This window comes from Rhodobacteraceae bacterium M385 (assembly GCA_025141835.1).
In the GTDB taxonomy this organism is placed as follows: domain Bacteria; phylum Pseudomonadota; class Alphaproteobacteria; order Rhodobacterales; family Rhodobacteraceae; genus Gymnodinialimonas.
This window is the reverse complement of the sequence record CP081102.1, coordinates 2,900,384-3,012,835: the sequence shown is the minus strand read 5'-3', so window position 1 is coordinate 3,012,835 and position 112,452 is coordinate 2,900,384. Positions and strand designations below refer to the sequence as shown.

General features: G+C 60.1%; 116 protein-coding genes, 2 tRNA genes, 1 other RNA gene, 2 pseudogenes and 1 riboswitch (2 of these 122 only partly in view). Of the genes and pseudogenes, 71 read left to right on the top strand and 50 right to left on the bottom strand.

From position 1 onward, the window contains the following. The 4 genes from ftsY to K3728_14700 all read left to right on the top strand — a co-directional run. On the top strand, positions 1-58 hold the end of the coding sequence (ftsY, locus tag K3728_14715; protein UWQ94930.1) for a signal recognition particle-docking protein FtsY. The gene continues 1,112 nt to the left of window position 1, outside the view; 58 of the gene's 1,170 nt are visible here — the last part of the coding sequence; the start codon falls outside the window, past its left edge; its stop codon occupies positions 56-58. 79 nt (positions 59-137) lie between these two features. After that, positions 138-1,010 carry a hypothetical protein gene (locus K3728_14710; protein UWQ94929.1) on the top strand — a complete coding sequence of 291 codons (873 nt, stop codon included), beginning with the start codon at positions 138-140 and terminating at the stop codon, positions 1,008-1,010. Then, complete coding sequence (locus K3728_14705; GenBank protein UWQ94928.1) at positions 1,011-1,913, top strand: DMT family transporter; 903 nt, start codon at positions 1,011-1,013, stop codon at positions 1,911-1,913. 71 nt (positions 1,914-1,984) lie between these two features. Next, the gene (locus K3728_14700) at positions 1,985-2,611 is read left to right on the top strand and encodes a septation protein IspZ (protein UWQ94927.1); all 627 of its coding nucleotides are present in this window, start codon (positions 1,985-1,987) and stop codon (positions 2,609-2,611) included. A gap of 166 nt (positions 2,612-2,777) precedes the next feature. On the opposite strand, the pseudogene K3728_14695 reads toward K3728_14700, so the two are convergent. After that, positions 2,778-3,494: pseudogene (locus tag K3728_14695) on the bottom strand (rRNA pseudouridine synthase). A 71-nt stretch (positions 3,495-3,565) separates the two neighbouring features. Between K3728_14695 and K3728_14690 the strand changes: the two are divergent. Next, positions 3,566-3,994, top strand: coding sequence for a nucleoside deaminase (locus K3728_14690; protein UWQ97576.1), 429 nt, complete (start codon positions 3,566-3,568; stop codon positions 3,992-3,994). Positions 3,995-4,091: 97 nt separating this feature from the next. Here the strand turns inward: K3728_14690 and rnpB are convergent. The 5 genes from rnpB to gatC all read right to left on the bottom strand — a co-directional run bounded on the left by rnpB (position 4,092) and on the right by gatC (position 7,616). Continuing rightward, an RNA gene (gene rnpB / locus K3728_14685) (RNase P RNA component class A) lies at positions 4,092-4,486 on the bottom strand. Positions 4,487-4,498: 12 nt separating this feature from the next. Then, a complete protein-coding gene (locus tag K3728_14680; GenBank protein ID UWQ97575.1) occupies positions 4,499-5,122 on the bottom strand; it encodes an N-acetylmuramoyl-L-alanine amidase in 624 nt (207 codons plus the stop codon). A gap of 52 nt (positions 5,123-5,174) precedes the next feature. Further along, a complete protein-coding gene (locus K3728_14675) occupies positions 5,175-5,789 on the bottom strand; it encodes a hypothetical protein (GenBank protein UWQ94926.1) in 615 nt (204 codons plus the stop codon). 55 nt (positions 5,790-5,844) lie between these two features. Further along, positions 5,845-7,329: an Asp-tRNA(Asn)/Glu-tRNA(Gln) amidotransferase subunit GatA gene (gatA, locus tag K3728_14670; GenBank protein UWQ94925.1), complete on the bottom strand. Its 1,485-nt coding sequence runs from the start codon at positions 7,327-7,329 to the stop codon at positions 5,845-5,847. After that, complete coding sequence (gene gatC, locus K3728_14665) at positions 7,329-7,616, bottom strand: Asp-tRNA(Asn)/Glu-tRNA(Gln) amidotransferase subunit GatC (GenBank protein ID UWQ94924.1); 288 nt, start codon at positions 7,614-7,616, stop codon at positions 7,329-7,331. The genes gatA and gatC overlap by 1 nt, the downstream gene beginning before the upstream one ends. Before the next feature lie 160 nt (positions 7,617-7,776). On the opposite strand from gatC, the gene K3728_14660 reads away from it, so the two are divergent. Continuing rightward, a complete protein-coding gene (locus K3728_14660) occupies positions 7,777-8,007 on the top strand; it encodes a hypothetical protein (GenBank protein UWQ94923.1) in 231 nt (76 codons plus the stop codon). 6 nt (positions 8,008-8,013) lie between these two features. Here the strand turns inward: K3728_14660 and K3728_14655 are convergent, their stop codons facing one another. The 5 genes from K3728_14655 to K3728_14635 all read right to left on the bottom strand — a co-directional run bounded on the left by K3728_14655 (position 8,014) and on the right by K3728_14635 (position 11,447). Then, on the bottom strand, positions 8,014-8,517 hold the full coding sequence (locus tag K3728_14655; protein UWQ94922.1) for a GNAT family N-acetyltransferase: 504 nt from the start codon (positions 8,515-8,517) through the stop codon (positions 8,014-8,016). 115 nt (positions 8,518-8,632) lie between these two features. Further along, entirely contained in the window at positions 8,633-8,800 is a 168-nt protein-coding gene (gene rpmG, locus K3728_14650) for a 50S ribosomal protein L33 (GenBank protein UWQ94921.1), read from the bottom strand. A 97-nt stretch (positions 8,801-8,897) separates the two neighbouring features. Beyond that, positions 8,898-10,154, bottom strand: coding sequence for a chromate efflux transporter (gene chrA, locus K3728_14645; GenBank protein ID UWQ94920.1), 1,257 nt, complete (start codon positions 10,152-10,154; stop codon positions 8,898-8,900). A 157-nt stretch (positions 10,155-10,311) separates the two neighbouring features. After that, complete coding sequence (locus tag K3728_14640; GenBank protein ID UWQ94919.1) at positions 10,312-11,070, bottom strand: Bax inhibitor-1/YccA family protein; 759 nt, start codon at positions 11,068-11,070, stop codon at positions 10,312-10,314. A 140-nt stretch (positions 11,071-11,210) separates the two neighbouring features. Continuing rightward, positions 11,211-11,447 (bottom strand): DUF1127 domain-containing protein, encoded by a 237-nt coding sequence (locus K3728_14635; protein UWQ94918.1) that lies wholly within the window; start codon positions 11,445-11,447, stop codon positions 11,211-11,213. 122 nt (positions 11,448-11,569) lie between these two features. Between K3728_14635 and K3728_14630 the strand changes: the two genes are divergently transcribed. Continuing rightward, positions 11,570-12,424: a LysR family transcriptional regulator gene (locus tag K3728_14630; GenBank protein ID UWQ94917.1), complete on the top strand. Its 855-nt coding sequence runs from the start codon at positions 11,570-11,572 to the stop codon at positions 12,422-12,424. 33 nt (positions 12,425-12,457) lie between these two features. Here K3728_14630 and K3728_14625 read toward each other — a convergent pair whose 3' ends face one another. Beyond that, positions 12,458-13,426: an NADPH:quinone oxidoreductase family protein gene (locus tag K3728_14625; protein UWQ94916.1), complete on the bottom strand. Its 969-nt coding sequence runs from the start codon at positions 13,424-13,426 to the stop codon at positions 12,458-12,460. Positions 13,427-13,558: 132 nt separating this feature from the next. Between K3728_14625 and hisN the strand changes: the two genes are divergently transcribed. The 3 genes from hisN to K3728_14610 all read left to right on the top strand — a co-directional run bounded on the left by hisN (position 13,559) and on the right by K3728_14610 (position 16,378). Then, complete coding sequence (gene hisN, locus K3728_14620) at positions 13,559-14,356, top strand: histidinol-phosphatase (protein UWQ94915.1); 798 nt, start codon at positions 13,559-13,561, stop codon at positions 14,354-14,356. Further along, a complete protein-coding gene (locus tag K3728_14615; GenBank protein UWQ94914.1) occupies positions 14,349-15,692 on the top strand; it encodes an 8-oxoguanine deaminase in 1,344 nt (447 codons plus the stop codon). Before hisN ends, K3728_14615 begins: the two co-directional genes overlap by 8 nt. Before the next feature lie 194 nt (positions 15,693-15,886). Continuing rightward, on the top strand, positions 15,887-16,378 hold the full coding sequence (locus K3728_14610) for a CAP domain-containing protein (protein ID UWQ94913.1): 492 nt from the start codon (positions 15,887-15,889) through the stop codon (positions 16,376-16,378). On the opposite strand, the gene K3728_14605 is transcribed toward K3728_14610, so the two are convergent. The 3 genes from K3728_14605 to ilvC form a co-directional block, all read right to left on the bottom strand. Next, on the bottom strand, positions 16,345-17,268 hold the full coding sequence (locus tag K3728_14605) for a DMT family transporter (GenBank protein UWQ94912.1): 924 nt from the start codon (positions 17,266-17,268) through the stop codon (positions 16,345-16,347). The genes K3728_14610 and K3728_14605 overlap by 34 nt on opposite strands. After that, entirely contained in the window at positions 17,265-17,870 is a 606-nt protein-coding gene (locus tag K3728_14600) for a GNAT family N-acetyltransferase (GenBank protein UWQ94911.1), read from the bottom strand. Before K3728_14600 ends, K3728_14605 begins: the two co-directional genes overlap by 4 nt. A 131-nt stretch (positions 17,871-18,001) precedes the next feature. Further along, a complete protein-coding gene (gene ilvC, locus K3728_14595) occupies positions 18,002-19,024 on the bottom strand; it encodes a ketol-acid reductoisomerase (GenBank protein UWQ94910.1) in 1,023 nt (340 codons plus the stop codon). A 132-nt stretch (positions 19,025-19,156) separates the two neighbouring features. On the opposite strand from ilvC, the gene K3728_14590 reads away from it, so the two are divergent. The 3 genes from K3728_14590 to K3728_14580 all read left to right on the top strand — a co-directional run bounded on the left by K3728_14590 (position 19,157) and on the right by K3728_14580 (position 21,284). Beyond that, the gene (locus tag K3728_14590) at positions 19,157-19,612 is read left to right on the top strand and encodes an Lrp/AsnC family transcriptional regulator (GenBank protein UWQ94909.1); all 456 of its coding nucleotides are present in this window, start codon (positions 19,157-19,159) and stop codon (positions 19,610-19,612) included. Then, on the top strand, positions 19,609-20,064 hold the full coding sequence (locus K3728_14585) for an Lrp/AsnC family transcriptional regulator (protein ID UWQ94908.1): 456 nt from the start codon (positions 19,609-19,611) through the stop codon (positions 20,062-20,064). Before K3728_14590 ends, K3728_14585 begins: the two co-directional genes overlap by 4 nt. Before the next feature lie 89 nt (positions 20,065-20,153). Then, positions 20,154-21,284: an aminotransferase class V-fold PLP-dependent enzyme gene (locus K3728_14580; GenBank protein UWQ94907.1), complete on the top strand. Its 1,131-nt coding sequence runs from the start codon at positions 20,154-20,156 to the stop codon at positions 21,282-21,284. Positions 21,285-21,344: 60 nt separating this feature from the next. Here the strand turns inward: K3728_14580 and K3728_14575 are convergent, their stop codons facing one another. Then, the gene (locus K3728_14575) at positions 21,345-22,550 is read right to left on the bottom strand and encodes a UbiH/UbiF family hydroxylase (GenBank protein UWQ94906.1); all 1,206 of its coding nucleotides are present in this window, start codon (positions 22,548-22,550) and stop codon (positions 21,345-21,347) included. 73 nt (positions 22,551-22,623) lie between these two features. Next, the gene (locus K3728_14570; protein ID UWQ94905.1) at positions 22,624-23,265 is read right to left on the bottom strand and encodes a pyrimidine 5'-nucleotidase; all 642 of its coding nucleotides are present in this window, start codon (positions 23,263-23,265) and stop codon (positions 22,624-22,626) included. Between the two features lie 99 nt (positions 23,266-23,364). Here K3728_14570 and K3728_14565 point away from each other — a divergent pair, with 99 nt between their 5' ends. Continuing rightward, positions 23,365-24,000, top strand: coding sequence for a GntR family transcriptional regulator (locus K3728_14565; protein ID UWQ94904.1), 636 nt, complete (start codon positions 23,365-23,367; stop codon positions 23,998-24,000). Here the strand turns inward: K3728_14565 and K3728_14560 are convergent. Both K3728_14560 and carA read right to left on the bottom strand, forming a co-directional pair. Beyond that, positions 23,939-25,966, bottom strand: coding sequence for a glycosyltransferase (locus K3728_14560; GenBank protein ID UWQ94903.1), 2,028 nt, complete (start codon positions 25,964-25,966; stop codon positions 23,939-23,941). The genes K3728_14565 and K3728_14560 overlap by 62 nt on opposite strands. A 108-nt stretch (positions 25,967-26,074) precedes the next feature. Then, positions 26,075-27,229: a glutamine-hydrolyzing carbamoyl-phosphate synthase small subunit gene (carA, locus tag K3728_14555; GenBank protein UWQ94902.1), complete on the bottom strand. Its 1,155-nt coding sequence runs from the start codon at positions 27,227-27,229 to the stop codon at positions 26,075-26,077. Positions 27,230-27,374: 145 nt separating this feature from the next. Between carA and K3728_14550 the strand changes: the two genes are divergently transcribed. Next, a complete protein-coding gene (locus tag K3728_14550) occupies positions 27,375-27,833 on the top strand; it encodes a GatB/YqeY domain-containing protein (protein UWQ94901.1) in 459 nt (152 codons plus the stop codon). 101 nt (positions 27,834-27,934) lie between these two features. Here the strand turns inward: K3728_14550 and K3728_14545 are convergent, their stop codons facing one another. The 7 genes from K3728_14545 to K3728_14515 form a co-directional block, all read right to left on the bottom strand. After that, on the bottom strand, positions 27,935-28,096 hold the full coding sequence (locus K3728_14545) for a hypothetical protein (GenBank protein UWQ94900.1): 162 nt from the start codon (positions 28,094-28,096) through the stop codon (positions 27,935-27,937). Positions 28,097-28,173: 77 nt separating this feature from the next. Next, on the bottom strand, positions 28,174-29,286 hold the full coding sequence (locus K3728_14540) for an AraC family transcriptional regulator (GenBank protein UWQ94899.1): 1,113 nt from the start codon (positions 29,284-29,286) through the stop codon (positions 28,174-28,176). Positions 29,287-29,373: 87 nt separating this feature from the next. Then, positions 29,374-29,880, bottom strand: coding sequence for a DUF2244 domain-containing protein (locus tag K3728_14535; GenBank protein UWQ94898.1), 507 nt, complete (start codon positions 29,878-29,880; stop codon positions 29,374-29,376). Positions 29,881-30,058: 178 nt separating this feature from the next. Beyond that, a complete protein-coding gene (gene ctaD, locus K3728_14530; protein ID UWQ94897.1) occupies positions 30,059-31,723 on the bottom strand; it encodes a cytochrome c oxidase subunit I in 1,665 nt (554 codons plus the stop codon). A gap of 224 nt (positions 31,724-31,947) precedes the next feature. Next, entirely contained in the window at positions 31,948-32,568 is a 621-nt protein-coding gene (locus K3728_14525; GenBank protein UWQ94896.1) for an exopolysaccharide biosynthesis protein, read from the bottom strand. Between the two features lie 49 nt (positions 32,569-32,617). Next, positions 32,618-33,304 carry a lipoyl(octanoyl) transferase LipB gene (gene lipB, locus K3728_14520; GenBank protein ID UWQ94895.1) on the bottom strand — a complete coding sequence of 229 codons (687 nt, stop codon included), beginning with the start codon at positions 33,302-33,304 and terminating at the stop codon, positions 32,618-32,620. Beyond that, positions 33,282-34,058 (bottom strand): LytTR family transcriptional regulator, encoded by a 777-nt coding sequence (locus K3728_14515; GenBank protein ID UWQ94894.1) that lies wholly within the window; start codon positions 34,056-34,058, stop codon positions 33,282-33,284. The genes lipB and K3728_14515 overlap by 23 nt, the downstream gene beginning before the upstream one ends. 125 nt (positions 34,059-34,183) lie before the next feature. On the opposite strand from K3728_14515, the gene K3728_14510 reads away from it, so the two are divergent. The 4 genes from K3728_14510 (at position 34,184) to K3728_14495 (ending at position 37,493) form a co-directional block, all read left to right on the top strand. After that, a complete protein-coding gene (locus tag K3728_14510) occupies positions 34,184-34,672 on the top strand; it encodes a DUF2306 domain-containing protein (protein UWQ97574.1) in 489 nt (162 codons plus the stop codon). 131 nt (positions 34,673-34,803) lie between these two features. Further along, complete coding sequence (locus tag K3728_14505) at positions 34,804-36,255, top strand: peptidoglycan-binding protein (protein UWQ94893.1); 1,452 nt, start codon at positions 34,804-34,806, stop codon at positions 36,253-36,255. A 167-nt stretch (positions 36,256-36,422) separates the two neighbouring features. Continuing rightward, a tRNA-Leu gene (locus K3728_14500) sits at positions 36,423-36,509 on the top strand. Positions 36,510-36,812: 303 nt separating this feature from the next. Beyond that, positions 36,813-37,493, top strand: a complete 681-nt coding sequence (locus K3728_14495) for a hypothetical protein (GenBank protein ID UWQ94892.1) — start codon at positions 36,813-36,815, stop codon at positions 37,491-37,493. 33 nt (positions 37,494-37,526) lie between these two features. Here the strand turns inward: K3728_14495 and K3728_14490 are convergent, their stop codons facing one another. Genes K3728_14490 through K3728_14470 form a run of 5 tightly spaced genes read right to left on the bottom strand, consistent with a single transcriptional unit; the run spans position 37,527 to position 42,341 of the window. Continuing rightward, positions 37,527-38,696: an amidohydrolase gene (locus K3728_14490; GenBank protein UWQ94891.1), complete on the bottom strand. Its 1,170-nt coding sequence runs from the start codon at positions 38,694-38,696 to the stop codon at positions 37,527-37,529. A gap of 44 nt (positions 38,697-38,740) precedes the next feature. Next, a complete protein-coding gene (locus K3728_14485) occupies positions 38,741-39,523 on the bottom strand; it encodes an amino acid ABC transporter ATP-binding protein (GenBank protein ID UWQ94890.1) in 783 nt (260 codons plus the stop codon). Continuing rightward, positions 39,520-40,443, bottom strand: a complete 924-nt coding sequence (locus K3728_14480; protein UWQ94889.1) for an amino acid ABC transporter permease — start codon at positions 40,441-40,443, stop codon at positions 39,520-39,522. The genes K3728_14485 and K3728_14480 overlap by 4 nt, the downstream gene beginning before the upstream one ends. 40 nt (positions 40,444-40,483) lie before the next feature. Next, positions 40,484-41,350 carry an ABC transporter substrate-binding protein gene (locus K3728_14475; GenBank protein ID UWQ94888.1) on the bottom strand — a complete coding sequence of 289 codons (867 nt, stop codon included), beginning with the start codon at positions 41,348-41,350 and terminating at the stop codon, positions 40,484-40,486. Positions 41,351-41,387: 37 nt separating this feature from the next. Continuing rightward, complete coding sequence (locus K3728_14470; protein UWQ97573.1) at positions 41,388-42,341, bottom strand: ABC transporter substrate-binding protein; 954 nt, start codon at positions 42,339-42,341, stop codon at positions 41,388-41,390. Between the two features lie 100 nt (positions 42,342-42,441). On the opposite strand from K3728_14470, the gene K3728_14465 reads away from it, so the two are divergent. After that, entirely contained in the window at positions 42,442-43,794 is a 1,353-nt protein-coding gene (locus K3728_14465; protein ID UWQ94887.1) for an aminotransferase class I/II-fold pyridoxal phosphate-dependent enzyme, read from the top strand. 71 nt (positions 43,795-43,865) lie between these two features. On the opposite strand, the gene K3728_14460 is transcribed toward K3728_14465, so the two are convergent. The 4 genes from K3728_14460 to K3728_14445 all read right to left on the bottom strand — a co-directional run bounded on the left by K3728_14460 (position 43,866) and on the right by K3728_14445 (position 45,128). Continuing rightward, positions 43,866-44,063, bottom strand: a complete 198-nt coding sequence (locus K3728_14460) for a CsbD family protein (protein UWQ94886.1) — start codon at positions 44,061-44,063, stop codon at positions 43,866-43,868. A 46-nt stretch (positions 44,064-44,109) separates the two neighbouring features. Beyond that, positions 44,110-44,343, bottom strand: coding sequence for a hypothetical protein (locus K3728_14455; protein ID UWQ94885.1), 234 nt, complete (start codon positions 44,341-44,343; stop codon positions 44,110-44,112). A gap of 160 nt (positions 44,344-44,503) precedes the next feature. Next, complete coding sequence (locus tag K3728_14450; protein ID UWQ94884.1) at positions 44,504-44,671, bottom strand: DUF1328 domain-containing protein; 168 nt, start codon at positions 44,669-44,671, stop codon at positions 44,504-44,506. A 64-nt stretch (positions 44,672-44,735) separates the two neighbouring features. Next, entirely contained in the window at positions 44,736-45,128 is a 393-nt protein-coding gene (locus K3728_14445; GenBank protein ID UWQ94883.1) for a hypothetical protein, read from the bottom strand. A gap of 63 nt (positions 45,129-45,191) precedes the next feature. Between K3728_14445 and K3728_14440 the strand changes: the two genes are divergently transcribed. Continuing rightward, positions 45,192-45,920 carry a Crp/Fnr family transcriptional regulator gene (locus K3728_14440; GenBank protein ID UWQ94882.1) on the top strand — a complete coding sequence of 243 codons (729 nt, stop codon included), beginning with the start codon at positions 45,192-45,194 and terminating at the stop codon, positions 45,918-45,920. Positions 45,921-45,959: 39 nt separating this feature from the next. On the opposite strand, the gene K3728_14435 is transcribed toward K3728_14440, so the two are convergent. Continuing rightward, positions 45,960-46,772 (bottom strand): formate/nitrite transporter family protein, encoded by an 813-nt coding sequence (locus tag K3728_14435; GenBank protein ID UWQ94881.1) that lies wholly within the window; start codon positions 46,770-46,772, stop codon positions 45,960-45,962. A 117-nt stretch (positions 46,773-46,889) separates the two neighbouring features. On the opposite strand from K3728_14435, the gene K3728_14430 reads away from it, so the two are divergent. Continuing rightward, a complete protein-coding gene (locus K3728_14430) occupies positions 46,890-47,387 on the top strand; it encodes a DNA starvation/stationary phase protection protein (GenBank protein UWQ94880.1) in 498 nt (165 codons plus the stop codon). Between the two features lie 75 nt (positions 47,388-47,462). On the opposite strand, the gene K3728_14425 is transcribed toward K3728_14430, so the two are convergent. Continuing rightward, on the bottom strand, positions 47,463-48,290 hold the full coding sequence (locus K3728_14425; GenBank protein UWQ94879.1) for a response regulator: 828 nt from the start codon (positions 48,288-48,290) through the stop codon (positions 47,463-47,465). 91 nt (positions 48,291-48,381) lie between these two features. Between K3728_14425 and K3728_14420 the strand changes: the two genes are divergently transcribed. The 8 genes from K3728_14420 (at position 48,382) to K3728_14385 (ending at position 55,377) form a co-directional block, all read left to right on the top strand. Beyond that, the gene (locus tag K3728_14420; GenBank protein UWQ94878.1) at positions 48,382-48,540 is read left to right on the top strand and encodes a transcriptional regulator; all 159 of its coding nucleotides are present in this window, start codon (positions 48,382-48,384) and stop codon (positions 48,538-48,540) included. After that, positions 48,530-49,078 (top strand): RNA polymerase sigma factor, encoded by a 549-nt coding sequence (locus K3728_14415; protein ID UWQ94877.1) that lies wholly within the window; start codon positions 48,530-48,532, stop codon positions 49,076-49,078. The genes K3728_14420 and K3728_14415 overlap by 11 nt, the downstream gene beginning before the upstream one ends. After that, positions 49,075-50,847 (top strand): sensor histidine kinase, encoded by a 1,773-nt coding sequence (locus tag K3728_14410; GenBank protein ID UWQ94876.1) that lies wholly within the window; start codon positions 49,075-49,077, stop codon positions 50,845-50,847. The genes K3728_14415 and K3728_14410 overlap by 4 nt, the downstream gene beginning before the upstream one ends. Positions 50,848-50,852: 5 nt before the next feature. Then, positions 50,853-52,346 (top strand): hypothetical protein, encoded by a 1,494-nt coding sequence (locus K3728_14405; protein ID UWQ94875.1) that lies wholly within the window; start codon positions 50,853-50,855, stop codon positions 52,344-52,346. A 228-nt stretch (positions 52,347-52,574) separates the two neighbouring features. Beyond that, positions 52,575-53,051, top strand: a complete 477-nt coding sequence (locus K3728_14400; protein UWQ94874.1) for a hypothetical protein — start codon at positions 52,575-52,577, stop codon at positions 53,049-53,051. Then, positions 53,051-53,455, top strand: a complete 405-nt coding sequence (locus K3728_14395) for a phage holin family protein (protein UWQ94873.1) — start codon at positions 53,051-53,053, stop codon at positions 53,453-53,455. Before K3728_14400 ends, K3728_14395 begins: the two co-directional genes overlap by 1 nt. Further along, entirely contained in the window at positions 53,448-54,314 is an 867-nt protein-coding gene (locus K3728_14390; GenBank protein ID UWQ94872.1) for a hypothetical protein, read from the top strand. The genes K3728_14395 and K3728_14390 overlap by 8 nt, the downstream gene beginning before the upstream one ends. 85 nt (positions 54,315-54,399) lie before the next feature. Then, positions 54,400-55,377: a YihY/virulence factor BrkB family protein gene (locus K3728_14385; GenBank protein ID UWQ94871.1), complete on the top strand. Its 978-nt coding sequence runs from the start codon at positions 54,400-54,402 to the stop codon at positions 55,375-55,377. Here the strand turns inward: K3728_14385 and K3728_14380 are convergent. After that, positions 55,374-56,417, bottom strand: coding sequence for an AI-2E family transporter (locus tag K3728_14380; protein ID UWQ94870.1), 1,044 nt, complete (start codon positions 56,415-56,417; stop codon positions 55,374-55,376). The two genes, K3728_14385 and K3728_14380, sit on opposite strands and share 4 nt — an antisense overlap. Before the next feature lie 62 nt (positions 56,418-56,479). Beyond that, on the bottom strand, positions 56,480-57,688 hold the full coding sequence (locus tag K3728_14375) for an acyl-CoA dehydrogenase family protein (GenBank protein UWQ94869.1): 1,209 nt from the start codon (positions 57,686-57,688) through the stop codon (positions 56,480-56,482). 141 nt (positions 57,689-57,829) lie between these two features. Between K3728_14375 and K3728_14370 the strand changes: the two genes are divergently transcribed. After that, on the top strand, positions 57,830-58,666 hold the full coding sequence (locus K3728_14370; protein UWQ94868.1) for a LysR family transcriptional regulator: 837 nt from the start codon (positions 57,830-57,832) through the stop codon (positions 58,664-58,666). Here K3728_14370 and K3728_14365 read toward each other — a convergent pair. After that, the gene (locus tag K3728_14365; GenBank protein UWQ94867.1) at positions 58,663-60,429 is read right to left on the bottom strand and encodes an ABC transporter ATP-binding protein/permease; all 1,767 of its coding nucleotides are present in this window, start codon (positions 60,427-60,429) and stop codon (positions 58,663-58,665) included. The two genes, K3728_14370 and K3728_14365, sit on opposite strands and share 4 nt — an antisense overlap. A gap of 314 nt (positions 60,430-60,743) precedes the next feature. On the opposite strand from K3728_14365, the gene K3728_14360 reads away from it, so the two are divergent. The 5 genes from K3728_14360 to K3728_14340 all read left to right on the top strand — a co-directional run bounded on the left by K3728_14360 (position 60,744) and on the right by K3728_14340 (position 66,089). Then, entirely contained in the window at positions 60,744-61,841 is a 1,098-nt protein-coding gene (locus K3728_14360; protein ID UWQ94866.1) for an ABC transporter ATP-binding protein, read from the top strand. Between the two features lie 77 nt (positions 61,842-61,918). Continuing rightward, on the top strand, positions 61,919-63,034 hold the full coding sequence (locus tag K3728_14355) for an extracellular solute-binding protein (GenBank protein UWQ94865.1): 1,116 nt from the start codon (positions 61,919-61,921) through the stop codon (positions 63,032-63,034). Between the two features lie 130 nt (positions 63,035-63,164). After that, positions 63,165-63,452 (top strand): DUF1330 domain-containing protein, encoded by a 288-nt coding sequence (locus K3728_14350; GenBank protein ID UWQ94864.1) that lies wholly within the window; start codon positions 63,165-63,167, stop codon positions 63,450-63,452. Next, the gene (locus tag K3728_14345; protein ID UWQ94863.1) at positions 63,453-65,069 is read left to right on the top strand and encodes an ABC transporter permease; all 1,617 of its coding nucleotides are present in this window, start codon (positions 63,453-63,455) and stop codon (positions 65,067-65,069) included. It begins immediately after the preceding gene. A 6-nt stretch (positions 65,070-65,075) separates the two neighbouring features. Beyond that, on the top strand, positions 65,076-66,089 hold the full coding sequence (locus tag K3728_14340) for an ABC transporter permease (GenBank protein UWQ94862.1): 1,014 nt from the start codon (positions 65,076-65,078) through the stop codon (positions 66,087-66,089). A gap of 126 nt (positions 66,090-66,215) precedes the next feature. Here K3728_14340 and K3728_14335 read toward each other — a convergent pair whose 3' ends face one another. The 7 genes from K3728_14335 to K3728_14305 form a co-directional block, all read right to left on the bottom strand. Next, the gene (locus K3728_14335) at positions 66,216-67,142 is read right to left on the bottom strand and encodes an AEC family transporter (protein ID UWQ94861.1); all 927 of its coding nucleotides are present in this window, start codon (positions 67,140-67,142) and stop codon (positions 66,216-66,218) included. After that, positions 67,143-67,940, bottom strand: coding sequence for an MBL fold metallo-hydrolase (locus tag K3728_14330; protein UWQ94860.1), 798 nt, complete (start codon positions 67,938-67,940; stop codon positions 67,143-67,145). Beyond that, positions 67,933-68,724, bottom strand: a complete 792-nt coding sequence (locus tag K3728_14325) for a TatD family hydrolase (GenBank protein ID UWQ94859.1) — start codon at positions 68,722-68,724, stop codon at positions 67,933-67,935. Before K3728_14325 ends, K3728_14330 begins: the two co-directional genes overlap by 8 nt. Positions 68,725-68,732: 8 nt before the next feature. Beyond that, positions 68,733-69,857 (bottom strand): DNA polymerase III subunit delta', encoded by a 1,125-nt coding sequence (locus tag K3728_14320; GenBank protein ID UWQ94858.1) that lies wholly within the window; start codon positions 69,855-69,857, stop codon positions 68,733-68,735. 87 nt (positions 69,858-69,944) lie between these two features. Beyond that, complete coding sequence (gene tmk, locus K3728_14315) at positions 69,945-70,571, bottom strand: dTMP kinase (protein ID UWQ94857.1); 627 nt, start codon at positions 70,569-70,571, stop codon at positions 69,945-69,947. Positions 70,572-70,829: 258 nt separating this feature from the next. Next, positions 70,830-72,023, bottom strand: a complete 1,194-nt coding sequence (locus K3728_14310) for a D-alanyl-D-alanine carboxypeptidase (GenBank protein ID UWQ94856.1) — start codon at positions 72,021-72,023, stop codon at positions 70,830-70,832. A 119-nt stretch (positions 72,024-72,142) separates the two neighbouring features. After that, on the bottom strand, positions 72,143-73,018 hold the full coding sequence (locus K3728_14305) for an SPOR domain-containing protein (protein ID UWQ94855.1): 876 nt from the start codon (positions 73,016-73,018) through the stop codon (positions 72,143-72,145). A 246-nt stretch (positions 73,019-73,264) separates the two neighbouring features. Here K3728_14305 and K3728_14300 point away from each other — a divergent pair. The 7 genes from K3728_14300 to K3728_14270 all read left to right on the top strand — a co-directional run bounded on the left by K3728_14300 (position 73,265) and on the right by K3728_14270 (position 77,614). Continuing rightward, positions 73,265-73,354 (top strand) — tRNA-Ser (locus K3728_14300). A gap of 147 nt (positions 73,355-73,501) precedes the next feature. Continuing rightward, positions 73,502-74,689, top strand: coding sequence for a tyrosine-type recombinase/integrase (locus K3728_14295; GenBank protein ID UWQ94854.1), 1,188 nt, complete (start codon positions 73,502-73,504; stop codon positions 74,687-74,689). A gap of 3 nt (positions 74,690-74,692) precedes the next feature. Next, a complete protein-coding gene (locus K3728_14290) occupies positions 74,693-75,619 on the top strand; it encodes a hypothetical protein (GenBank protein UWQ94853.1) in 927 nt (308 codons plus the stop codon). A 90-nt stretch (positions 75,620-75,709) separates the two neighbouring features. Further along, positions 75,710-75,922 (top strand): MerR family transcriptional regulator, encoded by a 213-nt coding sequence (locus K3728_14285; protein ID UWQ94852.1) that lies wholly within the window; start codon positions 75,710-75,712, stop codon positions 75,920-75,922. A 180-nt stretch (positions 75,923-76,102) separates the two neighbouring features. Continuing rightward, positions 76,103-76,336 carry a hypothetical protein gene (locus tag K3728_14280; GenBank protein UWQ94851.1) on the top strand — a complete coding sequence of 78 codons (234 nt, stop codon included), beginning with the start codon at positions 76,103-76,105 and terminating at the stop codon, positions 76,334-76,336. 71 nt (positions 76,337-76,407) lie between these two features. Beyond that, positions 76,408-76,782 carry a helix-turn-helix domain-containing protein gene (locus K3728_14275; protein ID UWQ94850.1) on the top strand — a complete coding sequence of 125 codons (375 nt, stop codon included), beginning with the start codon at positions 76,408-76,410 and terminating at the stop codon, positions 76,780-76,782. Positions 76,783-77,080: 298 nt separating this feature from the next. Beyond that, positions 77,081-77,614, top strand: coding sequence for a hypothetical protein (locus K3728_14270; GenBank protein ID UWQ94849.1), 534 nt, complete (start codon positions 77,081-77,083; stop codon positions 77,612-77,614). A 292-nt stretch (positions 77,615-77,906) separates the two neighbouring features. Here K3728_14270 and K3728_14265 read toward each other — a convergent pair whose 3' ends face one another. Beyond that, positions 77,907-78,554, bottom strand: coding sequence for an outer membrane beta-barrel protein (locus tag K3728_14265; GenBank protein ID UWQ94848.1), 648 nt, complete (start codon positions 78,552-78,554; stop codon positions 77,907-77,909). A 748-nt stretch (positions 78,555-79,302) separates the two neighbouring features. Beyond that, positions 79,303-79,415: riboswitch (TPP riboswitch) on the top strand. Between K3728_14265 and K3728_14260 the strand changes: the two genes are divergently transcribed. The 25 genes from K3728_14260 (at position 79,410) to K3728_14140 (ending at position 106,944) form a co-directional block, all read left to right on the top strand. After that, positions 79,410-80,018 (top strand): Ykof family thiamine-binding protein, encoded by a 609-nt coding sequence (locus K3728_14260; GenBank protein UWQ94847.1) that lies wholly within the window; start codon positions 79,410-79,412, stop codon positions 80,016-80,018. Its footprint overlaps the riboswitch before it by 6 nt. Before the next feature lie 4 nt (positions 80,019-80,022). Further along, positions 80,023-80,811, top strand: a complete 789-nt coding sequence (locus tag K3728_14255; GenBank protein UWQ94846.1) for an ABC transporter permease — start codon at positions 80,023-80,025, stop codon at positions 80,809-80,811. Beyond that, positions 80,808-81,563, top strand: coding sequence for an ABC transporter ATP-binding protein (locus K3728_14250; GenBank protein UWQ94845.1), 756 nt, complete (start codon positions 80,808-80,810; stop codon positions 81,561-81,563). Before K3728_14255 ends, K3728_14250 begins: the two co-directional genes overlap by 4 nt. Beyond that, positions 81,560-82,549, top strand: coding sequence for an ABC transporter substrate-binding protein (locus K3728_14245; GenBank protein UWQ94844.1), 990 nt, complete (start codon positions 81,560-81,562; stop codon positions 82,547-82,549). The genes K3728_14250 and K3728_14245 overlap by 4 nt, the downstream gene beginning before the upstream one ends. 273 nt (positions 82,550-82,822) lie before the next feature. Continuing rightward, positions 82,823-83,794, top strand: coding sequence for a LysR family transcriptional regulator (locus K3728_14240; GenBank protein ID UWQ97572.1), 972 nt, complete (start codon positions 82,823-82,825; stop codon positions 83,792-83,794). A 117-nt stretch (positions 83,795-83,911) separates the two neighbouring features. Then, positions 83,912-85,432, top strand: a complete 1,521-nt coding sequence (locus K3728_14235) for an amidase (GenBank protein UWQ97571.1) — start codon at positions 83,912-83,914, stop codon at positions 85,430-85,432. 4 nt (positions 85,433-85,436) lie between these two features. Then, positions 85,437-86,720: a TRAP transporter large permease gene (locus tag K3728_14230; GenBank protein UWQ94843.1), complete on the top strand. Its 1,284-nt coding sequence runs from the start codon at positions 85,437-85,439 to the stop codon at positions 86,718-86,720. Between the two features lie 21 nt (positions 86,721-86,741). Further along, positions 86,742-87,716, top strand: coding sequence for a TRAP transporter substrate-binding protein DctP (dctP, locus tag K3728_14225; GenBank protein ID UWQ94842.1), 975 nt, complete (start codon positions 86,742-86,744; stop codon positions 87,714-87,716). A gap of 58 nt (positions 87,717-87,774) precedes the next feature. Continuing rightward, complete coding sequence (locus K3728_14220; GenBank protein UWQ94841.1) at positions 87,775-88,302, top strand: TRAP transporter small permease subunit; 528 nt, start codon at positions 87,775-87,777, stop codon at positions 88,300-88,302. 158 nt (positions 88,303-88,460) lie between these two features. Continuing rightward, positions 88,461-89,045 (top strand): ANTAR domain-containing protein, encoded by a 585-nt coding sequence (locus K3728_14215; protein UWQ94840.1) that lies wholly within the window; start codon positions 88,461-88,463, stop codon positions 89,043-89,045. After that, complete coding sequence (locus tag K3728_14210) at positions 89,042-90,211, top strand: ABC transporter substrate-binding protein (GenBank protein ID UWQ94839.1); 1,170 nt, start codon at positions 89,042-89,044, stop codon at positions 90,209-90,211. The genes K3728_14215 and K3728_14210 overlap by 4 nt, the downstream gene beginning before the upstream one ends. Before the next feature lie 273 nt (positions 90,212-90,484). Beyond that, positions 90,485-91,843 (top strand): ABC transporter substrate-binding protein, encoded by a 1,359-nt coding sequence (locus K3728_14205; GenBank protein ID UWQ94838.1) that lies wholly within the window; start codon positions 90,485-90,487, stop codon positions 91,841-91,843. 193 nt (positions 91,844-92,036) lie between these two features. Continuing rightward, entirely contained in the window at positions 92,037-93,107 is a 1,071-nt protein-coding gene (locus K3728_14200; protein UWQ94837.1) for an ABC transporter permease, read from the top strand. A gap of 10 nt (positions 93,108-93,117) precedes the next feature. After that, a complete protein-coding gene (locus K3728_14195; protein UWQ94836.1) occupies positions 93,118-94,827 on the top strand; it encodes a nitrate ABC transporter ATP-binding protein in 1,710 nt (569 codons plus the stop codon). A 5-nt stretch (positions 94,828-94,832) separates the two neighbouring features. Beyond that, on the top strand, positions 94,833-97,268 hold the full coding sequence (nirB, locus tag K3728_14190; protein ID UWQ94835.1) for a nitrite reductase large subunit NirB: 2,436 nt from the start codon (positions 94,833-94,835) through the stop codon (positions 97,266-97,268). Beyond that, a complete protein-coding gene (gene nirD, locus K3728_14185) occupies positions 97,265-97,594 on the top strand; it encodes a nitrite reductase small subunit NirD (GenBank protein UWQ94834.1) in 330 nt (109 codons plus the stop codon). Before nirB ends, nirD begins: the two co-directional genes overlap by 4 nt. Beyond that, positions 97,594-100,233, top strand: a complete 2,640-nt coding sequence (locus K3728_14180) for a molybdopterin-dependent oxidoreductase (GenBank protein UWQ94833.1) — start codon at positions 97,594-97,596, stop codon at positions 100,231-100,233. Before nirD ends, K3728_14180 begins: the two co-directional genes overlap by 1 nt. Then, a complete protein-coding gene (locus K3728_14175) occupies positions 100,230-101,201 on the top strand; it encodes a glycosyl transferase family protein (protein UWQ94832.1) in 972 nt (323 codons plus the stop codon). Before K3728_14180 ends, K3728_14175 begins: the two co-directional genes overlap by 4 nt. Further along, complete coding sequence (cysG, locus tag K3728_14170) at positions 101,198-102,607, top strand: siroheme synthase CysG (protein UWQ94831.1); 1,410 nt, start codon at positions 101,198-101,200, stop codon at positions 102,605-102,607. The genes K3728_14175 and cysG overlap by 4 nt, the downstream gene beginning before the upstream one ends. Before the next feature lie 366 nt (positions 102,608-102,973). Next, positions 102,974-104,137: an integrase arm-type DNA-binding domain-containing protein gene (locus K3728_14165; protein UWQ94830.1), complete on the top strand. Its 1,164-nt coding sequence runs from the start codon at positions 102,974-102,976 to the stop codon at positions 104,135-104,137. 288 nt (positions 104,138-104,425) lie between these two features. Next, positions 104,426-105,091, top strand: a complete 666-nt coding sequence (locus K3728_14160) for a hypothetical protein (GenBank protein ID UWQ94829.1) — start codon at positions 104,426-104,428, stop codon at positions 105,089-105,091. 69 nt (positions 105,092-105,160) lie between these two features. Continuing rightward, complete coding sequence (locus tag K3728_14155; protein ID UWQ94828.1) at positions 105,161-105,337, top strand: AlpA family phage regulatory protein; 177 nt, start codon at positions 105,161-105,163, stop codon at positions 105,335-105,337. 2 nt (positions 105,338-105,339) lie between these two features. Beyond that, positions 105,340-105,621, top strand: coding sequence for a helix-turn-helix domain-containing protein (locus K3728_14150; protein UWQ94827.1), 282 nt, complete (start codon positions 105,340-105,342; stop codon positions 105,619-105,621). Positions 105,622-105,717: 96 nt separating this feature from the next. Then, on the top strand, positions 105,718-106,671 hold the full coding sequence (locus K3728_14145; protein ID UWQ94826.1) for a toprim domain-containing protein: 954 nt from the start codon (positions 105,718-105,720) through the stop codon (positions 106,669-106,671). Continuing rightward, positions 106,672-106,944, top strand: coding sequence for a hypothetical protein (locus tag K3728_14140; protein ID UWQ94825.1), 273 nt, complete (start codon positions 106,672-106,674; stop codon positions 106,942-106,944). A gap of 827 nt (positions 106,945-107,771) precedes the next feature. Here K3728_14140 and K3728_14135 read toward each other — a convergent pair. Both K3728_14135 and K3728_14130 read right to left on the bottom strand, forming a co-directional pair. Continuing rightward, positions 107,772-109,001, bottom strand: a pseudogene (locus K3728_14135) (IS3 family transposase). A 111-nt stretch (positions 109,002-109,112) separates the two neighbouring features. Further along, positions 109,113-110,015, bottom strand: coding sequence for a LysR family transcriptional regulator (locus K3728_14130; GenBank protein UWQ94824.1), 903 nt, complete (start codon positions 110,013-110,015; stop codon positions 109,113-109,115). Between the two features lie 173 nt (positions 110,016-110,188). Here K3728_14130 and K3728_14125 point away from each other — a divergent pair, with 173 nt between their 5' ends. The 3 genes in view from K3728_14125 to K3728_14115 are tightly spaced (at most 26 nt apart) and all read left to right on the top strand, a layout consistent with a single transcriptional unit that may run on beyond the window. Beyond that, a complete protein-coding gene (locus K3728_14125; GenBank protein UWQ94823.1) occupies positions 110,189-111,151 on the top strand; it encodes a tripartite tricarboxylate transporter substrate binding protein in 963 nt (320 codons plus the stop codon). Between the two features lie 26 nt (positions 111,152-111,177). After that, entirely contained in the window at positions 111,178-111,642 is a 465-nt protein-coding gene (locus tag K3728_14120; GenBank protein UWQ97570.1) for a tripartite tricarboxylate transporter TctB family protein, read from the top strand. Positions 111,643-111,645: 3 nt separating this feature from the next. Then, positions 111,646-112,452, top strand: the 5' portion of a protein-coding gene (locus K3728_14115; protein ID UWQ94822.1) for a tripartite tricarboxylate transporter permease. The gene runs 708 nt beyond the window's last position; the window shows 807 of its 1,515 coding nt (coding positions 1-807); the start codon lies at positions 111,646-111,648; the stop codon falls past the right edge of the window.

The window sequence follows — 112,452 nt, the reverse complement described above, 5'->3', positions numbered from 1 at the left end:
GCAACCATTTGACCCCGAAGAATTTGCAGACGCTTTGGTTGGACTTGACCGTTCGTAACATGTACCCACAGCCCTGTGGATAAGCGTGAGTAGCCACTATGCGTCTAAAACCCCTGAGTCTCGCACTGGTATTGGCTATGTCAGCCTTGCCCGCCCAAGCGCTGAGTCCATCGGATTGTGGCACCATCGAGGAGCAAGCCTTCACGCTTCTTGATGCTCAATTCGACATCGAAGTCACTCAAAGCCCGACTTCCGAGGCACTGGCATTGCCCAACGGCTGCGTGTCCACGGAGCTTGACGTCTATGTGGGTGAACTTGGCCTGTCGTTCCGGGTAGAGCGTTTGGCTTTCACCGGCCAAAACTTCCTCAGCTGGGTGCGCGGAGAGGTGGTTCTGCCGACAGAACTTGGGCTGCGCATCGACGGTGCCATGCTGATGGGGCAACCCGCGCCTGAGCTTGCATGGATCAGCAACCTTGCCGGGCCTCAGACACCCGCGCGGATCGACTTGCAATGGCGGTGGCATCCGGCAACGAATGCGCTGGATATCGACGGGCTGCGGGTGGCGCTTCATGATGGTAGCACCGCCAGCTTTGTGCAGCGCGGCCATGCGCCAGGTTGGACCCCCTACAATACGCCGCTTGCCGACTTCGGGCATCACACTCTGGCTGCGGATCTGCTGTTTAACGGAATGTTTGAACGCGCCGTTGTGGCCCCGATGCAGGCCAACGGCATCGACGCCTCGCCCTTCACCTTCGCGATGGCCGCGGCGGGCGTGCAGTCCCTGACCCAAAGCGCGCCGCGCGGTTTCTTGTCCACGGCTTCTGCCACGGCGATCAACGCCTTTGCGCTGTCCTTACCGTCCCCCCGTGGGCGGCTCCGCCTGAGCCTCACCAGCCCTGAGCATTTCAACCTGAACGCGGCACTCTTTGACATGCGCACGGGCATCCCGTTTGAAGTGGCGCTTCCATCCGGCACCTCCTTGCAAGCCACTTGGACACCGCGCCAATAGATGAGCCATTGGATCACCTCCATCGAAGGCACAGAGGCGGGGGCGCAGGCAGCCCTGATCCTTGCGCTTTTGGCGGCGGTGCTACATGCGGTCTTCGGCGCCCTGCAAAAGGGCCGCCATGAGCCGCTCTTGGCCCGTGGCGCGATTGACGCAAGCTACGGGCTGATGGCCGCCCCCATTGCGCTTTTCGTCGTGCCTTGGCCCGAGCCGCATATGTGGCCGATCTTCGCGGGCGCTTTTGTGATCCACGGATGCTACAAGCTGGCCGTTCTGGGCGCGTTTCGGCGGGGCGCGTTTACCGTCGTCTACCCGGTCATGCGCGGCACGGGGCCGCTGTTCACCGTTATCGGTGCGTGGCTGATCTTTGGAGAGACCTTCAACCTCCTTCAATGGCTCGGCGTCGCGGTGCTGCTTCTGGGGCTCTACGGGCTTGCGGCCTACAATATGGCCCGAGTCACCATCGCCCGTGACACGCTGATCAACGGGCTGCTCTTTGCCGTTCTCACGGGACTTTTTGTGGCGATCTACACCACTTACGACGCCTACGGCATCCGTGCCACGGCAGACCCTTTCACCTTCCTTGCATGGTTTTTCTTTATCGACGGGCTGCTGTTCCCCGTTCTCGCAACCCGCTTCTACCTGCGCCAAGCCAGTCGCCCCGCCCTCGGCCCATTGGCACTGCGTGGCGTCGTCGGCGGGCTTGTCGCCTTCGCCTCTTTCGGATCTGTCATGTTGGCCACGCGCCTTGACCAAGTGGGCGAGGCCGCGGTCCTGCGTGAAACCTCGACCGTCTTCGCAGCGCTCATCGGCTGGCTGTTTCTACGCGAACCCGTCGGTCCCGTCCGCGCGGGCCTGATGGCTTTGATCGCGGCAGGGGCAGTGATAGTGGAAGTGGCAGGTTAACGCCGCCCCTCGTATGTCGCGGCAAAAGTACCTAAGTATCCCGAAACCGACCGAACACCGACGGAGCCCGCATGTCTGAACGAGAAATTAGCCCTTGGCTGAAGCAGAGCCTTGAATTCGGCCCCGTGCTGGCGTTTTTCGCGGCGTTCTTCCTGCTGAAGGCAGAAAGCTACCCGCTATTCGGGCAAATGGTTCAGCCGTTCACCTTCATCACCTTCTGGTTCGTGATCCTGATGGTGGTCTCCATGGGCATACTGCGGGTGCTGACGGGGCACCTGTCGCGCATGCAGATCATGACGTTAGGCTTGGTGGTGGTTATGGGTGGCCTGACAGTTTGGCTGGATGATGAGCGTTTCCTCAAGCTCAAGCCGACCCTGCTTTATGCGGCATTCTCCGCCATTCTGGCCTTCGGCCTGCGGCAAGGTAAGTCTTACCTCGCCTCTCTACTCGGAGATGTCTTGCCAATGGAGCAGGAAGGCTGGATGATCCTAACCCGCCGTTTTGCATGGTTTTTCCTCGCCTTGGCGGTGGCCAACACTTTGATCGCGATCACGCTTTCCTCGGCGGTCTGGGTCTCGGTCAAAACCTTCGGACTACCGCTGGCGATGGTGGTCTTCATGGGCCTGCAGTACAAGCTCGTCGAAAAGTTCGGCCTTATGGACGACGCGGACCCGGCTTCCCCGAACGATCAGGACTAGACCGCCCTCGTTCCGGGCGGCCCGGCTTCCCGCCCCGCTTCCCCGGCGCCAACCGGTTGCTCGTGTTCTTGGGATCAGGCCTTGTGCCCCCTTTAAACCCCTTGGGCGCCGGTTTCTTACGCCGCTTGCCCAAGGCTTTCGGCTCTGCATGGCCCTCGGTCGCGGTTTCCAGACCCAACTGATCACGCAGAACCCTTGGCTTGATCTCTTCGACCTCGCCCTGTTTCAACTCTCCCAACCGGAACGGCCCGTAAGAGATGCGGATCAAGCGGTTCACCTCGAACCCAAGCTCCGCCATGGCGCGCCGGATCTCTCGGTTCTTGCCTTCCCGCAGGCCCACCGTGATCCACGCATTGGCGCCCTGCACCCGGTCGAGCGTCACATCCATTGGCTGAAACCGCTCACCTTCGGCCACGATCCCGCGCCTGAGGGGGGCGAAATCCTCGTCCTTGGGGTTGCCCTTCATCCGCACGCGATATTTGCGCAACCACCCGGTCGAAGGCAGTTCCAGCTTCCGCTTCACGCCGCCATCGTTGGTCAGCAACAATAACCCTTCCGAGTTCATGTCGAGCCGCCCAACAGACATCACCCTCGGCAATCCCTCAGGCAGCTTGTCAAAGACCGTCTCTCGGCCCTTCTCATCGGCGTTGCTGGTCACCAGCCCCGTGGGCTTGTGATACAGCCACACGCGGGGCCGCTCGATCTCGGGCAGGGGAGCTTCATCCACCAAGATAACATCGGCGTCGGTGACGTTCAGCGCCGGGCTCTCAATGACCGCGCCGTTGACGCTCACGCGCCCGGCCTCAATCATCCGCTCCGCCTCCCGACGAGAGGCCACACCCGCGCGGCTCAGCCGCTTTGCTATACGTTCACCATCAACCATGCCCCTCGCTACAAGTTTGACAGCGCCGTGGAAAGCAGCAACGACAGGGTATGACTCAATTCACCTCATTTATGGACGCCGCCTTGGCCGAGGCCGAAGCCGCCAGCGCCCGCGGAGAAGTGCCCGTTGGCGCGGTTATCACACGCAATGGGGAAATCATCGCCCGTGCCGGAAATCGTACCCGTGAACTGCATGATCCGACCGCCCACGCAGAAATCCTCGCCATTCGCGCCGCCTGCCAAACCCTTCGCTCCGAACGGCTGCCCGATTGCGACCTCTGGGTTACGCTGGAACCTTGCCCCGCCTGCGCCACCACAATCTCCGCCGCCCGTATCAACCGCCTCTATTTCGGCGCCTCCGACCCCAAATCCGGTGGCGTTAACCAAGGCCCCCGTATCTTCACGCATCCCCAATGCCACCATGCACCCGAAGTCTACCAGGGCCTTCAAGAACCTCAATGCGCCGCCCTCCTGCGCCGCTTCTTCGCGGCAAAACGCTAAGAAAATCCGCACCGCTCTCCCTTCATCTTGGCAATTACAACTCAATCCCCCGCCTGCGCCAAGCGCGGCGGTCCCAATCAGGTCCTCTCGGAAAAAATTGCGTGGAGAGCCTATAAGCCGGATTTTGTCCACTCACGGGTTGCCCCGCAAGCTGGATGACCATTCCTCTCGGCGTACGATTACTCGCACACTCTAGCTGCCAACCCGGACCGCGGGGATGAAGCATCCCATGATACGGTCCCTATTCGGCATTGCTCCCAGGTGGGGCTTGCCATGCGGGCGCTGTTGCCAGCCCCCCGGTGGGCTCTTACTCCACCGTTTCACCCTTACTTTCCGCATCGCAAGCGATGAGGTTAGCGGTTTGTTTTCTGTGGCGCTTTCCGTCGGATTGCTCCGCCCGGGCATTACCCGGCACCTTCACTTCAGGGAGTCCGGACTTTCCTCGATCACACGCCCCGAAAGGCGCAGGGTCGCGGCCATCCAGCCCTCCACGCAAGCCCCCGGCTACGGCGCTGCATCGATCCGGTCAACCCCATAGCGTGCCGCCAGATCCGCCATCACGGCGCAATCCTCTCCGTCTAGGGGCCCGTGCTTCCAAGGCCGGAACCGCATGCGTACGACTTCTAACAACAGATCATCTTCCACGCTCGGGTACCCGAACGTTGCCGCGTCCTCCCGAAACGCTTCGGCATCCACGCTATCGCCGTCAGCCTCTGACCACACCGCCAACCCCAGTCGGGCCAACCGCTGCCAGTCAAACCGCCGCCCCGGATCAATCTTGCGCCCCGGTGCCATGTCCGAATGCCCGATCACCCCCTCTGGCCCGATCCCCCATGCGGCGAGGAGGCCTTGGCCGAGGAGCCGTTCGAGAGACGCCATCAATGGCTCGGAAAATGGGGAAAACCCGTCGTTATCCAACTCAATCCCGATGGAGCGTGAATTCACGTCGCCCGTCCCGCGCCATTCACCGGCGCCCGCGTGCCATGCCCGCATCGGCTCATCGACGAGCGACAACACCTCGCCGTCACGCCCAATCAGATAATGGGCCGAGACTTCCCTCGCCGGATCGCACAGCGCTTTTGCGGCAGAAGCGCAGCTTTTCATCGCGGTGTAATGCAACACCACCAACTCCGGCTTCAGGCCATCACGGCGTTCACCAAAGTTAGGGCTTTTCAAGCGATTACCCGTCGATTGAAGGGAGGGTATCGAACGTCTCTACAGGCGCATTCGCCGAGGCGCGCAGGGCGCTTGGGTCAAAACCGCAGACGAAACCGTCACCGTCGGGATCCATCCCATTGGGGTCACGCTCTGGCCCGCCATCGGCAAGGAAGCGATCTTGTGCCTCATCGCGGGTCTCAAACTCTAGGCAAAAGTCTTGCCCGTCAGTGCGGAACGGATTGCGCCGCCACTGGCGCTCACCGGGCTGGTGGGTCGTGCGCAACGCGAATGCGGCCACGCGGGCCAATAGCGGTGGCGGCAGAATATCATTTGCCTGCTGCGGCTGGATATTATCGAACACGCCGCCCGAAGCGCCCGCCTCGGATTCGGCAATCGCCCCTTCCGCTATGGCGGTCAGGTTGTTGGGATCAAGGAACGTCACATCCCCCGTCGCTCCCGCCTCGATCCCCACACCGGTCGAAGCGGGTTGAATCACCTCTGAAGAAATCTGGCCGTTCAACCCGGCCTGACGGGCATTCAGCCCCTGTTGGTCTAACGTCTGCTGTCCCGGAGACACATCGTTGGGCGCCGAAGCGCAGCCCGCAAGGGCCACGCAGGCAAGGGCGACAAATCGCATAGGTACCATCACTCAAGCCTCATTTTCTGGCGCAAACGTATCGTTGACCGTTAACCTACCACCAACGTGCGGGCTTTTCCACAAACCCTGCGGCGGTTTCCAACGCATAGGCGGTGTTCAGCAACTCACCCTCTTCCCAAGGCTTGCCGATCAACTGCAAGCCTAGGGGCAAGCCATTGCGGTCCAAGCCTGTAGGCACGGCGACGCCCGGAAGCCCGGCAAGGTTCACCGTGACGGTGAACACGTCATTGAGGTACATTTCCACCGGATCGTTCACCTCTTTACCCAACTCAAAGGCGGCGCTTGGGGTGGCGGGCGTCAGAATCGCATCGACGCCCGCGGCAAAGACATCATCGAAGTCTTTCTTGATCAGGGCGCGGACCCGGCGGGCGCGGTTGTAATAGGCGTCGTAGAAGCCTGCGGACAGCACGTAGGTGCCAACCATCACGCGGCGTTGGACCTCGGCGCCGAAACCTTCGGCGCGGGTCTTTTCGTACATCTCGGTGATGCCGTCGCCCGGTGCCATATCCGCGCGGTAGCCAAAGCGCACGCCGTCGTAACGGGCCAGGTTGGAAGAGGCTTCCGCAGGCGCAATCACGTAATAGGCGGGCAGGGCGTATTTGGTGTGGGGCAAGCTGATATCGCGGATCTCGGCACCTGCGTCCTTCAGCATTGCGGTGCCATCGGTCCACAATTGCTCAATCTCGGCGGGCATTCCATCCATGCGATATTCTTTCGGAATGCCAATGACTTTGCCTCGGATATCGCCCGTCAGCATGGCCTCAAAATCCGGCACATCCATATTGGCCGAGGTGCTGTCTTTCGCGTCATAGCCCATCATCGCGCGGCCCATGATCGCGGCATCGCGCACGGTCTTGGTCATCGGTCCCGCCTGGTCGAGGGACGACGCAAAGGCCACCACGCCCCAGCGAGAGCAGCGCCCGTAGGTGGGCTTCAGCCCCACCGTGCCGGTGAAGGCCGCAGGCTGGCGGATGGAGCCGCCGGTATCGGTGCCGGTGGCCGCCAGGCACAGGTCCGCGGCCACAGCCGCAGCACTGCCCCCGGAGGAGCCACCCGGTGTCAGGCCCGCGTCAGAGTTGCCCGCGCGCCACGGGTTCACGGCGTTCCCGTAGACCGAGGTCTCGTTGGAAGAGCCCATGGCGAATTCGTCCATGTTCAACTTGCCCAACATAACCGCACCCGCATCGCGCAAGTTGCCCGAGACGGTGGATTCGTATTCCGGCGTGAAGCCCTCCAGAATTTTCGATGCTGCCTGCGAGGCTACGCCCTCGGTGCAGAACAAATCCTTAATGCCCACGGGAATGCCGCACATATCGGGCGCGTCGCCTTCTGCAATCCGGGCATCAGCCGCCGCCGCACGTTCCAGCGCCAGTTCCGGCGTCTTGTGGACGAATGCGCCAAGGGCATCGGCCCCGTCGATGGCGGAAAGGCAGGCTTGGGTCAGTTCGACCGAGGTGACCTCGCCCTTGCGCAGGGCGTCACGGGCGGCGGCGATGGTGAATGTGTTGAGATCAGACATTATTCCACCACCTTGGGAACCGAGAAAAAGCCTTCACGGGCATCGGGCGCATTGGCCAGAACCTTGGCCTGTTGGCCGCCGTCCGTCACCACGTCTTCGCGGCGGGGCAGGGCCATGGGCGTGACCGAGGTCATCGGCTCCACACCATCCACGTCCACCTCTTCCAGTTGCTCGATGAACCCCAAGATTGCGTTAAATTCCTCTGCCAATGCGGGCAGGGCGTCTTCGTCAACCTTGATACGGGCAAGCTTGGCGACCTTTGCGGCGGTCGCAACATCGATGGACATGGGCCAAATCCTCTCGTGAAATCAAACGCGGTTTACCCGTCAGTGCGGGGTGTCGCAAGCGCGGCGCAGGGGCGTTGCCCATGATTTTCACCTCAGCGCCCCAATTTGGTCCGATTGCACGGCGATTCTGCCTGTGGGGGATGCAAGAGAAGGCCAATTTATGAAACGGAAACCCGAAGTTGAACTCGACGTTATCGCGCGTGTTTTGTTTACCGGTGCCAGTTCTTATCTGTTTGTTCACTACCTGCTGCTGCCGCAGTTGCTGCTGATGGACCTTAGCTTCACGGCGTATTTCTACACGGGCGTTGTCGTTTCCGGCATTCTGGCGATTGGGATCGCCTTGATGACGCGGCCCGAAAAGGCCGCGCCTGATATGTTCCCGGCCGAATAAGCCGCTCTAAAGCGCCCGGATCATCTCGACCGCGGGGAAGCTAATTCCCGGCCGCAGGCGGATATCAATCTCGCCCCGGCGCTGAAAGCCCATCGAGGCGTAGAACGGCTCTGCCGTGCGCGTTGATTGGCACATCATCCAACGTACTCCCGATGTCCTTGCGGCGCGAAAGCTGCGCTCGATCAGGGACCGGGCAAGCCCTCTGCGCAGAGCCTTGGGATGAGTGACCACATGGCGGATATGTCCCACGTCACGCGGTCCCACGCCGCCCTGGGGCGCACCATGGCTCCACCCGCCTGCCGCCAACGGCCCATCTGGGCCTTCCGCAATGTAATAGGTGCCACAGCGCAGCAGTTCCGGCTGCGCTCGGGTGATGAGAGGCAAGCACGTCACAAGCACAGAGGGCGCGTAGTCCGGTTTCAGCAAAACCGGATAGCTCGCCGCCAAAAGCGCATCCACCGCCGCGATATCGGCCGTGTTCGTTGCTCTGATTGTCATCTCATCTACCATGGCTTGTCCTTCCCTTTGCCATTGGTTGCCCTTGCGCCGGAGGCGTTTGGACAAAGAAAAAGGGCCGCGTCGATCTCTCGGCGCGGCCCTTGATGTCTTGTTTTCCGAAGAAGGCTTACTTGATCTTGCCTTCTTTGTACTCGACATGCTTGCGCACCACCGGGTCGTACTTTCGTACGACCATCTTCTCGGTCATTGTGCGTGCGTTCTTTTTTGCCACGTAGAAGTGGCCCGTGCCTGCGGACGAGTTAAGGCGGATTTTGATCGTGGTTGGCTTCGCCATGGACAGGCTCCTTAATGTCGGGGCGGAGGGCTCTCGCCACTCACGCAACAATTGGGTAGAGCGCGCCTTGTAACCGGGCCATGGGGGGAGTCAACACTCAAATGGCGGAAATGCCATAACTCGCGACAATCCCGGCCCCGCCCATGATGGCTAAAACCGCCAACAGGTCCATTTTCCGCCATAGTAGCAAGGCCGCTGCCAAACCTGATAGGGCTAGGGCCAGAAAATTGACCGTTGCAAGCTCGGGCAGCCAAAGGCCGATGGCGTTTCGGGTAACGGTGCCAAACCAGACGTTGAGCGCGAACCAGACGGATAGGTTTGCGATGACGCCCACCACCGCCGCCGTAATGCCCTGTAACGCCCCCGTTAGCCGAGGCCGCGAGGCGATCCATTCCACGTAGGGCGCTCCGGCGAAGATCCACAGGAAGCATGGCACGAAGGTCACCCACAAGGTCACCAACGCAGCGCCAAGGCCCATCCACCAGCCGCCCGACTGGTGCCCGGCCATGAAGCCTACAAACTGCGTCACGAGGATCAGCGGGCCGGGCGTCGTCTCTGCCAGCCCCAGCGCATCCATCATTTGCCCCGTAGTCAGCCAGCCGAAACTGCCCACGACCTCTTGCACCATATAGGCCAGCACGGCGTAGGCCCCGCCAAAGGTCACAACCGCAAGGGTTGAGAAGAACCGTGCGACCTCTGCGAGGAGGGGAGGGGCGAAGACCCCGATCCCGAGGAGGGGCACGAACCAGATCGCGGCCCAGATCGCCACGGTGCGCAAGGTGGCGGCGGCAGAGATCGTGACATCAGGCGCCGCGCGGACATCTGCCTTCATGGCAAGGGCGCCCGCCACGGCGGCGGCGGCAATGATGAAGGGGAAGGGGACTTCAAACACGAAGATCGCCACAAAGGCGGCGACAGCTAAGGCCATCGCAAAGGCCCCTTTCAGGGCCTTCTTGGATACTTTCATCAACGCCTGTAGGACGATGATAATCACCGTGGCCTTAATCCCAAGGAATACCGCCTCTATCAACGGGACTGTGCCAATCGCGGCATAAAGGCTTGCCAACGCCAACATCACGACGGCCCCCGGCACCACAAACAACAGGCCCGCCAGAAGCCCCCCAAGGGTGCCCCGCAGCCGCCAGCCAGCATAGGTGGCCAGCTGCATCGCCTCGGGACCCGGCAACAACATGCAAAAGCTCAGGGCCGACAGGAACTGCTGCTCGCTTAACCAAGGGCGTTCCTCGACCAACTCCCTATGCATCAAGGCAATCTGTGCGGCGGGCCCCCCAAAGGAAAGCAGGCCGATCCGGCCAAAGACCCGGACCATGTCGGAAATTGCGGGCGTGTTCATGCTGTTTTTCCCCCGGTCACAGCAGCTCTTATAGCCAATGGGAACTACTCCCGTGGAACCCTCGCCCCGCGGCCGTGTTCTGGGCACATGGGGAACGGGACGCAACAAAAAAAGGCCGCCCTGAAGGCGACCCTTTTGTAACGATCGTGTCGTCAGATTACTCGCGGTTGCCGAGGAAGCTGAGGATAATCATGAACATGTTGATGAACGACATATAGAGGTTCAGCGCGCCCATGATCGCAGACTTCGCAATCCACTCGCTATCGCCGTGCTGTGCATGGTCGATGTATTCCTGCTTGATCGCCTGTGTGTGGTAGGCGGTCAGACCCGCGAAGACCAACAGCATCAGGGCGGACAGTGCCAGATCAAAGCCGGGGATCACGATGCCGAAAAAGGCGGACATTGCGAAGGACAGAAGCATCAGGACGATGCCGCCGATCAGGCCCATCATCAAGAACGCACCCCAGCCCGAGATATCGCGCTTGGTCACGTAGCCAAACAGGCTCAGCCCCGCGAAGGCGGCAGAGGTTACAAGGAACGACTGCACAATCGACGCACCGGTAAAGACGGCGAAGATGTAGCTGATCGACATGCCCATAACGGCGGCGAAAGCGTAGAAGAACAGCTGCGCGGCAGCGGCCGAGGCCTTGGTGATGATCGCGCCGAACGCGAAGATCATGCCAAGCGGCGCGAACATGACAATGTAGCCAAGGATCGTGGGTTGGAACGTCACCGGATCATTGAGCAGCGACAGAAGCGCCGGGTTGGACCCGAACGCCCAAGCGGCGGCGAAGGTGATCAACAGGCCGATCGACATCGTGCCGTAGACCTTGTTCATGTGGGCGCGAAGGCCTTGGTCCAACTCCGCGGCGGAGCCGGCCATGCCTTGGGAGCGCATCGTCTGATATTCAGCCATGGGGTTCTCCAATAAAACACCGGGCCCGGATGTCGGGCCTCTTGGGGTGAATATCGTGCAGGTTGCACCATTTTTCAAGCGAACGGCCCCTGCAAATCCTGCAAGGGCCGCGATTTTTTCGCTTTAGCGCGTCTTTGCCGTCAGTTGCGCCAATTTTGTGGTACATCCCATAAGGGGCGCTGGGTTTCGCGGGCGACTTGTGCGTCGCTCAAGCCGATGTCGCGGCGCATGTGTGAAGGCAGTCGGTCAAGGTGCTGGCGCTGGCGCCATACGCCGATTACACGCTGCAACAGCGACAGGTGTGCCTTTGGTGCGCAGGCCGCCACAGCTTCCGAGAGAGAGGCCTGATGAGGGCGGGTGAGAGGCAGATGAGCCATGGCGTTACCTTTTCATATTGTGACGAAGTGACCGCGTGTCATTCCGATATGTGATGTATGGACGTGCGGGGAGCATTTTGATAGTGAATGTTCTTGAAGTTTATCATCACGGGAATTGATGGATGGCGCGTAATCTCGATCTGACCTCTCTGAGGGCCTTTGTCACCGTGGTGGATGCGGGCGGTGTCACGAAAGCGTCGAGCTTTCTGAACCTGACGCAATCGGCAGTCTCCATGCAGCTCAAGCGGTTGGAAGAAGCGTTGGATGTGGGGTTATTTGACCGCACGACGCGCAAGTTGAACCTGACCGGCGCGGGCGAGCAGATGTTGGGCTATGCCCGCCGTATGCTAGAGCTGAACGACGAAGTTCTCGGCCGCCTTACCGCGACGGAATATGAGGGAGAGATCATTCTCGGTGTGCCCGGCGATGTGGTCTACCCGGCGATCCCCGGCGTGTTGCAACGCTTCAGCACGGCCTATCCCCGGATGAAAGTACAGCTTTTGTCCCGTGGCACGGTCAGCTTGAAGGCTGCGTTTGAGCGCGGCGAAGCTGACGTGATCCTGACCACGGAAGAGGAAGTAGATCGCGGCGGAGAGACATTGTTGGAACGTCCGATGGTCTGGATTGGCGCGAAAGAGGGGCAGATGTGGAAGCAACGCCCCCTGCGCCTAGCGTTCGAGCGTGATTGCATCTTTCGCGGCCCCGCCCTTGCCGCGCTCGATTCAGCCGGGATCTCGTGGGAAATGGCCGTGGAATCCGACAAGATGCGCGCCGTTGAAGTCTCGGTCAGTGCTGACCTTGCGGTCCATACGGTCATCGAAGGCACCGAATCGCCCTACACGGCCATGGTGCCCCACAACGGCGCGCTGCCCACGCTGCCGCGCATTCGGATCAACATGTATCGGTCTGAGCTTGCCCGCTCGGAACCGGTGGATGAACTGGTTACGCTGATCCGGCAGGCATATCACGCAATTTAAAGGGTGCGGACAGGTCCCGGGCCGAGGCCCGGTCTACGATTGGGGTATCGTGACCACGACCTTGCCCGACACCTTCCGAGACCGTAGCAGGTCCATCGCCTCGCCCGCGTCGTCCAACGGGAATGTCGCGCCGATGTGCAGGGTTAATTGCCCTGCCTCGTACATCTCCATCAATTGCGAGAGGCTCTTAGCCAGCCGTTCAGGCGCCCACTTCAGGTAACCGCCCCAATAGAAGCCAATGACGTCGATGTTTTTGACCAACAGGTGGTTTGCCGGAATTGTGGGGATATTGCCGCTGGCAAAGCCGATCACGATGATCCTTCCGCCGGGGTTTGTTGCCCGCATGGCTGCTTTGAAATTTGCGCCCCCAACGGCGTCATAGACCACGTCGGCCCCGCCGAGCGCCTTGACCTCGGCGCGCAGGTCTGCGGTTTCGCTGTCTAACACATGGGCCGCGCCTGCGGCTTTCGCGATGGCCAGCTTTTCAGGGCCCCGTGCTACGGCGATAACCTCGGCCCCCATCTTCGCGCCTAATTCTACCGCCGTCAGACCGACACCGCCCGCAGCGCCCAGAACCAGCAACCGATCGCCCTTTTTCAAATGCCCCCGGTCCGTTAGCGCCAGATGCGAAGTGCCGTAGGCCACGATAAACCCTGCCGCTTGCTCAAACGGCATGGAATCGGGGATCGCCACGCAGCGTTCCGCGCTGAATACACCCGCTTCGGCCAACCCGCCCGAGCCCTCGAACACCGCAACCCGGGTGCCGATGGCGGGGCTTGTGACGCCGTCGCTCAATGCCTCGACCACGCCTGCAACCTCCATCCCCAATGCGAAGGGAAGGGCGGGGGTGTCTTGATAGGTGCCTTTCGCCATAAGCAAATCCGCGAAGTTCAACGCGCAGGCGTGGATGCGGATGCGCACTTGGCCGGGGCCAGGGGGGGGCGTGGGCATCTCGATCACGGATGGGGCTGTTGCGTGATCGCTCACGACGAATGCGCGCATGGCTGTCTCTCCAACGTAAACCTGTTTGGGCATTCCTATCGGCAACATTGGCCCACTGCCAGCACCAGAACCTTGACGCCTGCGCCCGACCCGTGTCACGCCCATCGCGATTGGATTAGCGGAGCGATGCAGATGCGGGATGAACAGGCGCTGATGGCCACGGCCCATTTGATGGCAGACGCCGCGCGGGCTGCGATCCTGCCGCACTTCCGACGTGGCGGCTTGGGCACGACCTCCAAGGAGGCGGATAGCTACGACCCCGTCACCGTCGCAGACCGCGCCTCCGAGGCCGCTATGCGGGCGATTTTGGCCGACCGCCGCCCTGAGGATGCGATCCTGGGCGAGGAAGAGGGCTTCAAGGACGGCACCAGCGGCCTGACCTGGGTGCTAGACCCGATTGACGGCACCCGTGGGTTCGTGTCCGGCGCCCCCACTTGGGGTGTGTTGATCGCCCTGTGCGATGCAAACGGGCCGATCTACGGCATTATCGACCAACCCTATATTGGCGAACGGTTTGAAGGCGGCTTCGGTCGCGCCCGGATGGACGGCCCCCTGGGGCCACGGGATTTGGGGGTTTCGCCCGCCGCCAGCTTGGCGGAGGCCACGTTGTTCACGACTTTCCCGGAGGTCGGAACCGATGCGGAACGATTGGGTTTCGAGGCGGTGCGCGACAGGGTGCAACTGACCCGCTATGGCTGCGACTGCTACGCCTATGCGCTTTTGGCGGCGGGGCAGATCGATCTGGTGATCGAGGCGGGCTTGCAAAGTTACGATATCGCCGCGCCGGTGGCCGTGGTGCAGGCCGCCGGCGGGGTCATCACCGATTGGAACGGTGGCTCCGTCCATGAAGGCGGGCGGGCTATTGCGGCGGCCTCGCCTGCGTTGCACGCCGAGGCGCTTGCTTTGCTGCAAGGGGTTGTGAATGGCTGATCTTGTCCTGCGAAATGTCAGCCATTGCCTGACGATGGACGACGCGGAATCCGAGCTGCGCGGCGTCGATATCTTGCTGCGCGATGGGCAGATTTCACAGGTTGGCCAAGGGATTGAAGCCGATGCACCCGCGCTGGATTGTAGCGATTGCCTCGTGACGCCGGGGCTGGTGAACACGCACCATCACCTATTTCAAACCCTGACCCGTGCCGTGCCCGGTGCGCAGGATGCGGCGCTGTTTGGCTGGCTGCAAACGCTTTACCCGATCTGGTCGCGCTTCACGCCCGATCATATGGAAACCTCTGCCGTGATCGGTTTGGCGGAACTGGCTTTGTCGGGGTGCTCGACCTCGTCCGATCACATGTATCTGTTCCCCAATGGGTCGCGCCTGGACGATTCCATTGCGGCGGCGGCGCAGGTGGGCTTGCGGTTCCAGCCGACGCGCGGCGCGATGTCTATTGGCGTGTCCGACGGGGGGCTACCGCCGGACGCCTTGGTCGAGGATGAGGCCGCGATCCTCGAGGACTGCATCCGCGTTATCGACGCTTTCCACGATCCTGCCCCCGGCTCTATGTGCCGCGTGGGCGTCGCGCCGTGCTCACCCTTTTCTGTCAGCCGTGAGCTGATGCGCGACGCTGCGATCTTGGCCCGTGACAAGGGCGTTATGCTGCACACCCATCTGGCCGAAAATGATGAGGATATCGCCTATTCGCTGGAGAAGTTCGGCTGCCGCCCCGGCCAATACGCCGAGGATTTGGGGTGGACCGGCGACGACGTTTGGCATGCCCATTGTGTGAAGCTGGACGGGGCTGAGATTGATCTGTTTGCCAGCTCTGGCACTGGCGTCGCCCATTGCCCGTGTTCTAACTGCCGCCTTGCGTCAGGGATCGCGCCGGTGCGGGCGATGCGCGATGCGGGGGTGAAGGTGGGGCTTGGTGTTGACGGCTCTGCATCCAACGATGCGGGCTCCTTGGTGGATGAGGCGCGTCAAACGATGCTGTTGCAGCGGGTTGTCAGCGGGCCGGGCGCCATGTCCGCCCGTGAGGCACTGCGGATCGCCACCCGTGGCGGGGCCGAGGTGTTGGGGCGCGGGCAAGAGATCGGGCAGATCGCTCCGGGCTTTCGGGCAGACATTGCCGTTTGGGACATGACCGGGGTAGAGGCCGCGGGCAGTTGGGACATGGCGGCACTTCTACTGGCGGGGCCACGGCGGGTGCGTGAGTTGATCGTAGAGGGACGTTTCGTGGTGCGTGAAGGGCAGATGGCCTCCCTTGATATGGGGCCACATCTGGCGCGTCAGCGGCTTCTTGCGCAGGGCCTTGCAGAGGTGGGGTAACTTCCTTTTTGCAACATTTTTGAGGGGCGGTTGAATAAAAACCGTCTAAGTATTCTCTTAAACGAACTGTTTTCTCCTTCTGTCCACAGGCACCCCCGTAGGGTAGAGAAGGGGGGTAAATCGCTTTCCCTTGCACCAACCAAGTGCCTCAGGCATCTTTGGTGACATCGAGCAAACATATAAGGGATCACAAAATGAAGATCCGTATCGCGACCGCTTTGGTGTCGCTCTCTCTTGTCCTTTCGGCCTGTACGCCGACCCAAACCACGACCGTCCAGACCGCGGGTGTTCAGCGCCTTAGCTTCGGTGAAAGCATAGATATCGCCGCTGCCGGTGCCCGGCTATCAGCGCTGCGTGCGCAGAACGGTTTGGGGCGGCCATTGGGCCATTCCGCACAACTGCAAGCGGCGGCGCAGGCCCATGCCGATGACATGAGCCGGACAGGGAACTTTTCCCATACCGGATCGAACGGCTCCAACGTCGCAGCTCGTATCCGTTCGGCAGGCTATAGGGCCTGTTTCTACGCTGAAAACATCGCTCAAGGGCAGACGAGCACAGCGCAGGTTTTCCAGGACTTCATGGCGTCGCCAGGGCATCGCCGGAACATGGTGGCCGCCCAGGCCACACAATTCGGCTTCGCACAAACGAACGGTTATTGGGTGTTGGTTTTGGGCCGAAGCTGCTGAAGCAAAGCACGCGATTGGCTGATGCCGATCCCCAGCAAAATAAGGCCGAGTGCCCAGAATAGTTGCGGGGGCAGGGCCTCTCCCATCAAGGTGACGCCGAACAGCACAGCCCAGACCGGGACCATGTAGCTGGTGAACGACATGAATAGTGATCCGGCCGAGGTGATGACCTGCACTCGTAGGATCGCCGCCAGACCGGTGGGAAACGCAGCGGTATAAAGCAGGGCCCAGGCGGCGGAGGTTTGGCTGATCTGGGGCGGGCCGTCGATGATCCATGCCAAAGGCACCAAGACCAACGCGCCCAAGGTTAACGCCGCCGCGGCGAAAGCGATTGGTGGCATCTTTGGCGCGCGCCGTGTCATCACAGAGCCAACGGCATAGCACGCGGCCGTGCCCAAACAGGCAAGGCGCCCACCCATCGTGCCCTCGCCAAAGGCGCCGGGGCCCATCAACAGCAAAAGCCCCACAAAGCCAAGGCACACGCCAATAACCCGGCGCGGCCCAATGCCTTCTTCGGGTGAGAAGATCGCCACCAAAGGCAAGACAATCAACGGGACGGCTCCCATCGCCACTCCCGCGAAAGCAGAGGGCACGTAGTTCAGACCCCATGCCAACAAGGTTAACGGCAGCGCGAGGGTGAATATCCCAATGATCGTTGCAAAGATCCACGCTCGTACGCCGCCGATCTTATGCACGCCTTGGCCCATCATGGCGCAGAGCGGCAGCAAGATCACCGCCGCAAGGGCCACCCGTCCGGCTGCGACCCACCACAGGCTGATCCCCTCCAGTGCCAGTGTCGTGCCCATAAATGCGGTGCCCCAAACGATGCCGAGGGCGATGACAAGCAGCCAGTTCGTGATGCCGGGTTTGGCAAGGGAAGGCGTGCTCATGCTTGGGTCACAATCGTGATTAAGAGCCCAATCACGATAATCGCGACGGGCCATTTCCATGCTTCATTCGTGGGTTTTTTCTTTTTTGTCCGCGGTTCGATCAATGCAGCGGGCCGATCAGGGCCGTATCGCCATGTGACGTGCGCTGGGGAAAAACCAGCCGCTTCAAACAAATCACTCGACGGCGCGCCGGTCCATACCTGCGCATAAAGATTGTCCCAATCCGCCGCGTCCGCCATCTCTTTGGCGTAGGACACAAGGTTCTGGCCTACGCCCTTTTTGCGCCATTCGGGATCGACCCAAATATCTATGATCGAACCATTCGGCGCGTTTGGGGCGTCGCCTCTCAGGTGCCAGCTCAGCAGAACGTAGCCCACAATGGTGCCGTCGGCGTCCGCGACGAACAAATTGCCACTTTCGCCGACCGGCTTCCCCTCGCCAGAGAGAAACGCGTTAACGTGATCGCGTTTCAGCAGCATATCCCAACCGTTCTCCGCGAAAGCGTGGGGCTGGCGGCTACGGTGCTCTTCCCATGTCTGGCGGCTTGCCGCCTCGATCACGGGGCGGTCTGTCGTCAGGGCAGGGCGAATGGAAACCTTCATCCCCATGACTTCGCCCGCCATTGAAGGGGCGTCAACTCCCCTCGGGTGCCGCGACCGCCCCCCCGCGTGAACAGTCCAACGAAAAAGGCAGACCCGAAGGCCTGCCTTTCCCGGTGCATTCCAAAAAACGCTTAGTTCTTCGCTTTGTCGACCATCTTGCCGGCCGAGATCCAAGGCATCATGTCGCGCAGTTTGCCGCCGACAACCTCGATCTGATGCTCGTCGTTGGAGCGACGCGATGCTTTGATCGTTGGCTGACCCACAGCATTTTCCAGCATGAAGTCACGGACGAACTTGCCGGACTGGATGTCGGACAGAACGCCCTTCATGCGGGCTTTGGTCTCGTCGTAGGGCAGGATGCGGGGGCCGGAAACGTACTGGCCATATTCGGCGGTGTTGGAGATGGAGTAATCCATGTTGGCAATGCCGCCTTCATAGATCAGGTCCACGATCAGCTTGGTCTCGTGCAGGCACTCGAAGTAGGCCATCTCGGGCTCGTAACCGGCTTCCACCAGCGTCTCGAAGCCCATACGGATCAGCTCCACGATGCCGCCGCACAGAACCGCCTGCTCGCCGAACAGGTCGGTTTCGCATTCTTCGCGGAAGTTCGTTTCGATGATGCCGGAGCGACCGCCACCGATGGCCGAGCAATAGGACAGGCCGATTTCCAGCGCTTTGCCGGAAGCGTCGTTGTGAACGGCAACAAGGCACGGCACGCCGCCGCCTTTGGTGTATTCGCCGCGCACTGTGTGGCCGGGGCCTTTGGGCGCCATCATGATAACGTCAACCTTGTCAGACGCTTCGATCAGACCGAAATGAACGTTCAGGCCGTGGGCGAAGGCAATCGCCGCGCCGTCACGGATGTTGTCCTTAACGTATTTCTTGTAGGTTTCGGCCTGAAGTTCATCTGGCATTGTAAACATGATCAGGTCGGCCCAAGCAGCCGCTTCCGAAATCTCCATAACCGTCAGGCCTTCACCCTCGGCCTTCGCCTTGGAGGCAGAGCCTTCGCGCAGCGCCACAACAACGTTCTTCGCGCCAGAGTCGCGCAGGTTCAGCGCGTGGGCGTGACCTTGGGAGCCATAGCCAAGAATGGCGACTTTCATGTCTTTGATCAGGTTAACGTCGCAATCGCGATCATAGTAAACGCGCATGGTCTCTCTCCTTTGATGCGTAATTTGCGGTGAACATGGCGGGGTTTCTGTCGGAAAGCGCTATTCAAATTGGATGGTTTTTGCTAATTGTGGGGAATATCATTCGTTATTATGTCCCTTTGGTAAAGTTTCATGCTCGACGACATCGACCGCCGCCTCCTGCGCCATTTGCAAGCTGACCCCGCGCAATCAGTCGGAGATCTGGCCGAGGCCGCCCGCATTCCTTTGGCCAGCGCCTATAAACGGCTGGAAAAGCTGCAAACCACGGGCATTCTGCGCGGCCAACGCGCCGTGATCGACTGGCGCGCCCTTGGTTTTGAGGTTGAGGTCTCTTTGCGCATCACCCTCGACAAAACAAACCCTCGCGCCTTCGACGAATTCCTTGCCAGCGCCCGCGAGGTGCCCGAGGTGATCGAGATCCAAACCTTCCTGGGCCGCGTCGATGCTCGCCTCAAGATCATTGCCCGCGACCTTCCCGCCTATCAGCAGCTCTATCGTGACAGCATCCTGACGCTGCCCCATATGGCTGATATTGAAGCGCTGATGCAGGTCGCCTCCCTGAAGCACTCCATGAGCTATCCCCTATGATTGACCTTGATGACACCGACCTGGCGATCCTTCGCCTGTTGTCCCAAGACGCGACCCTGAAGGCGTCCGAGGTGGGCCGCCGTGTGGACCTTAGCCAGCCCGCCGCGTGGCGCCGGATCAAACGGTTGACCGAAAGCGGGGTGATTTCGGGGCGCAGGTTGGACCTTGATGCAGCCGCCATCGGCTTTGGGGTGACGGTATTTTTAGGGGTGAAACTGGCCACCAAATCCCGTGTCAGTCTGGAGGATTTTGAACGCGCCATCACCGCGATCCCCGAAGTGCAAACGGTAGAGCATGTCCTTGGCCTTTATGATTACCGCCTGCGCGTTGTGGCACGTGATCTGGCTGATTTCGAACGCGTTTTGCGCCGCCGCATCATGACGCTGCCTTCCGTCGGCAATGTAGAGGCCAACGTGCTGCTCTCCGAAGAACAGCGCCCCGGACCGCTTTGATCCCGCGGCCCCTCTAAAGTCTCGGCCCCTCCAACCCTTGTCCCTCCGCCCCCGGCACCCTATCCATGCGCCAAACGGAGGATCACACCATGAACGCCCTGCTCGACACAATCGACCCCGATGGCCTGCTGGAATATTCGGTCGTCTTCACCGACCGTTCCCTTAACCACATGTCCGCCAGCTTCCAGACAGTAATGACCGACATCTCGTCGATGCTGAAAGACGTCTACAATGCCGACGCGGTGGCCCTTGTGCCCGGCGGCGGCTCTTTCGGGATGGAGGCCGTGGCCCGTCAGTTCGCCCAGAACGAGGATGTCCTCGTGGTGCGCAACGGCTGGTTCTCCTTCCGCTGGTCGCAAATCCTCGATGCCGGCGGCTTTGCAGGCAACGTCACGGTGATGAAGGCGCGCCCCACAGGCAACGACGCCCAATCCCCCTTTGCGCCCGCCCCGATCGAGGAAGTCACCGCTAAAATCCGCGAAACCAAACCCGGTATCGTCTTTGCCCCCCACGTGGAAACCTCCGCCGGGGTGATCTTGCCCGATGATTATATCAAAGCCCTCGCCGCGGCCGCCCATGAGGTCGGCGCGCTGATGGTGCTGGACTGCATCGCGTCGGGCTGCGCTTGGGTCGATATGAAAGCCTCCGGCGTCGATGTCCTGCTCTCTGCGCCGCAAAAAGGCTGGTCCTCGCAACCCTGCGCGGGCCTTGTGATGATGTCCGAACGCGCCGTCGCCCGGATGCAGGAAACCACGTCGAACTCTTTTGCGGGCGACCTCAAGGCTTGGCATAACATCATGCTGGCCTATGAAAACGGCGGCCACGCCTATCTTGCGACCATGCCCACCGATGCCCTCCGTGCGTTCCGTGACACGATGCTGGAAACCCGCGACTACGGTTTCGATAAGCTCAAAGACGCCCAATGGGCGCTTGGCAACGGCGCCCGCGCGATGCTCAAAGGCAAAGGCATCCTTCCCGTCGCAGCCGACGGCTTCGGCGCCCCCGGCGTTGTCGTCAGCTACACCAACGACCCTGAGATCAAATCCGGCGCCAAGTTCGCCGCCCTCGGAATGCAGATTGCGGCGGGCGTTCCCCTCGCGGTGGATGAGCCTTCAGACTTCATGACCTTCCGCCTCGGTCTCTTCGGCCTCGATAAACTCTACGACGTCGATGCAGCACTCGCCCGCCTGCAAACCGCGTTGGACCAGGTCTTTCCGTAGCCCAAAACGCCAGAAGCAGGGCACAACGCCCTGCTTCATCTTTTCATAAATATCGAAAAATCAGCCGCTGGCCCCAAGTCCTGCCCGCATCAATATGCGCCGGACGGGGGCCACCGCATACAACCCATTCAAGGCCTGCAATCTCATGTCTCGCAGGCCTTTCGCATCGGCCATCGAGGCTCGGTTCAAGGCGTCAATCCCGCTCACTCGGGCCCGGACCTCGGCCTGACGGGCACGGGCATACCTGGCTAACCCTTCCGCCCGGCCCGGATCATCGCGACCTGCCTCCGCAATGTTCAACAACGACGCGATATCCCCCAGGCTCATGTTGAGCCCCTGTGCCCCAATCGGTGGCACCACATGGGCCGCCTCAGCCACCAAGGCGATGCGCTCTGCGGCCATCTGATCGGCGATCTGGCTGATGATCGGCCAAACGCTGCGCCGTGATGCCAGTTTCAACGGCCCGTACAAACCTGCCGACCGTACCGTCATCTCTTCTTCAAATGCGGCCTCGGACAATCCCGCCAACCGCACGACCTCGGGCCCGCGTTCCATCCAGACCACCGCCGAACAGGGCATTCCCTCATGATCCGGTAGCGGCACCAACGTGAACGGCCCGCCGCTGCGATGGACTTCGGTCGATACATTCTCGTGTGGCGCATCATGGGTCACCGCAAAGGCCAGCGCCTTTTGCCCGTAGCGCGTTGTGCTCACCCCGATCCCCGCCGCTTCGCGCACCGGAGAGGAGCGGCCATCGGCCGCGACGATCAGTTTGGCCCGCAGGCGCATGCCGTCGCTCAACGTCACCCGTGCCTCTGTCTCTCTGGTCAAGACAGAAGCGGTGCCGGTTCCGGGCAGGAACCGGGCGTGGGGAAGGGTGGCGATATGGGCGACCATTTCGCGCCGCAACACCCAGTTTGGCAGGTTCCATCCAAACGGCAGTTCCGAGATATCAGCCGCACAAAAATCATGGCTCGCCCGCGCCTCGGCCAGGTCCCCACCGGCATCCACGATACGCATCACCTGCAAGGGCGTTGCAAGGGGAGCGAAGCGAGACCACAGCCCAATCTTCTCCAGAAACGCCTGAGCGGGCTGCAGGAATGCCGTTGTGCGCAGGTCCGCGCCCGCATCCTCCCTTGTGACCACCGGGGGGGCCGGGTCCGCACAAATCGTCCTAAAACCCGCTTGGGCAAAGGCCACAGTCGCCGCAAGGCCCGCGACACCGCCACCGGAGATGAAAACATCAATGTCTTGTACGTCACTCATGGCCAAGATGTAGGCGCTGCTGCCTATGGGGAAAAGCGGCGTTGTGTCTCGGACAGGGAAATGCGCGAAGCGGCTAGCGCTGCAACGCCTGTAGGAACTGCCCTAGGTCCGCCGTGCTGTGGTGGATGAAATCCTGCTCTTCCGGCTCCGGGGCCACGTGAATTGTGGTCAGCCCAAGGCTATGGGGCACGCGCAGATTGCGGGCTTCGTCCTCGAACATCGCGGCCTTTGTGTGGGGCAGTGCCTCTTTCCCGAAGACCGTCTCGAAGGCTTTGGCCGAGGGCTTGGGGTGATAATCGGCATGTTCCACGCCGTAAATCGCGTCAAACAACCCCTCCAACCCGCGGGCGTGGGTGACGGCCTCGGCGTAGGGGGCGGTGCCGTTGGTGTAGATAATCTTGCGCCCCGGCAAGGCTTTGATCGCGGCGGCAAGGGCCGGATCAGGCGACAGCACCGAAAAATCAATGTCGTGGACATCCAGCAGATAAGGCTCGGGATCGATGTCGTGGTTCAGCATCAACCCGGCAAGGGTCGTGCCATGGGTCAGGTAATACTCTCGCCGCAGGATGTTCGCCTCAGCCAGCGTCACCCCAAGCACCCTGCACACGTAAGCCGCCATCTTGGCGTTTACTTGCGGAAACAGTGCCATATCCGGCGGATAAAGCGTGTTGTCGAGGTCAAAGACCCATGTGTCGATGTCGGTTAATTGTGCCATGCCAATGGCCTACGCGCCCCTGTGCGCTTGCGCAAGCCACTGGACAGGGGGCGGAGCGGCGCTTAGCGTCCACGTCCTTGATAAGGGGACGATTTCGCGATGAGTGACGTGGGGCAGAAAGACGCCTATGCAATGATCCTGGAGGCGATTGATGGCGGCGTGTACCGCCCCGGCTCGCGTCTGGTGGAAAGTGAGCTGGCCGACAGGTTCGGCGTCAGCCGCACGCCGATCCGTGAGGCATTGCAACGGCTTGAAACCCAGTCTCTGCTGACCCGTGATGGCCGCTCGTTGATCGTGGCATCCCTGGATCACGCCCAAATGGCCGAACTCTATGCCGTCCGCCAAGAGCTAGAGGGCTTGGCCGCAAGGCTCGCCGCGCAACATGCGGCGACAGAGGAAATCGCCGTGCTCTATGATATGGTGGAACAAGACAGGGCCCTTGTGGGCGACCCGGAAACACTGGCCCGCGCGAACCGGCGCTTTCATCACCAGATCCACCTTGCCTCGCACAACCGTTATCTGGTGCAGCAATTGGACCTCGTGTACCGCTCCATGGCTTTGATGGCGCGGACCTCTCTGGCGGCAGAGGGGCGTGGGGCGGTGGCATTGGAAGAACACGCGGCCATCGTTGATGCGATTTCAGCCCGTGACGGAGACCGCGCGGCCAATGCGCTCAAGGCGCATCTATCGACCGCGTTCCAGGTCCGCCTGCGGGAAGAGGCGCAGCGGAGCTAGTCACCTCTGCCAAAAGGCCCCCTTCGTCCGCGTCTGGATGCGAGGCTCCGAAATTCCCATGGGTGGTCTTGGCCCAGAAGAACGGCTTCCCCATCAGCTCAAACAAGCCGATCCAAGCGGCGATGGTGCCAAACAGGTAGTAGGGCTCTACCAAAGGCGTGATCGGGCGTAGGTGGCGCAAGTGTTTGGCGCGGCAGGCGTAGATCGAAATAGCGACAGAGCCGAACAGCCCCACCAACATGATCGTCGCCAGTACCCCGTAGGCAAAGGGCGACAGCACCGCATCCAACGGGTGCCAGATGCCGAATGGCTTCACCATGAAGCTCCACAATAGCGGCGCGGTCAGAAAGCCAAGAACCGCCCCCACGAACTGGATCTGAAGCCAGACAAATCGCCATGGGCCAAGATCCCGCCAGAGCGTTGCGGGCCGGCGCATCGCGGCCCCATAGGTCATCAAATAGCCCTTCAGCCACCGAGAGCGTTGTTTGACCCAAGGCAGGACGGCAGCGTTTGCTTCTTCAAACGTCGTCGTCTCAACAATTTCGGTCGTATAGCCCGAGCGTGCCAAACGCAGCCCAAGCTCCGCATCCTCGGTCACGTTGTGGGCGTCCCACGCGCCGACGGCCTCAAGCACATTGCGACGCAGGAAAACCGTGGTCCCGCCAAGGGGCACCACAAGGCCCATCTTTTGGACGCCGGGCAAAAGCACCCGGAACCAAGCGGCATATTCAACGGTGAACAGACGGCTTAGCCAATTGTGACGGGCGTTGTAGTAATCCAACCGCCCTTGCAGGCAAGCGACTTTGGCGGAGGCTTCTGCAAAATGCTGCACGACGCGGTGGATTTGGTCGGGCTCTGGTCGATCCTCGGCGTCATAAATGCCGACAATATCGCCACGTGCGTAGTTGAGGACGTAGTTCAACGCGCGCGGCTTGGTTTGTGGGCTGCCACGGGGGACGATCACCGCCCGCATCCACGGCGGTAAACTGCCCTTGCGCAAGGCCTTTAGGGTCAGGGGGTCGTCTTCTTCCACTGCCAGAATGATATCGAGACGCTCGCGCGGGTAGTCGATCCTTCGCAGTCGTTCTACGAGCGCCCCGGCCACTTCGGGTTCATTGAACAAGGGGACAAAGATGCTGACGGTCGGCAAATGCAGTAACCGCGCCTCGTTCGAGGGGGTTGGGGGGGCTCGTGCATCGCTGCGCAAGGACTGCGCTAAGGCCGAGAATTTCAAAACGCAATTGGCGATGAACACAATGATGGCGAGGCCAAATACGGCTTCGGACAGGGCCAGCGGAGCCAGCAGAAACACGATGAGGCCAAGGACCGCTACCAAAAGGATATAGCGTCCCAAAGCGTCCCCGCGCCACGAGCGGCAGGAGTGCTTTTCCGGTGCGCGCCCTTCTGCGATGCGGGCCAGTTCCGCGCCATAGATGGCGCGCTGAGCCTCCGCGATTTGGGCGCGCGGGGCCAAGACGGGAATGATGCGTGGGACGTTTGGCAGATGCGTGCACAGACTGTACACCCGGTCCGGCCTTGTCGTGGCGACAACCAACGCCGAGCCCGCTTGTTTCCAGACCACAACCTCGGACGCGATTGCGACGTCCGCGGGCAGTTTCGAGGCAAGGGTTGAGTCGGGGCGATCGCCGGCAAGGTCAGCGATCCCCACATCGTAAATTTGCGATAGCATAGACAGAAGCTCTGCCTCGCTGATGGCACCTTGAAGCGTCAGAACTTGGCCAAGCGACAAGGACGTCCCCCGCATCGCCGCTTCCGCCCGGAGGATTTGGTCCGGGCCCGTAAGCCCACGTTCCAACAACAGCGCCCGCAAAAGTGCGGGCTCGTCGCGGAGGCGTTTTGCAGGTGCCTTCTGGGGAATTGCGCAGGCGATCTGATGCGCCGGAGCGAAATCTTCTGCGACATCGAGCGTGTCGTGCCGCAGGGCATCGGGCGCGTCTCCATCCATAACCTTGGTACAGTCCTTTCGGCGAGCGGACGAGGTCCGTGCGTCGATTGTTCTGCAAAATCGGTTAAGAAAAGGTAAACGGGCCCCGAAAGCGAGGCCCGCCAAGGCCTACGCCGGGGCTTTCGCGCGTGCGTTCACGGCCTCTGCGAAGCGCTCGAACAGGTAGAAGCTGTCTTGCGGGCCGGGGCTGGCCTCGGGGTGGTGCTGCACCGAGAAGATCGGTTTGCCGTCCACGGCGATGCCGCAGTTGGACCCGTCAAAGAGGCTGACATGGGTTTCCGAGACGCCCGCAGGCAGCGTTTGGCTATCCACGGTGAAGCCGTGGTTCATCGAGGTGATCTCGACCTTGCCAGTCGTCAAATCCTTCACCGGATGGTTCGCGCCGTGGTGGCCGTGGTTCATCTTCACGGTCCGCGCCCCAAGGGCCAGCGCCAGCATCTGGTGACCAAGGCAGATGCCAAAGACGGGGATGTCCGCCTCTAGCACGCTCTTAATCATCGGCACGGCATATTCGCCCGTGGCCGCCGGATCGCCGGGGCCGTTGGACAAGAAGACACCATCGGGGGATTGGGCCAAAACCTCTTCCGCCGTTGCGGTGGCGGGCATGACGGTCACATCCATCCCGGCGCTGGCAAGGCAGCGCAGGATGTTGCGTTTCGCGCCGTAATCCAGAGCCACGACCTTGGGGGCCTCCCCTTCGCGTTTGGTATAGCCTTCGGGCCAGGCCCACCGCATCTCGTCCCAACGGTAGCTTTGGGCGCAGGTCACGTCTTTGGCCAGATCGACCCCTTCCAACCCGGCAAAGCCGCGCGCGGCAGCCACCATCGCCTCAATGTCGAAGTTGCCTTCCGGGTCATGGGCAAGGGCCACGTGGGGGGCACCTTGTTGACGGATTTCACGGGTCAGGCGCCGCGTGTCCACGCCGCCCATGCCAACCCGGCCGGTGCGCGTCATCCACTCGACCAGATGAGCCTGCGCCCGCCAGTTGGAAGGCTCGGTCACGTCCCATTTCACTACGATCCCCTCGGCGACGGGATCAGCTGTTTCATCATCCTCGGATGTGGTGCCGGTGTTGCCGATGTGGGGGAAGGTAAACGTCACGATCTGGCCCGCGTAGGAGGGGTCGGTCATGATCTCTTGGTAGCCGGTCATGGCGGTGTTGAAGCACAGCTCGGCCACGCGGATGCCCGTGGCGCCGAAGCCCTTTCCGTAAAAGATGGTGCCGTCGGCAAGAACAAGGCAGGCGGTGGGGTGATCGGACATGGGGAGGGCTCCGGTATGTGGCAGGGGGCGGGGCAAACTTTTGGTGGTGTATGGGCGCACCGACGCGCGGTCAAGGTGCGCCTTGTTGTATTGCTACGGATCGCATACCTATCGCGCTCATTATTTTCATATCTGGGATGCGACCATGGGCTTGCGCAACAAGATCACTGACGGAATCAAGAACGCGATGCGCGAAAAGGACACGGTGCGTCTATCGACGCTGCGTCTGATTAACGCCGCCGTGAAAGATCAAGACATTGCGGCACGCGCCAAAGGCAACGCCGATGGCGTGGGCGAGGATGAGGTGCTGGCGATCATGGCCAAGATGGTCAAGCAGCGCCAAGAAAGCGCCCGTGTCTATGAAGAGGGCGGGCGGCTGGAACTGGCCGAGCAGGAGCAGGCCGAAATCGCTGTGATCGAGGAGTATTTGCCCCGTCAGCTATCGGAGGCAGAAGTCGCCAAAGCTGTGGACGCCGCGATTGCCGAGGCGGGGGCCGATAGCATCCGCGACATGGGCCGGGTGATGGGCGCTTTAAAAGGCAAATACGCCGGACGGATGGACTTTGGCGCGGTTGGGCCATTGGTCAAAGACCGTTTGAGCTGAGTCAGACGCTGCCCCTGCCGGGGCAGGGGCACGCGCTAACGCGCGTGCGGTGGCCGCTTCGCGGCAGGGGGCTGGCTTCGCCAGCCCTTATTGCATCTCCGCTACTGTTGAACATCCTGCGTCACCAAAGGCGTGCACAATTGCAGGGGGCCGCAGAAGGTGCCGGGCTCGGGCATTGTGAGGGTTGGAAATGTGACCTCTTGCGCCAGAGCCGGTGCAGCAAGGGTAAGGGGGAACATAAGGGCGATGGTGAGACGGCGCATGGGGCTTTCCTGTCATTCGTGAAACGATGAAAGGAAGATGGGGCGAGGTTTGACCTCGGGCGCTCTGGTTTTGGAAATCAGTTCAGTTTTGCGGAAATTGGCGCGTGGTTTTCAGAATCGGCGCGGTTGCTTCCGCTTCGTGCCTCAACCGGTCCGTGGGCCAAGGCGGCCGATAGCATCGCTTTGCGGTACTCGGTCGGGCTTTGCCCCGTCGCATCGCGAAACGCCCGGTTGAACGGCCCGAGAGAGGCGAACCCCACGCCATAGGCGATTTCCAGAACCGTCTTATGGGCTTTTTCCGGATCGGACAGCTGTGCCTTGGCGGCGGCAATCCGGGCCTGATTGATGAAGCTGGAAAAGTTCCGATACCCAAGGCCCGCGTTAATCGCTTTGCGCAGGCGATGCTCGGGCACGCTCAGACGCGCGGCCAATGTGCCGATGGTCAGACCTTCCTCCTGCCAAATACCTGCGGCCATGGCGGCCTTGGTGCGCTCAATCAGCAATCCATCGACGGCTGGTGCCGGGGCAGTGGCGGCTGTGTGGGAGGTTTCAGAAGATGCGCCGGGCCAAAGGGCGGTGTCGGGGCGCAAAATCCAGACAGCGAAGCTGATGACGATGGCGCAGGTGCCGCCCGACGCCAGCAACGCCATCAAAGGGCTGTCGTGACCGGGCCAGTTGAAGGATTCAGTGGCGGTCAACACGATCCCAAGCCCCGCAATCGCCGCGGCGAACCCCGGACGGGCCTGGCAGCGGCAGTCCACCAGATCATCCCGCGACGACAGAAGCGCCAGCCCGAACAAGGCCGCGAACAAGATCACCGCGCTGGTGCCGCAGGGGATGTTGGCGACAAGCACTGGCGCGGTTTGGAAGAGGTAGTAGTGAAGGGACACGAACACAGAGGCCAAAAGCCAAGGCCAGCGCTTGCCCGGCGGGTCGAGGAAGATGGTCACGATCAGCCATGTGACGGCGCTGGGGGTGAGGCTGGAGAACACGGTGAGGGTGGCAGTCAGGGGCACCGACATCTCTAACGGCATCGCGGCGGTCAGCAGCAGATGCGCCGATTGCGCGAGAGCGACGGCAACGACGGAAAGCCGCCCCTCCCACCCGATCGGCGCGCGCCAAAGCAGGGCTGCCAGCAAGCCCATCAACCCAATGCTGGACCCGCGCAGGATGATATCGAGCAAAAGCATCAGCGCCACCTCTTCAAGCAATCCGAGCCTCTACTTAGGCGCGGGCCGGATCATCATGCACACCGAAACTGAAAAATCGGGGCGATTTCATAAATCGGCGAGGGTTCTTTCCAATTGTTCTTTCAAGGTGACCCGTTCTGCGGGAGTCAAAAACGCGCCAAGCTCGATCTCCCTCGGGCCGCCTTTCAGGGTCAGGTAATCCGGTACGGGGCCGCTTTTGGGATGGATCTGCACGCGGACCCAATATGGGTTCGCCTCCCATTCGCGTGGGGGGCGTTTACGCTCATGCCGTTCCACGCGGATCAGGTCGTCCCAGATCATCAAGTCTTCATACAGGTCCATATCCCGCCATGACCGTTTGAGGGCTGTCCATACCGCCCAGAGCGCCAAGACCACGAAAGGCAGCAGCGCCCAAAACACCGACGTGCCGATAATCGCCAGTAGCGGCATGGAGATAAGCGTCGCGGTCACGGCGATGAACCAGACGAAACCCTCGGGCGTGAGGGACTTGTAAGGCGTGAGGCGCAACGCGAGATGCGGCGGGGTTTGGTCGCGGGGGGCGGCGGTGTTGGGGTCAGCTTGGGTGATCGGCATGGGGCATCTCAGGTTCGCATGCGTAGAAGGATAAGCCGCATGCAAGGCGTCACAAGGGACGGAGCGCCGCAGCAACAGGCTATCCGCCATGCGCAAGGCGAGAGGGAGCGCCGGAACGAAAAACGGCGCCCCGATCCGGGACGCCGCTGATAAATTGGCTTGGTAAGCATGTTTGCGCTCAGTGGTCTGGCTGTCTGTCCCACATGTCGCGCGTGGGCAGCGTCTCGAACGTGTGCTCTGGGGGTGGGTTGGGCAGAGTCCACTCCAGCGTGTCCGCGTGCTCACCCCAGTAGGCGGGCTCAACCACCTTCTTACCGGCGCGAAGCGTGTAGAACACGATGCCGATGAAGAAGAGGAACGACGCGAAGGAGATGAACGCACCGATCGATGACACGTAGTTCCAAAGCGCGAAGGCGTCAGGATAGTCGATGTAGCGACGCGGCATGCCCTGACGGCCCAGGAAGTGCTGAGGGAAGAATGTCAGGTTGGTGCCGATGAAGAACACCCAGAAGTGCAGCTGACCTGCCCATTCAGGATATTGGCGACCCGACATCTTGCCGATCCAGTAGTAGACGGCGGCAAAAATCCCGAATACGGCACCAAGGCTCATCACGTAGTGGAAGTGCGCTACAACGTAGTAGGTGTCGTGATAGGCACGGTCCACACCGGCTTGGGACAGGATGATGCCTGTCGTGCCGCCAAGGGTGAAGAGGAAGATGAAGCCCAAGGCGAACATCATCGGTGCCTTGAAGGTGATGGAGCCCATCCACATGGTTGCGATCCACGAAAAGATCTTGATGCCCGTGGGCACCGCGATCACCATGGTTGCGACCATGAAGTAGGCTTGCTGGGTCAGTGTCATACCAACGGTGTACATGTGGTGCGCCCACACAACGAAGCCCAAGCCACCGATGGCGACCAGCGCATAGACCATCGGCAGGTAGCCAAAGATAGGCTTCTTGGAGAAGGTCGAAACGATGTGAGAGATCACGCCAAACGCGGGCAGGATCACGATGTAAACTTCAGGGTGACCGAAGAACCAGAAGATGTGCTGGAACAAGATCGGGTCACCGCCACCGGCGGGATCGAAGAAGGTGGTGCCGAAGTTACGGTCCGTCAGAAGCATGGTGATTGCGCCGGCCAGAACAGGCAGGGACAGAAGAAGCAACCAAGCGGTGACAAACACGGACCAAGCAAACAGCGGCACTTTGTGCAGCGTCATGCCGGGGGCACGCATGTTCAGGAACGTGGTGATGAAGTTGATCGAACCCAGGATCGACGAGGCACCCGAGACGTGAACCGCGAAGATCGCGAAGTCCACGGCACGGGATGTTTCAACACCTTGCGCCGAGATTGGCGGATAGAATGTCCAACCCGGACCCGCGCCGCCATCAATCGTGACAGAGCAGAACGCAAGGCCGGTACCGGCCACATACATCCAGTAAGACAGGTTGTTCAAACGCGGGAACGCCATGTCCGGCGCACCGATCATCAGCGGCATGAAGTAGTTGCCAAAGCCGCCGAAAAGGGCGGGAATAACCACGAAGAACATCATCAGAACGCCGTGGCCCGTAATCAATACGTTCCACATCTGCCCGTTGGGCGAGCATTCCTGCGTCGCATCAGCGATCAGTCGTGCGCCCTCTTGGCACATCAGCTGGACGCCGGGGTTCATCAGCTCCATCCGCATGTAAACGGTGAAAGCCACCGAAATCAGGCCCACGAGGCCTGCGGTGAACAGATAAAGGATACCGATATCTTTGTGGTTGGTCGACATGAACCACCGGGTGAAGAACCCCCGATCGTCGTGATGCTCGTGCCCGGTATGGGTGGCGTCTGCCATGGTCGTCTCCTGCTTCGCGTCTTGGGTCGCGGTGTGGGTACACGAAGCGAACGCCCCTGAGGGCGGCGCTATTCGAGTCTATTGTCAGAGGGTTTAGTGCGCCACCGCCCCCGGATCAACGCGACATCTCGCGTTCATGTGATCTTTGTGGTGGGTAATTTTGGCGCAGGTCTTGGTGATATCGCACAGAGCTTACGTTCTTGGGTCCACCACCGAGCGCACCGTTACCCCAGCAGGAGGCGAAAAATAACCCCAGCCGCGATCAACGTCGGAAGGACAGAAATCAGCAATAACACCCCATCGCGCAGCAACAGGCCAAGTCCGATCATCACGACTGCCGCCCCCAGAAGGGAGGAGGTGAAGGGGATCAACTCCATGATCGGCATGAAGACACCATAGGCCGCCGCAACGCTTAGAAACGCTGTGCGCGCGGGCGGCGTGCTGAGCCATTCCATACGAGAGGTGGCGCGGGCCTCCAGCCATTCTGCGGCGCTGTGGATGCGGTCCAACGCCTTTTCAATTCGGCTGGGGTCCAGCCGTTGTCGGCGCAAGAACTCGGGCAGCCAAAGCCTGTCCCTTCCCATCGCTGCCTGAACGGCGCAAAGGGCGATCATTACACCAACGGTAGTCGAAAACAGCGGAATACCCGACAGCGGCGATACCAAGAGCAACCCCATGAAGGTCATGATCGGCAACAAGCCATTGGCCCCCGCTTGATCCACAATTTTGTCGACCTTGCCGTCATTTTGCTTGGCCGCACGGGCCATGTCATCCGTAAGGTCGGATAGGGCGGGCTTTGGCTTGGTGTCAGAGCCCGCGACGTTACTGCTGGTTTCCAATGTCATGGGAGGGCAACACCCGAACCGCAAAGAGGGTTCCCCGCCGCCCGTGGTTTTACCCTTGGAACACGCGGGTAAACTGCCGCTTCAAAGCCACATCCAGATCAGTGATCGTGACCGGAAGCCCCAGATCCACCAAGCTGGTGACACCGTGCCCTTGGATGCCGCAGGGCACGATGCCGTCGAAATGGCTCAGGTCCGGTTCCACATTGATCGAAATTCCGTGAAAGCTGACCCATCGGCGCATCTTTACGCCGATAGCGGCGATTTTGTCTTCGCGCGGGGTGCCATCGGGCAGGGCCGGTTTCTCGGGCCGCTCCACCCAGACGCCGACGCGGCCTTGCCGGATTTCGCCACGGACGTTGAACTCGTCCAGTGCCGCGATCACCCATGCCTCGAGCTTCTCCACAAAGACCCGCACATCTCGGCCCCGTGTGTTGAGGTCCAGCATCACATAGGCCACGCGCTGGCCGGGGCCGTGGTAGGTGTATTGCCCGCCGCGTCTGGTGTCGAAAACCGGGAACCTGTCAGGCTCTTTCAGGTCGTCGATATTGGCCGACGTTCCGGCGGTATAAAGGGGTGGGTGTTCCAGCAGCCAAATCGCCTCTCCGGCCTCGCCACGGGCAATGGCGTTGGCGCGGGCCTCCATTCGCTCCACCGCAAGAGGGTAGGGCACGGGCTTGTCCGAGGTGATCCATTCGACCATGGGGGCGCTTTCGTTATTGGGGCAGAAGGCCCGCATCTTTTATCGCGGCGATATTGGTGCGGCTGACCGGAATGTCACCCCCACCCGTGACCTGCAAGACGGCCCGATCCCCGTCACGGCGCGCGCTTTGCACCTGCGCCAGCGCCACCCAGTGAGAGCGATGAACCCGCAGGCCTGAGGTCGGCTCTGCCTCGCGGATCGCGTCCGACAAGCGGATCAGAACAAGGTCCTCACCGCGCGTCGTGCGGATGCGGGTATAATGATCCTCGGACGAAAGCGCGACCAGCGGGCCGCGTTTGTCCAAGGGCAGTCGGTCAAGCAGCGCGGGTAGGCGGGCCTCCGAGGCTTGCTCAGGCTGGGGTAATGAGCGGTCGATGGCATGAAAAATGACCGAAATGATGAGTGCGATGGCGAAGAATTGCAGGAGCAACCCGGGCAACTCCGCACCCGAGGGCACGATGCCAAAGGTCACAAGGTTAAGCGCGACAACCAGCGGCGTAATCGCCAGCCCCGTTGCCACACCGGCAATCGCCACTTTGAGAGGCAAAGGCCACGCTGTGGGCAGGGCCTGTTGTAGATACGAGTTCACCAAAAGCCCGACCGAATAAGTCGTGGCCGCCATCACCAACCAATAGGCGAAACGTGGGGCGAGCGCCAAATAGGTGCCGGTCTCGAACGGCCCCAAGATCGCCAGCAACCCGGCAACGGCACAAAGGATCAGCAGCGTCGCGGGGGCGGAAAACTGCGCCCACCATTGGCGAAGCGCGAATTGCGATGGGCTGTCGTTCACGAAGCCTGTCCTACGGTTGGCGAAGGCGCGCTGGCTCGGCGTCTTCCGGCATGAGTTTAGATACGCAATCGAAACGCAGATGCCAATCCACGGAGCTTTCCATGACCCTGACCCCGCTTCTCTACATGCCCCTCTACCTTCAAATACACGTCTCTTGCGCGTTGGTTTCAATTTTCCTGGGCGCCTTCGTTGTGTTGCGCCGCAAGCGGGATCGGCTCCACAAAGTTACCGGCTACATCTGGACACTGGCCATGGCGGCGGTGGCATTGTCGTCGTTCTGGATACGCGAATACGCCCTGATCGGCCCGTTCAGCCCCATTCACCTGTTGTCGGTTCTGACGCTTTGGACGCTTTGGTCCGGGATACGCTTTGCCGTGGCAGGGCGCATTCGGGCGCATCGCGCCGCATTTCGTAACCTCTATTGGTACGGCCTTCTGGTGGCCGGAACGCTCAACTTCCTGCCGGGGCGGCGGATGAACCAAGTGGTGTTTGGCGACACTCCGGACATGGGCCTGTGGTTCATCGGGGCCGTGGCAGGGCTGGTGGTAACGATCAATCTTTGGATTTTTGTGACCCGCCGTTGGGGGGCAGTAAGCACGGCGGCAGCGGGCTAAGGCGGACAAGGCCAGGGGAGGGGTAGGGGAATCCTGCCTAAGAGAATCGGCAGATCGTCTGCTAGTGTCATTGCCAGAGAGACTGCCCCTTCTTGTCTGCGGAGAATTTATTTATGTTTGCTAAGTATTTAATGACATCCTCGCTTGTCGCTGCCATCGCCCTGACACCTATCGCTTCGGCCCCCGCACAGGCGCAAGACGCCCGTGACGTGATTGGTGGCCTGCTTTTGGGGGGCGCGATTGGCGTCGCCATTGGCGCAGCCTCGCAACCTCGTACCCGTGTAATTCAACCGCGCCCTCAGCCCCAGGGCACGCCGCCCACGGCGCAACCCTCGCAGCCCGCGCAACCCCATCGTCCGCGCCCTGTACGCCCCGCGATCCCCGCGACGGAAGCCGGGCGTCAGGTCCAGACGGCCCTGAACTACTTTGGCTTCGATGCGGGCTTTGTTGATGGCCAAGTTGGCCCCGCAACCCGCGGCGCGGTCGAGCGTTATCAGGCGTTCCAAGGCTACCCCGTTAACGGTCGCTCTTTCCCCGAACCTCAGGCGCTGCACCTGATCAACGCCTACCAATGGGCGACCAATGGCGGCGCCACTCAGACCGGCCTGCAAGGTCAACCTCTGCTAGGGGCCTATGCGCAGGTTCTGGCGGGTAACATCACGCCTGCAACCACCACAGCCCCCCCGGTCGCCGGTGGCACCACCGTTATCGTGAACCCCGCAACCACCACGATTGTGCCCGCCCCCGGCACCAATACCCCGGTCACGACCGTTGCCGCACCCGCTGGTGGCCCGGTTCCGAACCTGTTCGCCAATGCCTCGGCCACGCCCGTCCTGTCGTCGCGGTGTGATGCCGTGGCCCTTCAGGGTCAAGCAAACGGCGGGATGATGACCCTCGGCAACCTGTCCAATCCCAGCTTCGCCCTGTCCGAGCAGTTCTGCACGGCGCGTGCCAGCGCGGTTAACCAAGGTCACGACCTGACCCAAGCCATCACCGGCCTCAGCTACGCCGACATCACCGCGCAATGTGAAGGCTTCTCCGCCGCCGTTGCGGCGCAGACGGCGCAACTCAGCACCCTGACCCCGTTGGAAGCCATGGGCTCGGCGCAAGGGTTTGCCTACACCACGGGCATTCCGCAGGCCGAACTGGCAGGCACCGCCCGTGTGTGCCTTGGAGTCGGCTATGGCGCCGATGACATGGATATGGCCATGGGATCGGCCCTGATCCTTGTCGCCTCTGGTGAGCCCGCCTACGGAGAGCTGATCGGCCACCACCTGCGCGAAGGTTTTGGCATGGCGGCAAATGATGCGGCCGCTCAGGAATGGTTCGACGTGTCCCTCAGCGCGGTTGAGGCGGGCGCCCCTGCCGTGTTCAGCCCAACCGATGCAGGCCGCTTGCCCCTGATCCGTCAGGCTGTTGCGATGACTTTGGGCGGTCAGCCCGTGCCGGTTCCCGCCGCCAGCGTCATTCAGGTGCCGACGTTCAACGTAGCCCCCGTTCAAGTGCCGAACCCGGTCAGCGTAGAGCCCGAGATCGTTGTTGCGCCGCAGAACGTGCTGCCGACGTTCCAAGTCAATCAATAGGTCTGCGACCCGATTGATACCAGAAGCGGCGGGTCCATCCGGGCCCGCCGTTTCACGTTGGACGGCCTGAAGACCCATTCTGTGACGAAAAAACCGAACAAGAGGCCTCGGACCCCCTTCACATCGCCTTTCCGAGCGGCTACAGACCGCGCACTACCTGATCACGTGCGCTCGTGGCGGAATTGGTAGACGCGCAGCGTTGAGGTCGCTGTGGGGTAACACCCGTGCGAGTTCGAGTCTCGCCGAGCGCACCATTCTCCTTACAAATCTTGTCTTCTATCTAGCCAGATGGGCGCCGACTGGTCCTGTGTGGGAAGGACGAACTGGATCGCAGAGTCGTTTCAACCGGCATGGTAAGCCTTGGCGGCGTGGGCAAAGATCAATAGGTTGCTCGAAATAACAATGATGAGCGGAACGTTTACGGTGCCGAGATCAGGACCGACGCGATTGAAGTGCGTCACCTCTACGCTTAACGCGGAGCAATCGTGTATCCGTGCAATGGGTCCGGGCGGATATCTACGCTTCACCCTTGGCTCATGGGTTAAGGGAAAGGCAACGTGACCGGCACACTCTCCCGGGTGGGCGGCGTGGCCGATGGTCTTGCCCTAGAGGCCGAAGCATTCGCGGCAGACGATGTTTCAATCTGTTTGTGGAGCCCGCGTCGCCGGGCGCTTGTTTGCCCCGCAAACCTGCGTCGCAAATCTGGCTTTGACGACGCGCGGCGGAACTCGGCAGCGCGGGGCTGGCCCTTGCATTTGCGGCCAACGGGGGGCGGGGCCGTTCCGCAAGGACCGGGTGCACTGAACCTTGCGCTTGCATTCACAGCGGGCAGGGCCTTCACAATTGACGACGGCTACCGCCTGATAACGCAGATCATTCGCGATGCGATCCCGGCTCCGTGGAGCACGGGTGCCACGCCAAACAGTTTTTGCGATGGGGCGTGGAACTTGGCCCTGTCAGACAAAAAGGTCGTGGGCACTGCGCAACGCTTGCGCCCGATTGGTGGCGGCCAACGACGCATCCTGGCCCATGCGCTTATCCTGGTTGAGGGCGATGTTGCCGAAGGCGCGGGGGCGGTGGGGGCGTTCCACAACGATCTGGGCCTCGGTCCGATCGAAGCGGATGTGCACACAACCCTTCATTCGGTCGGTGCCACTGCGTCCACGTCAATGGATGCGCTGGCAGCAGCCCTCGATGCCAGCGCGCGGCGCGAAATTGCCCAAGTTACAAAACGCTAAATCCAGTGATCGAGGGCGGCGTTCTGGCCGCTGCTATTGCAGGAAACGCTCCGCCAAGCGACTCCAGAGCGCGGCGCCTGTCGTCAGGCTCCCGTCGTCAAAATCGTAGCTCGGTGTATGTAGCCCGGCCGAGGCCTCGCCATTGCCAAGCCGCAGGAAACTGCCGGGTTTGTGTTGCAGGAACTGGGCGAAATCTTCGCTGCCGGGGATCAGGGGACAGGTGCTGACTTCGGCCTCGCCCAACAGTTCGCGGGCCACTTCGGTTGCGAATTCCGTTTCTTCGACAGAGTTCACGACGCCGGGGTAGCCATCGTCATAGTCGATCTCTGCGCGGGCGCCCCAACTGGCTGCTTGAGATTCCACAACGTCATAAATCCGGGTGCGGACCTGCTTGCGCACCTCATCCGAGAAAGTCCGCACGCTCAATGAAAGCTCGGCGGTTTCCGGGATGATGTTTGTGGCGGTGCCGGAATGGAATGTACCCACGGTAATCACGGCAGCATCGGCGGAATTGACGCTGCGGGCGATAATCGTCTGCAAGGCCATGACGATCGACGAAGCGACCACCACGGGATCAATGCACAGATGCGGACGAGAGGCGTGGCCACCTTTCCCGTGGATCGTGATGTTGACGGTATCGGCGGCTGCCATGATCGGGCCGGACCTTGTCAGGACGCTACCGGCGGGGGCGCCGGGGTGGTTGTGCAGGCCAAAGATGGCGTCACAGGGGAACCTTTCGAACAGGCCATCTTCGATCATCGCCTTGGCGCCACTGTCCTTTCCGGCTTCTTCCGCCGGTTGAAAGATCAAGTTCAAGGTGCCGGAAAAATTCTTGGTCTTGGCAAGATATTCGGCTGCGCCCAATAGCATCGTGGTGTGACCATCGTGGCCGCAGGCGTGCATGACACCGGGGGTCTTTGATCCATGAGCACGGCCTTCAACCTCTTGAATGGGCAGGGCGTCCATGTCGGCTCGGATCGCGATAGAGCGGTTGCCGTCCCCCACCCTTAGCCGCCCCACGACACCGTGGCCGCCGACATTGCGGGTCACCTCATAGCCCCAGCTTTCCAACCTCTCGGCTACAAAACGTGCTGTCTCAGTTTCCTGCAAGGACAGCTCTGGGTGGGCGTGGAGAAGATGCCGCGTGGCAATCAGGTTCGGCTCCGCATCGGTGAAGTCTTCGAGTGTCGCAAAATCGCGCATGGCTGCTTCGGGCACCCTTTCCGGGTGCCCGCCCTAGTTAAGGATTAGATGAAACGGCTGAGGAAGGACTGAGTCCGTTCGTGTTGGGGATTGACCAACACCTCTTCCGGGGGGCCTTGTTCGATGACGTGGCCGCCATCCATGAACACCACACGATCAGCCGCTTCGCGGGCGAAGCCGATTTCGTGAGTCACGACGACCATCGTCAAACCCTGCGAGGCCAAATCCTTCATGGTGGCCAGAACCTCGCCCACCAATTCCGGGTCCAGCGCCGAAGTCGGTTCATCAAACAGCAGGATTTTTGGCCGGATTGCCAAGGCACGCGCAATGGCCACCCGTTGTTGTTGGCCGCCCGACAATTGCCGGGGGTAGGCGTTCAGCTTTTCGGACATGCCGACACGGGCGATCAGCTCTTTCGCGTGTTCTATGGCCTCTTTCTTATTGACGCCGTGGACCTGCAAAGGTGCCTCAATCACATTCTGCAACACGGTCATATGGGGGTAGAGATTGAAGCTCTGGAACACCATTCCCATCTTGCTGCGCTGTGCCGCGATGGCGCGTTTTGACAGCACCACCAGCTTTTCGCCACGCAGTTGGAAGCCAATCTGTTCGCCATCGACCTCGACAAACCCTTTGTGGATCTTCTCCAACTGGTTCACGCAGCGCAGAAGCGTGGATTTGCCCGAGCCTGATGGCCCCAGAATGGCGACGACCTCGGACGGGGCGACATCTAGGTCGATGCCTTTAAGAACCTCGTTGTTGCCGAAAGATTTATGCAGATTGCGGATACGCAGAACGGGTGCGGTTGTGGGGGACATAGCGTTCATTTCTGGACCTCCGCGTCCAAGGGGGCAGTTTCAACTTTTTCATAGACGACGCGTTGTTGGTCTCCGCGCGCATAGTAGCGTTCGATGCGGGACTGGATGACGCTAAGGACCGAGGTGATGAACAGGTACCAAAGCACGGCGACCATCAGCAGCGGAATGACTTCAAAGGTGCGGTTGTAGATCGATTGTGCAGAGTAGAGCAGATCCGCCATCGCAATGACCGACACCAAAGAGGTGGCTTTAATCATGCTGATTAACTGGTTGCCCGTAGGTGGCACGATCGAGCGCATGGCCTGCGGGATCACGATCCGACGCAGGGCCCGCATCGGGCGCATCCCGAAGGCCTCGGCGGTTTCCATTTGCCCCCGTTCCACTGACAACAAGCCGCCGCGAATGATCTCGGCCATATATGCAGCCTCATTCAGGGCCAGCCCGATAATGGCGGCGGTCACAGGCGTGATGACGTCGTTGGAGTCCCACGAGGCGAAAGTGGGGCCGAAGGGAATGCCCAAAGTGATCTGAGGAAACAGAAACGACAGGTTGTACCAAATGATGAGCTGCACCAGCAGCGGCGTTCCCCGGAAGAACCAGACGAAAGTCCCGGCCAAAGATCGGGCCAGATGGTCTTCGGACATGCGGGCAATGGCGATGGGCAGGCCTAGGGCGACACCGATGATCATGCTGACCACCGCCAGCCACATGGTGACCCACAAGCCCTCTAGGATGACGGGCGCGAAAAGGTATTCGCCCACCACCGGCCATCCAAAGTTTTCGTTGCCTGCCAGGACCATCACAAAGTTGACGGTCACGATCAGGGTAATGATCCAAAGGAGCGTTTTGACCTTTGGAATAGGGCGATGCGCCCTTTCCACGTCCCGCGACGTGTCGTCCCCAAGCGGGCCGGAAGAGGAGCCCGTCATAGGGGTGTGTTGAGTCGGAAGAATGGGCGCATCAGTCATTTTAGAGGGCCTCGCCAAGGTTCATGCCGGGGGCGTCGATGGTGTTATTCTCAAGGCCCCAACGGGTCATGATTTCCAAGTAGGTACCGTTGTCCATCAGGATTTGGATGGCCTCTTGCAGGACCGGGCCAAGTGCCGAGCCCGAGGGCACAACCGCGCCTTGCATCAGGTCCGGGAAGCCGTTGGATTGGCCAACGCCGGCCAGTTCAAGCTCACCGTCGGATTGCTGCACAAAATACGTCAATGGCGCCTGGGACGAGAAGAACGCATCCGCCCGATTGGAGCGAACCGCCAAAATGGACGTTGGTTGATCCGTGTAAGATTGGATTTCGACCTCGTCTTCGCCGTCTGCCACACATTGTTCAGACCGAGTTGTAATCACGCGCTCAGCAGAGCCGCCGGACATGACGGCAATGCGATTACCGCAAATGGTATCAAGCCCGGTGATGTTCTGGGGGTTACCTGCGTGGACGGCGAAAACTACGTATTCCTGCACCCAATCCACAAAGTCAGTGGCTTCACGGCGGCTTGGGAAGTCACCGACCGGACCCATGGCGAACTGGTAGCGATCCGCGCCGATGCCGGACAAAAGCGCCGGAAGGCCAGCCACAGTCGCGTGTTGAATTTCAATGCCGATAATCTGGCTGATCTCATGGGCAATATCGGCCGTCGCGCCAGTCAGGCTGGTGCCTTCGACAAATTCGTAGGGCGGGAAAGAGCCGTTGTTCACGGCAATCATGCTGCCTTCTTCGCGGATATCCGCAGGGACGCGGGCGTGCAGTTCTGCGTTGAACTCTTGCTCCGCTGTGGCGGTGATCGGGGCCAGCATTGCTGCCGCCGCGAGGGCCATTGTTAAATTCCGTTTCATGTCCGTCTCCGTACTGTTGTGAAAGAGGTAGGGCGTTCTAGGCTTCTTGTTTTTGGAAAATCTCATCGGCCTTCAAGACACGCGGTAAGATCTTCTGTATGTGCATTTCTTCTAGGAAGTCGTCGATCATTTTGCGGTTGCTCTCCAATCCGCTGGCGTCCCATCCAGAGGGAAGTGATGCGGCTGTGAACATCATCTCGGACATCATGAAGGGCGTCGTCTCGGCGTAGCGTCGCCGTTTCTCTGTCCACATGTGCCGCGAGCGGTCGATCAAGTCGCTTAGTTCCGAGGCAATCCAAGGGTGTTGCTCGGCCAATTCCCGGTCCAGTGTCAGCATGTGGATGCCGGGGACGTAGCCGACTTGATTGATATAGGCCACCTGCGCGCCGCGCAGGTCGGGCAGTACCTGCCGGAACTCCGACCCATTCTCAAAAAAGCCACTGGGCATGAATGGTGTCATTACGACGTCCAGCCAGCCTTCAGAAAGAAGTTCCATCATCGGGCGTTCTTCCGGTACAGGTTCGATCCGTCCGGGCTGCCCGAAGCCGCCGATGCGGTCAAAAATCGGGTGCTCGGCAGTCAATCGGCCAAGGTACCAATATGCATCCTCGGTCGTGATCCCAGCATTGCGCAGGATCGCTCGGGTCCAGACATTGCCCGAGTCTTGCCAACCCGTCAGGCCAATGCGTTTTCCTGCCAAATCCTCGATCCGAGAGATCGTGCTGGTCTTGGTGGTGATAATGCACTGGTGCCGCAAACCGCGCATCAAAAAGTTCGGGATCGCGATGGCGGACGTGTCATTGGCCATTGCACCAGTCACATAGCGGCTGAAAGAGGCCTCGCCAGCGTTGTAGGTTTCCCCCGCGCCGATCTTTTGCGGCAGGGTGGCAACGCGATGCACTTCCACGTCGATCTTGTCGGATTGGACATCGCCCAAGGCAAGGGGCGTAAGGTAATCCCAATCTCTGACGGCAAGGTTAATTTTGGGCAGCATTCTAAGCCTCGAACAACGAAATTTGAATTTTGTTTAGGCATGTGCAAATCCTGTGACAAATGTTATTAAGCTACCGAACATTTAAAGGAATGTACGAATGCAAAGGGTCGAGACCGAGGAACTGGCCAAGCAACTTCCCGACAGATCGAAGCGGGGCATAGCGCGCGATACGGCAAGGCTCGTGCGGGCAGGGGTTTTGCCTGTGGGTGCCCGGCTGCCGCCCTTGCGCGATTTGGCCTTTGCCATGGGCATCAGCCCCAGCACCCTGTCTGAGGCTTGGAAAGAGCTACGACGTTTGCGGATTCTGACTGGACGCGGAAGGAACGGCACCTTTGTAAGCGGATCATCCCTTGCGCCGCGTCCCGCACGCCTGACCGCGCCCGGGCTGATCTCGAAAGGGGCACTGAACTTGTCCATGGGCGCACCCGACGTGGCACTTTTGCCCCCACTGGCCGATGCAATGGCCTACGGCACCCAGGCCGAGGGTCTGAACGTATACGAGCGCATTCGCATCTTGCCCGAACTGGAAGCAGCACTTCGCCCCACTTGGCCCTTCACGAATTCATCCATGTTGGCGACGAACGGGGGCTACAACGCGGTGTATGTCGTGCTGCAAGCCTTGATCGCGCCGGGCTCCGTCGTGGCGATTGAGACGCCAACTCCGATCCGGCTACTGGATATTCTTGAAGATCTAGGGGTGACGATCGTGCTGGTGGAGCAGGATGAATTTGGCCCCAAGCCAGAGTCGCTGCGCAAGGTGCTGGAGCAACAGCCCTCCATCTTCATCTACCAACCGATCATCAGTTCCGCGACCGGGCTGCATCTGTCCCCACAGCGGATGGCGGAAATCGGGGACGTGTTGGAGCACAGTGATATGTTGATTCTGGAAGATGATGGGTTAGGCGACATCTCCAACGCGCCGCCGCAATCCTTGGGGGACCGTTTTCCGAACCGGGTGCTGCACATTCGGTCGTTTTCAAAGTGCTACGGGCCGGACCTGCGTATGGCGGTTCTGTCAGCTTCGGAAGAGATGATCGAGCAGGTGCAATCCTATCGGGCGTTCAGCGCCGGTTGGACAAGCCGTATCCTGCAATCTGCCGTGGCGTGGCTGCTGAAAGACAAAGAAACCCAGCGCCGTGTTGCGATGGCGACCGACATCTACCAACATCGGCGCAACAGGCTGGCGAAAGCCCTGCGCGGGCGCGGCATCGCTTGCCCGGATGGCGCGGGTCTGTGCCTCTATATGCCTGTCCATTCAGAGACTTTCGCAATGATCACCCTAGCGGCTCATGGGATTTCTGTGGTGCCGGGAGAGTATTTCTCAATGCAGCCCTCCGGTCATATCCGCGTCGGCACCGGCTTGCTGAGCAGTGACAACTGCGAAATGGTAGCCGATGTGTTGGCACTTGCGGCCGCGGAGCCTGTGGCCTTTGACAAATTGCCGGGCTAACGGCGCCCCAGAATTGGAACGGGCGCCCCCAATTTCATGGGGCCGCCCGGTTCGATCGCATTCTTTTCGCGTTAGAATTTTGCGAGGATCTTATCGACAGTCTCGCGCACTTCTTCTTTGGACTTGCCGAGCTTCTGCTGAAGGACGCCCTCCATCTGATCTCGGTCACCTTTCGCGGCTTCCAGATCATCATCGGTCAAATCGCCGTACGATTCACGGAGTTTGCCTTTGATTTCAGTCCATTTGCCTTCAATTTGGTCGCGGTTCATAGCGGTTCTCCTATTCAAGTAAGTTTCTCAATCGGCGAGGTGCGGCTTAGTTAGAAGCGACGTCTTCTTCCGGTGCGGTGATCTCGATGCCGGGCACGGTGATGGTCTCTTCCGTGATCTCGACTTCGCCCACTTCGGCGTCAAATTCTGGCATGTTACCGCCTTCAACGGTGACTTCGGGCAGAGTCGCCTCTTCGGTCTGATCGATGTCGATCATGTAGACGCCAGCAATGGCAATCAGGGCAGCGACGGCGATGGCGAGGATGGTTCCGGTTTTCATTGTATATCTCCTTAGTGTCTGAGTTGAGAACGGACAGGTGTGAGATAAGTTCCGATAATTTTTATAAATAAATTCAATAATTTATGTTCGGAACACGCAAAAGGGTGAGCGGCCACGAGGCAAGGCCGTTCACCCTTTTGGAGCTGTGGACGCAGTCGTGTTACGACCGCCCACTTACCAAACGCGCCACCAACGAGATGACGAACAAGGCAACAAAGATAAAGAACAGGATCTGCGCGACCCCGGCTGATGCGCCTGCAATACCGCCAAACCCGAAGAGGGCAGCGATCAGGGCAATGATAAAGAATGTGACGGCCCATCGAAGCATGGTGAGTCTCCTTTTCAGTTACGAAAGGGAAACCCTGTTGCGACAGCCTTGGTTCCAAAATTGTTCAGAAAACCTGCAATCCGTGCAGCAAGGCGGTCACGTCCTCGGTGCGGAACGGCTCATCCAAGTAGTGAAGCCAAGCGTGCTCCGCGATCGGCTGCAAACGCCCCCGATCCAACATGATGACCGGGGTTTCGCTGGACTTCCAGAAGGCGGAATGGGGCGATTCCAGCAGCGCCTCTGGGGCAGCGGACAAGATCACGAGGCGCGCGGGCTCCAACGGGACGTGGGACAGGTCCGAGAACGTCAGCACCTCAGTTGCGCCCTCACTCTCCAATATGTCACGCAAATCGGTCGCCACCAACGCATTGGGATGGACGATCAGGCATGGGTCCGAGGCCACGACGTTGGTCTGGCCAACAGAGGCGGGTGAGGGGGGCTGAGCAGAAGTCATCATGGCATTTGGAACAATCCTGAATGTCCCGCATTAAACTAGGACATACCAAGGGAAAGAAAAGTTATGGTCACCGACTGCGCTAATTGTCCCCTGCGAAAACGTGAAGCCTTCGATTCATTAACCACAGATGAAGCCGCGTTTATGCGGCGGTTCAAAGTGGGGGAGCTGAAGGTCGATGCAGGCACGACCCTGTTGATGGAGGGCTCAAACAGCCCACAATTATTTACTGCTCTCAAGGGGATGGGCCTGCGCTACAAGCTTTTGCCGAATGGACGGCGGCAGGTGGTGAACTTTGTTCTCCCCGGCAGTTTCCTAGGCCTTCAAGCCGGGGTCATGGGGGAAATGAAACATACCGTGGAGGCGACAACTCCGATGGTTTTATGTGTCTTTGACCGATCTGAGTTGTGGCAACTTTTCAAATCCGAGCCCGAGCGTGCGTTCGACCTGACGTGGATCGCGGCAATGGAAGAACATTTCTTGGGTGAGGCGATGACCTCGATCGGGCAGATGACCGCGATGCAGCGCCTTTGCTGGGGCCTGTTGCGCTATTACGTGCGCTGCGTCGACCTTGGGCTGAACACGGGCGATAGCTGCCCGTTTCCATTCCGCCAACAGGACCTGGCGGATGCCTTGGGCCTGTCGCTTGTGCACACGAACAAGACGCTGATGAAATTGCGTGGCAGGCAGGTCCTGTCGTTAGAAGACGGAATACTAAGCCTGCGTGACCAACAGCAGATGGAAGAAATCGCCATGCTCGAGGTCACAGCTCAAACCCGCCGCCCATTGATCTGATGGAACGGCGGGCAGGGGAGAGGAGCGTGGCTTACACGCCTATTTCTCAGCTTCAGCGTCAGCCTCAATCTCATCTTTCACTTGGCCCCAAGCCAGCAGGGCGAACACCAGCGTTCCGCCCACGACGTTGCCCGCCAGCACCGGCAGGAAAAATTGGAACACTGCGGGCGCGGCGTTCAATTCGCCCAGAAGGATCAGCACCCACATCTCTACTGATCCAGCGATGATATGGGTGAAGTCACCCGCCGCGATAAGCCACGTGAAGATCACGATTAACACGACCTCGCCGCCGTTCTGACTTGGCATCATCCACACGATGGACGCGACAAGCACACCGGCGGGAATGGCACGCAGAAAGCCTTCCGACGGGCTAAAGCCCGTAGCGTGGTGCGACAGCTCTGTAATATTGGCTAGCACATCAGGCGCGACACCGGATGTTTGCGTCATGAATGCGGCCGCCGCCAAGGCGCCGATCACATTTGCGGCCAGAACGATGCTCCACAATCGCAGGACAGCCGCGCCGCTGCGCCAGGTGCGTTCCGCCGCCAACGGAAGGATGGTCGAGATCGTGTTTTCCGTGAACAGCTGCATGCGTCCAAGGATGACCAGCAAAAATCCCATCGAATACCCAAGGTTTTCAACCAGAAAGCGCCACGGGGCGTCGGGCAGATAAGTGCGGAAGACCGCCTCTGCCAGGACAGAGAATGAGATCAAAAGACCGGCGGCAACGCCGGACCAGACCAGCGACCTTGTGGGGCGGTCTAGCTCTTCCTCTCCGTCTCTGCGGATGACCTCGTAGATCAGTTTAGAACTAAGGCGGGCTGCCTTACGAACGGCCATCTCTTCGCGCATGGGAATTCCTTTTTGTTCGCCGGGTAACGCGCCGGAGCCCATTAGGTTCCCCAAATTTTAGCAGGAACTTCTGTGTCGGGTCGGGGTTGGAAAGGTGAACAAGCAGAGGAGATCGCAATGACTGACACATTGAAAATCGTACCGAGCGCTGATGAAATCGCCACCGGCGTGCGTGGCGCGTCGGCCGTGGCCGAAGGGTTGGCCGATGTCTTAGCCGATACTTACCGCCTGACGTTCAAGACTCACGCCTACCATTGGAACGTCACCGGCCCGGCCTTTTACTCGATCCACAAACTGACCGATGGCCACTACGAAAATATGTTCGCCGCCTCTGACGTGCTGGCTGAACGTATCCGCGCGTTGGGGAAGCTGGCCCCGACTAAGCTGGAAGAGATCGTTAAACGCTCTCGAGTAAAGGATCTGGACGAGCTGCCTTCTGCCGGCGGCATGATGGATGACTTGGCCCAAGATCACGAGAAACTGGCTCATCGTCTTCACGCCCTTGTCGAACTGGCCGGTGACCACAAAGACCCGGTAACCGAGGATTTGGCAACGGAACGTAGCGCGTTCCACGAGGAAGCTGCGTGGATGCTTCGCGCGATCACTGCCAGCTAACGCCTCTGGCGTCGGCACAAAAGAAAGCCCCGGCCAAATGGTCGGGGCTTTTTCTTTTGTACGATGCAGCGCTGATTAAACGGCAACGTCGATATGTTCAGAGGAAGCAAAGAACATCGCTTGGCTGACGGCAGCACGCACTTGATCTTCCGAGTAAGGCTTGGTGATCAGGAACGCGGGCTCTGGCCGTTCGCCGGTTAGCAGGCGCTCGGGGAATGCCGTGATGAAAATCACCGGACGGTCACCCAAGTCTTTGAGCAGGGCGTTCACCGCATCAATGCCCGAGGATTTGTCGGCCAGTTGGATATCCGCCAGGATCAGGTCAGGCACCTTCGCTTTGCCCTTGGCAATCGCGTCATCGCGGGTGCGAGCAACGTTTGTCACCCTATGGCCCATGTCGGTGACGATGGATTTCAGGTCCATCGCAATGATGCCTTCGTCCTCGATGATCAAAATATCACCGGTCACCATTTCGCCCATTTCCGCGCGGGCCCGTGCGACGAGTTCTTCGGCCTCGGCCTGGGGGATGTTCATGATGCGGGCGAGATCGCTGAAGGTGAATCCTTCAACCGTATGCAACAACAACGCCTCACGGGTGTTGGCGGTTAGTTGCGACAGGCGCCATTGCGCACGTGCTTCTAGCGGGGCAGAGGCGTCGGATTCCTCGGCCATAGGCGCGCCTGAGCTGGACCAAATTCCATGGAAAACCCGGAACAAACCAACCTTTGTGGATGCATCATCTGCCACCGTTGAGGGGTCAGCTACGATCGCTTCCAAAGTCGCCATTGCGTAGCGGTCACCGGTGTCTTGGGCCCCGGTCAGAGCCCGCGCATATCGCCGCAAAAATGGTAGTTCTGACACCAGCTGCGTGCTCAAGTCCGGTGTGGTTTCGGTCGATGCCATGATTTTTTCTCCTCGTGGACATTTAATTGGGAACCTTTTGCAGCGTTAAAGGTTCCCACCTAGACGACATTTATTTTCTTACCGGTGAAACATGGCCTCAGATACCAAGAAATCCAGCGTGGATCGGCAGATCGACGAAAATTTAAAGCGCGTCTACGACGACGCGATGAAGGATGAATTGCCCGATCGCTTCATGGACCTAATTGCTCAACTCAAGGCAAAAGAAGGAGTTGGCAAAGATGGGAACTGATCCGCGTGACGAGATCGTTGAACATTTGCCTTCGATGCGTGCGTTTGCGCGATCGTTGACACGAAATCCGTCCTCAGCCGATGACCTGGTGCAAGACACCGTCGTGAAGGCGTGGTCGAACATCGACAAATTCGAAGCGGGCACCAACATGCGTGCTTGGTTGTTCACCATTTTGCGCAACACCTTCTACTCCGCCCACCGCAAGCAAAAGCGCGAGGTCGAGGATATCGACGGCGATATGGCAGAGCGTCTGTCTGAAAAGCCCGCCCATGATGGCCGTCTGGCCCTGAAGGATTTTGCTGTCGCCTTTGCAGAATTGCCCGATGAACAGCGCGAATCTTTGTTGTTGGTTGGTGCAGAAGGGTTTTCTTACGAGGAAGCCGCAGACATGTGCGATTGCGCCGTCGGCACGATCAAATCCCGTGTGAACCGGGCACGGAAGCGTTTGACCGAACTACTTGAATTGCGTGACGATGAGGAACTGGAGCTGACGGACGCCGCGACCGTGGCCGTACTGTCTGGACCCTCTGCAGCATGACGACCTTCAAGCGTCTATGGCGAAGCGCCACGTCGCTACGAGCGCGACTGGCGCTTTTCCTGAGCCTTTCCATCCTACCTCTTGGGATTATTGCCGTGGTTCAGACCTCGGCAGTGGTGCAGGACGCACGTTTTTTGGAACAGCACGACATCCTTGCGCGCACCGCGCAGGCGGCCAGTGCTGAACAGGCGTTGCTGCGCCGCGCCCATGGGGCCGCGACGGCACTGGGGGCTGCGGCCACGATTATCGGCATCAGCGAAGAGGCATGTTCCGCAACGATGGAACGCTTTGTCGCGCAGTCGCAGGCCTACGTCTACGCGGGGTATACGTCGATCACCGGCGATGTTTCCTGTGCCAATGGGCGTGAAGGGGTTGCCCTGTCGAACCGCGCTGAATGGCAGGATTTTATTGAGCGTCCGCGCCCAATGATTACCGTGGAGCTTCACGATGATGATGGCGGACCGTCGGTCATCGTAGCAACCGCCCCCGCTTTTGACCCCACCACATTGGCTTTGCTTGGCGCCGCTTCTGTCGCCATCCCCCACAGCCTGACCGATACTCTGTTGGCGGCCGAGGTTGAGGACGTCGAACTGGCGTTGATCGACGAGTCCGGCCAAGTGCTTTCGGCCAGCACGGGCATTACTGACATTGAAATTTTTGAAACGCTCAGCATCGCGCCAGATGCCCTTGGGGTAAACTCTCGTGGTGTGACGTTCAACGTGGTGGCGGATGATGGCTCTCAGCGCTTGGCGGCTCTGGTTCCGCTGATCGAAGATCGCGTGTATGTTCTGGGCCTATGGAACGGAGAGGTACAGAACTACTCTGTCTCCGTTTTCGGATCTTTAACGCCGCTCTTTCCTATTCTGATGTGGGCCATGGCGTTTGGCGTTGGTTTTTTGGCCCTTAACCGTTTGGTTTTGCGGCACCTTAAGGAAATCCGCCGCCGCATGGCCGCGTTCTCGTTTGAAAACCCGAGCGCCGGGGTGGCCAACCTAGATGATCCCCCTGATGAGTTCCGCCAGATTGCGACGACGTATAATCGGATGATTGAAAGGATGCAGGCTGATCGCGATGAGCTGGAAGCCAGCCTTGAAGAGAAAGAACTGTTGCTGCGCGAAGTGCATCACCGGGTGAAGAACAACCTACAGTTGATCGCCTCGATCTTGAACATGCAGATGCGCGCGGCCCCGGATAGCACCTCCAAACGTGCGTTGCGCCGAGTGCAGGACCGCGTGATGAGCCTCTCTACAATCCACAAGGCGCTTTATACGGGGACCACGATGGTTCACGTTTGGGCCGACAAGCTGTTGGAAGAAGTCGTGCAGGCCGCGTTCAACGTGGGCGTGCCGCAGGGCAAGGGTATTCGGACGTCTTTGCATTTGGACCCGTTGCAATTGGACCCGGACCAAGCCGTGCCATTGGCGCTGTTGGCCAATGAAACGGTGACGAACGCGGTGAAATACATTGGCCGTCCGAAGGCCGGACAACCCACCTTGGATGTGCGCCTTGTGGCGGGCGAGAACCGTAAAGTGACCCTTACAGTTGAAAACAGCACTGGCGTCGCGATCCAAGATGACCTCGCGGCGGAAGGCACGGGTCTTGGTGTCCGGCTGGTCGAGGCATTCGTGTCGCAACTCGGTGGCGAATGGGAGGTGATTGAAAGCAATGAAAGCTATTGCTTCAAGATGGTGTTCACCGCTTTTGATTTGGTCCCCGATCAAGCCAAGCCGGACGCTTCCGCCACCGCCACCATGGCGCAGCCGGGGTGAGTGTCATGGCATCAGAGGAAACCAACACACCTAACCCGATCCGTGAGTTAGAGGTCTTCTTCACGGCAAGCGAAGCCTTCCCGGCGTTTGAAAGGCTTTGCCTGAATGCGGCAGAGCATATCACCTGCTGCTTCCGTGTCTTCGATCCGGCCACGACCCTTCGCAGCGAGGCGGCGCGGGAGATCGGAGAGACGTGGTTCGACTTGCTGCTGCATGTTCTGAACAAGGGCGTGGCGGTCGACATCACGATCAGTGACTTTGACCCGATTGTTGCAACCGATGACCACAGACGCTCTTGGCGTGCTGCACGGCAGCTTGCGGCGTTGAACGAGCTGTCGGGCAATGGCTGCCTGACCTTCAAAATTGCCATGCACCCGGCAAGGGTTGGATTTCTGCCGCGTCGCGCCCTGAAGTCAAAAGTGGTCGAAAAGCTGGAAGAGCAAGACCCTGATCCCCTGACACCCGGTTTGCAGGATCTCAGTCCCAGCGACGACCTGCCCCTGTATCCCGCGACCCATCACCAAAAACTGGCGGTTGTGGATCACGAGGTGCTCTATATCGGCGGTTTGGACCTGAACGACCGCCGCTACGATACCAAGTCGCACAACCAAAGCTCTGAACAAACGTGGCAGGACATTCAAGCGATCGTGCGGGGGCCCGTTGTGGCCGCAGCACGGGCGCATTTGGACAGTTTCCACGAGGTTACCGCAGGGCAAGCGGACGCGCCCCCACAAGCGCCGGGCTTTTTAAGGACGCTTTCGTGCAAGCGAAGTCAGGACATCACCCATATCGCGCCTCGGCCCGTGATCTCGGAGATCGAAGCGGCGCATCTGGCTGCGATCGAGCGGGCCGAGGGGCTGATCTATCTGGAAACGCAGTTCTTTCGCCATAAACCCTTGGCTAATGCCTTGGCCAAGGCGGCCCGTCGCAAGGAAAACCTTGCCTGCATCCTGATCCTGCCCGCCGCGCCTGAAGACGTGGCGTTCGAAGGAAACGAGGGAGAGGACGCACAAAAGGGCGCGCAATTGCAGTTGAAGGCGTTGAAAATACTGGCCAAGGGGTTTGGCGACCGTTTGGCGCTTGCCGCCCCTGCGCAACCGCGCCCTGCCGTTAACGTACCCGAGGCGGCAGTGATCCACGGGGCCCCTTTGATCTACGTCCACTCCAAACTGTCGCTCTTTGGGGTGGACGAAGCGATTTTGTCGTCAGCAAATCTGAACGGCCGCAGCTTCCGTTGGGATACCGAGGCAGGATTGCATCTGACCCAACGCGCCCATGTGCAGCCTCTTTGGTCACGCGCGTTGCGCCATTGGCTCCGCGACGACGCACCCGATCCTTTCGGCAAGCCCGCCGACGTGGTGGCCCAGATCAACAGCCTTTTGGCCGAAAACGCCGCCGCCGCGCCGCAGGACCGCCGCCATCTTTTGTTGCCCTTCGATCATAGTGACCAGATGCAACTTGCCTCTGCAGTGCCGATCGTCCCGGACGAAATGCTTTAAGCGCGACCCCGGCAAGCGGCGCTCGGCGCGAGCCATGGGAAAGCGCGGAAATTCTATGGCTGTATTGGAACCTTTCCGCGTCCTCCCCGTTACCTAGATACAGACAATGCAAAACAGATGAGACGCGTCGCAGGTCAGGGCCATCCCGGACCCGCATGGAGGGGATTTGCCTAATACGCACCCCAAAAGCCCGCGCAGTTTGTTGCAGAGAAATTAAAGGAGTTCGCCATGACACGTTCGACAAAATCCGACATCGCGACGGCGGCTAAAGAAACTGCCGAGGACGTCGCTAAGACCGCAAAGGCAAATGCCACCGTGAAAGCGGAAGCGGCAAAAGAGGACGTGGCAGCACGTGTTTCTGAGCAAGCCGAAAACTTCCGCGAAGCAAGCGAAGCGTTTGAGAACAACGCATTGGCCTCGGACGCAGTGAAGTATTTGGGCGACAACCTTGCCCACGCGGCCACTGCCGTACGGGACATGGACCTGTCCAATATTCAACATGATATGACGCAGTTTGCCCGACGCAATCCGCTGGTCTTTTTTGGTGGCGCCGCTGCCCTGGGCTTCCTTGCGGCCCGCGCCATGAAGGCGTCCGAGCGCGCCGGTGCGCCCGTCACGCATCCTGACCACCTGGACTACTCCGGTGTACCAGCAGGCCGTGAAGCGATGACCGAGCAAAGCACTCAAGGGTGGGGGTACTCCTAATGCCAGCCCCGCAATCTGATCTTAGCGGGTCTGCCCATCTTCTGACGGATATCGTCAGCCAAATCGGGCGGATTCTGCGCAAAGAGGCCGCGCTGGCCAAGGCCGAGGTGGGGGAAAACCTGTCGCGGGCCGGGGTGGCGATTGGGCTGATAGTGGGCGCTGCTCTGTTGGCGCTCGTGGCGCTGATCGCGCTGGCCGGCGCGGGTGTTGCCGCTTTGGTGGCTGTACTCGGTTGGGCGCCCCATTGGGCCGCTTTGGCGGTCGGCGGCGGTATCGCGTTTGTGGCGATTTGTCTTGCTGTCAAAGGCATACACGACCTGAAGCCTGAACGCTTGATGCCTAATCGCAGCATCGCCAACGTCCAGCAGGACGTGGCCCTAATGAAGGAGCGGATCAATGCCTAGCATGAAGCGCATCGAAGCAGAGTTGCAGGCTGAACGTGATGTTCTGCGCGCGCAGCTCATGGTGCTGGAAACGCAATTTTCCCCAGACCGACTTGTCGGCAAAGCCTCTGCCATTCTTGGCGGACTGGGGGAGGGGGCCGTGAGCACCGCTCGGAAAAACCCCGGTCCCTTGGCCCTGACCGCTGGTGGACTGGCGTGGATGGCCGTGAAGGCTGCTACGCGCCAAAACGGCCCGCGCATAGGCTACGACGCCTCGCGCAATGAAACCGTCGGCGGATTGCGCCAACCCAGACCGCCGATGGCGGGTTTTGACGCCCGCGTTCAAGCCGCTGACAGCGCGATGCGAGCGGCACAAACCGCACAATCTGATGAAGGAGAGTACTCCATGACCGATACAACTCAACAAACCCGCTTGAGCCATGCCAAGGAACGTCTGTACGAGACGACCGAAGGCCTTCGCGCCCGGATTGAAGAAGGTCTCGATGGCCTGCCCGACGGCGCTAAGGAGCGTATTCGCAAGGCTCGCGAAGCTGCGATTTCCGTGCAGGCCCGAGCCGAGGCTGAAGCCTCCCGCGCTGCCCGTGCTGCCCGTGAAACGGCCCATGACAACCCGCTTCTTGTGGGCGGACTTGCCCTTGCCGCCGGAGCCGCGCTGGCAATGATGTTGCCACGCACGCAGATCGAAGACCGCACGATTGGCGCTCATCGCGACCGCCTGTTCGACGAGGCGGATCGGATTTTCCAAGAAGAGAAGGCCAAGCTGCAAGCTGCCGCCGAAGATGCCGTCGCCGAAGGCCAAAAGCGCGTGAAGGAATCGCTCGCGACTGATGGCAAAGGGGGCGTGGGCAAAGCGGCCTAAGCAATGCCTCAGTCCAGATGACCAGACCATTCGGCCCCCATCCCATCAAGGGATGGGGGTCCTTTTAATGAAAAGGCCACACGTCATGTCCCAAACAGATCAAGCAAGCTCTATGCGCGGTCAGAACGCCCAAAACCCGGCCCAGATTCCCGCTCGCGGCTACCTGGATGTCGCCATGCGCGTGGTAAAACGCCAGGGGCGCGATCAGCTAAGCTTGATTGCCGCGGGCGTCGCGTTTTTCGGGATGTTGGCACTTTTCCCCGCCTTGGCTGTTGTGGTCGCCTTGGGCGGCTTAGTCGTGAGCCCTTCGCAAATCGTGGCGGAAGCCGAGGCTTATTTGTCGGCTATGCCCGAAGCTGCCCGAGAGATCGTGGAAGGCCAGATGCTGGAACTGGCCCGCGCGGACGGAGAGAGCCTTTGCATCGCCGCTCTGATCGCCCTGGGACTGGCAATATACTCTGCAAGCAAAGGCATGGCGAACTTGATTTCTGGCCTTAACGTCGCGTACGCGGAAGACGAGGAACGAGGCTTCATAGCGCTGAAATTGCGGATCATCGGCCTGACGGTATTTTCAATCCTTCTGGGGCTATTCTCGATCGCGGCCTTGGCGGTTTTGCCGCTTAGCGTGGATCTCGTGTTCCGTTCGGAAACGCTGACCAATCTGGTGTTGGTGCTACGGTGGCCGCTGTTGATCGCAATGGCGTCGGTCGCGTTCAGCGTGATCTACCGCTACGGCCCGTCTCGCCGTCAACCCAAGTGGCGCTGGATTGCGCCGGGTAGCGTTCTGGCGGTTCTGATGTGGGTCAGCGCTACATTCGGCTTTGCGTGGTATGTGCAGGCCTTCGGTACCTATAACGAGACGTTCGGCACCCTTGCAGGCGTGATCGTCCTGCTCATGTGGCTGTGGTTGAGCGCCTATTCCATCCTACTGGGCGCTACGATTGATGCAGAGCTGGAAGCGCAGACGATGAAAGACAGCACCGTTGGTGCGGATCGCCCCATGGGTCAGCGCGGTGCGGTGAAGGCCGATAGCTGCGATGCAGGACAGACCGACCCGGCTTAAGCCGGGTCGATGGGGGTGGGGACGGTATCGTCTTTCCCGTCCAGCATCACAAAGCGGACCCACACCACAAGTGGAATGGCGACCAGCCCGCCAATCGGCCCCCAGAGCCAGAGCCAAAACACCAGCGACAGGAACACCATCAAGGGGTTCAATGCCATATGGCGCCCCACGAACGTGGGCGTCACAAACTGTGATTCAATCACGTTTAGTCCGATGAATGCGGCCACCGGGGCTAGGGCCATCGGCCCGTCGAAGGTCACGATACCGACCAAAAGAAGGGCTACGGTAATGAGACCTGGCCCAAGGTAGAGCACGAAGTTCAACAAGAATGCGGCGAAGCCCCACATGATGGGCTGCGGCATTCCAAGCACAGACATCGTCAGCATAACGGCAACGCCAAACCCAGCGTTAATTGTTGAAATCGCAAGGAAGTACCGCGAGACACGGGCCTCTGCGCGGATCAGAAGTGGCTCGGACAAGCGCGGCACGAAGCGGCAGACGCGGGCATAAACGTCGCGGCGCGTGGTCAGGAAGAAATAGAGCGTGCCGACAAAGATCATGATCCCCCCCAGCACGGCAGGGCCGTATGATAATGCGCCAAGCAGGTTGGGGATCGGCACAGCGGCAGCTTCAGCGTCGGGGGCCGTCTCAGCCCCGTCTGACAGCGCCTCGTTGACGGTGTCTTGGATTTCCTGCACGTCGGCCACGGCGCTTCGCAGCCCTTCGACGAAGGTCCGCAGCTCGGACCAAATCAATGGCCCGTTTCGAATGGCGTGCGTAATTGTTGGCTCCACCACAAAAAACAGCACCCCGGCGAACACAAAGAAGGCCGCCAAAATCAAAAGGGCCGCTGCCGCGCTTGGGATGCGAAACCGTTCTAGAAAATCTACGAAAGGGGCCAAGACTAGGCCCAAGACAATCGCGGCAAGCACTGGCGCGATTAGGCTCTGCGCCTGGTCAAGCACCAGCCCAAGAAGAATAACAACAAGGACGATGTTGGCCATCGGCAACGCGCGTGCCGGAGATTCGATTGTTTTCATACCGCTTCAACGCGGGGGAGGGCCAAAAGTTCCCGCCGATCGATTAACGCCTGACCAAAATGCTATTCGGCCGCCATCCGCTCTGTGGCGGGGGCAAGCGCAGCATATCCATCGCGGGTTTGTGGCGTCTTAATCCCAAGCACCGCCCCCGCAACCTGCGTGCGCAGGATTTGCGCGGTGCCGCCGCCGATGGTGAACATCCGCACGTCGCGGTACATCCGCTGCAGCGGTTCCTTGTCACTGTAGCCGCGCGCACCGAACATTTGCAGCGCGTCGTTTACCACCTTTATGCCCACTTCCGAGGCGAACAATTTGGCGCGTGCAGCCATCGTCATGTCAGGGAAGGCCTGACCCGATTTGGCCGCTTCATGAAGCATCAGACGGGCCGCATGGACCTGCGTGTCCATGTCCGCCACCATCCATTGTAGGCCTTGAAACTCTGCGATGGGACGGCCGAATTGTTCGCGTTCCAACAAGTAGCGTTTAGCGTGATCCAACGCGCCGGATGCGACACCTAGCGCAATCGTGCCCGCGCCGACACGCTGCGAATTATACGCGGTCATCAGGTCGGCAAAGCCATGCTTCAGACCCGACGGCGGTGTCAGAAGCCACTTCTCATGAACCTCCAGCCCCTCGAACCGCAGTTCCGCTTCGGGCATGCCGCACAGGCCCATGGTGTGCTCGCGCCCAACAACGGTGAAGCCTTGGGGCAACTCGCCGCTCTGGCTGTCGGCGAAAACAATGAAGCCGCCGATGCCTTGGGGGGTGCCGTCCTCGGCCAAGACCTGCGCAAAAACGAGGTGGAGTTTCGACACGCCGCCTCCGGTGATCCAGTGCTTGCAGCCGTTCAGCACATATGTATCGCCGCGCTTGCGGGCGGTGGTCTGCATCTGCGTTGCCCCACTTCCGGCCTCTGGCTCGGTGATGCAAATCGCAGGCTTGTCGCCCGCCAGAACATACGGAGCGCAGAACGCTTTCTGGGCATCGGTGCCGTAGGCCATGACGGCGCTGATGCCGCCCATGTTAGCCTCTACCACAATCCGGGCCGTCAGGGTGCAGACCTTGGCGATCTCTTCAACGACCATAGCGACGTCCAGAAAACTCGCCCCTTGGCCGCCTAGTTCTTTTGGGATCGTCATGCCCATGATCCCGGCCTCGGCAAGCTCGGCCACATTGGGCCAGCAATAGCGGCGGGTCTTGTCCCAATGGTCCGCGCGTTCAGCAAAGTCGGGTGCCAGGTCGCGGGCGGTTTGGACAAGGGGGTGGGACATGAGCAGGCTCCTTTGCGGATAATCACGGAACCGTGATTGCGTCAGAGCATACAGTGGGTGTAGTTCATATCTATCCTATAAGATTTCATTTTAAATTCAGGAAGATTGAATTACTTGCAAACCCGATCGCTCAGAACCCTAGTGAAGATCTCTCAAGCAGGTTCTTTCGCGCAGGCGGCGGGGCAGTTGGGGATCACGCTTTCAACGCTTTCCATGCAGATGAAAGCGCTAGAGGCCGAGTTGGGCGTTGCCCTGTTTGACCGCACCCACCGTCCGCCACGATTGACGCCCTTGGCCGTATCGGTTGTGGAACAGGCGACCGCGATATTGCAGCACGAAGACCAACTGGTGGAGCTGTGCCGCCCCAGCGATACGCTTGTCGGGCATTTCAAACTGGGCTTCGTCACCACGGCGGCTGTGCGGCTGCTGCCCGACTTCCTGAAGCGCGCCCAAACCCTTGCCCCGCAAGCCCAGTTCGAGGTGGAAACCGGCCTGTCAGCGGTCTTGCAAGAGAAGGTCGTGAATGGCCAAATTGATGCGGCAGTGGTGACGGACGCGGGCGCCTTTCCACCCCGCCTCCTGTCGCAGCTCCTGCGCCGAGAGCCCTTTGTGTTTGCCGCCCATCGGCGGCTTTTGGGCGGCGGGCTTGCGGGGTTGATGGCGCAGCACAGGTTCTTTCACTTCATGCCCGGCACCGGGATCGGCAAGCTTATCGCGCGGGCCATGGGCGAGCAGGATCGCCCGCCAAACGCAGCCTCGGTCGTGTTGGACGATTTGGAGGCGATAATGGAATGCGTCACTGAGGGGTTAGGGTTTACCCTGCTCCCCGAGCCGGACGTGACCCGATACCTGACGCCCGAAATCCGCACCCTAGCCGCGCCCGATGATCTGGAAAGGAAGCTTGTTCTGGCGGTCCAGCGCGAAGGCGCCCTTGCGCCTAGGTTGGGGGCTTTGCAGGCGCTGTTTGGGGCAGGTTAATCGGCGGCGTTGACCTGCATCTCGTACAGCCGGGAATAGGCGCCGCCCCTTGCCAAAAGCGTGTCGTGGGTGCCTTCTTCGATCACGCGTCCGGCCTCCATCACTACAATCTTGTGGGCTGCGCGGATTGTGGCCAAACGGTGCGCGATGACCAGCGTTGTGCGCCCTTGCGCCAATCGGTCCAACGCCTTGCCCACCAGCTTTTCCGACTGTGCATCAAGGGCCGACGTCGGCTCGTCCAACAACAAGACTGGCGCGCTTTTCAGCATTGCCCGCGCGATGGCAACGCGCTGGCGTTGGCCGCCCGACAAAGATGACCCGCGCGGGCCAACTTGGCTGTCCAACCCCAGCGGTAAGTCCTTGGCAAACACATCGACGGAGGCGTTCTTCGCCGCCTCCTTTACCGCCTCCTTTGAAGCCGCCTGATCGCCCATCAAGATGTTGGCCGCGATGGTTTCATCAAACAGCGCGGTTTCCTGCCCCACTACAGCGATCGTGTCGCGCAGGGTTGTGATATCTGTGCCGGTCACCGCCACATCGCCGATCTGGATCGTGCCAGATTGCGGATCGTAAAGGCGAGTAAGGGCGGCGAAAACGGTGGTCTTACCCGCGCCCGATGCGCCCACAAGTGCCGTCGTCTCGCCCGCTTTGGCAGTAAAGCTCAGGCCGCGCAGAACTGGCGCGTCGCCGTAGGACAAATGCACATCGTCAAAGATGATATCACCGTGGGTCAACGGTCGTGGCTTGGCAGGGGGCAGAATGGTCGGCGCGGTCTCGAACACCTCATAGATACGCTCCAAAGAGGCGCCTGCGGCCTGCACCTGTCCGGCGATGGACGACAGGCGGCGCAGGGGTTCAAACAAAAGGCCTAAGGCGGTGAAGAACGACATGAATTCGCCCACCGTCTTTTCGCCCGCGACGATGTCACGGCCGCCGAAATAGAGCACGGCAACAAAACCAGCGGCGGCAATGATGTCGATCATCGCCGGGTTGGCGGCAACCCCGATCTCCGCCTTGATTGAGGGGCGCAGGAACTGGCGCACTTCTTCGCGGAAGCGGTTGGTTTCATTGGTTTCCAGACGGTTCAGCTTGATTGTCTGAATGCCGTGAAAGATCTCATCCAGCCGGGTCGATAGCCGGGCGGCGGCCTGTCTCGCGGCGATGGCGGTTCTGCGGATAAAGGCTTGCACTGCCAGAAGTGGCAGGATCAGGACCGGCAGGCCGATCAGCGCGTAAAGCGCCCATTGCCAATCGGTCCACACCATCACTGCCAGCAAGGAGATCAGCGTCACGCTATCGCGCCCCAACGACACCAAAACCGACGACGACAGCGATTGCAGCGCCGCCGTATCGCCACGTACCCTTTCAATCAACGCGCCGGGCGCATTGCCTTGAAAGTAGCTCATGTCGAGGGTCAGGAAATGCGTCATCAACCGCGTTTGCAGTTGGGTCACGACTTTCAGGCCAACGCCTACCATCAACACCCGTTGAAAAAAGCCTGAGGTGGCGCGTAGGGTAAACAACCCGCCCACGGTCAGGGCGACCCACGTCACGCCGCCCATGGAACCGGCGCTGAACAGCTCGTCAAACAGCGGCTGCACCAACCACGCAAATGCCCCGATCGCCGCCCCTTCGACGGTCATCAACACGACGGCAAGGGCGATGATCGGCCAGAACTGCACAACATGGTCGCGCCACAAACGGCGCATCAAGTCGCGAGGGCGTTCGGTTGTGTAGGGATCGGTTGGGGGCGTCACGGACATGGGGCAGGGGTCCCGGCAGGATTGGCGGAGATGTGCGGCACGGTCGCTTTCCTCTTCGGCACCCTCGTGAGGGTAGGCGAAGCGATACGCGATGTACTGCGTCAGCACAAGAACTGCCCGATTCGCCTGAAAACGCCGAATTTTCCAGACGCTTCGGTGGATTTCATTGGAAACGACAGGAAATTCGCCCTTGGTTCGGATATTCTAGGCGCTTCCGGTTGAAACCAAACCCGGCCTGCGTCTAGGCTGTATACACAAGCTAGGGCTCGGTCGATTGACCGGTGACACCAAAGCGTAACAACAGGGAGTGGGGTTTGACCTCAGACGGATCGCAAGCGTTCGTATCGTTCGATCGCGTTCAAAAGAGCTATGACGGCGAGGTTCTTGTCGTCAAAGACCTTAACCTGCACATCGGTCGGGGCGAGTTCCTGACAATGCTTGGGCCCTCGGGGTCCGGCAAGACCACGTGCCTCATGATGCTAGCTGGCTTCGAGACCGCCACCCATGGCGAGATTACCCTCGACGGCAAGCCCATCAACAACATCCCGCCCCACAAGCGCGGTATTGGGATGGTTTTCCAGAACTATGCGCTGTTCCCACACATGACCGTGGGCGAGAACCTGTCGTTCCCGCTGGAAGTGCGCGGCATGGGCAAGTCCGAGCGCGAAGGCAAGATCAAGCGCGCGCTCGATATGGTGCAGATGGGCGATTTCATCAATCGCCGTCCGGCGCAGCTTTCGGGCGGTCAGCAGCAGCGGATCGCGCTGAGCCGTGCCTTGGTGTTTGAGCCAGAGCTGGTCTTGATGGATGAGCCTCTGGGCGCGCTCGACAAGCAACTGCGCGAGACTTTGCAGTTTGAAATTACCAATCTGGCGCACGAGCTGGGGATCACCACGGTTTACGTGACCCATGACCAGACCGAAGCGCTGACCATGTCGGACCGGGTCGCCGTCTTCGATGATGGCCGCATTCAGCAATTGGCCCCGCCGGATGAGCTGTATGAAGAGCCACAAAACAGCTTCGTGGCGCAGTTCATTGGCGAAAACAACACGTTGCAAGGCACGGTTAGCAAAATGGCTGGCGACATGTGCGAAGTGACGCTGGCCGATGGCTCGATCATCGACGCGCTGCCGGTGAACGTGTCGGCGGTGGGTGAGAAGACCCAAGTGTCGATCCGGCCCGAGCGGGTCGAAATGGACGAAAGTCGTCTAACGCCCGGTGCCCATACGTTGAAGGCTGAGGTGCTGGAATTCGTTTATATGGGCGACATCTATCGGACCCGACTTCGGGTCGCGGGCGTAGATGACTTTATTATCAAAACACGAAATGCCCCCGATCAGCGCAGGCTGAAACCGGGGGAACGTATCGAGATCGGCTGGCGTCCACAGGATTGCCGCGCGCTGGATGCGTGATGCTGGTGCCCGTGTAAGCAGGCGCTAGCCAATAGCTCGGGGAAACCCCGACAGAAGTTCAACCAAGGAGAGACAACATGAACCTCAAGAGCCTTATGCTCCTGACAACTGGCGCCAGCATGGCCGCCACCGGCGCTATGGCCGACGGCCACATGGCCGGTTCCATGACACTCGTGTCCTGGGGCGGTGCGTACCAAGCCAGCCAAATCAACGCCTATTCCGATCCCTATGTAGCGATGCACGAGGGGCTTGAAGTGATCTGGGACGAAAGCTCCGGTGAAGCTGTGGCGCGTCTGCGTGCCATGAACGAGGCCGGCAACATCACTTGGGACCTCGTGGACGTTGTGGCCTCTGACGCCATCCGCCTCTGCGACGAAGGTCTGGCGATGGAAATCGACCACGACGAGATGCTGGCGCCAGGCGATGACGGCTCGTCCGCATCTGACGACTTCGGCGACCTGATCGTTTCCGACTGTTTCATTCCGCAGATCGTGTATTCCACGACCGTCGGCTACCGCACGGACGTTGCAGAATGGAACGGCAACACGCCAACCGATATCTGCGCGATCTTCGACACCGAAAACTTCCCCGGCCAGCGTTCGCTGGAACGTCGCCCGATCGGCAACCTTGAATGGGCCCTGATCTGTGACGGCGTTGCGATGGAAGACGTCTACGACGTTCTGGAAACCGATGAAGGTATCGCGCAAGCATTTGCCATGCTGGACACAATCCAGGACAACACCGTTTGGTGGACCGCTGGTGCCGATACGCCTCAGCTTTTGGCCGATGGCGAAATCGTCATGGGTTCCACCTACAACGGCCGCCTGTTCTCGCTGATTGAAGAGCAAGACCAGCCCGTTGCAATGCTTTGGGACGCGCAGGTGTTCGATCTTGACGGCTGGATCATTCCTGAAGGTCTGCCTGAGGACCGTCTGGCCCGTACGCTCGACTTCGTTCGCTTCGCGACCGACACACAGCGTCTGGCGGATCAAGCTGCTTACATCTCCTACGGTCCGGCACGCGCAAGCTCCGCTCCGCTGGTAGGTCAGCACGCAACGCTTGGCATCGACATGGCGCCACACATGCCAACCGACCCGGCAAACGCCACACGGACCTTCCTGTTCAACTACGAATGGTGGGCAGATTACCGTGACGACATGGACGCCCGCTTCCAGGCGTGGCTGGCCCAGTAAAGTCGTAGACCGGGCCTCGGCCCGGTCCGCATCATACCCGGGCCAAGGCCCGGTCTACGGGTGGGCTGCCCTTGTGGCCCACCCACACCTTCAGAAAGACTCAGACCTTCAAAAAACAAGGCGGCTCCCAATGCCCAAAGGCTACATCATCGGCCATATCACGGTGAACGACCCCGAGGCTTACCAAGAATATATCGAGCGGGACACGCCGATCCTTCTGAGCCACGGCGCGCGTCCGATCGTCCGGGGGGGCAAGGCCGAGGTGCTGGAAGGTGAAACGTTCCAACGTCACGTCGTCTTTGAGTTCGACAGCTACGAGGCTGCGATGGCTGCCTATAATGACCCAGAATATCAAGAAGTTGCAGAGATCCGCCGCCGCACAGCCGACAGCGTGATCCTCGTCGTGGAGGGCGTTTGAATGTCTGATACCACCGTCCAAGACGGCCCCGTCCTTGCCGCCGATGGCACGCCCCTGAAGCGCAGCCTTGCGCGCGCCCTGCGGGTCCAGAAGATGCGCGCGCTGATGCTGATCGCGCCGCTGCTGATCTTCATTCTGGTCGCCTTCATCGCCCCCATCGTTGATATGTTGTTCCGCTCGGTCGAGAACCAGATCACCTCGGAAACCTTGCCGCGCACCGTTATGGCGCTGGAAGACTGGGATGCCGAAGGTCTGCCCGATGACGATACTTACGCCGCGCTGGCCTATGATTTCATGGAAGCGGCCGAGCGTCGCCGCCATACGCGCCTTGGCTCGCGGCTGAACTACGAGTCGACGGGGATTTCATCCCTCTTCCGTCAGTCGGGCCGTGGCGTGGATGACATTGGCGAAGATTACGCCGACCAATTCCACGACCTGAACGCGCTTTGGGAAGAGCCCGCCACATGGGCCGCCCTTCTGGGGGCCCCCGATTGGGTCGAGGACGCCACCGGCGCGGAAGGCACGGGCCTGCCGTTCCGCCTGTCTGTTTCCGCCACCGAAGCGCTGCCGGAAACCGCCGACGCCTACCGCAGTTTTGCGCGGACGGTTCAAGAAGAAGACGACGACAACCCAACGGCGGAGGAGCCTTGGAACACCGTCTATATGGCCCTTTACCGTGACTTGAGCCGCACCGACGTATCTGGCTACGACGGCCCCATGGCCGAACTGCTGGCCGAGGCGGATGCCGCCGTGGACGGTTTCACCGGCATGTCCCCCAGCGAGGCATGGATCGACGTGAATGACGATTGGGGCGACCGCGAAGTTTGGGCCACGATCGAGGCCTTCTCGGACCCCTACACCGCCGGTTATTTCCTGACCTCCATCGACTTGCGCCTGACCCCCGACGGGATCGAGGCGCAGCCCGAGGAACAACGCGTCTATATCCTGTTGTTCCAGCGCACGATCTTCATGTCGGGGATGATTACGCTAATGTGCGTGCTGCTTGGCTATCCGATTGCTTATCTGCTCTCGAACCTGCCATCCAAATCCTCGAACCTGTTGCTGATCCTTGTGTTGCTGCCGTTCTGGACCTCTTTGCTGGTGCGGACCTCGGCCTGGAAGGTGCTGCTGCAACAACAAGGCGTGATTAACGATATCCTCGTCTGGATCGGTATTGTTGCCGACGACAACCGATTGGCGTTGATTAACAACCAGTTGGGCACGATCATTGCGATGACGCATATCCTGCTGCCGTTCATGATCTTGCCGCTGTTTTCGGTGATGAAAACTATTCCGCCAAGCTATGTGCGAGCGGCGAAATCACTGGGGGCGACGAACTTTACCGCCTTCCGGCGCGTGTATTTCCCGCAGTCCATTCCGGGCATCGGGGCGGGGTGTATCCTCGTCTTCATCCTCGCCATTGGCTACTATATCACGCCGGAATTGGTGGGCGGACGGACGGGGACGTTTATCTCTAACCGGATCGCGTATCACATCTCATCCAGCCTAAACTGGGGCCTCGCGGCCGCGCTCGGCTCTCTCCTGCTGGCGCTCGTGCTGGTTCTCTACTGGGTCTACGATCGCATCGTGGGCATCGACAACGTGAAGCTAGGGTAACACATCATGGACACGAAACTTCCCCCCTATGCCACGTTTGGCCAAAAGATCTGGTTCTATGGGTTCCGGGTGATCTGCGGATTGATCTTCTTTTTCCTGATCGCCCCGATCCTGACCATCATCCCGTTGAGCTTCAACGCCGAGGACTTCTTTACCTTTACGCCGGGCATGCTCGCGTTCGAGGCTGACGCCTACAGCCTGCGCCACTACCGCGCGTTCTTTGGCGAAGACGGCTACCCTTGGCTTGGTCTGCTGATCGGCTTGGGCCTTGGCATTGCCGCGACGGTTGCCTTGAAGGTCCTCAAGGGCTCCACCAACTATTTCCCCATCGTGATCTTGGCCATTCTGGGCCTTGTGGTGGGCAAGTTGTCGGGCCTGGAGGGCGAGGAATGGATGACCCCCATGCGCAATTCCCTGCGGATTGCGCCTGTGGCCACGCTCTTGTCGGTGGGCTTTGGCACATTGGCGGCCATCGGCCTGTCGCAAAGCCACGTCCCGTTCAAAGGCGCGATCATGGCGATCTTGATCTCGCCGATGATTGTGCCGCTGATTATTTCGGCGGCGGGGATGTACTTCTTCTATTCGCGCATCGGCCTGCAAGGCACGTTCATGGGCGTTGTGCTGGCCCATGCCGCTTTGGGTATTCCCTTTGTTATCATCACCGTAACGGCCACACTTGTGGGCTTTGACCGATCCCTTACACGGGCGGCGGCGAACCTTGGGGCGAACCCAGTCACCACGTTCTTCCGCATCCAGATGCCCCTGATCTTGCCCGGCGTCATCTCGGGCGGTCTGTTTGCTTTCATCACCTCATTTGATGAAGTGGTTGTGGTGATCTTCGTCGGCTCTGCCGGGCAGCAAACCTTGCCTTGGCAGATGTTCACCGGCTTGCGTGAACAGATCAGCCCCACAATCCTCGCCGCGGCGACAGTGCTTGTGGCGATCTCGATCGTGTTGCTGACGGTGGTGGAGCTTCTGCGGCAACGGTCCGAGCGGCTGCGCGGCATCGACCCACACTAAGGCGTCTTACGGGGCCAGATGTCATCGTTTGGCCCCAAACTTATGGTTGCTAGCCGAACCGCGCCACGTCGCGGCCCGCCTTGCGCAAGGTCGAGGCCTGCGCGGCCCTGACGGCCTAAGCCCGCGTCACGGCAATATCATCAGCCAAACTGATGCGCCGACAACCGTGAGCGCCGTGCCGATCAACACCGTGGTGGCCACAATCCGCCGCGCCACGCCGTACATATCCGCAAAGATATAGGTGTTGATCCCCGGTGCCACGGCGGCGGTAATCACAGCACTGCGCATCTGCCCCGTGCTTAGCCCGCCATAGGTGCCAATGGCCCATGTCAGCAGGGGATGCACGGCCAAGGTCAATACACACAGCATCGCAATCAGCGCCATGTCGCCTTCGGGTTTGTAGCGGTAAAGCACGCCGCCAAGGCCGAACAGCGCCGCCGGAAGCGCTGCGCGGATCATCAGGTCAAGGGCGTCCTGGACCACGGCGGGAATAGGCAGCCCCGTCAGGTTCACCACAAAGCCGCAGCAAATCCCGATCATCAGCGAGTTGTGGAACATCGCATCCGCCACGGTTCTGACCAGCGCAAAGCCCTTGGTCTCGGCCCGTGCGATCTCCATCGAGGTGATGCCGATCAGGTAGCAAAACCCGGCGTTGAAGGCGATGATTGCATAGTTCGGCCCCAAGGCATCAGATCCAAAGGCGCGTTCCGTGACAGGCAGGCCCAACAGCACGGTATTGGTAAACATCGCGGTCATGCCGATGGCGATACAGTCGGTCCAGGGTCGGCCAAACAGCAGCCGCGCGCCAAGGATACCAAGGGCAAAACAGGCCGCCGCGCTGCCGAAATAGGCGGCCAGAAGCCACAGATCCAACTCGGCCCCCAAATCAAGCGAGGCGATGCCGCTGAATAACAGGCAGGGAAGGGCAAACTTCTGGGTAAAGACCATCAACCCATCGGCGGCGCTGTCCTTGAATAATTTAGTCCAAACAGCCAGATAGCCCGCGCCAACCAGAAGAAAGACGGGCAGGACGATGGAGAATAGGACACTCATCTAAACGTTGTACGTCAAGGTCAGCCCATCAAAGGCCGGGGTCACATGGTCGGGCGTTTCAGCGTCCAAGGTGGCGTAATCAAGGTCGATGTGCATGTTGGTGAGTACGGCCTTCTTCGGCGCGGCACGCTCGATCCATTCCAAGGTGTTGGACAGGTGGCTATGGCTCGGATGCGGTTTGTAGCGCAGGGCGTCCACAATCCAGGTGTCCAGCCCCTCCAGCACCGTCCAAGCGGGCTTAGGGATGTCCGAGACATCGGGCAAATAGGCGACATCGGCGACCCGGAAGCCAAGGGCATCAATATTGCCGTGGGCCACCTCGAACGGGGTGAAGGTCAGCGGCCCGCCCGCCCCCTCAATCGTGACATCCCCGGTGATGGCGTGAAGCTCCAAGATCGGCGGGTAGGACGACCCCACAGGCTGCGCGAAAGCATAGCCGAAACGGCTTAAAAGGTCGTTGGATGTGGCCCCATCGGCATAGACGGGCAGGCGGCTTTCGCGGTTGAAAACGATCATCCTCAGGTCGTCGAGCCCATGCACATGGTCGGCGTGGGAATGCGTATATAGCACGGCGTCCAGATGCCCCACGCCCGCATCCAACAACTGCCCCCGCATATCAGGAGAGGTGTCGATGAGCACACGCGTCGTGCCATTTTCCCCTTCTTTTTCAACAAGCAAAGAACATCTGCGCCGCGTGTTTTTGGGGTTCTGCGGGTCACAGGCCCCCCATATTCCGCCAAGGCGCGGCACGCCGCCGGAAGAACCGCATCCAAGGATGGTGATGCGCAACTCAGCCATGGGACGCCTTCCAGAACAGGCGGTCAAAATTGGCCGTGGTTTGTGCCGCGAATTCCTCATAGCTCAGCCCGAAAGTCTCGGCTGCCTTGCGCGCTGTGTGGGCAGTGAAGGCGGGCTCATTCCGCTTGCCGCGATGGGGCGGCGGCGCAAGATAGGGACTGTCGGTTTCCACCAGAATACGGTCGAGCGGGGCGGCGGCGAATATATCGCGCAGCTCTTGGCTTTTGGGGAAAGCGGTAATGCCCGACATCGACAGGTAGAAGCCCAAATCCAGTGCCGCCTTTGCCAGTTCAGCCGACGAGCTGAAGCAATGCATCACGCAGGTGAACGCGCCGTTGGCGTATTCCTCGGACAGAATGCGGGCCATGTCCTCATCCGCGTCACGCGAATGGATGATAAGCGGCAGCGTGGTGCGCCGCGCAGCCTCAATATGCAGGCGCAGGCTGTCTTGCTGAATAGCCATGCTGTCGGCGGTGTAATGGTAGTCCAACCCAGTCTCGCCGATGCCCACAAACTTGGGGTGTTTTGCGAGCGTTTCCAATTGGTTGAGGGTCGCCATTGGCTCTTCAGCGGCGGACATCGGGTGGGTTCCTGCGGCCCAGAAAACCGGGGCGTAATTATCCGCGATGGCTTGCACTTGGCCCGCGTTTTTCAACCGTGTGCAGATCGTGACCATACGCGTGACACCCGCATCCAAGGCGCGGGAAATTACCTCGGGCAGCTCTTCCGAGAGGCTGTCGAAATCAAGGTGACAATGGCTGTCAACGATCGTGGGGTTGGTCATGGGGGCTCTCATGCGGCCAGCCGGGCCGCCATCCGGTCCAGGTCGAGGAAGATATCAAACACCAGCGCGGCGGGGTCAAGGTTGACCGCCTTGCCGCGCCGGGCGCGCGCGGTCAGGGATTGCGCAAGACTGGCCCATTCGCGGGCGTGGTGCGGCGTGGGGGCGAGGCGTTGCAGCGTCGTGGCCTCGTTCGGGGTGATCTCGGTTGGCATCTGCCCCGTTGCCCCCAGTCGCGCGGCCCGTGACAGCGCCGTATCAAGGAGCGATAACGTCAGGGTAAACCGTGCCTCGTTGCCCTTGCCAGCGGTGCCTTCCGCCAAGCGGATTGCCAGTTGGCGGTCCATGTTTGGCAACGTTCCCAACAACTTGGAGATATCCGCATAGAGCCCCGGTCCGCCTTGTTCGGCCAGTGCAATCGCTTCGCCCACCGAGCCTTGGGCCAGTGTTGCAAGGGCCACACCTTCGGGCGGCTCCGCGCCCGCCTGCATCAGCGCAGAGGCCAGATCAGCATCGCCCAGGGGGTTAAATCGCAACGTCCGACAGCGCGAACGAATGGTCGGCAAAAGGCCAGAAGGACGGTGAGAGATCAGGAACAAAACCGCGCCTTCGGGCGGTTCCTCCAGCTCTTTCAGCAGCGCGTTGGCGGCGGAGGGGTTCATTTCATCCGCGCTATCCACGATCACGACACGGCGCGCGTTCCCCGCAGACATATGGAAAAACCCTTTAAGTCCGCGCACTTCGTCCACGGTGATGACCGTTTTCAGCTTCTTGTTGTCTTTCTCGTCAACCGGGCGGCGCAGCAGGAACAGGCCCGGCTCACTTAGCGCCGCCATGCGGTGCGACACGGGATGATCCGCTGAGATATCAAGGCTTTGCGGCGGCGGCGGCGCGCCGAACATGCCGCCGTCATCGGGCGGGGGCGTAGCCAGAAGAAACCGGGCGGCCCGCCAAGCGAAGGTGGCTTTGCCGACGCCTTTGGGTCCGGTCAGAAGCCAGCCGTGGGGCAGCCGACCCGAGGTGGCGGCGGTCAGAAACTCGGCCTCGGCGGCGGCGTGGCCGAACAATTGTGCCGCGTCGCGCGGGTGCGGCGCACCGTCGATGCGATCGGATTCGAGGGGGAGATCATCAGCCATGGGCAAGGTCTATCACGGGGCGCGGGCGGGGTGCAGGGTAGATCAATGGTATATCAATTTCGAAACCGGGGCCGGAGCAAAGGCCGCTCATCGGCGCGAAAGCCGCTCGGCCACGATCTGCGAAAGCGCCGCCGCAATGCTGTCAGGATCGGCGGAGGCATCTACCAAAACGCAGCGCTCCGGCGCTTCCGAGGCCAGCGCCCGAAATCCGGCGCGAAGCTTCTGTTGGAAGGGCAGGCCGAAGTCCTCAAACCTGTCTTCGCCGCTGTCGCGAGCAAGGCCGCGCGACAGGGCCAGTTCCGGGTCCATATCAAGGATCAGGGTCAGGTCCGGCTCCACATCAATGGCGGCGGCGTGGATGCGATCCACAAGACCGCGCAAATCGCCGCGCGTGGCGCCTTGGTAAACACGGGTGCTGTCGGCGAAGCGGTCGGTCACCACATCCCGGCCTGCGGCCAGTGCCGGGCGGATTGTGCGTTCCAGATGGTCGCGACGGGCGGCGGTGAACAGAAGGATTTCCGTCTCGGCGCTCCAGCGATCCGGATCGCCCTCCACCAACAGACGCCGAATTTCCTCGGCCCCGGCAGAGCCGCCCGGCTCACGCGTGCGGATGGGGTCGCGCCCTTGGGCCTGCAACCACTCAACCAGCCGCTTGGTTTGAGTGGATTTGCCAGAGCCGTCGATGCCTTCAAGGCTGATAAAGAGAGGGGACATCGGGGCAGGGCGCTTTCAGCTGAGGTGTCTTGCCCGCAGGTTTTGCACGGGCGGGGGCGATAGAGCAAGGCGGGCCGCCGCAACGCCTGATACAATCCAGACAGAACAGGGGCGCGCCCGCGCCGGGTGGCCCCTTGGGCCGCGCGGCGCCACCTCCAAAGTGCCGGGGCCCAAAGTGCCGGGGCCCAAAGTGCCGGGGGATGCCCAAAGGGCATTGCCCTAACACGGGAGCGTTTGGCCGCCAATCTGGGAGGGAGTCTAGAAGGCGGGCGTTTCCCCACCGCCCGCAACCATGCCGCGCACGCTGGACCAAGCCGCCCCGATGCGCACCATCGGCCCGCCCCGTTCCACATCGGCCATCGCCACGACGGGCACGCGGGCCTCGAACCCGTGGACGCCTTGGGTGACGTGCAATTCGCCCACCACATCGCCCGCCGTTACAGGGGCGGGCAGGGGGGTGGTGAAGGTCAGGTTTGCCTCAATCTCAGGGTCCAGAAGCGCGGGCAGCAGCATTTCGATACCTTCCGAGGGGGCGAGGCCCACGGTCTCTTCGCTGCCCAGAAATACCGGTGCTCGGGCGATTTCAACGCCCGGCTGCACCACGTCACGCATCACGAATTGGCGGAAGGCCCATGTCACGATACGCTCTGCCTCGTCAGCGCGGGCTTGTGAGGAATCGAGCCCCGAGATTACGAAAGTGACCCGCCGGTCGCCCTGCATGGCAGAGCCGACAAGGCCGTAGCCGGCCTCTTCCGTGTGGCCGGTTTTCAGGCCATCGGCCCCGATGCCCAGACCCAAAAGAGGGTTTCGGTTGAAGCGGTTAGCGGGGCTGCGGTTCTCGTAATCGAACTCGGTTTCCTGGAAATAGGCGTAGTATTCGGGAAATTCTTCGATCAGCCGTTGCGCCAGAATGCCCAGATCGCGCATCGACACCCGGTGCTCGGGGTGGGGCCAGCCAGAGGCATTGGCGAAGGTGGAGTTCATCATCCCCAACTGCCGCGCCCGTTGGGTCATCAGCGTGGCAAAGCCTTCCTCGGTCCCGTCGGGCGACAGCGCCTCGCCCAGGGCGACGGCGGCGTCGTTGCCGGACACAATCACGACGCCACGGATCAGCTCCTCGACCGTGGGGCGGTCTTGGGTGTTGAGGAACATGGTGGAGCCGCCAAAGCTCATGGCGTGGGCCGAAACCGGCACCCGTGTTTCCAGCGTCAGACGGCCATCGCGCAGCGCCTCAAACGCCATCAGAAGCGTCATCAGCTTGGACATCGACGCAGGCGGCAAAGCCTCATCCGCGTTGAGCGCCAGCAAAACCTGCCCCGAGCTATGGTCATAGACATAAGCCGCGCGGGCCTGTGTGTCATAGCCCTGCGCTTGCGCAACAATGGCAGAGAGCGAAACAAAAACCGCCGCGAGGAGTGTCGCGGCGGGTTTGGTTAGAAAAGCAATATGCATAGCGACCTAAGCGTTCCAAATGTGTCCAGAGCCATAGCTAAAGGCGAAACACATCCAACATCAAGGTGCCGCGCTGTCACTCGCGAAAAGCTGCTTATGCAGAGCGACGCGTCGCGGGGTTAGCGCCGCACGAAGAAGGCGTCGTCAAAGCCCAAGTCACGCACATTGGCCAAGATCGCTTCCCGGGTCTCGGTGCTGTCGGCGGGGCCGACAACAACGCGCCAGAACTGGCGGCCGTTGGTGGTTTGGTCATAAATCGTTGGCTCCAGACCCACGCTACGCAGGGATTGCCCGGTGTTGGTGGCGTTTTCCTGGACCGAGAAGATGCCGATCTGGATGTAGGGCTGCTCGGGCGCGCCAGCGGCGGGCGTACGGGCCGCAGCGGGGGCGGGCGCTGCCGCATCAATTGCAGCGGCGGCGGCGGCGATGGTGGTATCGGCCCCGTCTAGTGGTGCAGAGGTGATGTCGCCCGCAGCTGCAGAGGCGGCGATATCTTCACCGGGCGCGAAGGCATCAGGGGCGGCTTCCGCCGTCTCGGACACTTCTTCACGGCGCAGGGCCGTTACGTTCAACATCGTCGGGTCGCCCGCCAGCGCGCCAATGGCGGCGGCAGCATCGGACGAAATCTGAAGCTCAGGGCCGGGGTTGTCGCGTTCACGGCGGAACAAGGCGCCAATCACGAAACGCCCGTTTTCATCGTTTCGGATAATCACACGCTCTGGATCGGTGACATCGGGATGCGCCACCCAAACGCCACCAAGCGAGGGGCGACCATCCCAAAGGCCTTCGGCTGTGGCTTCGAAAATCTCGGGCGCTTCAACGTCACGCTCCACCAGCCGCGTCGCGCCAATGGGCGCGGGGCCGTCTGCGTCCGCATCCCGAGAGCTGAACAAGCCGCCCTCTTCAACGCAGCCCGCAAGGGCGATGACAGGGACTAGCGCCATTGAAAAAGCGCGGATTCGGGACGTGTGGCGGATTAGGGTCATACTGCTCATCTCTGCACTCTGTCCCCACGCGTCAGGCGCGCAGGTGATTATTAACTCTACCCGGACGTTGCCGGACCGGTCGCTGCCGGTTGTGATCCTATTGGCGGACCACGCCTGTAATGGGCAGACGTTACACCACCGATTCGCATCTGAAAAGCCGCCTTGTGAAGATCGTGGCAGAGAGTGGGTTTCAGAATCACACATGTCACAGTATCGCAGAGGTTCAGACCCGTTCGAGCGCAGCCTTGAACCGCCGGAGGAGTGGCAGAGTGGTCGAATGCACCGGTCTTGAAAACCGGCGTGCGTGAAAGCGTACCGTGGGTTCGAATCCCACCTCCTCCGCCAGTCTGACCTTTTCTGACATTTCACCACATGCTCTGAACGATCAATTTTGATTGTTTTTCAAAGCGATGGGCTTTGCGCTCGATTGTGCCGGGTTTTGTTGGATTGCGCCTGTATGCTTGCCTTGCGTGGTATAGAGTGTGGTATTTGATGGCGGCGCTGGGCGGTAAGCTGACTAAAAAGCTGGTAGAGAATCTTGGGCCGGGGCGTCATGGCGATGGCTCGGGCCTTTATCTGGTTGTCGATCCTTCGGGCGCGCGGCGCTGGATTGTGCGTGTGACCGTCAAGGGACAGCGCAACAGCAAGGGCGCACCGCTTCGCACGGATTTCGGGTTGGGCGGCGCTGATGTCGTTTCGCTCAACCAAGCACGGGAACGGGCGCTTGAGTATCGGCGTATGGCGAAGTCGGGCCTCAACCCTCGCTACAACGCCCAGCGTGAGGTGCCCTCGTTTGAGGAACTGGCCCAGCAAGTCCACATCGACCGCCTGCCCACATGGAAGAACCCCAAGCACGGGCAGCAATGGCTCAACACCTTGCGCGACTATGCCTTTCCCAAGATTGGCCGGATGCCCGTGGATAGCATTGGCGAGCCTGAGGTGATGATGTGCCTGTCACCGATTTGGACGGACAAGAATGAGACGGCAAAGCGACTCGCGCAGCGGATGAAGGTGGTTCTGGACGTTGCCAAGTCGAAGGGGTTTCGATCTGGCGAGAACCCAGTGACAGCCGTGAAAGACGCGGGCGTTCTGCCCAAGGTCAAAGCAAAGGCACAACACCATGACGCGATGCCATGGCGCGATGTGCCTGCCTTCTATGCAGAGCTTGAAGGGCGGAGCGCGATGGCCGCGAAGGCGCTGCAATTCACCATCCTGACAGCCGCGCGCACGTCTGAGGTGTTGGAGATGCAATGGCCAGAGGTGGATTTCGACGCGTGGCTTTGGACCGTGCCAGCGGAGCGGATGAAAGGTGGCAAGGCGCACCGGGTTCCGCTCACGGACAAGATGCTGGCAATCCTTGAACCGCTCAAGGCTATGGCGTCCAGCTATGTGTTTGAGGGGCAGAAACGGCACAGGCCGCTTTCCAATATGTCGATGCTGATGCTCTTGCGCCGGATGGGCCGGACAGGCTTCACTGTTCATGGGTTCCGCAGTTCGTGCCGCGATTGGGCGTCCGAAGTCTCTGGCGCACCATACGAGGTGGCGGAGGCGGCGCTGGCCCATAGAGTAGGGTCCGAGGTGGAGCGAGCCTATGCGCGGTCTGATTTGTTGGAGCGGAGGGGGGAATTGATGGCGGTATGGACAAGTTTCGCAGCGTCTCTTGTTCCGACAGGGGGATAGGTCGTGGCACGTCGCAAGAATTTGGTAGTCGGTCGCGGCAACACTTCATGGTTCAAAACCGCACTTGGCTATCAGGATATAGCCACGGTCGAGAGGTTTCTTGAGTCTCGTTCGGAAAAAATAGATCTAGATTTCGACGTAATTGAACGTCGTTGCGGAAGGCGTATTGAAGACGCAACCAGAGTTGAGCTTCAAAGGGCATTGCATATGATGTTGTTGGGCCAGCGTGTCGAGTTGTTCCCTGCCCTGGCCAGTGAATTTTCGAGTTTTGTTGGCTACCCCTACGCAGACGCCAAGACGGAGCGAGAATTTAACGATCTAGTGGCGCGGCTGGGAAAACACGCTGCAATGCTTCGGGCGACGCTTGACGAACTTATTGAGTTTGACTCCAATTTGGCAATCCCGCCGCGTAACAATCGCGACCTATACCCAACAGAGTATTCGGGACGGAAGTCAGTTGATGAGCGCTTTGGATTGCTCGACCCATCCTTCAATCCAGAGGATGTTGATTTCTCAGACTATCTCACTGTCAGGCGGTGGCTAGATTACTACGAGCATTTTGCTGGCAAGAACGAAACATTCAACAACTTTTGGTCTTCGCGGTGGACCGATGAAACTGGCCATGACCTATTTGAAAAGATGATACGGCGCTGCGTTGTAGCGCTAAGGAAGTCTGGCTTTCCTATGGGTTTGGCAGTCCCGACAGACGTTGCGCCGGATTACGAATCCCCAGCAATTTCTGTTTTGTTGGAGATGCAAGAAGCGTGGAATAGTGCGTTGACTGTTGCTGTGGACGTTGGAGGGTATGAAGAACGCTCCTTCAACTATCGGCAGATGAGATATTTGACTGCCCAAATATTGACTGACTGTGAACGTTGGGAGGAGGTCGCTGTGAGGGTGGCTTCTGCGCGAATGCGACAATCCAGATAAGGAAACTATTTCTGACGCCACTTGGATTTTTAGCGCGGGAAAATTGAACGTAATCCCAAGTCATCTGTAACCAACCCAAGAGGTTCACTGATGGCTGACATCTACGACGACGACCGTATTTACTTCCCCGAAGACCCAGAGCTTCGCGTTCTAGGCGACCGTGACAAGCTCGCCCAATGGCGGCACCGGATGACTGGGCCTGCCTTTGTCCGCATCGGACGCCGCATCGGATATTTTGGTGTAGATATTAACGCCTATTTGGAAGCGCAGCGGATCGATCCCAATGGGGAGGCCGCGAAATGAAGAACCCCCACTCCGCAAGCGGGGCAGGGGCTTTTCGAGTGACATCATCTGCCACCCTGAACAGTTCAGGTGATGCCACACTAGGCCTTTTCCACGCAACTCAATTCGACAAGCGGCTTCGCTGGTGCCCGCGTAGCAACTCGATCCAGCCGTTTGAAACGCACAAAGGACGCATCACCGATGTCTGAACACTGGAATAGCAAACCGACGCAGGTTTTTTGGACCTGCAAGGCGCTCACGGATGGGCGCACCATCACCCACCTGGATGAGATTGGCGAAGGGCGCGGCTGGCGTCTTAGCGCAATCGTCCACAATTTGCGCCGGAGGTACGGCTGGCCAATTGAGGTGGAATACAAGGGGCCGGAGCGTGGCGCACTATCGCCTGACGCCGGGGGTGCCGTGGCAGGCGCTTAGGTTCCCCCGGTCGGCTATGGGGGTGCGTAGCACGCTCAAGGCGGCTCAGGCGGTCAAGGAAGAGACCGCTGATGGGTAAGTCAAAGAAAGACGGGGAGGGGCAGTATGTGCCCCTTTCCTACGCCCAGCTAAAGTGCGCGGCTTGGCGCAACCTGTCTGGCGCGGCGGTGAAGCTCTGGCTTGAGCTGCATACGCGCTACAACGGCGGGAACAACGGCGCGTTGACGCTTTCCTATGCCGAGGCGGGTGAGGCGCTGGGCATGGGCAAGGCGACGGTCCAGCGGGCCTATGCGGAGCTGGTGGCCAAGGGGTTTCTCTCGCTTGAGAGGGAGGGGAATTGGTATCATCGCCGCGCTCATGAGTGGCGGCTGACGACCAAGCCCGTGCAGCGCACCAAGGGCAAGCAGTTGGCCACGAACGATTGGCGCAATTTCAAGCCGCCATAAAAACAGAACGCGGTTCTGGTGCGGAGCCGTCGCTTGTTCCGGTGGATCCGATCCAGAACCCAAGGGGCGGCTATGGTTCCAAACTGGAACCCGTCAGGGCGTTTTTAGGCAGTCGCCACGGTTCTGAAACGGAACACTAATAGTAACCACTCCTTCCCTTATGCCGGGGCACCGATGCTTAGGGGGAGGGGGGCGGGGAAAACTTCAGAGGAAAGCCGAACGGGACCGAAGCGGGAACGCAAAAACGCGCGTCCACAATTCGGGGACTTTGGGCGCGGCATAGATGGAAGGATAGCAGATGGCAGGCAAGGCAGAGTTGGTGGAGCGGGGCGAGGTGCCCTTGTTTCCGTTGATTAAGAAGACAGGCGACCACGACTACACGGCGGAGGCGCGAGAGGGCACCGACATGAAAGCCCTGGTGGGCACCAAGACGACCGAGGCGGCAAATGGCGTCTTTGTCTCAGCAATCGCGGCGCTGGGCAGTCACGCGGCACGCTATGGGTCGATGGCGTCGGCCAACTTCGCAGAGCTTGAGCCGCGCGACGCAGTTGAGGCGATGTTGATTGCGCAGATGTCGGCAACCCATGTGGCGATGACCTGCATAATGGAGCGAATGCACGGCGCATCATCGTATCAGGTGCGCGAAAGCTACGAGCGGTCGGCAACGCGGCTAAGTCGGACCTACCTGGCTCAGATGGACGCGCTCAAGAAATACCGCGCGAAGGCGCAACAGGTGGTGCGTGTCGAGCGGGTGACTGTTGAGGAAGGCGGGCAGGCTATTGTGGGCAACTTGACAGGGGCAGGGGGCGGTGATGGCGAAAAACGACGTTAACCCCATAGACCCTACGGAACGGCTCAGAAACGCGCCCAGGTGTACCGCCAAGGCTAAAAGCACAGGTGAAAGGTGCCAGAACCCCGCCAAGCGAGGATGGGAAGTGTGTCGCTTGCACGGGGCAAGTGGTGGCGCGCCACGAGGGGAGGCGCATCCGAACTATCGGCACGGGTTTCGGACGGGGGAGATGAAGCGGGTACGGGCACTCACGCGGATGTTGGCGCGGCCGGGTTAGGCAACGCGGGTTATAGCATTGGTAGGTTGCTGCAAGGATCCGGCGCGAGCCACGCGGCTAGAAGTGAAACGCACCACCGATGCGGAGTATCCCCAGCGTTTCAGTTTCGTTTGTGCCAATGGAGATCCCGCTGCCTCTAACCTGGCTTGGAAAGTCCATTAACAGGAAATCGGCACGTAAGGAAAAGTCGTCTGAGACACGATAATCGGCACCCAAGCCGATGACCCAGCCGAACTCGAATCCATCAATATCAGAGAGCGAATTTCCGGTATCTTCCACAATCTCGGCACCCGCGATCCCTGCGGTTACGAATGGGAATATGTCACCCATGTCGGTACCAAGGCGCGCTCGGGCAGAATAGATCCCCTGAATGCTCTGATGGCAATCCGGCAGGCCGCTGAAGCAGGTTCGACCGGATCCGTCTGGCAGCGTTCCCTCAATGCCTGAAATCATTGCATCGACTTCGATGCCATAAACCAAAGATCCGTGTTGCTCATTGTATCCGGCAAATACACCGCCGACCACGCCATCGATGTCAACGGTATTCTCAAGGCTTGCAAAGGTATTCGTTTGCTCCACCGCGCCCGAGCCGTACCCAATGACGCCACCCGCGTAGAAGCCGGACCAGCGCGAGTCTTCGGCTTGGACGGGACTGACGGTGGCTACAGCAACTCCGAGTGCAACGGCAAAGCGATGGTGCAACATAAGAATCCCCTAAGATAAACTGCCTTGACCATACAGATTGATGCCGCGGTTTCATCATTCTATGCAGGCGAACCCTCATGAACCTGAGAGATGTGGTGCCAGCGCAACATGCAACTCGAGAGATCGCGTAGACAGTGAGCGGCTGTCAAAGTGGGGGGAGGCGTTAGGTTGCCAGCCTCGCACGCAGGACCGGGTTTGCTGCGCGGTTTTTCGCGCCGTCAGTTTCAAATGAAAAAGCAGCTTGCCGGTAGCAGTACTGACGATGCAATCTCGGCCAAATGACGCCGTAACCTTTCTTCGAGAGGTGCACCCTCCAAACCGCCATGTGGTATATAATGTGGTATGTTCGTGAGGGCGTCTAGAATTTATTAATAGTTATTATGTACTTAAAGAAATTGCACTAAAGACACCTCCTCCGCCACTGACCTGATGCTCAAATTGCAAACTTTAGGTTTAATGACATGCGCGAAGGCGCACCTCTTTTGTGCCCTTGCGTGTGTATTGTTGGCCCCATCAGCGGGGGAGATGCGAGCTTTTGCAGGGCGGTTGGTGGCACGTCGTCGACCCTGGCTTGCCTGATCCGGGTGTGTGAAGCTGGAATTCAAGCGGCGCGATCCGTTGTTGGCAGACGACTTCGAGCTTCCCCGTGGCAACCTGTCGGAAGATCTTGAGGACTCCCCAAAACTCCGGCAGCACGCGAAAACTTCCCAAATTCGACTTGCACCCAAACAGAGCAACTGCAATCACTGTCGCACCACAGGGGAGCCGCGTAATGCCGTGGCTGAGATGTAGGCGCAAACCTACGGACCCTCAAAGCTGATCTGGATAATGCCAGCGTAGCAAGGAGGACATGCAATGTTTGCAGGCGCACAAGTATCCCTTTATCCCATGACCGATGGGTTCATTGACGTCATCTTATCGTCGTTGAGCGCTCTCGATCCCTGGCGGGACAAGCTGCGGATAGAGACCGATGATATCTCTACATTGATCGTTGGCCCGCCGGAAATCTTGTTCCCCGCACTGCGCGACCTCTATAGCGCGGCGGCTGCAAGCGGGGTGCATCTTGTCTTGCGCGCAACGCTCTCACGCGGATGCCCCGGTGAGCCGGATGACCCGATTTGCCAGACCAACGCGCTCGCCAATCCGTCCGAACCGCTGGCTGACCGTCAGGATCGTGCCCTGGCAACCATTGCCGATACCCCAGAGAAGGGGCAGGTCGCCGACGCGCAGTTCTCGCTCTATGTGATGGGTGCTGGCGACCATATGGCAGAGATTATGGGATGCATCGACTTCCTCAAGAAAAGTGGAACGTTTGACCGTTCCAAGAACTTTTGCACCCGGCTGACAGGGGATGCGGGGCCGGTTTTTGCGACGTTGGAACAGGCGTTTTGCCAGTTCGGCCCACCACAGGGCCACGTGACGATTGATCTAACGGTGTCAGCTAACAGCCCCACCAAGCGCTGAGCCCATGCATCGCCCCGTCCCCCGCCGTCCCGGGGGAGGCTTGGCCCGTGGCATTCCTGCCGTTCTTAGCGTGGCCAGCGCCTTCCTGATATGGGAAACTTACGTCCACATCTCGGGGATTTCGCCGCAGATGTTGCCCGCGCCATCGCGCGTGATGACCCAAATCTGGCTCAACCGCGAGCTTCTCTGGGCCAATACGTTGCCCACGTTGCAAGCGACCTTTGCAGGCTTTGCGCTTTCGCTGAGCGTCGCTTTTGGCCTGTCCATCGTGCTGGATTTTATGCCCGGTGTTCGCCGGGCGTTGTTCCCGATCTTTGTGGTTAGCCAGACCCTGCCATTGGTGGCCATCGCACCGCTTGTGGTGCTTTGGTTCGGGTTTGACCTGACGCCCAAGGTGCTTTTGATCGCACTTGTCACATTCTTTCCCATGTTGGTTGCGTTGGTCGATGGCTATGCCTCTACCGATCCGGAAATTGAGGATCTGATGCGTGCCATGGGGGCGAACCGCACCCAGATTTTTCGCATTGCGCGGTTTCCATCTGCGATGCCGTATTTCTTTGCGGGTCTTCGCATTTCCATCACCTATGCCGTCGTTGCAGCTATTTTTGCCGAATACGTCGGCGCGAGAGCGGGCCTTGGGATTGTGATCCTGAACGCCAAGAATAGCTTTCGACCTGATCTGGTTTTGGCTGCGGTGGTGATCAGTTCTGTCCTGACGTTGGCCCTCTTTGCGGTCACGGCGCTTCTGCAAATGATCGTCCTGCGTTGGCGAGATGCCGGGGGCGCTCCATGACCCTACTGAGCATGAAAGACGTGAGCGTCACCTTGGGTGAAACCGAGGTGTTGGACCGCATTACCCTGTCCGTAGCAGAGGGGGAATTCGTATCCATTCTTGGTCCGTCTGGCGCGGGGAAATCGACCATTTTTAAGTTGTTAACTCGCGCGCTACGACAACGAAGCGGCACGATCACGTGCGAAGGCCAGACCCTTTCTGGTCGTCGCAATGACTTTGCGTTCATGCCGCAGCGTGACGCGCTGTTGCCGTGGCGACGGATCATCGACAACCTGACCCTTGGGCTCGAGGTGCAGGGTGTGGCGCGCAAGGAAGCCCGATCCCGCGTCGCGCCACTGCTTTCTGACTTCGGGCTGGCCGATTTCGCGCAGCATTATCCCGCTCAACTATCTGGCGGGATGCGCCAGCGGGCCGCACTTTTGCGAACGGTCATACAAGGGCGCCGTGTGCAGCTCCTTGATGAACCCTTCGGCGCTTTGGACGCCTTAACCCGCATGCAGATGCAGAGGTGGTTTGAAGCACGCTGGCAGGCCTCTCGCTGGACGACGCTACTTGTGACGCACGATGTCCGCGAAGCCGTCGCCTTGTCGGACCGCATCTATGTGCTGTCGCGCCGGCCGGCCCAAGTGATCGCGGAAATCACTGTCCCCCACGCCCGACCGCGTCTTGGTCCTCGTACGCCTGCGCAGGCTCATGACGTTGAGGCTTACATCCTTGACCTACTTTTTAACCAAACCGGAGATATTCAATGAACAAGACCGTTTTCGCGGCCCTTCTTGCCTTTGCCCTGCCAGCAAACGCCCAAGAAAGTCTTAGCGTGGCTTTGGACTGGACGCCAAATACAAACCACGTTGGCCTTTACGTTGCGCAGGCTATGGGGTGGTTTGAAGAGGCCGGGTTAGATGTCGATATCCTGCCCTACACAGACACTTCTTCTGGTACACTCGTAGCGGCAGGTGTGGCTGAGTTCGGTATTCTGAGTGCCGTGGGCTTTCACACCCAACGTGCGACTGGAGCTGACATGCAAGCGGTGATGGCGGTGGTCCAGCACGAGACCGGGCGACTTGTTTTCAATGGAGAGCGCGAGGATATCCAGCGTCCGTCTGATCTGGACGGGATGATCTACGCGGGCTTCGGCAGCGATTGGGAAAACGCGTTAATCTCTTCGATCATCCGGTTCGACGGCGGGGTGGGGGAGTTTGACACTGTCACGCTCGGCACATCGGCCTATGAAGCGTTGGCGAACGGTCGCGTTGATTTCACCTTAGAGGTCAGCACCTGGGAGGGGGCGAACTCAGTCCTGCTGAACCGCCCCCAACGCGCATTCCGCTATGCTGATTTTGGTGTGCCCGATCAGCATACAACCTTTTTAGGGGGCAACGGGACGTGGATTGCCGAAAATCCTGAAACAACCGCAGCGTTTGTGCAGGCAGCCCAACGCGGCTACGCCTTCGCCGCCGACAACCCAGAGGACGCCGCAGAAATTCTGATCGAAGAGACCGCAGGTTTGCTAAGCAACCCCGACCTTGTAAGGGCCTCAATGGCCGCGCTGACTGACGGCGGCTACTTACGCGACCCAGCTGAGCCTGTGGGCCTGATTGACGCCGCGATGATCGAAAACATCACGAGCTTCTTGTTCGAAGCGGGCATCATGCGGGACGCTGACGGCGTCGTTCTGGACGCTATGCCCGACGTGTCTCAATGGTACACGAATGACTACCTTTTGCTGGCAGATTGACGGCAAGAGTATCGCGTTGGGCAGCGCGACGGTGCTGCCCAATCTGAAATTTAGTGCAGTGGGGCGGTCTGCGTGCAGCGGCCATTCGTTGCATCAATAGATGCGGTCGTTCGGGGCCAATAGCAGCGCACGAATGTAAGCGCGGAATGGAAAAGCTCACCGCATGCAGGCCCATAGTCCGTCTCCACTGCCGCAGTAATTGCTTTCATAAGAGCGACGCCAAAACGCGACAGCGCCACTTGCATGAAGCGCAAACTCTGACATCCTGCGCGAATTCCCGTGGACGGAGGCCGCACCATTCCAGATACTGATTTTCAGAAGGCGCTGACCCTGCGACATTTGCGGATCATCGCGGCGTTGGCAGAGCTGAAGCTGGTCGCAAGGGTGGCCGAGGCGTTGAATGTGACGCAACCGGCTGTTTCCAAACAGATCGCAGATTTGGAGCGGATTGTCGGCATCCCTGTTGTGACGCGGGACAGGAACCGGCTGTTTCTGACGCCTGTCGGCAGTCGCCTTGCTGACCATGCCAAGCAGGCGCTGGCGCAATTGGATCGTGCGGCCTTCGACATCGAGGCGATGGCAAGTGGCGTGTCGGGATCTGTGTCGATCGGCGTCGTCAGCACTGTCGCGCCGACCCTGCTGCCGAGCGCAATTGCATTGTTCAAGCGCAGCACACCCGAGGCCAACCTGTCCGTTTCCGAAGGCCATTTTGTTGAGCTGCTCCCGCAATTGGAGGCGCAATCTATTGACCTGATGATATCGCGGGTATGGCAGCCACAGGAATTGCCGGGGATCGAGCAGGTTGCCCTCTTTTCAGAGCCGATCGTGGTGGTGGCGGGACGCAATCATCCCCTTGCGCGTTCCCCTGACATCATTTGGAACGATGCGGTTGGGTTCCCTTGGATCTTGCCACAGGCCAATTCACTCGCACGGCGGGCGGTGGATGCCCTGTTTGCGACCAATGGACTGACACCGCCAGGGAACACGATTGCCTCTCTTTCGATGACGTTAAACCTCGAGTTGATGCGGGTTATGCCAGCCCTAGGCCTGATGCCACAACGCTTGGCCCAGACACAGGCCGCCCGTGGCGAGGTCGCCGTGTTACCGCTCGACACTCAAGGCCTGCTTTCAGAGGCCCGCTGTTTCTGGCAGCCCGAGCAGATTGCCCAGAATGCAACCCTGGCGCTGTTCCTCAAGTGTCTGAAGCAAGCAGCTGACGAACCTGACATCATTCCTTTTGGTTAATGTATTAGGCGTATTTATCAATTTTTTGCGCCGCGAATCTGGAATACGTTAACGCAACGCGGATTTTGGGAGGAATTTTGTGTTGGCGCTTCATGGGATTGGTATGTGCGCATGGCTGTGAACAACGCCGTGCTGGTTGCCCTGTCGGCGTCCGAAGTCCTTGCTGGTTTTCGCAACGGCAGTCTCACGCCCGATACCTATATCGCCGCCTGTCTTGAGCGTATTTCCCGTGTGAATCCAAAGGTTAACGCGCTTGCCGCCATTGATGGTGAGCGGGCCGTGATGGAGGCCGGGAAATCCACGGCGCGGTGGGCGGCGGGTACTCCGATAGGGCCCTTGGACGGTTTGCCTATCGGCGTGAAAGACCTGCAAGACACCAAAGGCCTTTTGACGACACATGGCAGCCAGCGCGCTCGCGGCAATGTCCCCGCCAACGATTTGCCCATGGTGGCAAAGTTGCGCGCGGCAGGGGCAATCGTGCTGGCAAAAACGAATGTGCCCGAGTTGGGTGCGGGCGGGAACACCCGCAATCCGGTTTGGGGGGCGACGGGAAACCCGTTTGACCTGAATCTGACGGCGGGCGGTTCCTCTGGTGGATCGGCGGCGGCGCTGGCGGCTGAGATGCTGCCACTGTGCACCGGCTCGGATACGGGCGGGTCGCTGCGCATCCCTTCTGCGTTGTGTGGAATTGTGGGCTTCCGCCCCTCTGTCTCGGTCGTCGCCCACCCGACAAGGCCCTTGGGATGGTCGGGCATCTCGGTCCTGGGCCCGATGGCGCGCACGGTGGATGACCTTGTTTTGATGTTGGATGTGTGCCGCGGGGCTGACTTGGATGATCCTCTGTCGTCCCCCTTGCCCGATGGGCCATTTGCGGCCACCCCAGAAGCGACGCTTGGTAATCTACGAGTTGGCTATAGCGAAGACTTTGGCGGCGCGCCGGTCGATCCGAGCATTCGTGCAACCTTCCGCGCCCGATTGTCCGCAATCGGACCCCATGTGGCTTCCTGCGACCCCGTCGATCTGAACCTTGGAGAGATGGACAAGACCTTCGATGTGCTGAGAGCAGAGAGTTTTTTGGCGGGCTTTGGCGCTGCGATCGAGGCCACACCGGAGGCTTTCGGCCCCTTTATCACCGCAAACGTGGCGCTTGGCCGCTCGTTCAGCTTGGCTGATCGCGCATGGGCGCACACTGAGCAAACGCGCATATTGCGAAAGTTCAACGCCATGATGGCGAATTATGATGTGATCTTGCTGCCGACAGCACCAGTCTCACCGTTCCCTTGGACGCAATCCCACGTCACGGAAATTGAGGGCACGGCGCAGGACATCTACTACCGCTGGTTGGCGTTAAGCTATCGAGGCTCGCTCATGGGGGGGCCTGCCCTGGCACTGCCGACGGGAAAAGACGCGCAAGGTATGCCGTTTGGGTTGCAGATGTTGGGGCCGGTCGGCGGGGATGCGGCACTGATTGCCACGGCCAAGGCGCTAGAGTCGCTGTTGGCGACCTCGCCCGAGACCGCGCGACCCCGACCTGATCTGGAAAGCATTGCACCTTCCAAAGTTGATCTGCGCTCTATCGTGACCCATCCGCCCATGCTGGCGGGCGGGACCAAATCCAACCTGCAAACGGCTGTGTAAAGACATGTGGCAAATCGCAATCGTTTTCGTCCTATTGCTTATCAGTGGCACGGCCTTCGCTTATTTGATGGGGGCTGTATCGGTACTGGCTTTCGTGGTTACCGATAAGGTGCAGTTTCTGTCCGTTATGCCGCAACGCATCTTCGCGCAGCTTGATGTCTTTGCCTTCATGGCGATGCCATTGTTTATCCTTACAGCCGAAATAATGGGGCGGGCGGGCGTTACCCGCAGTCTGATTGATTTCGCCATGTCCGTGATGGGCCGTCTGCGGGGGGGGCTGGGGCATGTAAACATCCTGACCAGCGTGTTTTTCGCGGGCATATCCGGCTCTGCGGTGGCCGACAGCGCTGCTCTGTCTCGCACCTTCGTGCCCGAGATGAAGGCCCGCGGCTACGATCCCTACTATGCAGGCGCGATCACGGCGGCGTCTTCGATGATTGGGCCGATTATTCCACCGTCGATCATCATGATTATTTATGGCGGGTTGACCGGGGCGTCGGTCGCGGCGCTGTTTGTGGCTGGCATCTTGCCGGGGATTCTATTGGCGGCGTCCTTGATGGCCCTAAACGCGGTGATCGCGAAGCTGAAAGGGCATCCCGGCGGCATTGCAGAAGAACTGCCCCGGTTCTGGCCCGCTCTGAAAAATGCCGCGCCTGCGCTTTGTCTGCCCATCGTGATCTTGGGAGCAATGGTCTTCGGGCTCGCGACGCCGACCGAGGGCTCGGCTATTGCCGTTCTGGCGGCGCTCTTTGCGGGGCAATTTTACTCCGGGCTTAGCTTTCGGATGATCTTCGATGCGCTGGAAGCCACGGCCAAGATGACCGGAACGATCTTCATCATTCTCGCGGCAATTTCCATCTTGGGCTATCTTGCAGGCCAATTGGGCTGGTCGCAGGCGCTGGCAACATGGGTAGAGTCCTTTGGGCTGACAGGCACTCGCTATCTGTTCTTCTTGATCGTCATTTTCCTGATTGCGGGCATGTTCATGGATACGCCCGTGGCCCTCACGCTTTTGATCCCGCTGTTTGCCCCACAAGCCATCGAACAGGGGATCAGCCCGATCCATCTTGGTATCGTGCTGTGTTTCAACCTGTGCATCGGCCTGATTACGCCGCCCCTTGGCAAATGTCTTGTGGTGGTCTCGGCGATGACTTCGATCAACTATTGGCGGTTGGCCTACGCGGCTTTGCCATTCATTCTCGTTCAGGTTCTTTTGCTGCTGGCGCTGGTCTATTGGCCAGCAATCAGCCTCGCGTTGCCAAGCCTGTTCGGGTTTTCCGTGAACTAAACTCAAGAGGGAGGACTACTTATGAAACTAAAGGCGCTGACTTTCGCAGCCCTGATGGCTATGGCGAGTACCGCAACAGCCGAAGTCAAGATCGCGCTCGATACCGGGCCAGATCTGGAAACATCGGGATCTTACAACTGGGCCGTAGCCTTTGGCGCGGCATTGACCGAAGCGGGCATGGAAGTACGCGAATTGCCACGCGGCTCCGTAGGCAACGAGGCCGAAAAGTTCGACCAAGTCGCCACCGGGCTTTTGGAGGTGTCGCTTTCGGATGTACGGTCTATCGCCCAGGTTGACCCCTTCATCTATGGCGTTCGTCTGCCATATCTGTTTGACGATCTTGCCCATCTGGACCGCACCCTGGCGGCGGGCAATGTCTTGGATCGCCTGAACGAGGCGCTCGCCTCGCAAGATGTCATGATCGCGTCGCTGGTCCCACTTGGACCCGCATCGGGCATCATCACAACGGATGCCGCCGTGCGCTCGCCTGCGGATATGGCGGACCTGCGGATGCGTGCGCTCGATGATGCACAAATCTCCATGTATCAGGCTTGGGGCTCTAGCGGCACCATCGTGCCATGGGGCGAAGTGCCCGCGGGCCTGCAAACTGGCGTTATTGATGGCTACCTCAACTCGCCCTTTGTGCCGATCATGTTCGGCCAAACCGACTTCGTGCGTAACTATGCCGATGCCAACGTGATCATCCCGCTGCGCGCGGTCTTGTTCTCGCGGTACTGGTACGATGGTTTGACCGATGAGGCGCGTGCCGCAGTGGATGCAGCCGTGGTTACTGCCGACGCCGCCACCCGTGCTTGGCAGGCAGAGGCCTCTGTGCGCGGTCTGACATCGCTCGAAGAAGCGGGTGTTACCGTTCAACGCCTGACGGACGAAGAGCGCGAAGTCTTCCGGGCAGCGTCGCTTGCCGTGTACGATTCGGACCTGATGTCGGCTGAAGACACAGCTCTTTGGCAGGAACTGGCAGCAGAAAGCCGCTAAATCTTTAATGGTGGGCCGCATCTGTGGCCCGCCTTTCCCATTTTCGAAAGCCATTGCCATGCGCCGCGTCATTCTGTCAGTCAGCAACAACGTCCACACTGTCGTCCGGCATGTTGCGGTCTTTGCTGTCTGCGTGATGTTTGTGACAGTGATGATCCAAATCGTTGCACGCTACGTCTTTTCCTCGCCCCCGATCTGGACCGAGGATGTTGCGCGATATGCGATGGTCTGGACCGGACTTTTGGGAGCAACACTTTCATTCAAGACCCGCTCTGACGCTGTCTTGATGGGGAGCGTCTTCCCCGATCGGCCCCATGCTCTGTCTTATATCGCCGAGGCGATCCAAAGCGCCGCCGTTCTGACCTTCGTTCTTCCGGTCGTCTATTTCTGCGTCATCGGCCTGAGAGGCGGTTTCTCCGGCGGCTACATCGCACGGCAGTCCGGCCTGACGGCTGACACCCTTGGCATTCCCATGGCGTGGATATCCATTTCGGTGCCGCTCGCGATGCTACTTATCCTACTGCACCTCGTGGCCCGATGGGCGGGGGACCGGGCCGAGGACGCGCCTGAGGCCGACCTAGACTAGCCAACTGACGGCGTTCGGCCCACCGCGGGGAGGGCGGTGTTTTTTTGGGCAGCCGTTGGCGTGAACGCTTAGGGATTGGGCAAGTCGGACCTACGGCCGCGCGAAGGTTCACAACCCATTGAGTTCCGCCTCCATGGCGTCAATCGACTGGGGTAATTATGCCCAGTAAACTCACCATCGTTGTCGTCGAGGAAGACCGGGATCGCGCCATCGCCATTGTCGATGCCTTGCGCGATCATGGGGATGATGGGGTACATGTGATCGGCGACACCAGCGGCCTGGCGCGCAAGATTGCCGCGTTGCAGCCCGACATCGTCTTGATTGATATCGACCATCCGACCCGCGACGTGATGGAGGAACTTACCCTTGCCTCGGGCCCGTTGGAGCGGCCGATTGCGATGTTTGTCTCGGGTGCGGGCAGTGGTTTGGCGAAGGCAGCGATTGAGGCCGGCGTGTCGGCCTATGTCGTGGACGGCCTGCAACCCGATCGGCTCAAGCCCGTGATGGATGCGGCGATCGCCCGGTTCCAGATTATGCGTCAGATGCGGATCGAACTGGACGAGACGCGCCGCGCTTTGGAGGACCGCAAGGTTATTGACCGCGCCAAGGGTCTGCTGATGAAGGCCAAGCAGGTGGATGAACAGGCCGCCTATGCCATTTTGCGCAAAGCTGCGATGGATCAGGGCAAGCGGGTCGCCGATGTGGCGCAGTCGCTGGTGACGGCGGCGGGGCTGTTGCGATGAAAACGACCTCGATTTCTGTGGCCTACATGCCGTTGGTGGATGCGGCGCCCTTGATCGTGGGTCAGGAAATGGGCTTTGCCGAGGCGGAAGGCCTTGATCTAGAGCTGATCCCCGCGCCCTCGTGGTCCTCTGTCCGCGATATGCTGGCCTTTGGGCGCGTGGATGTGGCCCATCTGTTGTCGGTGGTTCCGGTCGCGATGGCCCTGGGTTTGGGCGGCGTCACCAATGCGATGTCCGCCGTCTCGGTCCTATCGGTCAACGGAAACGTCATTGGCGTCAGCCGCGGGTTAGAGGCGAAGTTGCGCGCCCTTGGCCATCCCTTCGACTTTGCAGATGCCCGCGCGGCAGGTACGGCCTTGGCTAAGGTGGCTCAGGGCGGGTTAACCATTGGCGTGCCGTTCCCGTTCTCCATGCATGTGGAATTGCTGCACGTCTGGCGTGCCTCGACCCCTTTGGCCACCGTACCGTTGGAAATTCGCACGGTGCCGCCACCGATGATGGCCCAAGCCTTGGCCTCTGGCGAGATTGATGCCTTTTGTGTGGGCGAGCCCTGGGGATCGGTCAGTGTGGAAAACGGCGACGGCGCGTTGCTATTGCCGGGGCGCGCGATTTGGAGTTTCGCGCCGGAAAAAGTGCTCGCCACCCGTGCGGACTGGGCCGAGACTGAGCCGCATCTGGTTGGGCGGCTGATGCGCACGGTATGGAGAGCGGGCAGGTGGTTGGCCGATCCGTCAAGTCGGACGGCGGCGGCAGAGCTGTTATCGCGCCCGCGTTGGTTGGACGTGCCCGCCGAAGTCGTGGACAGGGCTTTGACCGGTGAATTGGCGATTTCCCAAGGCGGAGAGATCCGCGACGTGCCCGGTTTTCTGGAGTTCCACCAAGGGGCCGCCAACTTTCCTTGGCGCAGTCAGGGCAAGTGGATCGCATCTCGATTGGCCCACCGCATGGGGCTGGACCCGCAAGAGGCCGCCCGGGCCGCAAGTGGCGTTTTCCGCAGCGATCTTTACCGCAGCGCACTGGAAGGCACCGGCGCAGACATGCCAGGAGCCTCCGAAAAACTGGAAGGCGCCCTGCGCCACCCCACAGCGGTGGCGTCGGAGCGGGGGGAGATGATTTTGGAGAGGAATGTGTTTTTTGATGGGCGCATTTTTGATCCATCCGCCTGAGGATGCCTAAAATATAGGCCGCAAGAGCGCCGAATGCGGCGGTGCAGCAATTTCTTCCCGGCCTCTGTTCCTTTCACCTTGAGTGAATCGGACTCAAGTGCTCCCTTGAACCTGCACGGAGGCAATGGCGTCTCCGGCCCGAATTTCCCGAAGTCCGGGATTGCGTAGCAAAGCCGCTGATCGTGTCGCCTCCTCCTGCGACACTTTCGGCGGCTTTTTGTTTTTCCGCCAAGGGCAATCGCCCCTTGGCACCCAGCCATAGGATTGATCCAGATGAACCGGATAATCGCTGCCCTTGCCACCACCACCGCCCTTGCCGGCCCCTTGGCCGCGCAGGACCTTGAAATTGATGAACTGACCTTCGGCTTCATCAAACTGACCGACATGGCGCCCCTCGCCATTGCCTATGAGATGGGCTTCTTCGAGGATGAGGGCCTGTTCGTCACCCTGGAGGCCCAAGCCAATTGGCGCGTCCTGCTGGATGGGGTCATCGACGGCACGCTTGACGGGGCCCACATGCTTGCGGGCCAACCCATTGCCGCCACCATCGGCTATGGCACTCAGGCCAATATCATCACGCCATTCTCGATGGACCTGAACGGCAACGGCATCACGGTTTCCAACGACGTTTGGGAACTCATGCGGCCTCATATCCCCTCCATGGACGATGGCCGCCCGGTTCACCCGATCTCGGCGTCGGCCCTTGCCCCTGTCGTGGAGCAATACCGCGAAGAAGGCACGCGCTTTGACATGGGCATGGTTTTCCCTGTCTCCACCCACAATTATGAAATCCGTTTCTGGCTGGCCGCAGGCGGCTTGAACCCAGGTTTTTATAGCCCCGAGGACATCACCGGCACGATTGACGCCGATGTTTTCCTGTCCGTCACGCCGCCGCCCCAGATGCCCGCCACGCTGGAGGCCGGCACGATCTTTGGCTACGCCGTGGGCGAGCCTTGGAACCAACAGGCGGTTCAGCGTGGCATCGGCGTGCCCGTGGTCACCGATTATCAGCTTTGGCCCAACAACCCCGAAAAGGTCTTCGGGATCACCGAAGAATTCGCCGAGCAGAACCCCAATACCACCCAAGCGATCGTGCGCGCGCTGATCCGTGCGGGCATGTGGTTGGACGAAAACGACAACGCCAACCGTGAGGAGGCCGTGTCGATCCTGTCCTATCCTGAATACGTGGGCGCGGACGAAGAAGTCATTGCCGCCTCCATGACCGGCACCTTCGAATTCGAGCCCGGCGACGTGCGCGAGGAGCCCGATTTCAACGTCTTCTTCCGCTACTACGCGACCTATCCGTTCTACTCTGATGCCGTCTGGTATCTGACGCAGATGCGCCGTTGGGGCCAAATCCCCGAGCAGATGTCGGACGAATGGTATCACGAGGTCGCCGCCCAAGTTTACCGCCCCGACATCTACCTAGAGGCCGCACGGTCGTTGGTGGATGACGGTTTGGCGGCGGAAGAAGACTTCCCTTGGGACACCGATGGTTTCCGCCCGGTCGAGACCGAAATGATGGGCGGCGTGGACTACGATGGCCGCTATCCAAACGCCTACATCGACGCTTTGGAAATCGGTCTGACCGGTGACGAAGTGGTCGTTGATGGTGTCGTCACCGGCGGCTGAGCGCGCCCCCGGGCCTAGGCCCGGTCTACCAAATGCTGCGGGTGCGAAGGTGTGCCCGCAGTGGACGCCTAATTTTTGGGCGGCGCACAGGGCGTACACCGGGGCGTACACACCCCGTACACACAGCCCCCGCCCGCGCTGCCTTGATTGAACCCGTGATCCCCCCGCGCTGCACCGCAGAGGAGCCGCTGACATGACGACGATAGACCCAAATTTTGACGCAGACCGCGAGGCCCGCCGCGAGCGCCGCTTTACCGCGATCAACAAGGCCGACGCCTGGTTTCGTGTGCTTGGCCTTGCTTGGCTTACGCCGATGCTGCGGATAGCGGCGGGCGACAACCCCCGTGCCCAAGGCGGCGAAATCTGGCGACTGCTGGGGGTGCCCCTGCTGGCGATTGCCGCGTTCTTGATGCTGTGGGCGACCCTTGCGCCGACCGTTCAGACATCGCTGGGCGCGATCCCCGGCCCGGCGCAGGTGTGGGAGCAGGTGGGCAACCTGAACGACGATGCGATCCGCACCCGAGAGCGCGCCGCCGAGTTCTACGAGCGCCAAGAGGTCCGCAACGAAGAGCGTATCGCCAATGGCGAAGAGGCCCGGCCGATCCGCGATTTCACCGGCGCGCCGACGTATTACCAGCAAATCTGGACCTCGATTAAAACCGTCTTTTTCGGCTTCCTGATCGCCACCGCCGTGGCCGTGCCCTTGGGGATTGCGGCGGGCCTGTCGCCCACCGCCAATGCGGCGATCAACCCGATCATCCAGATATTTAAACCGGTCAGCCCGCTGGCCTGGTTGCCGATCGTGTCTATCGTTGTTTCGGCGCTGGCCGCCGATGACGGCTTGTTCGAGAAATCCTTCATGGTGTCCGCCATCACGGTGACGCTGTGTTCGCTGTGGCCCACGTTGATTAACACCGCGCTGGGTGTGGCGAGCATCGACAAAGATTTGGTTAACGTCTCCAAGGTTCTGAAAATGGGCACCTGGACGAAAATCCAGAAGCTGGTGCTGCCCTCTGCCTTGCCGCTGATCTTTACCGGACTGCGGTTGAGCCTTGGTGTTGGCTGGATGGTGCTGATCGCCGCCGAGATGCTGGCGCAGAACCCCGGCCTTGGCAAATTCGTGTGGGACGAGTTTCAGAACGGCTCGTCTCAATCGTTGGCCAAGATCATGGTGGCGGTGCTGACCATCGGCATCATTGGTTTCCTGCTGGACCGGCTGATGTTCACGATCCAGTCGCTTTTCACCTTCACAAACAACCGCTGAGGGCCGCGACATGTCATTCATGAACCTTAAAGATGTGTCCAAGAGCTACGGCGAAACGCCGGTGCTGAGTGACATCAACCTAGAGATCAAGGAGGGTGAATTCCTTGTCCTTCTGGGTTTCTCGGGGACCGGGAAAACCACGCTGATTAACCTGATGGCGGGGCTGGAGACGCCTACCGGGGGAGAGGTGACTTTCAAGGGCAAACCGGTGCTGGAGCCGGGTCCGGAAAGGGGGGTGATTTTCCAGAATTACTCGTTGATGCCGTGGTTAACGGTGGGAGGAAATGTAGGGCTGGCCGTGGACACGATGTTCGGCGATCTGCCCAAGGCCGAGCGGGCAGAAAAGGTCGCGACATACGTCGATATGGTGGGGCTGTCGCCCGCCATCGGGCGGCGTCCGGCGGAGCTGTCGGGGGGGATGCGGCAAAGGGTTAACGTGGCGCGGGCGCTGGCGATGGACCCTGAGATGTTGCTGCTGGACGAGCCGCTAAGCGCGTTGGACGCGCTGACGCGGGCGAATTTGGCCGAAGAGATCGAGCGGATCTGGGAGGCCAACCAGAAAACCTGCGTGCTGATTACCAATGACGTGGACGAGGCAATTTTGCTGGCGGATCGGATTATTCCGCTGAACCCGGACGGCACCTTGGCAGAGGCGTTTGAGGTGAAAATCCCGCGGCCCAGAGACCGGGTGGCGATGAACACCGACGCCGAATTTATCCGGCTGCGGGCGGAGGTTACGAAGTACCTGATGGACGTGGGGATTGAGGCGAAGGTGGAGGGGGCAAGGCAGTTGCCCGATGTGACGCCGATCCACCAAGTGCCCTCGGCCGTTGCTAACGCCGCGCAATCGGCGCTGGAGGAACGGTATCTGGAGTTCTCCAAGGTGCACAAGATTTACCCGACGCCCAAGGGGCCGCTGACGGTGGTGGAGGACTTCGATCTGAAGCTGCGCAAGGGAGAGTTCATCTCGCTGATCGGCCATTCGGGATGCGGAAAATCCACGGCGTTGACCATGGTGGCGGGGCTGAACGAGATATCCAAGGGCGCGATCAAGCTGGACGGCCGCGCGGTGGAAGGGGCGGACCCGGAGCGCGCGGTGGTGTTTCAGTCGCCGTCGCTGTTCCCATGGCTCACGGCGCGGGAAAACTGCGCCATCGGGGTGGATAAGGTCTATCCCAACGCGTCGCGCGAGGAACGCCAAGACGTGGTGGAATATTATCTTGAGCGGGTCGGTCTGGCGGACTCGATGGATAGATCGGCCGCGGACCTGTCGAACGGCATGAAGCAACGGGTCGGCATCGCCCGCGCCTTTGCGCTTTCCCCCAAACTGCTGCTGTTGGACGAGCCCTTCGGGATGCTCGACAGCCTGACCCGGTGGGAGTTGCAAGAGGTGCTGATGGAGGTGTGGTCGCGCACCAAAGTCACCGCGATCTGCGTCACCCATGATGTGGACGAGGCCATCCTGCTGGCCGACCGCGTCGTGATGATGACCAACGGCCCACAAGCCACCATCGGCAAAATCACGGACGTGAATCTGCCTCGACCTCGCACGCGCAAGGCGCTGTTGGAGCATCCTGATTACTACGACTACCGCCAAGATGTGCTCGATTTCCTTGAGGAGTACGAGCACGGCGCGAAACCGAAAACGAAACCAACACCAACACCAACACCAACACCAAAGGCCGGGGCGACACCGCCCAAGGCTGTCGCAGCGGAGTGAGTGATATGAGCAAGCAAAAACTCGTTGTGATTGGGGCGGGCATGGCCTCGGGGCGGGTGCTGGAGCACCTGACCGACGCTGCCCCTGATGCCTTTGACATCACCCTGTTCAATGCAGAGCCGCGCGGCAATTACAACCGCATCATGCTGTCCCCGGTCCTGTCGGGCGATCAGGCCTACACCGATATCGTCACCCATGACGAGGCATGGTACGCCGACCGCGATATCACCTGCCGCTTCGGCGAACGCGTGCTGGAGATCGACCGCGACGCCAAAGTCGTCGTGGGCGAAAATGGCCACGTCTCCTATGACAAACTGATCTTCGGCACCGGGTCGGACCCCTTCATGATCCCACTGCCGGGCCATGATCTGGACGGCGTCATTGCCTACCGCGATCTGGAAGACACGGAACGGATGATGGGCCTGCAAGCCGGTCAAAAATGTGTCGTGATTGGCGGCGGATTGTTGGGCCTTGAAGCTGCCGCCGGCATGGCCGCGCGCGGTGTTGAGGTTACCGTCGTTCACATCATGGGCCACCTGATGGAGCGGCAGCTGGACGAGGCCGCAGGCTACCTTCTGCGCAAGTCATTGGAAGACAAGGGCATTACGATTTGCCTGCAAGCGAACTCGAAGGAAATCACCGGCGAAAACGGCCATGTGAAGGCGTTGATGCTGGATGACGGCACCGAATTGCCCTGTGATCTGTTGGTCATGGCTGTGGGCATTCGCCCGTCGGTCGCATTGGCGAAAGAGGCGGGATTGGCCGTGGGCCGGGGCATTCATGTGGATGACCAGATGGGCACCTCGGACGCGGATATCTGTGCGGTGGGCGAATGTGTGGAGCACGACGGCGCGATCTTCGGCCTTGTGGCGCCGCTCTACGACCAAGCCAAAGTGTTGGCCCGATCGCTTCTGGGGCAAGAGGCGCGTTTTGTGCAGAAATCCCTGTCCACGAAGTTGAAAGTCACGGGTTGCGACCTGTTCAGCGCGGGCGATTTTGCCGATGGCGAAGGGCGCGAGGATATCGTGCTGCGGGACCCCGCACGTGGCATCTACAAACGCCTTGTGATCGAGGGCAACAAGCTGGTCGGGGCCGTCATGTATGGCGATACCGCCGATGGCAATTGGTTCTTCCAGATGATCAAGGACGGGACCGACATCGACGAGATGCGGGAAACCTTGATCTTTGGGCCAGCCTATCAGGGGGGCGATACCTCGGACCCGCTCTCAGCCGTTGCAGCCTTGCCGCTTGATGCGGAAATCTGTGGCTGCAACGGCGTTTGCAAAGGCACAATCGTAGAGGCAATCGCTGGCGGGGCAGGGGATTTGGGGGCGGTTCGCGCCTCGACCAAGGCCAGCGCGTCGTGTGGGACATGCACGGGATTGGTGGAACAACTGCTGCAAGTCACCTTGGGCGATGATTTCCAATTGCCCACGGCGCAGCCCGTGTGCGGCTGCACCGACCACACCCACGAAGATGTGCGACGGTTAATCAAGACGATGCCCCTGAAGTCGCAAGAGGCAGTGTGGCAGGAATTAGGGTGGAAAACGCGCAACGGCTGCCATGTCTGCCGTCCGGCGATCAACTTCTACCTGCTGGCCGATTGGCCGTTGGACTACCAAGACGACCCGCAAAGCAGGTTCATCAACGAGCGCAAGCACGCCAACATCCAGAAGGATGGCACGTTTAGCGTTGTACCACGCATGTGGGGCGGGATCACCAACCCAAGCGAACTTCGCGCCATTGCCGATGCTGCCGATAAATACAACGTCCCCACGGTGAAGGTGACAGGCGGTCAGCGCATAGATTTGCTGGGGGTGAAGGGCGAGGATTTGCCCGGCATCTGGTCGGATCTGAACCGCGCGGGGCTGGTCAGCGGCCACGCCTATTCCAAGGGGTTGCGCACGGTGAAGACCTGCGTCGGCACGGACCATTGCCGCTTTGGCACCCAAGACAGCACCGGGCTTGGCATCAAGTTGGAAAAGGCGCTGTGGGGGTCGTGGACGCCCCATAAGGTGAAGCTGGGCGTGTCGGGTTGCCCGCGCAACTGCGCGGAAGCCACCTGCAAGGACGTGGGTATTGTCTGCGTGGACAGCGGCTATCAGGTCAGCGTCGGCGGCGCGGCGGGCATGGACGTGAAAGAGACGGAAAAGCTTTGCGATGTGGCCTCGGAACAAGAGGCGCTGGATGTCACGATCGCCTTTGTGCAGCTGTACCGAGAGAACGCCAAATACCTTGATCGCGCCTACAAATGGATCGCCAAGGTGGGGTTGGATTGGGTGCAGGATCGCATTGCCGATCCGGCTGAACGAGCGCGCCTGATTGTGGCGTTCGAGTTGAGCCAGAGCATCTACCGCAAAGACCCCTGGGCAGAGCATGCCACACATCAAGCCGAGCGCTATCAGCCTTTGGCCGATCTTACATTGGAGGCCGCAGAATGAGCTGGGTAGATATCGGAGCCGTGGAGGCCGTGCCGGAACGCGGCGCAAGGGTGTTGAAGACAGCAATGGGCTGCGTCGCCGTCTTTCGGACCGGCCCGGAGGAGGTCTTTGCCGTCTCTGACACCTGCCCACACAAGGCGGGGCCGTTGTCGGAGGGGATTGTTCACGGCCAATCCGTGACCTGTCCGTTACACAATTGGGTGTTTGATCTGAACACCGGAGAGGCTCAAGGAGAGGACGCCAGCATTGCCACCTATCCCGTGAGGGTCGAGGCGGGGCGCATCTTGGTGGATGCACGCGCCTTGGCAGCGCGGAGTGCCGCGTGATGGACGGCGCGGGCGCCGCCCCTGAGGTCCGATCGACCTGCCCCTATTGCGGGGTCGGGTGCGGCGTGTTGCTGCGCCCCGACGGGGCGGGAGGGCTGGCGGTACGCGGAGACCCTGACCACCCCGCCAACCGCGGCAAGCTCTGTTCCAAGGGCACGGCGCTTGGGGACACGGTGGGGCTTGGCGGGCGGTTGAACACGCCTATGGTGGGCGGGCTTGAGGCCACATGGGACACCGCGCTGGATAAGGTGGCGGGCACGTTCAGGGATGTGATTGCCAAACACGGGCCGGACGCGGCGGCGTTCTACGTGTCGGGGCAGTTGTTGACGGAGGATTACTACGTCGCCAACAAGCTGATGAAGGGGTTCATTGGCTCGGCCAATATCGACACGAACTCCAGGCTCTGCATGGCCTCCACCGTGGCGGGCCACAAACGCGCCTTCGGCACGGACACGGTCCCCGGCACCTACGATGATCTGGACGAGGCCGATTTGGTGGTGCTGGTCGGCTCCAACCTCGCGTGGTGCCATCCCGTCCTGTACCAGCGTGTCAAAGCGTCTGGCGCAAGGATCGTGGTGATTGACCCGCGCCGCACCGCCAGTTGTGACGGCGCCGAGATGCATCTGGCCGTGGCCCCCGGCGCCGATGTGGCGCTGTTCAACGGCTTGCTCTGCGCCATCGACGATGCCGGCGCCTTGGATGAGGAATATCTGCGTGATACCAATGGCTTGCAGGACGCCCTTCAAGCGGCGCGCGCCGATGACGCGGCGAGGACGGGCCTGGGCCCGGAGGAGCAGGCGCGGTTCTACAACCTGTGGATCAACACCAAAAAGGTCGTCACGATCTTCAGCCAAGGGGTGAACCAATCCTCCAGCGGCGCGGACAAAGTCAACGCGATCCTGAACTGTCATCTCGCCACGGGCCGTATCGGCAAGCCCGGTATGGGGCCGTTCTCTGTCACCGGCCAGCCCAACGCCATGGGCGGGCGAGAGGTCGGCGGTCTGGCCAATATGCTTGCCTGCCACCTTGATCTGGAAAACCCTGATCACCGCGCGGCCGTGCGTCGTTTCTGGCAAGCCCCCCACATCCCCGAGGCCCCCGGCCTGAAGGCCGTGGACATGTTCCGCGCCGTGGGCGAGGGGCGGATCAAGGCGCTGTGGATCATCCACACCAACCCCGCCGTCACCATGCCCGAGGCCGACGCCGTGCGCGACGCCATTGCGGGATGTGACTTTGTCGTCGTCAGCGACGTGACCGGGGCCACGGATACCGCCCGTCTTGCCGATGTGCTACTGCCCGCCACCGCCTGGGCCGAGAAAGACGGCACCGTCACCAACTCGGATCGGACCATCTCCCGCCAACGTGCGGTGCTGCCTGCGCCCGGGCACGCACGGCCCGATTGGAATATTCTGGCCGATGTTGCCCGCCGCATGGGCTGGGCTGCCGCCTTTGATTACACCTCTCCGTCTGAAATCTTCCGGGAATATGCGGCCCTGTCAGGCATCGCCGCGCGGTTTGGGCGCGACTTTGATATCTCGGCCCTTGGTGATCTGGATGACACGGGCTACGCCGATCTTAGCCCCACGCGCTGGCCCATCAGCGCCACTCGCCAAGGCGGGCGCTTCTTTGCGGACGGGCGCTTTTATCACGCAGATGGCAAGGCCCGCCTTCTGCCTGTCAGCGCCCGCGCGCCTGCGGCTGAAACCTCGGACACCTATCCGTTCCGCCTAAACACCGGGCGGGTGCGGGACCAGTGGCACACCATGACGCGTACCGGCCTGAGCCCGCGCCTTTCGGGCCATCTGGCTGAGCCTTATCTGGACATTCACCCCAAGGATGCCACGCGCCTTGGCCTTGCCGCCGCCGATCTGGCCGAGGTCACATCGGCCCATGGCACTGCCATTTTGCGGGTTCGCCTCACCTCTGACGTCGCCCCCGGCCAGCTGTTCGCGCCGATCCATTGGACCGGAGAGACCGCGCCCACGGGCCGGATCGACGCGGTGATTACGGCGGCAACCGATCCGATTTCAGGCCAGCCCGAAAGCAAGGCGGCGGTGGTCGCGGTCAAGCGGATGGAGGCGGCGTGGTACGGCTTCGCAGTGTCAGCCACGCCGATGCGCCCCGATTGCGACTATTGGGCCGTGGCCCCAACCGCCGCAGGGCAGCGGATTGAGCTTGCAGGACGCGACACGCCCGAGGGTTGGGAAGCCGCCGCACGCCGCCTGTTCGATCTGCCACATGCATCAGTGACCTCGATGCTGGACCCTGCACGGGGCACGGCAAGGCTCGCCTTCGAGCAAGACGGGCGCACCATCGCGGCGCTTTTCGTGTCGCCCCAGCCCGTGGCAGTAATGCGCGACTATCTGGCGACGGTGCCGGGGGCGCGCTCTGCTACCTTGCTGACCGGGCGTCCGCCCGCCGATGTGTTTGATCCCGGCGCGACGCTTTGTGCGTGTTTCGGGGTGGGGATCAACACCATAACCGCCGCGATCGAGGAACAGGGATTGCTGAGCGTGGAGGCCATTGGCGCGTCGCTTCAGGCGGGCACCAACTGCGGATCATGCAGGCCAGAACTGGCGGCGCTTTTGGCGCAAACACAGGCGCGGCCGGCGGCCCGTCACCGCGAGGCGGCGGAATGAGTGCAGCCCCCCACCTGGCGCCTTACGTGGCCATATTGGGGCGGGGGCCGGGGCGGTCCAGGTCCCTGACGCGGGATGAGGCTTTCGCGGCGATGGAGATCATGCTGTCGGGCGACGCCGCGCCGGAAGCCGTGGGGGCGTTATTGATGTTGTTGCGGATGAAGGGTGAAGCGGCGGGCGAAATCGCAGGCTTTGCCGCCGCTGCACAATGCACCTGTCCGGCTTTGCCCATGGCCGATCTGGATTGGCCAAGCTACGCCGCCGGACGCACGAGGGGCCTGCCGTGGTTCCTGTTGTCCGCCCGTCTTGTGGCAATGGCGGGATACCGCGTCGTGCTGCACGGCTGGAACGGGCGCGACGATGCGGTGCGCGCCCATTTGGCCACCGCCGGGATCGTCACCGCGACCACGGCGGACACGGCAGAGGCCGCGATGGCAAAGCAGGGGATTGTTTATCTACCGCTAGAAGACGTCCACCCCGCGCTGCACCATCTGCTGGCGCTGCGCCCGGTGTTGGGCCTGCGGTCCTGCATCAATACCGTCGCGCGGATGCTGAACCCGGCCCGGGCGGCGGCCAGTGTGCAGGGCGTTTTCCATCCCTCGTACCGGTTGTTGCAGGCCGATGCGGCGCAGGCTTTGGGCTGGCAAGCGCTAAGCGTCATCAAGGGCGGCGGCGGAGAGTTTGAGCGTCACCCCGGCAAGGGGATCACCGGCTTTGGATTGCGCGAGGGGCAAGCGTGGGACGCGCAACTGCCCGCGTTACGCCATGACACCCGCCGTTTGGCGGAAGTGGCGGGTGGCGTCACCTTGGGTTCGCTTTGGGAAGGGGCCGCGACCGACGCCTTTGCCGAAGATATCGTGATCGGCACCGCCGCGCTGGCGTTGGAAACCCTCGGCTCGGACGCGCCTTTGGAAACGGCCCAGAGCCTTTGGCAAACCCGCCCCCCCTTACAGGAGACCGCCGCATGAAGAGTTTTCCGATGTTTTTCCGCACCACGGGGCGGCGTGTCGTGATTGTGGGCGGGGGGGAGCAGGCAGCGCAGAAGGCAAGGTTGATCCTGAAGACCGACGCCAAAATCGTGCTGGCCGCGCCAGAGTTGGATGCGGAATTGGTGGGGGTGGTGGCCTCGGCGCGGGCCAAGCATGACGCGGGGCCGGTGACAGTGCAAACCTTTGAGGGCGCGGCCATGGCGTTTATCGCCACCGGTTGCCCCGGAAGGGACGCCGCGCTGCACGCCTTGGCCAAGGCGGCACGTTGCCCGGTGAACGTGGTGGATCGCCCTGACCTTTGCGACATCACGACCCCGTCGATCGTGGACCGTGATCCGGTAGTAGTGGCCATCGGAACCGAAGGGACCGCGCCTGTCTTGGCCCGAGAGGTGAAGACACGGGTGGAGGAATTGTTGCCTGTCAATATTGGCGGTTTGGCAGAGTTGGCGGGTCGCCTGCGCCCAGCGGTCAGTGCTCATGTCCCGCGGGCCCATCGCCGCGCGTTTTGGGCTTGGGTTTTCAAAGGCGCGCCTCGCGACATCTGGACCCGAGGGGCCGAGCGCGACGCGGCCCGGCAGATCAAGGATGCCATCGCAAAAGGGGCGGCGCCTGACGCGGCGCAAAAGGGCTCTATCGCGCTGGTGGGCGCGGGGCCGGGGGCAAGGGATTTGCTGACCCTACGCGCCGTGCAACGGTTGCAGGAGGCCGACGTGATTTTCTACGATCGCCTTGTGGATCCAGAGGTGCTGGAGCTGGCCCGCCGTGACGCGGAGCGGGTGTTTGTGGGCAAGCATGTGGGGGCTCACGCCTGGCCACAGGATCAGATCAACGGCATGATCGTGGCAGAGGCGTTGAAGGGGCGGCAAGTGATCCGGCTGAAATCCGGCGATCCGGGTATCTTTGGCCGCGCCGGAGAGGAAATCGCCGCAGCCGAGAAGGCAGGCGTCCCGGTGGAGATCGTGCCGGGCATCACCGCCGTTTCGGCAGCAGGTGCCGCGATGGGGCAGAGCCTGACCACAAGGGGGCAGTCGGATACCTTGGTGTTGGCGACGGGCACCGGAAGCGCCGAGGCCCCGTTCCCCGACTGCGTCCGCCACACGGGCCCCGGTACCACGACGGCGATCTATATGGGCGTGCGGCAAGTGGACCGCATCTGCGCGGCCTTGCTTGAGGCGGGGTTCCCGGCCCAAGCGTCAGTGGATGTCTGTGTGGACGTCTCGAAAGACACTCAGCGGTTGTTGAGCGAACCGGTCGCGACATTGCCCGCGCGGATGCGGGCGGAAGGGATCGAGGGCTGCGCGATCTTGCTGGTGAGGTGGCCTGTGACGCTTGACCGGGTGGCCTCAGAAACGGTGCAACCGGCGGTTTTGCAAGCCGTGTCGTAGGGCTGCTTGGACGCGGGTGGTGTCGACGCAAAATGTGCGTTGTCAGCATCAGTGTTGGAAATTTGAATGTTGTTTGGAAGAGCCACTCCGCGCTCAAGTAGCCCGCAGGGCGGTAGCGCAAGGACGCACGCGCTCAAGTAGCCCGCAGGGCGGTAGCGCAAGGACGCACGCGCTCAAGTAGCCCGCAGGGCGGTAGCGCAAAAAAGAAGTGGTGCGGGCGGCGCGCCTTGAATTCTCATATCGCATCATGTCATGTTGATTCAAATGACAATCAAAACAATTGCTTGCTCAGTTCTATGTGTTCCATATTGCCTCGCATTACTTCATGGTATACCAAATATAGAGGTGGATAGAAAGGTGGATTGAATGGGGCACCAGCTGAACAAGCTTACGTCGACGTTCGTTCGATCCGCTCCGCCAGGCAAGTACTCGGATGGAGGCGGACTCTGGTTGTTCAAACGCCCCGATGGTGGCGGCCAATGGGTCTTACGTGTAACTGTCTATGGTCGGCGCAGAGAAATGGGCCTTGGCTCGCTCCTGTATGTGTCCTTGAAAGAAGCCCGGGGCGAAGCAGAGAAATGGCGGAGCTTAGCTCGGAAGGGCGTCGATCCGATCAAAGCACGCGATAAGCAGCGGCTCGAAGCGGAACGCAATCTTCACGCTCTCGAAGACATCGCCAAGGATTGCTTTGAGTCGCGGAAGGCGGAACTAAAGGGTGACGGGAAAGCTGGTCGTTGGTTTTCCCCGCTCGAACTTCATGTACTGCCGAAGCTTGGCAAAGTCCCTGTCGCGGAAATCGACCAGCGCGACATTCGCGACACTCTTCTGCCCATCTGGCATTCCAAAGCATCTACCGCCAAGAAAGCAATCGAGCGTTTGTCCGTGTGCCTACAACATGGCGCAGCTCTGGGCTTGGACGTGGACCTTCAGGCTGTCGCTAAAGCGCGTGCCCTTTTGGGTGCTCAGCGCCACACTGTGACGCATATTCCATTTTTGCCGTGGCAAGAGGTACCTGCTTTCTACGCCTCTCTCGGACCTGACACAATTACTCATCTAGCCCTCAAACTCCTGATCTTGACTGTCGGTACGAGGTCTAGACCACTGAGGCTGCTTCGAACCGAACAGATCACAGATAACGTTTGGATCGTGCCCGCTGAGAATATGAAATCAAGACAGGGCGCTGGGCAAGATTTTCGCGTTCCATTGTCATCTCAAGCGTTGGAGCTGATCGAGACCGCGAAAGCCTTCGAGCGTGATGGCTTTCTGTTTCCAAGTGCGCGCAAGGGGGTCATTTCCGATGCGACGATGTCGCGGCTTATGGAAAGGCGGGGGATGGCAGCACGTCCGCACGGGTTTAGGTCCAGTTTCAGAACGTGGTGTTCCGAGGCAGCTGATATCCCATGGGAAGTGGCTGAGACCTGCATTGCTCATAGCACTGGTGGCAAAGTGGAGCGCTCCTACAAAAGAACAGACTTCCTAGAGAAACGCCGAGATGTCATGCAGCGCTGGGCGGATTTTGTGGACGGGTAAAAGAAAACAATTGAGCCCTATCATGAAGAGCACTCGGCCGGCGTCATGATGTAAGCCCTAAGACAAATAGGCGCTGTAGCTCTTGTCTAGGTCAACTCTCTCCTATCAGTGTCTTAATTGGCCTCGCAAGAGTGCAATTTCTCAGTGGGTTCTCCGCAAGCCACCCCTAGCCTTCATTCATTGGGCGATTACAGAAATTTCGCAACAATCAGCTACAACTAAGCCCGTGAGATTATCCACATTTCGCTTTCTGCGATAAATGAAACTTCCACGAGAGGATAAAGAACCATGGAATCTATTAACGGAGTTGTCCTTCCCTTTTTTGATCGCAAAGGGGCGCCGATCAATGACCCATCGCTGTTACTGTTCGCGGCAGCGGCGGCTCCCGACATTGATGCGGTGCACGAGTTACACAATACGTTGCAGGCGATTACTCAAAGTGAGGCCGCAGACCCCACCAGCAAAGCTTCAAGAGTTATCCGGAAACAGTTACTGTACGATGGTGGCTTGCGGCGATCTTATGCTGGAGCTGTTGTGCTTGAGCTAGCTGCACATTACCTTGAAACTGCTGGACACCTGGCACTTAACAACGCCTATGAACGTGTTGCTGAACACATGCGAACTGATGGGCGCTCCAATCCGGTAGCCAGTCTTAATACGAATATTCGGCAAGCATTTAAAGAGTTTCGAGCCAATGCGCATATCTTGGCTGCAACTGAATGCTGGCCTGAGAGCTTCGAAAACATTGAACTCTGCAATGTTTGTTTGGAGAGCACCCTTAGGCGTGCCCGGTGGTTTGAACAGTATCTAGACAACTATTTCGATGCACACAAATCCTCTAGTTGGGCACCGCTTCGGATCCCCGCGCAGCTCGACGTTGCTCGGATCACGCGGACTGCGAACGGCGCGATTGTCGATGTGACGCCTGACCAATGTAATCAATCTCACGGGTGACAAAAAAAATTTGTACCTGCCGAAAAAGCACGATGACTTCTAGCGACTTCTGAAAACACAGGAGTTGTTATGACATATATTACCCTCTCCGCACTCAGTGCGAAACTCGGCGGCCGTAGCCGCAGCTCAATCTACCGTGACGTGGAAGCCGGCCGCCTGCCCCCGCCGATCAAACTCGGGCGCCGTATCTACTGGAGCAAAGACGCAGTCGATCGCACGCTCACCAATTTGACCGAAGGGGCATAAGAATGGCCCCTCGTCACAATGAATGGGCCTTCGAGATCGCCAACCACCATGACCTGAAAATGGGCCAACGCCTGGTCCTGTTGGCGCTCGCCCACCACCGCAATAAATCGACTGGCAAGTGCTACCCGTCTTTGGAAACGCTTGCAAAATTGAGCAACCTTGATCGTCGCACTGTACAGCGCCACCTCAAGTCGCTGCGTGATAATGGCGTAATCACAATTGAGGAGCGGTTTCATAGCAACCGCCAGCTCTCGAACCTCTACGGTTTCCCGCTTTTGAACTAACCTCTAGGGGCGGCAAAAAAAACGCCCCTTTTTAGGGCGGCAGTAGTGCCGCCCGGACATACCCCTACGGGGATATTTCTTACCAGGAAAGAGAATATGGGTTTTCCCTTTAACGCTCCGCAACCGATCATGGCTCTCGCTCAGGGTCGCTGGGAGCAGATCCTAATTCAACTCGGGGTGGAGCCGAGTTTCCTTCGCAACGTTCACGGTCCCTGTCCCTTCTGCGGTGGTACGGACCGCTACCGTTTTGACAACAAAGGCGGTAACGGCACGTTCTTCTGCAACCAGTGCGGTGCCGGCAATGGCGTCGAGTTCGTCAAACGCTGGCTCAAGGTCGACTTCGGGGGCGCGGCGGACGAAGTGCGCGCCGTCTTGGGTGAAACACATTTCGTTCGCCATGTGACACCAGCAAAGGGCGCCAACGCCTTGGAGCAAACCGCGAACGTTGACGGCAGCAAAGCCGAGCTGTTGTGGGGTATGGGGCGGCAGATTACTCCGCAAGATGATGCAGGTCAGTACCTTCTGAGCCGTGGCCTTAACATTCCCGACACGGCAGATTACCTCCGGTTCATGGCGTGCTGCCGCTACTCTGCTCGCAAAGTCTTCCCAGCCCTCATTTCGGCCATCAAAAGTCCTGACGGGCGCTTGAGGAGCATTCACAAGACATTTCTTCTTTCTGGCAAGAAGGCACCAGTGTCACCCGCGCGTAAAGTTATGAAAGGTCCGATCCCTGAAGGCGGAGCGGTGCCTTTGGCACCGTTCGGGCGCTACATTGGCGTCGGCGAGGGTATTGAGACCAGCTTGGCGGCCGGCACATTGTTCGAAATGCCAGCCTTCGCGGCCCTGTCGTCGCAAGGCATGGAGCGTTTCATCCCTCCCGTCGGCGTGGAGATTGTTACCGTCTTTGCGGACAATGATATCGATGGCTGCGGTCAGCGAGCTGCCGAGACATTAGCGCAACGACTTCTGTCTGATGGTTTCGACGTGGAGATCGAGATCCCTGAGCGCTCTGGTACCGATTGGAACGACGTGTTGAAGGAGGAGCTTTAGATGGCGTCCCCTGAATCCGCCTCTGAGGAGGCCCGTGAAATCATTCTTGGAATCTATGCCGAGTTCGCGCAGCGTCCTTCAGAGCTGTTTGACTATTTCGAGCACGCTGGATTTGACGCGAGCGTCATCCCCTTTGCTCGGGATCTTCCTGCCGCATGGCTCGGGTTCTATCGCATCAAACCTGGCATTTATGATCTTTCTGCAGCTCTAGAACATCTGCATACTTGGCCGCCCATTGCTGCAGAAATAGAGCGTCGACTCAGCAATAGGTAAGCGGAAATTGCCTAATGATTTGTGAAGATTTAGTATGTTTCGATGCCAGAACGTACGGGCATATCGTTGGCGACGAATTCGATACAGGGTTGGGGTTTGTTGATGTGGTCAGAACTCCCTGCCACTTCGGAGGATCCCGGCATTGGTTTCTCTGTCCTCGGTGCCGAGATCGCAAAGCTATCCTCTACGTCGTCGTCGGAGCCGTCATGTGCCGTAGTTGCGGGCAACTGCGCTATCGTATGGAGACCGCCACCGCTGACGACCGCAAGGCCCTACAAATCCGGAAGTGCTTCAAGAAGTTGGGAGCGCCTTCTTTGATGATCACGGCCACTCCGCCGGAGAAGCCCAGAGGCATGCATTGGGCGACGTACCTAAAAATCTGCGGTAAAATCCGCGACCTTCAAGCGCAACGTAATGCAGAGCTTGTAGCTATTCTCAAGCGGATGGAAAGATCTGTGTAGCTTGATGAAAGGCGAATGCTCCTCTCTACGGAGCGGCTCGCCGCTACTTTGTCTACGGTTGATCTGCGGAATCATCGCGAAGGTAGCGCCACCAAGCAAACTGGGACAAGCGATCGAACTGTGTGAAGCTTGCTTTGTTTGGTTGAACGGAACCAAGTCACTTCGGGCGAGGCCTTGCCGAAGTACTCCCTTAAACGAAAAGTAGCGAGCGCCAGTGCTTGATACCCTCGCTAACCGCACTGCCTCAATCTTTTGCGAAAATTGCCGCGCGTACGCTTTCCAGTTTGCAAACGCTGCGGAAATACATGGCTAACCGCGTGAGCCGGTTTGGAAATGCACCATAACGTATGAGGTGCCCCTAGTTTCCTAGACACCTGCCTCTCTCAGTTTCTGCTGTCTTCTTTCGAAGTCAACGGGCGACAGCATGCCGTTGTTCGTGTGCTTGCGCTTTGGGTTGTAGAACATCTCGATGTACTCGAACACGTCCTGCCGCGCGGCCTCTCGGGTCACATAGGTCTGTCTTCTGATCCGTTCCCGTTTGAGCAGCTGGAAGAAGCTCTCCGCCACTGCGTTGTCATGGCAGTTTCCACGTCGGCTCATGCTGGCTTCCAGATCATGCTGCGACAGGAATGTACGCCATTCGCGACTCGAGAACTGGCTGCCCTGATCCGAGTGAACCAGGACGGTGTCCGTCGGATTCCTACGCCAGACGGCCATGAGCAACGCCTGTAGGGCCAACTCCGTCGTCATGCGGGGCTGCATCCACTGTCCGGCAGGCGATTGCAAAGCAATCTGCCGAGAGGGGACCAGCCGACAACCCGTCGAGAGAACAGGTCGATGACGACGGACAGATACGACCAGCCTTCGTGCGTTCGGATGTAGGTAATGTCGGTCACCCAAGTCTGATCGGGCGCATCAACTTTGAACTGACGGTCCAGCCTGTTCTCAGCAACGATCGCGGGCTTGCCACCATACCGTCCGGGACGGCGCCGATAGCCGATCTGGGCCGCGATCCCAGCAAGGCTCGCCAGTCGCGCCACCCGGTTCGGCGAGCACGTCTCGCCTTGATCACGCAGGTCGTCGTGCAGCTTGCGGTAACCGTAGACCTTACCGCTGTCCGACCAAGCATCGCGGATCAGCGTGGTCTGCCTGGCGTCCTCCTTCGCCCGTGCGCTCACCGGCTCTCTCAGCCAAGCGTAGAACCCACTTACATGGATCCGCAGCATCCGACACATGGCCCGGACGCCGAACTCCTCGCGGTGCGCCCGGATGAAGGCGTACTTCATCGGGACTCTCGCGCGAAGTACGCGCTCGTCCATTGTCCTCGGACCAATGGCGGACAAAGGCCTCGCCCTTTTTTAAGATATCGCGCTCCTCGGTGACTCGAGCCAAGTCGCGCTTCAGACGCCGGTTCTCGGCTTCATGATCAACCCCGCCGCGCTTGGACGCAGGCGCGCCGTAGAGCTTCAGCCACTTGTACAGAGAATACGCGCTGACGCCCAAACGCTTCGAGACCTCTCGAACCGGATACCCTCGCTCGGTGATCTGCGCGACCGCGTCCCGCTTGAAATCATCGCTGTAGTTGTTTGTCCCCATGTCGGCCTCCTAGCCTCAAAATTAGGGGGCAAAGCGTCTACAAATCTAGGGGCACCTCAGTAAGATATTGGTGTCCAATGACCTCCCAACTACCAAGTGTCTCGGTAATCATCATTGGGTGTATCGTTCGGAACGTGCGGAGCAGACTTCGTGTAGAATTTCGACGAATTCATCCCTCGCCTTGTGGGGGCGCTTCGTATCCGAAACGAAGTACCCGAATTCGATGGTTACTCTTGGGTGCCATGGGCGGATCGCGATCCCTAGCTCTTCCTCAGGTGTTACTGTGATTGCATCTGTGAACGCGAACCCGAGCCCTGCTTGGACCATTCGCAGAGCAGCGCGACTAATTGATACTTCGTGTGTTACTTCAAGCCGTGCGTCCGCTTTCGTCAATTCACGGTCGAGCAAGGTTCGCATGTTGGTCGTTTCTTCCAGTGCGATATAAGGCATATCAACAACATCCTTGGGTGTTATGCATGGCTTCAGGGCCAAAGGATGAGCGGTTGGCACAACGACTTGCATATCTGCCTGCGCAAGAAATCGTAGTGACGGGTTCCGATCTGGGAGCGGCAAAGTGGCGATCCCAACGTCGTACATTCCGTGAAGAATCCGCCGGCCGAGGTACCGTCGGGGGTGCACCTCCAATTTGACCTTGATCGTTGGGTCTCGCTTTAGAAGCTCTGCAATTGCAGGAACCATCAGCCCTTCTGCTAGGCGGGGGTGACAGATAACTCGCAAGGGCGGCGAAGCATTTGTTGCGATCTCTTGGAACATAGCGGGCAGATCGTCTATCGAAGCGAGAATTCGCAGAGCTTCTGGGTAAAAAACCTCCCCTTCCACCGTGGGGATTAGGCGTTTGCGCTCACGGTGAAAAAGCTGAATGTCGAATTCGGTTTCAAGAATCTGGATCAGACGGCTAGCGGCGGGTTGGCTGAGGTTCATCTTTCGACATGCCTGGGCCAGCGTGCCCTCTTCCATAATATTCACAAAGACGCGGAGGCTCTTGAGGTTCATCGGCCTTGCTTTCCGTTAGGTCAACGCGGGTGGAGTTCACAGGCGCTCACAATTCTTTGCAAAATTCGAACTGTAGTTCAAATTATTCTAATTTTTAGAACAACTTTTGTAGGTTAACGTGGCCCGATAACAACTCGGAAAATAATCCGATACATCCCAACAAGGAACACACCATGGACCGTAGAACATTCCTCAACATCGCTCTCGCGACACCGGCGCTTGTCGGATTGAGCGGCACCGCTGCAATGGCTGAATGGGCGCCACGACGCCCTGTTAACCTCATCGTGCCGTTTGGTGCGGGTGGTGGTACCGACAGCTTCGCGCGCGCGCTTGCATCGGGCGCAAATACCGCTCTTTCTGTTCCCATCGTTGTGGTCAATCGGCCGGGCTCGTCCGGCATTACGGGTGCGATCGAAGCTGCGGGTGCACGACCAGACGGCTCGACGTTCATGATGACGTCCGGCGGATCGTTTCTACTGTCAACGATGTTGCGAGATACGGAAGTGAACCCGTTCGACAGCTTCGAACTGGTGGCACAAATTGGCAACCTTTCCACGTCGCTAATGGTGGCGATGGACAGCCCCTATCAGACGATCGACGACCTCGCAGCTGACGCACGTGCACGTCCCGGAGAGTTGCGTTGGAATCACACTGGCCGTGGTAGCTTCCATCATGTTGCGGGGCAGGGTTTTATGAACGCAGCTGGTCTGGAGGGCGTCGATGTGCCCTACGATGGCGGTGGCGCCACACGTGCGGCGGTTATTGGAGGTCAGGTCGATTTTGGCATGATCGGCATCCAGCAGAGTGCAGGTTTCGAGAACGAGTTGCGAGTTCTTGCCGTTGTCTCTGATAGCCGTGACGCCATCGCGACGGAGGTTCCCACATTCGCCGAACAAGGCTACGACGTTCCCCTGATCTCCTCACCAATTACGGTGTTTGCGCCGCTCGGCATGGACCCCGAGATCCGTGAAGGCATGGAAGCCGCGCTGGAGACGATAACCAGCCAAGCGGATTTCGCGACCGCGATGGCAGAGCTTGGGAACACCCCTGCCTATCTTGATGGTGCAGCCGCACGCTTGCGACTTGAACGGATGCGGGATGCCGCTGCCCCTATCATTGCGGCAATGTCTCAATGACAGCGCAGGCTTCTTCAAAAAGCTCGTTGAACCAGACTTCCATCGTGGGGGGGGTGCTGACAGTGTTCGGCATCGCCACCACGATGGCCAGCTTCCAGATCAACTTAACGTACGACGGGGGATGGGGCGCTCGGATATTTCCCCTTGCGAGCGGAGCGGCGATCCTTGTGCTAGGCGTAGTGGAGCTGACGAAAGGTCTCATCGAGCGGCAGCAAACTACTCCGAAAAGTTATCCCTTCGGTGTAATCGCGAGCCTTTTAGCTTTGGCGTTGGTATATGCATTTTTGATTGGTGCTGTTGGCTACTTGATAAGCACTGCAATCGTCGCGCCGCTTTCCATGCTCCTGTTCGGCGTTCGTGACTGGCGCGGCTTGATGGCCGCGGCAGTGCTTTGCCCGGCAATCTACCACCTCATCTTTTTTGAGGGATTGGGGGTGTTTCCTCCGTTTGGGCGCTGGTTCGATTTACTTGATGTGATCCAGGGGTACTAACGCGTGGATATCTTTCTTGCACTGGGGAACGTGCTGACCGACCCAGGCCTTTTGGGGTGGGTGCTTACCGCTGCCGTCGTGGGCATGATCGCAGGCGCCATCCCGGGCCTAACAGCCTCTGCTGCGATCGCGATGCTTCTTCCGTTAACCTTCTATATGGAGCCGATTTCAGCGCTCGCGTTTCTCTACGTGATTGGGAAGTCAGGCCGCTATGGCGGGTCGATTTCAGCAATTTTGTTCAACACGCCGGGCACCGCAGCTTCAGCAGCCACCCAGATTGACGGTTATCCACTTGCCCGGAGCGGCATGGCGTCGAAGGCAATGAAGGTCGCGACGATCTCTTCCGTCATCGGTGATTTCACAGGAGATATCCTTTTGATCGTGGGCGTCGGCGCAATTGCGGCCATTGCCCTCAGCCTTGGTCCGCCGGAGCTGTTTGCTATTTATTTTGCGGCCTTTGTCGTGATCGGTTCTGTGATCGGAAAATCAATTACCCGTGGATTGGCTTCCGCTGCGCTAGGCGTCTTGGTAAGCACAATAGGCTTGGACCCGATTTCTGCAGAGGACCGTCTAACCTTTGGCGTTTTCGATCTCACCAACGGCATTTCCTTAGTCCCGTTGATGATAGGCATTTTCGTTTTGGGTGAAGTTTTCGCTCAGCTCGAAAAACGCAACGCGTCTGTTGAGTTCGTGGACGACGCACAAGGGCAGGCGGGAAAGGCCCGCAATAGATTGAGTTGGTCTGAGTATCGCGCGTGTTTGCCGGATGTTCTCAGATCCTCCTTCATAGGGGCTTTCATCGGTATCCTA

Bases quoted from the DNA above. Each gene is read 5' to 3' on its own strand.
- K3728_14710 (UWQ94929.1), top strand. From the start codon at position 138: ATGTCAGCCTTGCCCGCCCAAGCGCTGAGTCCATCGGATTGTGGCACC.
- K3728_14705 (UWQ94928.1), top strand. From the start codon at position 1,011: ATGAGCCATTGGATCACCTCCATCGAAGGCACAGAGGCGGGGGCGCAG.
- K3728_14700 (UWQ94927.1), top strand. From the start codon at position 1,985: ATGTCTGAACGAGAAATTAGCCCTTGGCTGAAGCAGAGCCTTGAATTC.
- K3728_14690 (UWQ97576.1), top strand. From the start codon at position 3,566: ATGGACGCCGCCTTGGCCGAGGCCGAAGCCGCCAGCGCCCGCGGAGAA.
- K3728_14675 (UWQ94926.1), bottom strand. From the start codon at position 5,789: ATGCGATTTGTCGCCCTTGCCTGCGTGGCCCTTGCGGGCTGCGCTTCG.
- gatA (UWQ94925.1), bottom strand. From the start codon at position 7,329: ATGTCTGATCTCAACACATTCACCATCGCCGCCGCCCGTGACGCCCTG.
- gatC (UWQ94924.1), bottom strand. From the start codon at position 7,616: ATGTCCATCGATGTTGCGACCGCCGCAAAGGTCGCCAAGCTTGCCCGT.
- K3728_14660 (UWQ94923.1), top strand. From the start codon at position 7,777: ATGAAACGGAAACCCGAAGTTGAACTCGACGTTATCGCGCGTGTTTTG.
- K3728_14655 (UWQ94922.1), bottom strand. From the start codon at position 8,517: ATGGTAGATGAGATGACAATCAGAGCAACGAACACGGCCGATATCGCG.
- rpmG (UWQ94921.1), bottom strand. From the start codon at position 8,800: ATGGCGAAGCCAACCACGATCAAAATCCGCCTTAACTCGTCCGCAGGC.
- chrA (UWQ94920.1), bottom strand. From the start codon at position 10,154: ATGAACACGCCCGCAATTTCCGACATGGTCCGGGTCTTTGGCCGGATC.
- K3728_14640 (UWQ94919.1), bottom strand. From the start codon at position 11,070: ATGGCTGAATATCAGACGATGCGCTCCCAAGGCATGGCCGGCTCCGCC.
- K3728_14635 (UWQ94918.1), bottom strand. From the start codon at position 11,447: ATGGCTCATCTGCCTCTCACCCGCCCTCATCAGGCCTCTCTCTCGGAA.
- K3728_14630 (UWQ94917.1), top strand. From the start codon at position 11,570: ATGGCGCGTAATCTCGATCTGACCTCTCTGAGGGCCTTTGTCACCGTG.
- K3728_14625 (UWQ94916.1), bottom strand. From the start codon at position 13,426: ATGCGCGCATTCGTCGTGAGCGATCACGCAACAGCCCCATCCGTGATC.
- hisN (UWQ94915.1), top strand. From the start codon at position 13,559: ATGCGGGATGAACAGGCGCTGATGGCCACGGCCCATTTGATGGCAGAC.
- K3728_14615 (UWQ94914.1), top strand. From the start codon at position 14,349: ATGGCTGATCTTGTCCTGCGAAATGTCAGCCATTGCCTGACGATGGAC.
- K3728_14610 (UWQ94913.1), top strand. From the start codon at position 15,887: ATGAAGATCCGTATCGCGACCGCTTTGGTGTCGCTCTCTCTTGTCCTT.
- K3728_14605 (UWQ94912.1), bottom strand. From the start codon at position 17,268: ATGAGCACGCCTTCCCTTGCCAAACCCGGCATCACGAACTGGCTGCTT.
- K3728_14600 (UWQ94911.1), bottom strand. From the start codon at position 17,870: ATGAAGGTTTCCATTCGCCCTGCCCTGACGACAGACCGCCCCGTGATC.
- ilvC (UWQ94910.1), bottom strand. From the start codon at position 19,024: ATGCGCGTTTACTATGATCGCGATTGCGACGTTAACCTGATCAAAGAC.
- K3728_14590 (UWQ94909.1), top strand. From the start codon at position 19,157: ATGCTCGACGACATCGACCGCCGCCTCCTGCGCCATTTGCAAGCTGAC.
- K3728_14585 (UWQ94908.1), top strand. From the start codon at position 19,609: ATGATTGACCTTGATGACACCGACCTGGCGATCCTTCGCCTGTTGTCC.
- K3728_14580 (UWQ94907.1), top strand. From the start codon at position 20,154: ATGAACGCCCTGCTCGACACAATCGACCCCGATGGCCTGCTGGAATAT.
- K3728_14575 (UWQ94906.1), bottom strand. From the start codon at position 22,550: ATGAGTGACGTACAAGACATTGATGTTTTCATCTCCGGTGGCGGTGTC.
- K3728_14570 (UWQ94905.1), bottom strand. From the start codon at position 23,265: ATGGCACAATTAACCGACATCGACACATGGGTCTTTGACCTCGACAAC.
- K3728_14565 (UWQ94904.1), top strand. From the start codon at position 23,365: ATGAGTGACGTGGGGCAGAAAGACGCCTATGCAATGATCCTGGAGGCG.
- K3728_14560 (UWQ94903.1), bottom strand. From the start codon at position 25,966: ATGGATGGAGACGCGCCCGATGCCCTGCGGCACGACACGCTCGATGTC.
- carA (UWQ94902.1), bottom strand. From the start codon at position 27,229: ATGTCCGATCACCCCACCGCCTGCCTTGTTCTTGCCGACGGCACCATC.
- K3728_14550 (UWQ94901.1), top strand. From the start codon at position 27,375: ATGGGCTTGCGCAACAAGATCACTGACGGAATCAAGAACGCGATGCGC.
- K3728_14545 (UWQ94900.1), bottom strand. From the start codon at position 28,096: ATGCGCCGTCTCACCATCGCCCTTATGTTCCCCCTTACCCTTGCTGCA.
- K3728_14540 (UWQ94899.1), bottom strand. From the start codon at position 29,286: ATGCTTTTGCTCGATATCATCCTGCGCGGGTCCAGCATTGGGTTGATG.
- K3728_14535 (UWQ94898.1), bottom strand. From the start codon at position 29,880: ATGCCGATCACCCAAGCTGACCCCAACACCGCCGCCCCCCGCGACCAA.
- ctaD (UWQ94897.1), bottom strand. From the start codon at position 31,723: ATGGCAGACGCCACCCATACCGGGCACGAGCATCACGACGATCGGGGG.
- K3728_14525 (UWQ94896.1), bottom strand. From the start codon at position 32,568: ATGACATTGGAAACCAGCAGTAACGTCGCGGGCTCTGACACCAAGCCA.
- lipB (UWQ94895.1), bottom strand. From the start codon at position 33,304: ATGCGGGCCTTCTGCCCCAATAACGAAAGCGCCCCCATGGTCGAATGG.
- K3728_14510 (UWQ97574.1), top strand. From the start codon at position 34,184: ATGCCCCTCTACCTTCAAATACACGTCTCTTGCGCGTTGGTTTCAATT.
- K3728_14505 (UWQ94893.1), top strand. From the start codon at position 34,804: ATGACATCCTCGCTTGTCGCTGCCATCGCCCTGACACCTATCGCTTCG.
- K3728_14490 (UWQ94891.1), bottom strand. From the start codon at position 38,696: ATGCGCGATTTTGCGACACTCGAAGACTTCACCGATGCGGAGCCGAAC.
- K3728_14485 (UWQ94890.1), bottom strand. From the start codon at position 39,523: ATGAACGCTATGTCCCCCACAACCGCACCCGTTCTGCGTATCCGCAAT.
- K3728_14480 (UWQ94889.1), bottom strand. From the start codon at position 40,443: ATGACGGGCTCCTCTTCCGGCCCGCTTGGGGACGACACGTCGCGGGAC.
- K3728_14475 (UWQ94888.1), bottom strand. From the start codon at position 41,350: ATGAAACGGAATTTAACAATGGCCCTCGCGGCGGCAGCAATGCTGGCC.
- K3728_14465 (UWQ94887.1), top strand. From the start codon at position 42,442: ATGCAAAGGGTCGAGACCGAGGAACTGGCCAAGCAACTTCCCGACAGA.
- K3728_14460 (UWQ94886.1), bottom strand. From the start codon at position 44,063: ATGAACCGCGACCAAATTGAAGGCAAATGGACTGAAATCAAAGGCAAA.
- K3728_14455 (UWQ94885.1), bottom strand. From the start codon at position 44,343: ATGAAAACCGGAACCATCCTCGCCATCGCCGTCGCTGCCCTGATTGCC.
- K3728_14450 (UWQ94884.1), bottom strand. From the start codon at position 44,671: ATGCTTCGATGGGCCGTCACATTCTTTATCATTGCCCTGATCGCTGCC.
- K3728_14445 (UWQ94883.1), bottom strand. From the start codon at position 45,128: ATGATGACTTCTGCTCAGCCCCCCTCACCCGCCTCTGTTGGCCAGACC.
- K3728_14440 (UWQ94882.1), top strand. From the start codon at position 45,192: ATGGTCACCGACTGCGCTAATTGTCCCCTGCGAAAACGTGAAGCCTTC.
- K3728_14435 (UWQ94881.1), bottom strand. From the start codon at position 46,772: ATGCGCGAAGAGATGGCCGTTCGTAAGGCAGCCCGCCTTAGTTCTAAA.
- K3728_14430 (UWQ94880.1), top strand. From the start codon at position 46,890: ATGACTGACACATTGAAAATCGTACCGAGCGCTGATGAAATCGCCACC.
- K3728_14425 (UWQ94879.1), bottom strand. From the start codon at position 48,290: ATGGCATCGACCGAAACCACACCGGACTTGAGCACGCAGCTGGTGTCA.
- K3728_14420 (UWQ94878.1), top strand. From the start codon at position 48,382: ATGGCCTCAGATACCAAGAAATCCAGCGTGGATCGGCAGATCGACGAA.
- K3728_14415 (UWQ94877.1), top strand. From the start codon at position 48,530: ATGGGAACTGATCCGCGTGACGAGATCGTTGAACATTTGCCTTCGATG.
- K3728_14410 (UWQ94876.1), top strand. From the start codon at position 49,075: ATGACGACCTTCAAGCGTCTATGGCGAAGCGCCACGTCGCTACGAGCG.
- K3728_14405 (UWQ94875.1), top strand. From the start codon at position 50,853: ATGGCATCAGAGGAAACCAACACACCTAACCCGATCCGTGAGTTAGAG.
- K3728_14400 (UWQ94874.1), top strand. From the start codon at position 52,575: ATGACACGTTCGACAAAATCCGACATCGCGACGGCGGCTAAAGAAACT.
- K3728_14395 (UWQ94873.1), top strand. From the start codon at position 53,051: ATGCCAGCCCCGCAATCTGATCTTAGCGGGTCTGCCCATCTTCTGACG.
- K3728_14390 (UWQ94872.1), top strand. From the start codon at position 53,448: ATGCCTAGCATGAAGCGCATCGAAGCAGAGTTGCAGGCTGAACGTGAT.
- K3728_14385 (UWQ94871.1), top strand. From the start codon at position 54,400: ATGTCCCAAACAGATCAAGCAAGCTCTATGCGCGGTCAGAACGCCCAA.
- K3728_14380 (UWQ94870.1), bottom strand. From the start codon at position 56,417: ATGAAAACAATCGAATCTCCGGCACGCGCGTTGCCGATGGCCAACATC.
- K3728_14375 (UWQ94869.1), bottom strand. From the start codon at position 57,688: ATGTCCCACCCCCTTGTCCAAACCGCCCGCGACCTGGCACCCGACTTT.
- K3728_14365 (UWQ94867.1), bottom strand. From the start codon at position 60,429: ATGTCCGTGACGCCCCCAACCGATCCCTACACAACCGAACGCCCTCGC.
- K3728_14355 (UWQ94865.1), top strand. From the start codon at position 61,919: ATGAACCTCAAGAGCCTTATGCTCCTGACAACTGGCGCCAGCATGGCC.
- K3728_14350 (UWQ94864.1), top strand. From the start codon at position 63,165: ATGCCCAAAGGCTACATCATCGGCCATATCACGGTGAACGACCCCGAG.
- K3728_14345 (UWQ94863.1), top strand. From the start codon at position 63,453: ATGTCTGATACCACCGTCCAAGACGGCCCCGTCCTTGCCGCCGATGGC.
- K3728_14340 (UWQ94862.1), top strand. From the start codon at position 65,076: ATGGACACGAAACTTCCCCCCTATGCCACGTTTGGCCAAAAGATCTGG.
- K3728_14335 (UWQ94861.1), bottom strand. From the start codon at position 67,142: ATGAGTGTCCTATTCTCCATCGTCCTGCCCGTCTTTCTTCTGGTTGGC.
- K3728_14330 (UWQ94860.1), bottom strand. From the start codon at position 67,940: ATGGCTGAGTTGCGCATCACCATCCTTGGATGCGGTTCTTCCGGCGGC.
- K3728_14325 (UWQ94859.1), bottom strand. From the start codon at position 68,724: ATGACCAACCCCACGATCGTTGACAGCCATTGTCACCTTGATTTCGAC.
- K3728_14320 (UWQ94858.1), bottom strand. From the start codon at position 69,857: ATGGCTGATGATCTCCCCCTCGAATCCGATCGCATCGACGGTGCGCCG.
- tmk (UWQ94857.1), bottom strand. From the start codon at position 70,571: ATGTCCCCTCTCTTTATCAGCCTTGAAGGCATCGACGGCTCTGGCAAA.
- K3728_14310 (UWQ94856.1), bottom strand. From the start codon at position 72,023: ATGCATATTGCTTTTCTAACCAAACCCGCCGCGACACTCCTCGCGGCG.
- K3728_14305 (UWQ94855.1), bottom strand. From the start codon at position 73,018: ATGAGCAGTATGACCCTAATCCGCCACACGTCCCGAATCCGCGCTTTT.
- K3728_14295 (UWQ94854.1), top strand. From the start codon at position 73,502: ATGGCGGCGCTGGGCGGTAAGCTGACTAAAAAGCTGGTAGAGAATCTT.
- K3728_14285 (UWQ94852.1), top strand. From the start codon at position 75,710: ATGGCTGACATCTACGACGACGACCGTATTTACTTCCCCGAAGACCCA.
- K3728_14280 (UWQ94851.1), top strand. From the start codon at position 76,103: ATGTCTGAACACTGGAATAGCAAACCGACGCAGGTTTTTTGGACCTGC.
- K3728_14275 (UWQ94850.1), top strand. From the start codon at position 76,408: ATGGGTAAGTCAAAGAAAGACGGGGAGGGGCAGTATGTGCCCCTTTCC.
- K3728_14270 (UWQ94849.1), top strand. From the start codon at position 77,081: ATGGCAGGCAAGGCAGAGTTGGTGGAGCGGGGCGAGGTGCCCTTGTTT.
- K3728_14265 (UWQ94848.1), bottom strand. From the start codon at position 78,554: ATGTTGCACCATCGCTTTGCCGTTGCACTCGGAGTTGCTGTAGCCACC.
- K3728_14260 (UWQ94847.1), top strand. From the start codon at position 79,410: ATGTTTGCAGGCGCACAAGTATCCCTTTATCCCATGACCGATGGGTTC.
- K3728_14255 (UWQ94846.1), top strand. From the start codon at position 80,023: ATGCATCGCCCCGTCCCCCGCCGTCCCGGGGGAGGCTTGGCCCGTGGC.
- K3728_14250 (UWQ94845.1), top strand. From the start codon at position 80,808: ATGACCCTACTGAGCATGAAAGACGTGAGCGTCACCTTGGGTGAAACC.
- K3728_14245 (UWQ94844.1), top strand. From the start codon at position 81,560: ATGAACAAGACCGTTTTCGCGGCCCTTCTTGCCTTTGCCCTGCCAGCA.
- K3728_14230 (UWQ94843.1), top strand. From the start codon at position 85,437: ATGTGGCAAATCGCAATCGTTTTCGTCCTATTGCTTATCAGTGGCACG.
- dctP (UWQ94842.1), top strand. From the start codon at position 86,742: ATGAAACTAAAGGCGCTGACTTTCGCAGCCCTGATGGCTATGGCGAGT.
- K3728_14220 (UWQ94841.1), top strand. From the start codon at position 87,775: ATGCGCCGCGTCATTCTGTCAGTCAGCAACAACGTCCACACTGTCGTC.
- K3728_14215 (UWQ94840.1), top strand. From the start codon at position 88,461: ATGCCCAGTAAACTCACCATCGTTGTCGTCGAGGAAGACCGGGATCGC.
- K3728_14210 (UWQ94839.1), top strand. From the start codon at position 89,042: ATGAAAACGACCTCGATTTCTGTGGCCTACATGCCGTTGGTGGATGCG.
- K3728_14205 (UWQ94838.1), top strand. From the start codon at position 90,485: ATGAACCGGATAATCGCTGCCCTTGCCACCACCACCGCCCTTGCCGGC.
- K3728_14200 (UWQ94837.1), top strand. From the start codon at position 92,037: ATGACGACGATAGACCCAAATTTTGACGCAGACCGCGAGGCCCGCCGC.
- K3728_14195 (UWQ94836.1), top strand. From the start codon at position 93,118: ATGTCATTCATGAACCTTAAAGATGTGTCCAAGAGCTACGGCGAAACG.
- nirB (UWQ94835.1), top strand. From the start codon at position 94,833: ATGAGCAAGCAAAAACTCGTTGTGATTGGGGCGGGCATGGCCTCGGGG.
- nirD (UWQ94834.1), top strand. From the start codon at position 97,265: ATGAGCTGGGTAGATATCGGAGCCGTGGAGGCCGTGCCGGAACGCGGC.
- K3728_14180 (UWQ94833.1), top strand. From the start codon at position 97,594: ATGGACGGCGCGGGCGCCGCCCCTGAGGTCCGATCGACCTGCCCCTAT.
- K3728_14175 (UWQ94832.1), top strand. From the start codon at position 100,230: ATGAGTGCAGCCCCCCACCTGGCGCCTTACGTGGCCATATTGGGGCGG.
- cysG (UWQ94831.1), top strand. From the start codon at position 101,198: ATGAAGAGTTTTCCGATGTTTTTCCGCACCACGGGGCGGCGTGTCGTG.
- K3728_14165 (UWQ94830.1), top strand. From the start codon at position 102,974: ATGGGGCACCAGCTGAACAAGCTTACGTCGACGTTCGTTCGATCCGCT.
- K3728_14160 (UWQ94829.1), top strand. From the start codon at position 104,426: ATGGAATCTATTAACGGAGTTGTCCTTCCCTTTTTTGATCGCAAAGGG.
- K3728_14155 (UWQ94828.1), top strand. From the start codon at position 105,161: ATGACATATATTACCCTCTCCGCACTCAGTGCGAAACTCGGCGGCCGT.
- K3728_14150 (UWQ94827.1), top strand. From the start codon at position 105,340: ATGGCCCCTCGTCACAATGAATGGGCCTTCGAGATCGCCAACCACCAT.
- K3728_14145 (UWQ94826.1), top strand. From the start codon at position 105,718: ATGGGTTTTCCCTTTAACGCTCCGCAACCGATCATGGCTCTCGCTCAG.
- K3728_14140 (UWQ94825.1), top strand. From the start codon at position 106,672: ATGGCGTCCCCTGAATCCGCCTCTGAGGAGGCCCGTGAAATCATTCTT.
- K3728_14130 (UWQ94824.1), bottom strand. From the start codon at position 110,015: ATGAACCTCAAGAGCCTCCGCGTCTTTGTGAATATTATGGAAGAGGGC.
- K3728_14125 (UWQ94823.1), top strand. From the start codon at position 110,189: ATGGACCGTAGAACATTCCTCAACATCGCTCTCGCGACACCGGCGCTT.